Origin of the sequence: Pseudomonas putida, from assembly GCA_041879295.1 — a bacterium.
Lineage (GTDB): Bacteria > Pseudomonadota > Gammaproteobacteria > Pseudomonadales > Pseudomonadaceae > Aquipseudomonas > Aquipseudomonas putida_Y.
Map to the genome: position 1 here is coordinate 2,462,516 of CP047152.1, position 115,343 is coordinate 2,577,858.

General features: G+C 59.3%; 106 protein-coding genes and 7 pseudogenes (2 of these 113 running past the window's edge). 52 read left to right on the forward strand and 61 right to left on the reverse strand.

Annotated elements, in window-relative coordinates:
- Positions 1-459, forward strand: the end of a protein-coding gene (locus tag GST84_11090) for a two-component sensor histidine kinase (protein XGB12887.1). 906 nt of this gene lie to the left of the window's left edge; the window shows 459 of its 1,365 coding nt (coding positions 907-1,365); the start codon falls outside the window, past its left edge; its stop codon occupies positions 457-459.
- A gap of 12 nt (positions 460-471) precedes the next feature.
- Here the strand turns inward: GST84_11090 and arsH are convergent, their stop codons facing one another.
- The 4 genes from arsH to GST84_11110 are packed head-to-tail and all read right to left on the reverse strand — an operon-like array spanning position 472 to position 3,338.
- Entirely contained in the window at positions 472-1,173 is a 702-nt protein-coding gene (arsH, locus tag GST84_11095) for an arsenical resistance protein ArsH (protein XGB12888.1), read from the reverse strand.
- Positions 1,174-1,186: 13 nt separating this feature from the next.
- Complete coding sequence (locus tag GST84_11100; GenBank protein XGB12889.1) at positions 1,187-1,657, reverse strand: arsenate reductase ArsC; 471 nt, start codon at positions 1,655-1,657, stop codon at positions 1,187-1,189.
- Positions 1,658-1,685: 28 nt separating this feature from the next.
- Positions 1,686-2,969 carry an arsenical efflux pump membrane protein ArsB gene (arsB, locus tag GST84_11105; GenBank protein XGB12890.1) on the reverse strand — a complete coding sequence of 428 codons (1,284 nt, stop codon included), beginning with the start codon at positions 2,967-2,969 and terminating at the stop codon, positions 1,686-1,688.
- A 21-nt stretch (positions 2,970-2,990) separates the two neighbouring features.
- Positions 2,991-3,338 carry a metalloregulator ArsR/SmtB family transcription factor gene (locus GST84_11110; protein ID XGB12891.1) on the reverse strand — a complete coding sequence of 116 codons (348 nt, stop codon included), beginning with the start codon at positions 3,336-3,338 and terminating at the stop codon, positions 2,991-2,993.
- A 214-nt stretch (positions 3,339-3,552) separates the two neighbouring features.
- Between GST84_11110 and GST84_11115 the strand changes: the two genes are divergently transcribed.
- Positions 3,553-3,726: a hypothetical protein gene (locus GST84_11115; protein XGB12892.1), complete on the forward strand. Its 174-nt coding sequence runs from the start codon at positions 3,553-3,555 to the stop codon at positions 3,724-3,726.
- Between the two features lie 119 nt (positions 3,727-3,845).
- Here the strand turns inward: GST84_11115 and GST84_11120 are convergent, their stop codons facing one another.
- Together GST84_11120 and GST84_11125 are read right to left on the reverse strand one after the other, a co-directional pair.
- Positions 3,846-4,853, reverse strand: a complete 1,008-nt coding sequence (locus tag GST84_11120) for a zinc-binding alcohol dehydrogenase family protein (GenBank protein XGB12893.1) — start codon at positions 4,851-4,853, stop codon at positions 3,846-3,848.
- Positions 4,854-5,004: 151 nt separating this feature from the next.
- On the reverse strand, positions 5,005-5,802 hold the full coding sequence (locus tag GST84_11125) for an SDR family NAD(P)-dependent oxidoreductase (protein ID XGB12894.1): 798 nt from the start codon (positions 5,800-5,802) through the stop codon (positions 5,005-5,007).
- Between the two features lie 109 nt (positions 5,803-5,911).
- Here GST84_11125 and GST84_11130 point away from each other — a divergent pair, with 109 nt between their 5' ends.
- Positions 5,912-6,853, forward strand: coding sequence for a helix-turn-helix domain-containing protein (locus GST84_11130; protein XGB12895.1), 942 nt, complete (start codon positions 5,912-5,914; stop codon positions 6,851-6,853).
- A 325-nt stretch (positions 6,854-7,178) separates the two neighbouring features.
- Here GST84_11130 and GST84_11135 read toward each other — a convergent pair whose 3' ends face one another.
- Positions 7,179-7,643 carry a hemerythrin domain-containing protein gene (locus GST84_11135; GenBank protein XGB12896.1) on the reverse strand — a complete coding sequence of 155 codons (465 nt, stop codon included), beginning with the start codon at positions 7,641-7,643 and terminating at the stop codon, positions 7,179-7,181.
- A gap of 169 nt (positions 7,644-7,812) precedes the next feature.
- Positions 7,813-8,670, reverse strand: a complete 858-nt coding sequence (locus tag GST84_11140; protein XGB12897.1) for a glucose 1-dehydrogenase — start codon at positions 8,668-8,670, stop codon at positions 7,813-7,815.
- A gap of 193 nt (positions 8,671-8,863) precedes the next feature.
- Here GST84_11140 and GST84_11145 point away from each other — a divergent pair, with 193 nt between their 5' ends.
- Positions 8,864-9,388, forward strand: coding sequence for a hypothetical protein (locus tag GST84_11145; GenBank protein ID XGB12898.1), 525 nt, complete (start codon positions 8,864-8,866; stop codon positions 9,386-9,388).
- Between the two features lie 50 nt (positions 9,389-9,438).
- Here GST84_11145 and GST84_11150 read toward each other — a convergent pair whose 3' ends face one another.
- The 4 genes from GST84_11150 to GST84_11165 all read right to left on the reverse strand — a co-directional run bounded on the left by GST84_11150 (position 9,439) and on the right by GST84_11165 (position 12,205).
- Positions 9,439-9,984 (reverse strand): DJ-1/PfpI/YhbO family deglycase/protease, encoded by a 546-nt coding sequence (locus GST84_11150; GenBank protein XGB12899.1) that lies wholly within the window; start codon positions 9,982-9,984, stop codon positions 9,439-9,441.
- Between the two features lie 92 nt (positions 9,985-10,076).
- Entirely contained in the window at positions 10,077-10,769 is a 693-nt protein-coding gene (locus tag GST84_11155; GenBank protein ID XGB12900.1) for a DUF421 domain-containing protein, read from the reverse strand.
- Positions 10,770-10,864: 95 nt separating this feature from the next.
- Positions 10,865-11,635 carry an SDR family NAD(P)-dependent oxidoreductase gene (locus GST84_11160; protein ID XGB12901.1) on the reverse strand — a complete coding sequence of 257 codons (771 nt, stop codon included), beginning with the start codon at positions 11,633-11,635 and terminating at the stop codon, positions 10,865-10,867.
- Positions 11,636-11,713: 78 nt separating this feature from the next.
- A complete protein-coding gene (locus GST84_11165) occupies positions 11,714-12,205 on the reverse strand; it encodes a DUF1543 domain-containing protein (protein XGB12902.1) in 492 nt (163 codons plus the stop codon).
- Positions 12,206-12,364: 159 nt separating this feature from the next.
- Here GST84_11165 and GST84_11170 point away from each other — a divergent pair, with 159 nt between their 5' ends.
- The 5 genes from GST84_11170 to GST84_11190 are packed head-to-tail and all read left to right on the forward strand — an operon-like array spanning position 12,365 to position 15,456.
- On the forward strand, positions 12,365-12,901 hold the full coding sequence (locus GST84_11170) for a hypothetical protein (protein ID XGB12903.1): 537 nt from the start codon (positions 12,365-12,367) through the stop codon (positions 12,899-12,901).
- 2 nt (positions 12,902-12,903) lie between these two features.
- Entirely contained in the window at positions 12,904-13,440 is a 537-nt protein-coding gene (locus GST84_11175) for a DUF3833 family protein (GenBank protein XGB12904.1), read from the forward strand.
- Complete coding sequence (locus GST84_11180) at positions 13,437-13,742, forward strand: metal ABC transporter ATPase (GenBank protein XGB12905.1); 306 nt, start codon at positions 13,437-13,439, stop codon at positions 13,740-13,742. Before GST84_11175 ends, GST84_11180 begins: the two co-directional genes overlap by 4 nt.
- A gap of 8 nt (positions 13,743-13,750) precedes the next feature.
- Positions 13,751-15,277 (forward strand): cryptochrome/photolyase family protein, encoded by a 1,527-nt coding sequence (locus GST84_11185; protein ID XGB12906.1) that lies wholly within the window; start codon positions 13,751-13,753, stop codon positions 15,275-15,277.
- Positions 15,274-15,456 (forward strand): DUF2256 domain-containing protein, encoded by a 183-nt coding sequence (locus tag GST84_11190; protein XGB12907.1) that lies wholly within the window; start codon positions 15,274-15,276, stop codon positions 15,454-15,456. Before GST84_11185 ends, GST84_11190 begins: the two co-directional genes overlap by 4 nt.
- Here GST84_11190 and GST84_11195 read toward each other — a convergent pair.
- The 7 genes from GST84_11195 to GST84_11225 all read right to left on the reverse strand — a co-directional run bounded on the left by GST84_11195 (position 15,394) and on the right by GST84_11225 (position 20,901).
- The gene (locus GST84_11195) at positions 15,394-15,882 is read right to left on the reverse strand and encodes a DUF2878 family protein (protein XGB12908.1); all 489 of its coding nucleotides are present in this window, start codon (positions 15,880-15,882) and stop codon (positions 15,394-15,396) included. The two genes, GST84_11190 and GST84_11195, sit on opposite strands and share 63 nt — an antisense overlap.
- The gene (locus tag GST84_11200) at positions 15,882-17,144 is read right to left on the reverse strand and encodes a methyltransferase domain-containing protein (GenBank protein XGB12909.1); all 1,263 of its coding nucleotides are present in this window, start codon (positions 17,142-17,144) and stop codon (positions 15,882-15,884) included. The genes GST84_11195 and GST84_11200 overlap by 1 nt, the downstream gene beginning before the upstream one ends.
- Positions 17,119-17,928, reverse strand: a complete 810-nt coding sequence (locus GST84_11205) for a DUF1365 family protein (GenBank protein XGB12910.1) — start codon at positions 17,926-17,928, stop codon at positions 17,119-17,121. Before GST84_11205 ends, GST84_11200 begins: the two co-directional genes overlap by 26 nt.
- Complete coding sequence (locus GST84_11210; protein ID XGB12911.1) at positions 17,925-19,172, reverse strand: FAD-dependent oxidoreductase; 1,248 nt, start codon at positions 19,170-19,172, stop codon at positions 17,925-17,927. Before GST84_11210 ends, GST84_11205 begins: the two co-directional genes overlap by 4 nt.
- Positions 19,173-19,178: 6 nt before the next feature.
- A complete protein-coding gene (locus tag GST84_11215; protein ID XGB12912.1) occupies positions 19,179-19,931 on the reverse strand; it encodes an SDR family NAD(P)-dependent oxidoreductase in 753 nt (250 codons plus the stop codon).
- On the reverse strand, positions 19,928-20,350 hold the full coding sequence (locus tag GST84_11220) for a nuclear transport factor 2 family protein (GenBank protein ID XGB12913.1): 423 nt from the start codon (positions 20,348-20,350) through the stop codon (positions 19,928-19,930). Before GST84_11220 ends, GST84_11215 begins: the two co-directional genes overlap by 4 nt.
- A gap of 104 nt (positions 20,351-20,454) precedes the next feature.
- On the reverse strand, positions 20,455-20,901 hold the full coding sequence (locus tag GST84_11225) for a PAS sensor domain-containing protein (protein ID XGB12914.1): 447 nt from the start codon (positions 20,899-20,901) through the stop codon (positions 20,455-20,457).
- A gap of 153 nt (positions 20,902-21,054) precedes the next feature.
- Between GST84_11225 and GST84_11230 the strand changes: the two genes are divergently transcribed.
- Positions 21,055-21,942 (forward strand): MerR family transcriptional regulator, encoded by an 888-nt coding sequence (locus GST84_11230; GenBank protein ID XGB12915.1) that lies wholly within the window; start codon positions 21,055-21,057, stop codon positions 21,940-21,942.
- Between the two features lie 158 nt (positions 21,943-22,100).
- On the opposite strand, the gene GST84_11235 is transcribed toward GST84_11230, so the two are convergent.
- The 3 genes from GST84_11235 to GST84_11245 all read right to left on the reverse strand — a co-directional run bounded on the left by GST84_11235 (position 22,101) and on the right by GST84_11245 (position 24,755).
- Entirely contained in the window at positions 22,101-23,738 is a 1,638-nt protein-coding gene (locus tag GST84_11235; GenBank protein ID XGB12916.1) for a mechanosensitive ion channel, read from the reverse strand.
- 67 nt (positions 23,739-23,805) lie between these two features.
- Positions 23,806-24,165: a DUF861 domain-containing protein gene (locus GST84_11240; protein XGB12917.1), complete on the reverse strand. Its 360-nt coding sequence runs from the start codon at positions 24,163-24,165 to the stop codon at positions 23,806-23,808.
- The gene (locus GST84_11245) at positions 24,162-24,755 is read right to left on the reverse strand and encodes a GNAT family N-acetyltransferase (protein ID XGB12918.1); all 594 of its coding nucleotides are present in this window, start codon (positions 24,753-24,755) and stop codon (positions 24,162-24,164) included. Before GST84_11245 ends, GST84_11240 begins: the two co-directional genes overlap by 4 nt.
- 376 nt (positions 24,756-25,131) lie before the next feature.
- Here GST84_11245 and GST84_11250 point away from each other — a divergent pair, with 376 nt between their 5' ends.
- From GST84_11250 to GST84_11260, 3 genes are all read left to right on the forward strand, one after another.
- Entirely contained in the window at positions 25,132-25,449 is a 318-nt protein-coding gene (locus tag GST84_11250) for a helix-turn-helix domain-containing protein (GenBank protein XGB12919.1), read from the forward strand.
- On the forward strand, positions 25,442-26,716 hold the full coding sequence (locus GST84_11255; protein XGB12920.1) for a type II toxin-antitoxin system HipA family toxin: 1,275 nt from the start codon (positions 25,442-25,444) through the stop codon (positions 26,714-26,716). Before GST84_11250 ends, GST84_11255 begins: the two co-directional genes overlap by 8 nt.
- Before the next feature lie 703 nt (positions 26,717-27,419).
- Positions 27,420-28,274, forward strand: coding sequence for a helix-turn-helix domain-containing protein (locus GST84_11260; GenBank protein XGB12921.1), 855 nt, complete (start codon positions 27,420-27,422; stop codon positions 28,272-28,274).
- Between the two features lie 233 nt (positions 28,275-28,507).
- On the opposite strand, the gene GST84_11265 is transcribed toward GST84_11260, so the two are convergent.
- Positions 28,508-29,488, reverse strand: a complete 981-nt coding sequence (locus GST84_11265) for an IS5-like element ISPa41 family transposase (protein ID XGB12922.1) — start codon at positions 29,486-29,488, stop codon at positions 28,508-28,510.
- A gap of 279 nt (positions 29,489-29,767) precedes the next feature.
- Positions 29,768-30,511 (reverse strand): SPOR domain-containing protein, encoded by a 744-nt coding sequence (locus tag GST84_11270; GenBank protein XGB12923.1) that lies wholly within the window; start codon positions 30,509-30,511, stop codon positions 29,768-29,770.
- A gap of 1,388 nt (positions 30,512-31,899) precedes the next feature.
- On the opposite strand from GST84_11270, the pseudogene GST84_11275 reads away from it, so the two are divergent.
- Positions 31,900-32,340: pseudogene (locus tag GST84_11275) on the forward strand (transposase).
- Here GST84_11275 and GST84_11280 read toward each other — a convergent pair.
- From GST84_11280 to GST84_11295, 4 genes and pseudogenes are all read right to left on the reverse strand, one after another.
- Positions 32,341-32,535 (reverse strand): annotated as a pseudogene (locus GST84_11280) (isochorismatase family protein).
- 498 nt (positions 32,536-33,033) lie between these two features.
- The gene (locus GST84_11285; protein XGB12924.1) at positions 33,034-34,053 is read right to left on the reverse strand and encodes a zinc-binding alcohol dehydrogenase family protein; all 1,020 of its coding nucleotides are present in this window, start codon (positions 34,051-34,053) and stop codon (positions 33,034-33,036) included.
- Between the two features lie 10 nt (positions 34,054-34,063).
- Entirely contained in the window at positions 34,064-34,357 is a 294-nt protein-coding gene (locus tag GST84_11290) for an antibiotic biosynthesis monooxygenase (GenBank protein ID XGB12925.1), read from the reverse strand.
- Between the two features lie 563 nt (positions 34,358-34,920).
- Entirely contained in the window at positions 34,921-35,829 is a 909-nt protein-coding gene (locus GST84_11295; GenBank protein ID XGB12926.1) for a LysR family transcriptional regulator, read from the reverse strand.
- A gap of 121 nt (positions 35,830-35,950) precedes the next feature.
- On the opposite strand from GST84_11295, the gene GST84_11300 reads away from it, so the two are divergent.
- Together GST84_11300 and GST84_11305 are read left to right on the forward strand one after the other, a co-directional pair.
- The gene (locus GST84_11300; protein XGB12927.1) at positions 35,951-36,694 is read left to right on the forward strand and encodes an SDR family NAD(P)-dependent oxidoreductase; all 744 of its coding nucleotides are present in this window, start codon (positions 35,951-35,953) and stop codon (positions 36,692-36,694) included.
- Between the two features lie 448 nt (positions 36,695-37,142).
- Entirely contained in the window at positions 37,143-37,337 is a 195-nt protein-coding gene (locus GST84_11305) for a hypothetical protein (GenBank protein ID XGB12928.1), read from the forward strand.
- 218 nt (positions 37,338-37,555) lie between these two features.
- On the opposite strand, the pseudogene GST84_11310 reads toward GST84_11305, so the two are convergent.
- A pseudogene (locus GST84_11310) lies at positions 37,556-39,721 on the reverse strand (EAL domain-containing protein).
- Positions 39,722-40,124: 403 nt separating this feature from the next.
- Here GST84_11310 and GST84_11315 point away from each other — a divergent pair.
- The 7 genes from GST84_11315 to GST84_11345 all read left to right on the forward strand — a co-directional run bounded on the left by GST84_11315 (position 40,125) and on the right by GST84_11345 (position 47,345).
- Positions 40,125-40,355, forward strand: coding sequence for an Hsp20 family protein (locus tag GST84_11315; GenBank protein XGB15747.1), 231 nt, complete (start codon positions 40,125-40,127; stop codon positions 40,353-40,355).
- 104 nt (positions 40,356-40,459) lie between these two features.
- The gene (gene clpK / locus GST84_11320) at positions 40,460-43,231 is read left to right on the forward strand and encodes a heat shock survival AAA family ATPase ClpK (GenBank protein XGB12929.1); all 2,772 of its coding nucleotides are present in this window, start codon (positions 40,460-40,462) and stop codon (positions 43,229-43,231) included.
- Positions 43,232-43,289: 58 nt separating this feature from the next.
- Entirely contained in the window at positions 43,290-43,760 is a 471-nt protein-coding gene (locus GST84_11325) for a diguanylate cyclase (GenBank protein XGB12930.1), read from the forward strand.
- A gap of 189 nt (positions 43,761-43,949) precedes the next feature.
- On the forward strand, positions 43,950-44,405 hold the full coding sequence (locus tag GST84_11330) for an Hsp20 family protein (GenBank protein XGB15748.1): 456 nt from the start codon (positions 43,950-43,952) through the stop codon (positions 44,403-44,405).
- A 27-nt stretch (positions 44,406-44,432) separates the two neighbouring features.
- A complete protein-coding gene (locus GST84_11335; GenBank protein ID XGB12931.1) occupies positions 44,433-44,804 on the forward strand; it encodes an Hsp20 family protein in 372 nt (123 codons plus the stop codon).
- A 26-nt stretch (positions 44,805-44,830) separates the two neighbouring features.
- Complete coding sequence (locus GST84_11340) at positions 44,831-45,334, forward strand: Hsp20 family protein (GenBank protein ID XGB12932.1); 504 nt, start codon at positions 44,831-44,833, stop codon at positions 45,332-45,334.
- Positions 45,335-45,563: 229 nt separating this feature from the next.
- Positions 45,564-47,345: a potassium transporter gene (locus tag GST84_11345; protein XGB12933.1), complete on the forward strand. Its 1,782-nt coding sequence runs from the start codon at positions 45,564-45,566 to the stop codon at positions 47,343-47,345.
- 149 nt (positions 47,346-47,494) lie between these two features.
- On the opposite strand, the gene GST84_11350 is transcribed toward GST84_11345, so the two are convergent.
- Entirely contained in the window at positions 47,495-48,367 is an 873-nt protein-coding gene (locus tag GST84_11350) for a LysR family transcriptional regulator (GenBank protein ID XGB12934.1), read from the reverse strand.
- A 220-nt stretch (positions 48,368-48,587) separates the two neighbouring features.
- On the opposite strand from GST84_11350, the gene gloA reads away from it, so the two are divergent.
- Positions 48,588-48,983, forward strand: a complete 396-nt coding sequence (gene gloA, locus GST84_11355) for a lactoylglutathione lyase (GenBank protein XGB12935.1) — start codon at positions 48,588-48,590, stop codon at positions 48,981-48,983.
- 470 nt (positions 48,984-49,453) lie between these two features.
- Entirely contained in the window at positions 49,454-50,422 is a 969-nt protein-coding gene (locus GST84_11360) for a TIGR03571 family LLM class oxidoreductase (protein ID XGB12936.1), read from the forward strand.
- Between the two features lie 101 nt (positions 50,423-50,523).
- Here GST84_11360 and GST84_11365 read toward each other — a convergent pair whose 3' ends face one another.
- A complete protein-coding gene (locus GST84_11365) occupies positions 50,524-51,345 on the reverse strand; it encodes a methyltransferase (GenBank protein ID XGB12937.1) in 822 nt (273 codons plus the stop codon).
- A gap of 534 nt (positions 51,346-51,879) precedes the next feature.
- Between GST84_11365 and GST84_11370 the strand changes: the two genes are divergently transcribed.
- On the forward strand, positions 51,880-52,089 hold the full coding sequence (locus GST84_11370; GenBank protein ID XGB12938.1) for a hypothetical protein: 210 nt from the start codon (positions 51,880-51,882) through the stop codon (positions 52,087-52,089).
- 296 nt (positions 52,090-52,385) lie between these two features.
- Here the strand turns inward: GST84_11370 and GST84_11375 are convergent.
- A pseudogene (locus GST84_11375) lies at positions 52,386-53,549 on the reverse strand (AAA domain-containing protein).
- A 253-nt stretch (positions 53,550-53,802) separates the two neighbouring features.
- On the opposite strand from GST84_11375, the gene GST84_11380 reads away from it, so the two are divergent.
- Together GST84_11380 and GST84_11385 are read left to right on the forward strand one after the other, a co-directional pair.
- Positions 53,803-54,216, forward strand: coding sequence for an aminoacyl-tRNA hydrolase (locus GST84_11380; GenBank protein XGB15749.1), 414 nt, complete (start codon positions 53,803-53,805; stop codon positions 54,214-54,216).
- 254 nt (positions 54,217-54,470) lie between these two features.
- Positions 54,471-54,732: pseudogene (locus GST84_11385) on the forward strand (outer membrane lipoprotein-sorting protein).
- Positions 54,733-54,938: 206 nt separating this feature from the next.
- Here GST84_11385 and GST84_11390 read toward each other — a convergent pair.
- The 6 genes and pseudogenes from GST84_11390 to GST84_11415 all read right to left on the reverse strand — a co-directional run bounded on the left by GST84_11390 (position 54,939) and on the right by GST84_11415 (position 58,136).
- The gene (locus tag GST84_11390; GenBank protein ID XGB12939.1) at positions 54,939-55,322 is read right to left on the reverse strand and encodes a MerR family transcriptional regulator; all 384 of its coding nucleotides are present in this window, start codon (positions 55,320-55,322) and stop codon (positions 54,939-54,941) included.
- Between the two features lie 165 nt (positions 55,323-55,487).
- Positions 55,488-56,066: a flavodoxin family protein gene (locus GST84_11395; protein ID XGB12940.1), complete on the reverse strand. Its 579-nt coding sequence runs from the start codon at positions 56,064-56,066 to the stop codon at positions 55,488-55,490.
- Positions 56,067-56,290: 224 nt separating this feature from the next.
- On the reverse strand, positions 56,291-56,719 hold the full coding sequence (locus GST84_11400; GenBank protein XGB15750.1) for a toxin YhaV: 429 nt from the start codon (positions 56,717-56,719) through the stop codon (positions 56,291-56,293).
- Positions 56,719-57,068: pseudogene (locus tag GST84_11405) on the reverse strand (AbrB family transcriptional regulator). The gene GST84_11400 and the pseudogene GST84_11405 overlap by 1 nt, the downstream one beginning before the upstream one ends.
- A gap of 289 nt (positions 57,069-57,357) precedes the next feature.
- Complete coding sequence (locus tag GST84_11410; protein XGB12941.1) at positions 57,358-57,819, reverse strand: toxin YhaV; 462 nt, start codon at positions 57,817-57,819, stop codon at positions 57,358-57,360.
- Positions 57,819-58,136: an AbrB/MazE/SpoVT family DNA-binding domain-containing protein gene (locus GST84_11415; protein XGB12942.1), complete on the reverse strand. Its 318-nt coding sequence runs from the start codon at positions 58,134-58,136 to the stop codon at positions 57,819-57,821. The genes GST84_11410 and GST84_11415 overlap by 1 nt, the downstream gene beginning before the upstream one ends.
- A 363-nt stretch (positions 58,137-58,499) precedes the next feature.
- Here GST84_11415 and GST84_11420 point away from each other — a divergent pair.
- Positions 58,500-59,329, forward strand: a pseudogene (locus tag GST84_11420) (IS5 family transposase).
- A gap of 342 nt (positions 59,330-59,671) precedes the next feature.
- On the opposite strand, the gene GST84_11425 reads toward GST84_11420, so the two are convergent.
- On the reverse strand, positions 59,672-59,932 hold the full coding sequence (locus GST84_11425) for a hypothetical protein (GenBank protein XGB12943.1): 261 nt from the start codon (positions 59,930-59,932) through the stop codon (positions 59,672-59,674).
- A gap of 99 nt (positions 59,933-60,031) precedes the next feature.
- Here GST84_11425 and GST84_11430 point away from each other — a divergent pair, with 99 nt between their 5' ends.
- Positions 60,032-61,705, forward strand: coding sequence for a DUF262 domain-containing protein (locus GST84_11430; GenBank protein ID XGB12944.1), 1,674 nt, complete (start codon positions 60,032-60,034; stop codon positions 61,703-61,705).
- Between the two features lie 461 nt (positions 61,706-62,166).
- On the opposite strand, the gene GST84_11435 is transcribed toward GST84_11430, so the two are convergent.
- Positions 62,167-63,381: an ImmA/IrrE family metallo-endopeptidase gene (locus GST84_11435; protein XGB12945.1), complete on the reverse strand. Its 1,215-nt coding sequence runs from the start codon at positions 63,379-63,381 to the stop codon at positions 62,167-62,169.
- Positions 63,378-64,034 carry a hypothetical protein gene (locus GST84_11440; GenBank protein ID XGB12946.1) on the reverse strand — a complete coding sequence of 219 codons (657 nt, stop codon included), beginning with the start codon at positions 64,032-64,034 and terminating at the stop codon, positions 63,378-63,380. The genes GST84_11435 and GST84_11440 overlap by 4 nt, the downstream gene beginning before the upstream one ends.
- 1,277 nt (positions 64,035-65,311) lie before the next feature.
- Here GST84_11440 and GST84_11445 point away from each other — a divergent pair.
- The 4 genes from GST84_11445 (at position 65,312) to GST84_11460 (ending at position 69,637) form a co-directional block, all read left to right on the forward strand.
- Positions 65,312-65,530 carry a hypothetical protein gene (locus GST84_11445; protein XGB15751.1) on the forward strand — a complete coding sequence of 73 codons (219 nt, stop codon included), beginning with the start codon at positions 65,312-65,314 and terminating at the stop codon, positions 65,528-65,530.
- A 282-nt stretch (positions 65,531-65,812) separates the two neighbouring features.
- A complete protein-coding gene (locus tag GST84_11450; GenBank protein ID XGB12947.1) occupies positions 65,813-66,925 on the forward strand; it encodes a hypothetical protein in 1,113 nt (370 codons plus the stop codon).
- 251 nt (positions 66,926-67,176) lie between these two features.
- A complete protein-coding gene (locus GST84_11455) occupies positions 67,177-68,157 on the forward strand; it encodes an IS5-like element ISPpu18 family transposase (protein XGB12948.1) in 981 nt (326 codons plus the stop codon).
- Between the two features lie 166 nt (positions 68,158-68,323).
- Positions 68,324-69,637: an RES domain-containing protein gene (locus GST84_11460; protein XGB12949.1), complete on the forward strand. Its 1,314-nt coding sequence runs from the start codon at positions 68,324-68,326 to the stop codon at positions 69,635-69,637.
- 71 nt (positions 69,638-69,708) lie between these two features.
- Here the strand turns inward: GST84_11460 and GST84_11465 are convergent, their stop codons facing one another.
- The 3 genes from GST84_11465 to GST84_11475 all read right to left on the reverse strand — a co-directional run bounded on the left by GST84_11465 (position 69,709) and on the right by GST84_11475 (position 76,800).
- Positions 69,709-73,785, reverse strand: coding sequence for an NTPase KAP (locus GST84_11465; GenBank protein ID XGB12950.1), 4,077 nt, complete (start codon positions 73,783-73,785; stop codon positions 69,709-69,711).
- 1,166 nt (positions 73,786-74,951) lie between these two features.
- Positions 74,952-75,686 carry a hypothetical protein gene (locus GST84_11470; protein ID XGB12951.1) on the reverse strand — a complete coding sequence of 245 codons (735 nt, stop codon included), beginning with the start codon at positions 75,684-75,686 and terminating at the stop codon, positions 74,952-74,954.
- Positions 75,687-75,885: 199 nt separating this feature from the next.
- Positions 75,886-76,800 carry a LysR family transcriptional regulator gene (locus GST84_11475; GenBank protein ID XGB12952.1) on the reverse strand — a complete coding sequence of 305 codons (915 nt, stop codon included), beginning with the start codon at positions 76,798-76,800 and terminating at the stop codon, positions 75,886-75,888.
- Positions 76,801-77,006: 206 nt separating this feature from the next.
- Here GST84_11475 and GST84_11480 point away from each other — a divergent pair, with 206 nt between their 5' ends.
- From GST84_11480 to GST84_11500, 5 genes are all read left to right on the forward strand, one after another.
- Complete coding sequence (locus tag GST84_11480) at positions 77,007-78,029, forward strand: zinc-binding dehydrogenase (GenBank protein ID XGB12953.1); 1,023 nt, start codon at positions 77,007-77,009, stop codon at positions 78,027-78,029.
- Positions 78,030-78,546: 517 nt separating this feature from the next.
- Positions 78,547-79,932, forward strand: a complete 1,386-nt coding sequence (locus tag GST84_11485; protein XGB12954.1) for a hypothetical protein — start codon at positions 78,547-78,549, stop codon at positions 79,930-79,932.
- The gene (locus GST84_11490; protein ID XGB12955.1) at positions 79,932-81,287 is read left to right on the forward strand and encodes a GntR family transcriptional regulator; all 1,356 of its coding nucleotides are present in this window, start codon (positions 79,932-79,934) and stop codon (positions 81,285-81,287) included. Before GST84_11485 ends, GST84_11490 begins: the two co-directional genes overlap by 1 nt.
- A gap of 146 nt (positions 81,288-81,433) precedes the next feature.
- Positions 81,434-83,083, forward strand: coding sequence for a VRR-NUC domain-containing protein (locus tag GST84_11495; protein ID XGB12956.1), 1,650 nt, complete (start codon positions 81,434-81,436; stop codon positions 83,081-83,083).
- Entirely contained in the window at positions 83,080-85,341 is a 2,262-nt protein-coding gene (locus tag GST84_11500) for an ATP-dependent DNA helicase (protein ID XGB12957.1), read from the forward strand. The genes GST84_11495 and GST84_11500 overlap by 4 nt, the downstream gene beginning before the upstream one ends.
- A 99-nt stretch (positions 85,342-85,440) precedes the next feature.
- On the opposite strand, the gene GST84_11505 is transcribed toward GST84_11500, so the two are convergent.
- Positions 85,441-86,622 (reverse strand): short-chain dehydrogenase, encoded by a 1,182-nt coding sequence (locus GST84_11505; GenBank protein XGB12958.1) that lies wholly within the window; start codon positions 86,620-86,622, stop codon positions 85,441-85,443.
- Positions 86,623-86,837: 215 nt separating this feature from the next.
- Between GST84_11505 and GST84_11510 the strand changes: the two genes are divergently transcribed.
- From GST84_11510 to GST84_11555, 10 genes are all read left to right on the forward strand, one after another.
- Complete coding sequence (locus GST84_11510; protein XGB12959.1) at positions 86,838-87,752, forward strand: tyrosine-type recombinase/integrase; 915 nt, start codon at positions 86,838-86,840, stop codon at positions 87,750-87,752.
- A 278-nt stretch (positions 87,753-88,030) separates the two neighbouring features.
- Positions 88,031-88,864, forward strand: coding sequence for an urease accessory protein UreD (locus GST84_11515; GenBank protein ID XGB12960.1), 834 nt, complete (start codon positions 88,031-88,033; stop codon positions 88,862-88,864).
- Between the two features lie 9 nt (positions 88,865-88,873).
- Positions 88,874-89,176, forward strand: a complete 303-nt coding sequence (locus GST84_11520) for an urease subunit gamma (protein XGB12961.1) — start codon at positions 88,874-88,876, stop codon at positions 89,174-89,176.
- Between the two features lie 19 nt (positions 89,177-89,195).
- Positions 89,196-89,513, forward strand: a complete 318-nt coding sequence (locus GST84_11525) for an urease subunit beta (protein XGB12962.1) — start codon at positions 89,196-89,198, stop codon at positions 89,511-89,513.
- A complete protein-coding gene (gene ureC / locus GST84_11530; protein ID XGB12963.1) occupies positions 89,510-91,213 on the forward strand; it encodes an urease subunit alpha in 1,704 nt (567 codons plus the stop codon). Before GST84_11525 ends, ureC begins: the two co-directional genes overlap by 4 nt.
- 9 nt (positions 91,214-91,222) lie before the next feature.
- Entirely contained in the window at positions 91,223-91,726 is a 504-nt protein-coding gene (gene ureE / locus GST84_11535; protein ID XGB12964.1) for an urease accessory protein UreE, read from the forward strand.
- An 18-nt stretch (positions 91,727-91,744) separates the two neighbouring features.
- Entirely contained in the window at positions 91,745-92,290 is a 546-nt protein-coding gene (locus tag GST84_11540) for an urease accessory protein UreJ (protein ID XGB12965.1), read from the forward strand.
- Positions 92,290-92,964 carry an urease accessory protein UreF gene (locus GST84_11545; GenBank protein XGB12966.1) on the forward strand — a complete coding sequence of 225 codons (675 nt, stop codon included), beginning with the start codon at positions 92,290-92,292 and terminating at the stop codon, positions 92,962-92,964. The genes GST84_11540 and GST84_11545 overlap by 1 nt, the downstream gene beginning before the upstream one ends.
- An 11-nt stretch (positions 92,965-92,975) precedes the next feature.
- Positions 92,976-93,599, forward strand: coding sequence for an urease accessory protein UreG (gene ureG / locus GST84_11550; GenBank protein XGB12967.1), 624 nt, complete (start codon positions 92,976-92,978; stop codon positions 93,597-93,599).
- Between the two features lie 257 nt (positions 93,600-93,856).
- Complete coding sequence (locus GST84_11555) at positions 93,857-96,331, forward strand: phosphatidylinositol-specific phospholipase C domain-containing protein (protein XGB12968.1); 2,475 nt, start codon at positions 93,857-93,859, stop codon at positions 96,329-96,331.
- A gap of 436 nt (positions 96,332-96,767) precedes the next feature.
- On the opposite strand, the gene GST84_11560 is transcribed toward GST84_11555, so the two are convergent.
- The 11 genes from GST84_11560 to GST84_11610 all read right to left on the reverse strand — a co-directional run bounded on the left by GST84_11560 (position 96,768) and on the right by GST84_11610 (position 108,615).
- Positions 96,768-97,496 carry a DUF899 domain-containing protein gene (locus GST84_11560; GenBank protein XGB12969.1) on the reverse strand — a complete coding sequence of 243 codons (729 nt, stop codon included), beginning with the start codon at positions 97,494-97,496 and terminating at the stop codon, positions 96,768-96,770.
- Positions 97,497-97,589: 93 nt separating this feature from the next.
- Positions 97,590-99,791, reverse strand: a complete 2,202-nt coding sequence (locus GST84_11565; GenBank protein ID XGB12970.1) for a sulfatase-like hydrolase/transferase — start codon at positions 99,789-99,791, stop codon at positions 97,590-97,592.
- Positions 99,792-99,925: 134 nt separating this feature from the next.
- Positions 99,926-101,206: a hypothetical protein gene (locus GST84_11570; protein ID XGB12971.1), complete on the reverse strand. Its 1,281-nt coding sequence runs from the start codon at positions 101,204-101,206 to the stop codon at positions 99,926-99,928.
- A 46-nt stretch (positions 101,207-101,252) separates the two neighbouring features.
- Positions 101,253-102,005, reverse strand: a complete 753-nt coding sequence (locus tag GST84_11575) for a hypothetical protein (GenBank protein XGB12972.1) — start codon at positions 102,003-102,005, stop codon at positions 101,253-101,255.
- A 45-nt stretch (positions 102,006-102,050) separates the two neighbouring features.
- Positions 102,051-102,731 (reverse strand): peptidase C39, encoded by a 681-nt coding sequence (locus GST84_11580; protein XGB12973.1) that lies wholly within the window; start codon positions 102,729-102,731, stop codon positions 102,051-102,053.
- Positions 102,732-102,792: 61 nt separating this feature from the next.
- Positions 102,793-104,244, reverse strand: a complete 1,452-nt coding sequence (locus GST84_11585) for a heme utilization protein (GenBank protein XGB12974.1) — start codon at positions 104,242-104,244, stop codon at positions 102,793-102,795.
- 49 nt (positions 104,245-104,293) lie between these two features.
- A complete protein-coding gene (locus tag GST84_11590) occupies positions 104,294-104,872 on the reverse strand; it encodes an adhesin (protein ID XGB12975.1) in 579 nt (192 codons plus the stop codon).
- A gap of 1 nt (position 104,873) precedes the next feature.
- Complete coding sequence (locus tag GST84_11595; GenBank protein ID XGB12976.1) at positions 104,874-105,311, reverse strand: hypothetical protein; 438 nt, start codon at positions 105,309-105,311, stop codon at positions 104,874-104,876.
- Positions 105,312-105,602: 291 nt separating this feature from the next.
- Positions 105,603-106,172, reverse strand: coding sequence for an AAA family ATPase (locus GST84_11600; GenBank protein XGB12977.1), 570 nt, complete (start codon positions 106,170-106,172; stop codon positions 105,603-105,605).
- Entirely contained in the window at positions 106,169-106,735 is a 567-nt protein-coding gene (locus GST84_11605) for a nicotinamide riboside transporter PnuC (protein XGB12978.1), read from the reverse strand. Before GST84_11605 ends, GST84_11600 begins: the two co-directional genes overlap by 4 nt.
- Positions 106,736-106,980: 245 nt before the next feature.
- Positions 106,981-108,615 (reverse strand): HAMP domain-containing protein, encoded by a 1,635-nt coding sequence (locus GST84_11610; GenBank protein XGB12979.1) that lies wholly within the window; start codon positions 108,613-108,615, stop codon positions 106,981-106,983.
- 300 nt (positions 108,616-108,915) lie between these two features.
- Here GST84_11610 and GST84_11615 point away from each other — a divergent pair, with 300 nt between their 5' ends.
- Both GST84_11615 and GST84_11620 read left to right on the forward strand, forming a co-directional pair.
- Positions 108,916-109,746, forward strand: coding sequence for an undecaprenyl-diphosphate phosphatase (locus GST84_11615; GenBank protein ID XGB12980.1), 831 nt, complete (start codon positions 108,916-108,918; stop codon positions 109,744-109,746).
- Complete coding sequence (locus tag GST84_11620; GenBank protein XGB12981.1) at positions 109,739-110,152, forward strand: DUF1294 domain-containing protein; 414 nt, start codon at positions 109,739-109,741, stop codon at positions 110,150-110,152. The genes GST84_11615 and GST84_11620 overlap by 8 nt, the downstream gene beginning before the upstream one ends.
- 58 nt (positions 110,153-110,210) lie before the next feature.
- Here GST84_11620 and GST84_11625 read toward each other — a convergent pair whose 3' ends face one another.
- Positions 110,211-110,570, reverse strand: coding sequence for an MmcQ/YjbR family DNA-binding protein (locus tag GST84_11625; protein XGB12982.1), 360 nt, complete (start codon positions 110,568-110,570; stop codon positions 110,211-110,213).
- Positions 110,563-111,465, reverse strand: a complete 903-nt coding sequence (locus GST84_11630; GenBank protein XGB12983.1) for a LysR family transcriptional regulator — start codon at positions 111,463-111,465, stop codon at positions 110,563-110,565. Before GST84_11630 ends, GST84_11625 begins: the two co-directional genes overlap by 8 nt.
- Positions 111,466-111,598: 133 nt before the next feature.
- Between GST84_11630 and GST84_11635 the strand changes: the two genes are divergently transcribed.
- Complete coding sequence (locus GST84_11635; protein XGB12984.1) at positions 111,599-112,210, forward strand: FMN-dependent NADH-azoreductase; 612 nt, start codon at positions 111,599-111,601, stop codon at positions 112,208-112,210.
- A 68-nt stretch (positions 112,211-112,278) separates the two neighbouring features.
- On the opposite strand, the gene GST84_11640 is transcribed toward GST84_11635, so the two are convergent.
- The 3 genes from GST84_11640 to GST84_11650 all read right to left on the reverse strand — a co-directional run.
- Positions 112,279-113,481: an FAD-dependent oxidoreductase gene (locus GST84_11640; GenBank protein XGB12985.1), complete on the reverse strand. Its 1,203-nt coding sequence runs from the start codon at positions 113,479-113,481 to the stop codon at positions 112,279-112,281.
- An 80-nt stretch (positions 113,482-113,561) separates the two neighbouring features.
- The gene (locus GST84_11645; GenBank protein XGB12986.1) at positions 113,562-114,161 is read right to left on the reverse strand and encodes a cupin domain-containing protein; all 600 of its coding nucleotides are present in this window, start codon (positions 114,159-114,161) and stop codon (positions 113,562-113,564) included.
- 39 nt (positions 114,162-114,200) lie between these two features.
- A protein-coding gene (locus GST84_11650; protein XGB12987.1) for an FAD-dependent oxidoreductase crosses the window boundary here: on the reverse strand, positions 114,201-115,343 show its 3' portion. Its footprint extends 810 nt past the window's final position; the window shows 1,143 of its 1,953 coding nt (coding positions 811-1,953); its start codon lies off the right edge, out of view; it ends in the stop codon at positions 114,201-114,203.

Genomic DNA, 115,343 nt, shown 5'->3' on the forward strand with positions numbered 1-115,343 from the left:
CTGGGGCAGCGAGCCAGCACCCGGGTCGACCTTGCCGAAGTCGTCACCGAAACCCTGGCTGAACTGGCGCCATGGATACTGGACCGTGGCCTGGAACCCTCGCTGGACATCGACGAAGGGGACCACCACCTGCAGATCGACGCTGGCGCGCTGGGCATTGCGCTACAGAACCTTGTGTCCAACGCGGTAGAACACTCACCGCCTGGTGGGCGCATAGCCGTGTCACTGCGGCGCCTGGACAGCAGCGTCGAACTGGTCGTCGAGGATGAAGGGACGGGTATCGATGAGGAGAGCCTGTCCCGTGTATTCGAACGCTTTTATAGCCGCAATAGCCCAAATGGTGCTGGCCTCGGGCTCTCCATCGTCGCTACCATCATCGGCCGCATGGGTGGGCAGGTACGTCTTGAAAACAGATCGGCTGGCGGGCTGGCCGCTACCCTGTCGTTTCCACTGTCTTGAACCGAGGTTGCTTCAGATTGATCGCTGATTGACCCGCTCAGATAGCTGCTCGGCGCTTTCCTTGCGTTCTGAATATCGGTCCACCAGGAATGCCTGACGGTCGCGTAGCAGGACGGTGAACTTCACCAGCTCCTCCATGACATCAACCACCCGATCGTAGTAGGGCGATGGCTTCATCCGTCCGGCGTCGTCGAACTCCAGATAAGCCTTGGGAACCGAAGACTGGTTCGGGATGGTGAACATCCGCATCCAGCGGCCCAGCACGCGCAACTGGTTGACCACGTTGAACGACTGCGAGCCGCCGCACACCTGCATCACGGCCAGGGTCTTGCCTTGGGTGGGACGCAGCGCACCCAGCGCCAAGGGAATCCAGTCAATCTGTGCCTTGAACACCGCCGACATCGCCCCATGGCGCTCCGGCGAGCACCACACCTGGCCTTCTGACCACTGCACCAGGTCACGCAGCTCCTGCACTTTGGGATGCTCTACGGGTACTTCGTCAGGCAGCGGCAGGCCCGACGGGTCGAAGGTGCGGGTTTCGGCACCGAGGTGCTCCAGTAGGCGTGCGGCTTCTTCTACCAGCAAGCGACTGAAGGAGCGTTCTCGGGTAGACCCGTACAGCAGCAGGATACGTGGTTTGTGTTCGCTGGTCGGGGTTGCCGAAGGTGGCAGGTCGAACAGCGTGAGGTCGAGGTTAGGCAGTTGCTCGGACATGTATTTTTCCTGTTCAAAGCGAGCCGATGCGATCCAGCGCGTGCTTGAGCTGCGCGCGGTCGAGTTGATCGAACGGCAGTGCGAAGAAGGCCTGGCAGCGAGATTCGATGCGGGCCAGTGTGGCCCGGAACGCCGCATCGACCGAAGCTTCGTCACCCACGACATCGGACGGGTCTTCCAGCCCCCAATGCGACTTCAGCGCAGGGCCGAAATACACCGGGCAGGCTTCGCCCGCGGCCTTGTCGCAGACGGTGATGACGATGTCAGGCGGGTTGCCCTCGAACGCATCGTTGCCTTTGCTGCTCAGGCCCTTGGTCGAGATATTGGCTTGCTGCAACGTGCTCAGGCTGCGTGGCAACACCTGGCCCTTGGGGAAGCTGCCAGAGCTGACCGCCTCGAAACCGGGCGGTGCCAGGTGGTTGAACATTGCTTCGGAAAGGATGCTGCGGCAGCTGTTGGCCGTGCACATGAACAGGACTCGCATGGAGGGCTCCTCCGCTGGGTGGCGAACGTCAGAGGCTCAGGCGCAGTGCCAGAGCAGAAAGGGTGATCAGCAAAACCGGTACCGTGAGCAGCAGGCCGACCTTGAAGTAGTAACCCCAGGTGATGCGCATGCCTTTACGCGCCAGCACATGCAGCCAAAGCAGCGTGGCGAGGCTGCCGATCGGGGTGATTTTCGGGCCAAGGTCGCAGCCGATGACATTGGCGTAGATCATCGCCTCACGTACCAGGCCCTCTGCGCCGCTGGCCTGGATCGACAATGCGCCGATCAGCACGCTGGGCATGTTGTTCATGACTGAGGACAGCAGCGCGGAGATCAACCCGGTGCCAATGGCCGCGCTCCACAGTCCCTGCCCGGCAAGCCAGTCCAGCAGATGGGTGAGCATGTCCGTAAGGCCGGCGTTCTTCAGGCCGTACACCACCAGGTACATGCCCAGAGAAAAGATCACCACCTGCCACGGCGCTTCCCGCAGCACGCGACGGGTTGAGATGCGGTGACCACGAGCGGCCACGGCAAAGAGGATTGCGGCGCAGACGGCGGCCACCGCACTGATCGGGATGCCCAGAGGTTCCAGTACGAACAGGCCTGCAAGCAACACCAGCAGCACCCACCAACCGACTTTGAAGGTGGCGTGGTCATGAATTGCCTCGCTCGGCGCCTTCAGCGCATCGAGCGCGTACTGCTTGGGGATATCACGACGGAAAAACAGAAAAAGCACCAGCAGGGTGGTCGCCACGCTGGCGATATTCACCGGCACCATCACCGATGCGTATTCGGCGAAGCCCAGGCCGAAGTAGTCGGCGGAGACGATGTTGACCAGGTTGGAAACCACCAGCGGCAGGCTTGCCGTGTCGGCAATGAAGCCTGCTGCCATGACAAAGGCCAGTGTCGCAGCAGGTGAGAAGCGCAGCGCGAGCAGCATCGACATGACGATGGGGGTGAGGATCAGCGCCGCACCGTCGTTGGCGAACAGGGCCGATACAGCGGCGCCGAGCAGTACGCAGAAGGCGAACAGGCGGTAGCCACCGCCGTTTGCCCAGCGCGCCACATGCAATGCGGCCCATTCGAAGAAACCTGCCTCATCCAGCAGCAAGCTGATGATGATGATCGCGATGAACGTGGCGGTGGCGTTCCAGACAATGGCCCATACGACAGGGATGTCATGCAGCGAAACCACGCCTGTAGCCAGGGCAATGAGGGCGCCTAGCGCGGCGCTCCAGCCAACCCCGAGCCCCTTGGGCTGCCAGATGACCAATATGAGGGTGAATACGAAGACAGCAATGGCGGGCAGCATGAATATCTCGCTTGGTGATGATCAGCAGCAGGCCGAATCACGAACGGGGCGGCCGTCCATGTTCTTCAGCCGAAGGGCGTTGTCTGCCAGCCATTGCGAATTGGCTTGCAAGGTGACCTGCAGCATCTCGTGAACCCAGGAAGGCAGCTCCGGATTCAAGCGGTAATACACCCACTGGCCCTGACGGCGGTCCAGCAGCATGCCATTGCTGCGCAGTTGTGCCAGGTGGCGACTGATCTTGGGCTGGCTGTCGTCCAGCGCGCACATCAGTTCGCAGACGCACAGTTCGCCCAGGCTGGCGATAAGCAGGGTGGCGCGAGCGCGGGTTTCGTCAGAGAGGCTCTTGAAGACATCGGGCGGGGTGATCATGGGTGTGCCTGCACATATGGAAAGCCGAATATACGTATTACCATATGTTCAGGCAAGCATTCTTGGGCGTGGGCGCATGCAGCCCAGCATGGCCATGGCCCCTCCCGTCGACAAAAGCAGGGTTTTGGCAGGCTTCAGGCCCTGATGGCAATGCAGGGTGTATAGTGCCTGCTCGGGTGACTGTCGTTCAGTGGCTCATAACCGAGATGCCAACATGTCCCAGACGTACCCCAACGCCGCCCAAAAAGCCCATGTGCGCATCTGCGAGCAGGTCGAGGCCTTCCTTCAGCATGGCGGCCGCATTCAGCAGGTAGCGATCGGTGTCACCGGTTACTCTGAAGGTGTCTCCAGGGCGCAATGGAAAAAAGGGCGCACTGCAAAGCCTTGAGAATGCCGGCAGCCGCCGTGAAACGTTCCTTTCAGGTAATGGTTCACGGCTTGTGCATTCGCGAAGCGGAGTACGGGGTGGTCATGAAAGCTGAGCCTTGCCTCGGAACCGGAACGCTATCAGAAGCCTTCCAGAACAATCTTGCCGCGTGCTTTCCCGCTCTCGATCAAGGCGTGAGCGCGTTTGAGGTGCTCGGCGTTGATGGTGCCGTAGTGCTCGCCGAGGGTAGTCTTGAGCACCCCATCATCGACCAGCTGTGAAATGCGATCGAGTAGTTGATGCTGCTTGATCATGTCCTCGGTCTGGTACAGCGAACGGGTGAACATGAGCTCCCAGTGCAGGGAAAGGGATTTGCGCTTGAGCGGCATGACATCCAGTTGCGCCGGGTCGTCGATCAGCGCGAGCTTGCCTTGTGGACGAAGCACTTCGACCAGTTGGGGGAGGTAGGTGTCGGTATGGGTCAGGCTGATCACATGATCGACCGGGTCCAACTTGAGCGCTTCCAGTTGATGGGGGATCGGTTTGGTGTGATCGATGACATGATGCGCCCCCAGCTCCTTGACCCAGGCTTGGGTTTCAGGCCTTGAAGCGGTGCCGATGACAACCAGCTGTGTGAGTTTGCTGGCGAGCTGGACCAGGATCGAGCCCACCCCGCCGGCGGCTCCGATCACCAGAAGGCTTTGGCCCTGGCCCCCGTTTTCCTCAATACCCAGGCGGTCGAACAGTAGCTCCCATGCGGTGATGGAAGTAAGGGGCAGGGCTGCGGCACTGGCGTTGTCCAGGTTGCGGGGTTTGTGTCCGACGATACGCTCGTCCACCACATGGCGCTCGCTGTAGCTGCCAGCACGGTCGATGGCACCGGCGTAGAAAACCTCATCGCCAGGTTGGAACAACGTGACCTCTGACCCAACCTCGCGAACAACGCCAACCGCATCCCAGCCGAGAACCTGTGGTTGCTCACCGCCGCGGCTCGCGCGGATTTTCGTGTCGACCGGGTTGACAGCAATGGCCTTTACCTCGACCAGCAGATCCCGGGCTCCCGGCTTGGGTTCGGGCAACTGCGCGTCATACAACGACTGCGGGTCCTGGATCGGCAAACCGGGTTGGGTGTAAACGACAGCCTTCATTGGCGCAACCTCTTGGGTAGGGGAAAAGTGAGCTCAGGCTAGTCGTTTCGATTAAGGCGATAAACTGGCCAAATAGCGCAAGACTTTCTCTCCTTCAGTGAAAATGGTGTGAGGCGCTTGTTACCAAGCGTAAGCGCCTCACGCGCAACCGTCAGCTGGCGCTGTACCGCGGTGCAAGCTGGTTGCTGGACAATTGGCCGAACAAGGCCTTGCGGGCAGCTTCGTATTGGTCGAAGGCTTGCAGATCTTGCATTGACGGCAAGGAGATCAGCACCCCGTTGTCGAAGTCCTGCAGCGCACCGTCCACCAAGTCCTGGGCCGACATCACGATGCCGGGATCGAGGTTTTCGACCGGTAAGCCGCCGATTTGCCAGAAGTCAGTGGCGGTGGCCCCGGGCAGTACCGCCTGCACCTGCACCCCCTTGCCTGCCAGCTCCTTGTTCAAGGAGTGGGTGAACGCAGTGACGTACGCCTTGCTGCCGCCGTAGACGCCGTTGAGCAGTTCTGGCGCCAGGCTGACGATGGACGAGATATTGATGATCGCCCCTCGCTCACGCGCCACAAAGCCAGGTACAGCCGCATAGGTCAGGCGGGTGAGGGCGGTCACGTTCAGGCTGATCATTTCGGCCATGCGCTCGACATCGCTTTCCAGCAGGCTGGTATGGGTGCCGATGCCGGCGTTGTTCACCAGCATGCTGATGCTGGCATCTTCGCGCAGTTTGCGTTCTACCTTGGCAAGGTCATCTGTATTGGCCAGGTCGGCCGGGAACACTTCCACATTCTGCCGGGTTTCGGTGGTGAGCCGGCCCGCCAATGCGTTAAGGCGTTCCCGGTTGCGGGCCACCAGTACCAAGTCATAACCGCGGCGTGCCAACTGCTCTGCGTAGAGCGAACCGATGCCGGTGGAAGCGCCGGTGACAAGCGCGGTGCCTTTGAATGCCTGTGCCATGGTGATACTCCGTTGCTTTGAGTGGGTGGAGCCATGATGCAGAAGACGGTTATTGTCTTAAAGGACGTATATGGTAGTGTTTCAGGACATTGCTAAGTGGGGTTCAACCATGCACCGGGTTGGCTATTTGTTAACCGAAGGCTTTCAGATCATGTCCCTGGCAACGCAAACCGTGTTCGAGTTTGCCAACATCGTCGCCGGCAAAGCGGTTTACAGGCTCGAGAACTTTTCTGTCGGTGGCGGCACGGTGCGCTCCTCGTTGGGGATGTCTGTCGAGACGCTGCCTTTGGCCGCCCCTGGTCTGGCTGACACCTGGATGGTGACGGGTACGCTGACGCCGTTGACACCGCCTGGTGAAGAGGTGCTGGCCAGCGTGCGGGGCTTCGTCGACGCTGCGCGGCGCACTGCGGGTCTTTGCACCGGCTGTTTCGTACTGGCACAGGCCGGGGTGCTGGATGGGCGGCGTGCTACAACCCACTGGGCCTACGCGAACAAGTTGCGTGAGTTGCACCCGAAAATCGACGTCGAGGAAGACCGGATCTTCATCCTCGATGGGTCGATATGGACGTCCGCCGGCATGACCGCCGCCCTGGACATGGCCCTGGGCATGGTGGAAAAGGATCTGGGCAACGAGATAGCCAGGTCGGTGGCGCACAAGATGGTCATGCATCAACGCCGTTCTGGTGGGCAGTCGCAACACTCCGAACTGTTGTCGCTGTCGCCCAGGACTGACCGTATCCAGAGCGCGCTGGATTACGCGCGCGGTCACCTCAGCCGCCCATTGAGCGTGGAAGAGCTGGCCCAGGTGGCGCACCTGAGCCCTCGGCAGTTCACCCGTGTATTCACTGCCGAGACCGGGCAATCACCCGCCAAGGCCATCGAGGGCCTGCGGCTCGAGGCTGCCCGGCTGATGATCGAGCAGAGCCGGCACAGCCTGGAGGTGGTGGCCAAGGAAACCGGGTTCAGGGACCGCCGGCACATGCGCGAGGTGTTCATCCGTGGGTTTGGCGTCCCTCCTCAGGCGGTGCGAAGGGATGCTCGGCAAGTGTGACCTGCGCTTTCGTTGAAGCGCTTTTATTCTTGCGCCATCCCCTCAGGTTCATGACGCACAACACAAGCTGCAGCACAATCAAAGCCCAGGCCTGGGCATGCCACCCCCAGACTGACCACAGTATGTTGCTGGCGATAAAACAGCAGAAGCCCACCATGCGCCGTCCTGGACGGTGCGACCCGATACACCAGGCTGCCACCACCGTGACCAGCATGGCCGGCCACTCCAGCAAGTCGATCCAGCTCTCCATCGAAGCGAGTCCCAAACATTAATCCATTGCGCCAGGCCGGGTCGATCGTGCCCGACCTGGCCTGGCGCCTTTGATTCACGCGGCCCGTTGCTCACCCTTCAGTAGTTTTTTCTGGGCTTGCATGGCGAGCCCCAGCTCGTCCAGTTGGTCTTTTCCGAGCAGCTTTTTCGCGGTGGGAAAGAGCTCTTCTTCCTCTTCCTCGATGTGATGCTCAAGCAGCTCCTTCATCACCTTGACCCGACCGGCGAATTCAAGGGTGCCTGTTTGCGTATGTAGCAGATCGGGCAGCACCAGGGCGTCGACAGTCCGGTGTTCTTCCTTGGCTTCGTAATACATCTTGGCTTCCTCTTTACCACCGGCTTTCTTGATTGCCGGGTAGAGAATGTCCTCCTCCAGAGCGGTGTGGATCTGCAGTTCCTGCTCGATGCGATGCAGCAGTTCGGCGCGCTTCTTTACGGCACGCTCTGTGGTCGCACTGAGCTCTTCCAACAGCTTCTTGACCAATTTATGGTCTTGAACCAGCAGGTCGATAGCATTCATGGTGTCACCTCGTCGCGGGCGAATGAAAAATGGCTTGCATGGAGTTGAGTGGCAGTGGGCGGCAGGGTTCAATGGCGATGACGTCTGGCAGGGTGCGCTTCAGGGGCGGGGCTTGATACCGCTCTGCCAGAGGCACCGAGGCCCGCGTCAGCAGGCCCCGGCAGCACGTTCACAGAATAGGTTTGCCCCCTGTCACGGCGTAGCGCGAACCCGAGATGTAGCTGGCTTCATCGGACCCCAGCAAGACATAGATTGGCGCCACCTCGACAGGTTGACCCGGCCGCCCCATCGGGTAACCGGAACCGAAATTTCTCACCGCCTCATCAGGCATGGTGGCCGGTATCAGCGGTGTCCAGATCGGGCCGGGCGCGACGCTATTGACGCGAATGCCCTGCTTGCCCAGCAATTGCGCAAGGCCAGCAGTGAAATTGGCAATGGCCCCTTTGGTGGCCGCATAGGCCAACAAGCTGGGTGACGGGTCGTCAGAGTTGACCGAGCTGGTGTTGATGATCGAGCCGCCTTTTGGCATCGAGGGCAAAGCGCGTTGGCAAATGCGGAAAATGGCGGTGATGTTGGTATCGAAGGTCTTTACCCATTCATCGTCGTCAATGTCGTCCAGGCTTTCATGGGCCATCTGGAACGCGGCATTGTTGACCAGGATATCGATGCGACCAAACTGCGCCACGGTCTTGTCGACGATGTCATGGCAATGCTGTTTCTGTGCCAGGTCGCCGGGCAGCAGCAGGCACTGGCGGCCAGCCGCTTTGACCCAGCGCGCTGTTTCCTGCGCATCTTCGTGTTCATTCAGATAGGCAATGGCTACGTCAGCGCCTTCCCGGGCATAGGCAATCGCTACCGCACGGCCGATGCCGCTGTCAGCACCAGTTATCAAAGCAATCTTGCCTTCGAGGCGATTGTTGCCGGTGTAGCTCTGCTCGCCACAGTCCGGATACGGCTCCATCCTGCGCTGGGAACCTGGAACGCTTTGCGGTTGGGAGGCGAATGGAGGGGTAGGGTAGTCGCTCATGCTGGAAGCTCCTGCAGGTTGAAACGCTCATTTCCGTTCGAAAGGCGCGGCAAGCCAGTGTTGAAGTGGATCTTCGTGCTGAGCGACGAGCGGTTGATGCACCCACTTCCAGTGAATTTTTACCAACCGCATGGCTCTACCGCTGACGGGGCTTGCTGGCATGGGTGAGGCCCACGTTATCAAGGAGTCTGCAGTGCCTCGAATCATCACGCCTTCCACGCCGGAACATGAGATCGACCAGACGAATGAAAGGATGTTCGGTACGCCCAAGGAGCGGCTGGATTTCTATCGGCGCGAAATTCAGTATGAGACCACCATCCTGGCCAACCGCACTGACGCTTATCTTGCTGCCCAGTCGTTCCTGGTGATCGCCTACGTGTCATCAATGGGCAACCTGAACCCAGGCTGGGGCGAGATGTTCACCTTGATGGTGCCGGCTTTTCTCGCACTGCTCGGTGTGCTCAGTACACTGAACGCCTGGCCTGGCATCCGCGCGGCCTTCCGGATTATCGAGCACTGGCAGATGAAGCAGAGCCACCTGCTGCGCAGCGAGCCGATGATGGGCCTGGCCTATGACGAGTCGCCGCTGTTCTGCGAGGCCGAGACCTCTCAGGCAGGGCACCGTAAATCGCTGCTGTTTTCCTTGCGCACGCCCTGGATTTTCCTGTGCTTCTGGGTTTTGCTGGGCAGCTATTCGGTTTTCATCCAGCTGGCGTGATCAGCGCGAGCTGGTCGGTGCCATGGGCGACCAGCACGCGCTGAAGAGAATCAGGCCCAGCCTGCCAATGCCTTGATCAACTGCTCATTGAAGGCGGGGATATCATCCGGCTGGCGGCTGGTGATGAGGTTGCCATCGACCACCACTTGTTCATCCAGCCACGTACCGCCCGCATTACGAATGTCATCTTGCAAGGTTTTGTAGCTGGTCATTCGCTTGCCTTTGGCCAACCCGCTCGATATCAGCAACCACGCGCCATGGCAGATGACCGCCAGCGGCTTGCCGGCCGCATCGTGGCTTTTAACCAGCTTCTGCGCGCCGGGAATCAAGCGAATCGTGTCCGAATTCTGCACACCGCCGGGCAGCACCAGGGCATCGTAGAGGTCAAGCTGCGCACTGTCGAAAGTCGCATCCACGCTGAACGCGTCGGCAGGTTCGTCATGGTTCCAGCCACGTACCGTGCCTTCTTTCTCGCTCAGGATATCGACCACTGCGCCGCTGTTTTCCAGCGCTTCACGCGGGCCGGTCAGTTCCACCTGTTCAAAGCCATCGGTGACCAGAAAGGCCACGCGCTTGCCGTTCAATTGTGCACTCATCATTCTCTCCTCGTGCTGATAGGCCTTTCATAAGGGCCTGCAAACAGCGAGCAAAGTTCCTGCTCGATGCTTGGCGGTATGGGGAGAACAGGCTAACGGTTGCGCACGGTATCCAATGCAGGCGACCAGACCGTATGACCGCAACGTGAACACGCCAGGGTGTCGTGAGGCTCATGGTAGGCCGGAAAACCGCAGTTCACGCAGCAATGCAACCCGGCGCCGGGCGGTGATCTGTACTCTGGGCGATGCTCGAACGGCAGCACTGAGAGGCCTGGACGTGTGTCTTGCTGATCGTAGAAATACAAACTGAGATCACCATCGGTTTCCAGAAGGCCCAGTCGAACCTGGCCCAGGTGCTCGACACCTTGCTGGCGTAGCTCCATGAACAGCTCATTCGGTGAAATGTTCATGTGACGCAGCGAATGGATTTCGTACATGCCATCTTTCACTACCGTGACTGGCAGCCCGTCGATCCAGGCCTCGCAGGTTCTGTTTCGCCTCATGAGGTAGACCGTTCCTCGGTAAAGCATGAACAGTGTGAGGAAAACCAAGGCCACCGGCAGCAGCGGTACATCTTCATAAAAGGTTACATCGCCGGCCGCTGAGCCTAGAGTGAGAATGACCACGAGCTCGAACCGGGACAGCTGTCTGATACCGCGCCGACCACTGAACTTCAGAAAAAAGAACACGGCCAGGAAGGCCGCTGAAACACGAACAGCAACTTCCAGCAGAAAGGTAAAAGGGAAGTCGCCTATCAGCATCCGTTGCAGATCAAACGAAACCATTCGTTTCACCCTTCCTTCTGCCGTTGTCAGATAAAGGGTTGACCCCTCTCGCTCAGAGCTGGTTCATCGACTTTGCCTGGAACTCTCCGCGCGCGTCACCAGGGAATCGGCGTGCCATCCCACGCCCAGAACGTTCCGCTCTGCGCCGGGCCGTGACGGCTCACAAGTGCCAGGATGCAGGTGGCGGCAAACGCGGGCGAGAACAGTTTGTCTGGCGCCACGTTGCCCTGAAAGGGTCGGGAAAGCTGGGTGTCGGTGGTGCCGGGATGCAATGCAAGTACCGTTGACGCGGGGTTCAGTCGCTTCAGCTCTATGCTTGCAGTGCGCAGAAGCTGGTTGAGCGCGGCTTTGCTGGCACGGTAGCTGTACCAGCCCCCCAAATGATTGTCGCCGATCGACCCGACCCGCGCCGACAAGGCGACGAAGGCCATCGGTTGCCGACGCAGCAGCGGCAGCAAATGCTTGAGCAGCAGAACAGGGGCGAAACAGTTGGTGGTGAAACTGCTCAGCAACCCCGCCATATCAAGCTGGTTCAGCGCTTTTTCAGCCCGTGCCGGGCCTTCTTGCAGCACGCCAAGCGTGCTGAAGACCAGGTTCAGCTGGTCGCAGCAGGCGCCAACCTGTGCTGCCAGAGTGTGCAGTGCCTGCTCGGATCGGGCGTCGCAGTCGAGGCGAACCAACCGTCGTCCGTGCTCTGTGAACAAGGTATCCAGCGCAGGGCTGGTGGTGGCTCGTCGCGAAACGGCGAACACCAGCCCGATGTCATCGCGCGCCAGCAACTGCGTGCACAATGCCAGGCCAATCCCTTCACTGGCCCCGCAGACCAGCACGTTGGCGGGTGTGTGAAGGTCGTTTATCAGGCTCATCGGAGTGTCCTCTTGGCTGGGCGCTGGCGCCTCGTCCTGTGATGGCTGCCAACGTTCTTGCACCTGGCAGGGGTGAGCTCACAGCAGGATATAGTCGCTGTACTGCCGTAAGCCGTCATGGGGCCCTTCGATCAAGTGCACGTAACGGTCGTTCACCCAGTCGATCGGCAGGCAATCGTCGACGTCCAGTACCGCGTCGGTATGCGGCTTGAGCCAGTCTGCCTGCAGGCGCTGTTTGCCCAGTTGCCTGGCCTCGGCCTTGTCCTTCGCCACCACTAGCAGGTAGCGGTGTGCCTCGCCAAACACCCTGGGCTCGTAGCCGCCAAGGTTGATGAAGAACAGCCTGGGATCGTGTGGGCCAGGCGCTACCTGGCTGAACGCGACGCGGTAGCGGTCAATACCGTCGACTTCCATCCATGCGTCGATGTGCAGGCCCGTTCGGCTCCCGAACCAGGCTTGGCGCAGATGTGGGTAGGCCTGTTCAAGTGAGTCCGCCTGCGCGAACACCACGTCGTGGACCTCGATATTGGCCCGTGGGTGGCGTCCACCGAGCATGACGACGTACAGCATGAGCAATTCCTTCTATCTCGACGTTCATGGTTTTTCGATAACGGAGCGCGAGGCTTGCAGAAATGTGCATGCCAGGCATTAAATTCTGTACATTTCCCATCAAATATCTGTACAAGTGTCTACTATTGTATAGTATTTCTCGAAGTGCTCGAGGTCAGAATGGCGCACCCTGCACGTTGGACCTGTTTGTGCCTGCTGCTAGCCGCCATGTCGTCGGCGGCAGACTGGCGAGCGGAGCTGCCTGCGGCGCAACGGCTGGGCGCCGGTGATTTCACCTGGTTTGGCCTGCGGCTGTACACCGCCCGGTTATGGGCAGTTGGCCCGGTTCAGGGCTGGAACCAGCCGTTCGCCCTTGAACTGCTCTATCACCGGTCATTGTCCAGGGACACGCTGGTCAAGGCCAGCCTCGAGGAAATGCAACGCCTGGATGGCGGCAGCATGACGGCACAGCAACGCGCGGCATGGACCAGGGCGATAGAGCAGGCATTCGTGGACGTGAGCCCTGGCATGCGCATCACGGGCTTGTACCTGCCGGGGAAGGGTTGCCGCTTTTACGTCGACGGCAAACTGAGCCACGCGATCAACGATCCGGTGTTCGCCCGGGCCTTCTTCGCCATCTGGCTCGACCCGCGGGCCAGAGACCCCCAATTGCGTCAGCGGCTGCTTGGGCTGGCTGGCGATGACCGAGGAGCCTGAACATGTACAAAGCGCTGTTGCTGGCTGCCTGCCTGCTTCTGGGCAGTTGTGGCAATGTCGGTGTCGAGCACTATGCCCAGGAGCAGCCGAAGCTGGACCTGGCGGCGTTCTTCTCGCGCCCGGTTCAGGCGTGGGGGATGTTCCAGAAGCGTTCCGGGGAGGTGGTCAAGCGCTTCCATGTGCGCATCGACAGCCGCCGCGAGGGTGAGCGGCTGATCCTCGACGAACATTTTCTCTATAGCGATGGTACGCGCCAGCAGCGGACCTGGACGCTGGTGCCGGACGGCCCCGGGCGCTGGCGGGGAACAGCGGGGGACGTGATCGGCGAGGCGCGTGGCGAAGTGGCGGGCAACGCGCTGCGATGGCGTTACCAACTGGACCTGCCGGTCGATGGGCGGCACTGGCAGGTAGACCTGGACGACTGGATGTACCTCATGGATGACGACACCCTGATCAACCGCTCGAGCATGAGCAAACTGGGTGTGGAGATTGGCCAGATAACCTTGTTCTTCCGCCGCCTGCCAGAGGGCACACCATGAACCTGAACGCGCTGACCCAGCTGGTTTCGACCGGCGAAGCCAAGGAACTTGAACTGCTGTCGCTGGAGGGGGGCTTCTACCTCCTGCGTGCCCTGACCGACGCCGGCCCCGTGACATTGAGCGATGCCCAGGGGCAGCCCGTGCGCGTGCGCTCCACGACCGAACTGCGGCAGTTGCTGGCCGACCTGCCGCCGGTGCCGTGCATGCTGGTGCAGCAGGTGGTGCACGATGAGATGTGCGGGCAGCGCGACGGCCCCATCGCGCCGCTGCGCGTACCGGTAACGCTCACCAGCCAGTGGTAGCCCGGACGATGCGCCTGGGCCTGGTGCTGGGTGACCAACTGTCGTTCGACCTGGCAAGCCTGGCGTCCCTTGACCCTGCTCGCGATGCGGTCCTGATGGCGGAAGTGGAGGGGGAGGCCAGATACGTACCGCATCATCCGCTGAAGATCGTTCTCATCTTCAGCGCCATGCGCCATTTTGCCCAGGCCCTGCGTGAACGGGGTTGGCAGGTGCACTATGTCAAGCTGGACGCCGAGGGTAACAGCGGCAGCATCGTGGGTGAGTTGCGTCGTTGGCAACAAACCTTGGGCGCCACCCACATCCACCTGACCGAGTGCGGGGAGTGGCGCCTGGAGCAGGCCTTGCGTGATGCCGCACTGCCGCTTGTGTGGTTTCGCGACACGCGTTTTCTGTGCTCCCGTGAAGCCTTCGGGCGCTGGGCCACAGAACGTCGCCAGCTGCGTATGGAGCACTTCTACCGTGGCATGCGCAAGCGAACCGGCCTGCTCATGGAGCCTGACGGCAGCCCGGCAGGTGGGGCCTGGAATTTCGATGGCGACAATCGCAAGCCATTGCCACGGCAGCTGCGTGGCCCGTTCGCTGCGCATTTCGCGCAGGACGACATCACAACAGCGGTGGTGGCCTTGGTGCGTCAGCGCTTCAGCGACCACTACGGGGGCGTCGACGGTTTCGATTACCCCGTGACCCATGCCGAGGCACAACAGCTGTGGCAGCATTTTCTGGATTTCGGCCTGGCGGCTTTCGGTGACTACCAGGACGCGATGGCCGAAGGCGAGCCGTACCTGTTTCATGCGCGCATCAGTGCGGCACTCAACATTGGGCTTCTGGATGTGCGTCGTCTGTGCGACGACGTCGACAAAGCCTGGCGCGAGGGGCGGGTGCCGCTCAATGCAGCCGAAGGCTTCATTCGCCAGCTGATCGGCTGGCGTGAGTATGTGCGTGGCATCTATTGGCAGCGCATGCCGGCGTATGCCGGGCTCAATCACCTGAACAACGACCGGGCGCTGCCAGCGTTCTACTGGACCGGGCGCACCCGCATGCGCTGCATGGCGCAAGCCATCGGGCAAACCCTGCGGTTGGGCTACGCTCACCATATTCAGCGGTTGATGGTTACCGGCAACTTCGCCCTGCTGGCCGGTATCGTGCCAACCGCGATTTGTGAGTGGTACCTGGCGGTCTACATGGATGCCTTCGAGTGGGTCGAACTGCCCAACACGCTTGGCATGGTGATGCACGCCGACGGCGGCTACCTGGGGTCCAAGCCGTATTGCGCCAGTGGTCGTTATATCCAGCGCATGTCCGATCATTGCAAGGCTTGCAGTTACAAGGTTGACCAGGTGACCGAAGAGGATGCCTGCCCGTTCAATGCCTTGTATTGGCATTTTCTCATTCGCCATCGCCCCCAGCTCTCGGCTAACCCGCGCCTGGCCCTGGTCTATCGCAGCCTCGATGGCATGCCCCCTGGCCGTCGCGATGCCGTGTGGCTACGTGGCCAGTCTTTGTTGGCGCGGCTTGATGCGGGGCAGGCGTTATGAAAAAGAGCTTTCTGCCCAGCAAGGTTTGCGTGGTGTGTGGCCGGCCATTCAACTGGCGCAAGCGTTGGGCTCGTTGCTGGGAGCAGGTGCGCTACTGTTCCGAGCGATGCCGCCGGTCAGCGCCTCGCCGCGACCCGCACCAGCAGCGGCAAGGCCAAAGCCCATATCGGCATCAGTAGCAGGCCGGTTTCCAGCGCGCCCAATGGCAAGGCGACATCTGCCAGCCTGGCGCCGCCTACATAGGCCAGAGGGCCGCCAATCGCCCCCAGTAGTGCAGCGCTTCGCCAGTGCCTGCCGGCCCATGCCAGGCTGTGACGCATACCGCTGGCCAGCACCAACCACAGCAGCGCTAGCCACAACGGCAGGGGCCTGGCGTCGAAACTGAACACACCCAGTGCTCCCAGCGCGCTGTCGAGCACGCAGCCGATAAAGGTAACGCGCAACAGAGCCTTGACCTCGGCATCGATGTCCGGGCACAGGCGCAGGTGCACAGCCACGCCCGGAATCACCAGCAGCAACAGCAAGGGCCGCTCGGCGCCCAGCACGCAGATCCACCAGCCGGCTTGCAGCCAGAGGGCATTGCCGATCAGCCAGCGGCTGGGCATCAGGCACCGCCAGGCAAGGGCGCGCGGCGTGCCTGGGGCGCTGCCCAGAGTAGGTGTGCTACGCCAATGGCGCGCTCCTCGAAACCGCCTTGGCAGTAGCAAAGGTAAAACTCCCACAGGCGCTGGAACATGTCGTCGTAGCCAAGGTCCGTCAGCGCGGTGCGAGCCTGACGCAGGTTTTCGCGCCAGTGCCGCAGGGTGTGGGCATAGTCCTGACCGAAATCCTCCATGTGCACAAGGTTAAGGCCAGTGTGCCGGCTGGCGGTGTCGAGCAACACGCTGAGCGAAGGCAGGGCGCCACCGGGGAAGATGTAGCGCTGGATAAAGTCGACCGAGCGCTGCGCCTGGGCATAGCGCTGGTCGCGGATGGTGATCGCCTGCAATAGCATCAGGCCTTCAGGCTTGAGTAGCGAGGCACACTGGCGGAAATATACCGGCAGGTAGCGATGGCCAACCGCTTCGATCATCTCGATCGAAACCAGTTTGTCGAACGTGCCTTGAAGGTCGCGGTAGTCTTCGCGGAGCACTTGCACACGCTGCTCCAGCCCCAGGGCCTGAACGCGCTTCAGGGTATGGCTGTACTGCGCCTCGGAGAGCGTCGTGGTGGTGACCCTGCAGCCGTAACGGGTGGCTGCGTGGATAGCGAGGCTGCCCCAGCCGCTGCCTATTTCCAGCAGGTGATCGTCAGGGCTCAGCTCGAGTTTTTGGCAGATGCGCTCCAGCTTGTGCAACTGAGCCTGCTCCAGTGATTGGTCAGGGTGCTCGAATTGCGCAGCCGAATACATCATGGTGGGGTCCAGCAGCCGCTCGAACAGGGCATTGCCCAGGTCGTAGTGCGCCAGAATGTTGCGCCGGGCACCGCGCTTGTCGTTGCGGTTGAGCCGGTGCAGCAGGCGCAGGGCAGGGCGGCCCAAGCGGGCCAGGCCGCCCTCGAGCGCGTCGAGCACTTCAAGGTTGGCGACGAACAGGCGGGTCACCAGCGCCAGCTCGGGGCTGCGCCAATAGCCGTGAATGTAGGCTTCGCCCGCACCGATCGAGCCATTGCCGGCGATCAGGCTCCAGGTGGCGTCATCGAGGATTTCCACCTCGGCCTGCAACGGGCTGTCGGCATCACCGAAACTCCACTGCTGCCCGTGGCTGAGCAGGCGCAGGTGGCCGTGACGCAGCTTGCCCAACTGGGCGAGCACGGCGCTTCGTGCCAGCCCGCCGAGCAGTGGCGCAAGGCCTGCGAACTTGCTAACGCTCAGGGTGGGATTCGACATCATCAAGGTCCTCGCAAGGTTGGCCAAGCGCCAGGTCACCCTGGCAGGCGGTGTGGTCATGCACGGGCGTGCGTTTGAGTAACAGACGGAGCGCTTGCCAGTAGATGGCCGAGACGGTGCGCAGGCTCATCCACGGGAAGTTCAGGACATACCGACGCAGCGCGGTTCCATCCAGTGGCGTGCGGCGCAAGGCGAGGTCGGCTTCGAACACCTTTGTGCCGCCTTGCCAGTTCTGCATGTGAATGCGCACATGGTCCGCGTCCAGGAAAAAGCGCAGGCGATAGTCCATGTCCAGCGGCATGAACGGCGACACATGGAAGGCCTTGCCGACGCTGAAGGGCCTGGCAAGGTTGCCTTGCACCGGTAGCACGTAATGAAAGCGTTCACGCCAGGGCGTGTTGCGCACTTCCATCAGGATCGCGGTCAGGCGCCCGTCTCGGTCATGGCAGAAATAGAAACTCACCGGGTTGAACGACAGCCCCCAGCAACGCAGTTGCGTGAGCAGCTGTACCCGGCCTTCGGGCAGGTGCCCCGTCGCCTGCCCCACCAGCAAGCGTGCAGCCTGGGCCAGCGATTCGCCTTGGCGGGTCTGAGCGGGCAGGTAGTCGGTCTCGCGCCAGCACAACGGCGCCAGGCGCCAGCGCCCCAGCCAGCGTGACAGGCCCATCAGCCAGGTTTGTTCGTCCAGGTCCAGGTAGAACATGCCGATCCGGTAGCGAAACGCGTGGACCCGCGGCGTCAGCCGACGGTGGCTGATCCAGCCCAGGCAGAGGCTGCTGTTCACAGTTGCTCTCCGAAATGCGCGGCCACTTTCAGTGCGCTGACCACCCCGTCTTCATGAAAGCCATTGCCCCAGTAGGCACCGCAGAAATAACTGTGCTGTTGCCCTTGCAGTTGCTCCTGGCACGCTTGCGCGGCGGACGCTGCAACGCTGTACTGGGGATGGGCGTACTGGAAGCGGGCGATGACCTGTGCCGGGTCTATCAGTGCGGTCTGGTTGAGGCTCACGCAGAAGGTTGTCGGTGCCTGGATACCTTGCAGAATGTTCATGTTGTAGGTCAGCGCGGCAGGAGCCTGCTCTGGGCCGCCCAGGCGGTAGTTCCAGCTGGCCCAGGCGCGCTGGCGGCGTGGCAGCAGACGAGTATCGGTGTGCAGCACCACGTCGTTACTGGCGTAACCGATGGCGCCGAGTACGGCGCGCTCCCGGGTACTGGGGCTTTCCAGCAGTGCCAGGGCCTGATCGCTGTGGCAGGCGAACACCACATTGTCGAAGCGTTCGGTGCCGGCCGCGCTCACGAGGGTCACGCCACCTTCGTCGCGGCTGACCCGGTAAACCTTGCAGTTGAGGCGGATGCGCTCAGAGAACGTTCGGCACAGCGGCGCGACATAGCTGCGCGAGCCGCCTTTGATCACCCGCCACTGTGGGCGTTGGTTGACCGACAGCAAGCCGTGGTTGCGACAGAAGCGCACAAAGAACTCAAGCGGGAAGTGGAGCATGTCTGCGCGAGACATCGACCAGATCGCCGACCCCATCGGCACGATGTAATGATCGATGAAGCGCTGCCCATAGTGATTCGCCTGAAGGTAGGCGCCCAGCGTGGTGCTGGCATCGATACGCTGGCTGTCCAGGTCGGCCAGTGCCTGACGGTTGAAACGCAGAATGTCCCGGATCATCCCCCAGAACCCTGGGGACACCAGGTTGCTGCGTTGGGCGAACAGTGTGTTCACGTCGTGGCCGTTATATTCCAGGCCCGTGATCGGGTCATGCACGGAAAAGCTCATCTCGGTCGGCTGCGAAGGGACCTTGAGCTGGTCGAGCAAGCGGATAAAGTGCGGGTACGTCCAGTCGTTGAAAACAATGAAACCGGTATCTATTGCATGGCGCTGGCCTTTCCAGACCACATCAAGGGTGTGTGTGTGCCCCCCAATCCATTGCTCGGCCTCGAAAACCGTGACTTCGTGCTTGCGTGACAGCAAATGGGCGCAGGTCAGCCCCGCGATGCCACTGCCGATGATTGCTATACGCATGGATCATCATTCCTGTTCATGACGGGCGAGGCGTTGGCCCAGCGCCAGGCGCAGGCGCGCGGGCAGCGCCCCGAGCAGGCGCAACACCCAGGTAAAAAGACCGGGGAAGTTGATTTCCAGGGGGCGGCGGGGCAGGCGCCTGGCGATATGCCGGGCGGCACGCTGCGCAGACCACAGCTGTGGCATGGGGAAATCGTTGCGGCGGGTCAGTGGTGTGTCTACGAAGCCTGGGCTTACCAGGGTGACCGCGATGCCTTCGCGAGCCAGGTCGATTCGCTGCGACTCCACCAGATAGCGCAACGCGGCCTTGGACGCGCCATAGGCGCCAGCACGGGGCAAGGCCAGCCAGGTTACCGAACTGCCCATCACCACCAGGTGGGGGCGTTGGCCGGCGCGAAGCAAGGGCAGTGCCGCCGCCAGGCAGTAGCTGACGCCCAGCAGGTTGGTGCGCATGACGCGCTCGACCAACGCCGGATCGAAATGCCCCGGCTCCAGGTATTCGCAGGTGCCGGCATTGAAAATGGCCATGTCCAGGCCTCCCCAGGCCTGCTCGATATGCGCAGCGATGCCGGCGACCTGCTCCGGGTTGTCAAGATCGCCAATCGCCAGCAATACCTGCCCGGGAAACCGTTCGGCCAGCGGGGCAAGGCGGTCGGCGTTGCGCCCGCCCAAGGCAACCTGGTGGCCTTGCTCCAGGAGGATTTGCGCGAGCGCGGCACCGATCCCGCTGCTGGCGCCGGTCAGCCAGCAGCGGCTCATGCCAGCCTGCCTTTGAGCCAGCGGATCGCAGTGCCCATGACGGGAAGGTGCTCATAAAGCAGGGCACCGGCGTCGAAATAGTCCTGGTGAAAATGCACACGGTCGCGCCAATGCAGGCAGCTGCACCCCTGCAACGTGATCGGCTGGCCGCCAGCCAGGCGCGGGTGGCAAAACTGTAGCGTCCAACGCAGGTAGCCCTGCCCGGGCCTTACCTCGTCAGCGCTGGTGAAGGCGTAGCGGATATCGCTGGCGTTGGCGTACAACTGCTCGAAGTAGGCGCGCAGGGCCTGCAGCCCCTGTATCTGGTGCAGGGGGTCACGAAAGGTGACATCTTCGCTGTACAGTTTTTCCAGCGTGTCGAGGTTAGCCCCATCAAGGCGGGCGAAGCGCTCGGCGAATTGCTGTAAGTACGCTGACATACTGGGCTCCAGACAATCCTGTACAAAATCGTATTGCTGTACAGGTATAACTGAAGCCTAAGCCTTAATCTATACAAGTCAACGTTCTTGTATAGGTTTTTTTGTCAGCGCTTGGCCTGGCCCTGTTGCCGGCGCAGTTCCGTCACTTCAGCCTCCAGCTCGCGAACCCTTTCCTCGGCGAATACTTGCGCTGTGACATCGCGCTGGATGCCGATGTAGTAGGTCAGCTGGTCCGCCTCGTTGTGCACGGGTGTGATGGACAACTCATTCCAGAACAGGCTGCCGTCCTTGCGGTAGTTGCGCAGCACCTGGCAGCAGGGGCGGCCTTCGCGAATCGCTTCGCGGATGATTGCGATGCCCGGCTGGTCGTGATCCTCGCCCTGAAGAAAACGGCAGTCCTGATAAAGGATATCGTCGGCGCTATAGCCGGTCAGGCGCTCGAAGGCCGGGTTGACGTAGATAAGGATGCTCTCATTGCCTTCCTGTTCGGCGACGACGATGCCATCGTTGGAATGCTCGACCATCAGTTGCAGGAGTTTTGCGTTGATCATGGGGCTCACCTACAGACATTTCGTATGCGATGTGCGCCGAAGGCTTCAGTGCAGAAGCTTTTGGCGCTGTTTGTTGCATGATGAACCAAGGAGGCTCGCCGCAGAAGGTGCATCTGGGTTTAGAATATGCAACCACCTGGATGACCCCTCGTTATGACCGACGCCACCCCACCCGAATTGCTACCCATGCGCGATGTGGTCAGCCTGACCGGCATCAATCCGGTGACCTTGCGTGCCTGGGAGCGGCGTCATGGGTTGATACACCCGCAGCGCACCGAGGGCGGCCATCGCTTGTACACGGCCCAGGATGTGCAGCGCATACGTGACATCTTGCGCTGGACCGCCAACGGCCTGCCCATCAGCAAGGTTGGCGACAGGCTCGCCGGCCAGCCTGTGGCGCCTGTGCAGCAGCCCTCGGCCTTTGACGACTGGCGCGCCGCCGTTGCGCGTGCCTCCAAGGCATTCGATGCGCAGGCGCTGGAAGCTATACATGGACAGCTGTTCACACTTTTGCCAAAGGCCACTGTGCTGCAGGACGTGCTGATGCCGGTTTGGCATGAGCTGGCTTCAGGCACTGCGCCAGGCCAGCGTAGCCAATGGCTGTTTCTCGATACGTTCTTGCGCGCCCGCCTGCTGCTGCGCTTGCAGATGAACCAGGCCGATGCGCCACGGGTGCTGCTGGCAGGTACCGAGGGGCAAGCCGAATGCCAGGTGTTGTGCGCCGGGCTGCTGTTGAGCAGCGAGCGACAACGCATCGAAGTGCTCGGCTGCGGGCAGCCCCTGGAAGAGCTCCCGCTGCTGTGTGCGGCGATGCAGCCTGCGGCACTGGTGATCGCGCTGCAGCCACCGGTGAGCCTTGCCTTGGCCAAGCGCTTGCGCTCGCTGCAGATGGAAATTGCTTGTCCGCTGGCCTTGACAGGCGAGGGGCTGGCCGGTGTGCAGGCTGCCTTGCACGGGCTGCCGGTGTGCCTGCTGGACGAGCATGGTGCTGACGTCGCGCGCGTGCTTGACGCCTTGCTCCGAGGGGCGCTGGACCTTTGAGTTTGGTTCTGCGCCGTGCTCAAAGTGGTTGGGTGCATAGCGGGTTGGTGATGGGGGCGCTGCTCGGCACGCTTTGGACCCCTATCGGTTTCACCGTCTCCAATGCCCTGGTGGCGCTCTATAGGCCGGTGATCGACCGGCACCCGAGGCCTCATTGCTCACGCGGTGTTTTCAGGTTTGGACGGGACCGCGTGCCACTGCTCCTTGGGCACCCATTTAGGTTGCTCGGGATCGCCCAGGTAGTGAGGCGACATGATTTGCACGCCATACTCGTTGAACACGTCCTGGATATTGGCGTGCAACAGGCTCAGTAGCTGCGCGCGTGGCCTGGGCTCAGATGGAATGGCCTGTGCCACTAATCGATACTCGGGGTAGAAGTCTGACAGCGCCGTCTGGAATACCTGGGGCGCGGGCGTTTGCAGCACGCCTTCGGTGCGCCGAGCCGCTTCCAGCAACATCGCCTCGACCTGACGCCAGGGGGTGTCGTAGCCGATGGTCACCACGGTATCGACCACATAGCCTGGCCCTTCCACGATACGCGAGTAGTTCTTGGTCACCGAGCCGGTAATCATTGAATTGGGAAGTGTCAGCACTTCGCCAAGCCCGGTGCGTATGGTTGTGGTGAAGATGCCCACTTCGGTCACCGTGCCCTCGTAATCGCCCACACGTACAAACTCACCGACGCGCATCGTGCGTGTGTAGGTAAGGATCAATCCGGCGGCCCCTTGGCCGATGACACTGGTCGCCCCCAGTGAAATCATCAGACCGAGCAACACCGAGAGACCCTTGAAGGCATCGGTACCCGAGCCGGGTAGATAGGGGTAGGCCATCACCAGGGCGAATAGCCAGATCGCCAGCGACGTCAGGCGCATGGTCGGTTGCAAGGTTTCGGCGGTCAGCCATTTCAACGTGCCTGGGCGTGCCATGCGCCTTAGCACACGTTTGGAGAAGGCGCTGATACCACGGGCGATGAAGAAGATCGACAGCGCAACTACCAGGCCGGGCATGGCACGTAAAATGCCGCTGACCAGGTAGTTGAGCAGTTCCATCAGGTGGATATTGAGGCTTTCACCCCAAGACCTTGTGTAGGGGAACTGGGACAGCACGAAGCCCAGCCACTGGTAGCAGAACAACAACACGACCAACCAATACAGCAGCCAGAGTGAGCGGTCGATCAGGTAGTACAGGTTCTGCAGGTCGAACAGTTGCGTATGGCCGACCTTGAGGCGCTCGGAGTGTTTGCCCATCAGTTTGGGCAGCAGTCCCAAGAGCTTGCGTCGACAGTAGCCTGCGGCCTTTACCAGCATGAAGAACACCAGGGTTGCCGCAGCGCTGTAGCCTATCGCAGTGAGCAAAAAGCGCAGACTACGCGCCTGACGGGTTTCCTCGACGACAAGGCGCAGGTTCTCGGCGGCCTGCTCGGCAGCTTCGCCTGCTGTAATGCTATCGGCCGCAGCATCCAGCGGCGTCACGATGAATGCACGGCGCCCGCCCAGCAGCACCAGGTAGCTGTGCAGAATAGGGTCTACGCGAACCTCCAGGTCGTTTGTTTCCTGGAGTGTTTCCTCGATGACCTTCTTGGCGCGCTGGGCGCGCACCTTGGGTGTTTCGCCCAGCAGCGTCGCACGAAAGACCAGCACCGTGCGGTTGATGACGGTCAGCGGAGCGGGCTCGGCAATCACACCCTCGACCTCTGGCCCGGACTGAGGGGTGTCCGCATGGAGCAGGGGCGAGAACAGCAAGTGGGTCAGTAGCAATAGCCAAGCAGCCCGTCCGAACCTGCGCTTCTTGCCCATTTAACAGCCCCTGTGCCGGCGTGTGGATTGCTACCAGCATAGTCGGCTTCAGCCAGCATTCAGTGGCTTAGTTCGCGGGCAAGAGGATCACGAAGTTCTTCTTCATGTCCTCCACTACGGTCCATTTGCCCTTGGCGCCCGGTTCGATAATGAACGTGTCGCCAGCGGCCAGTTTGACCGGGGCGCAACCCTCAAGCTCGATGATGCAGCATCCACTTAAAACGTGGCAGAACTCCCAGACTTTGTAGTCAATGCGCCACGCCCCGGTGCTGGCTTCCCATTCTCCGGAAATGCGACCTTGCTGTTCATCGTGATAGTACTTGGACGTCAGCGTGTGAGGGGTACCTTCCAAAACTTCTTCAAAGAAGGGCAGGTCGCGCAGCGGTTGGATATCCAGTTCGCGGAACACGGTCAGTTTCTGGTTCATGGCTGTTTCTCGAGCACGTTGTGAGTAGGGCGATACATTAAATAGGCTTCACCGGTTACACCGAGCATCGGGTGCGGAACGATCTGGCAGGTTTTCACGATCTGAAATCCATGACGTTCGTAGAAGCGGCGTGCACCGTGGTTTTCTGCGTAATCGATCAGGCACAACCCATCGAGGCCAGCGTCGTCAGCGCGCTGCTGGGCGTGGCGAAGAAACTGGGCGCCCAGCCCCTGGCTCCGCCAGGCCTCATCCAGTGCCAGGCTGGATATGTACAAGGTATCGGGTATTTCCATGTCGGAATAAGGCGCGAGGACGGGGTCGGTCTCGGCTGGCCTGTCAGGCGTCGCGCGCAAGACATAGCTATGCATCATGCCGATGACGCGCCCTTCGAAAGTGGCCATCAGGCAGTTCTTGTATGAAAAGTCGCCCTGTTCTCTGGCATAGCGAGACGCACCGACACTCAGCAGTGCTTCTCCGGGGGCAGCGAGCTTGCTCCATATGTAATCGGCCATGCCCTCCGATGTCAGTTGAAAGAAGCGCGCAATATCATGCGCGTCCGAGACTCGAGCGGGTCTGAAGTCGATAGACATGTACAGTGCTCCCAAGGGGCCGCGTGGTCAGTTTGCAAGGCTTAAGCCTTTGGCTGCGGGGCAGGGTAGACGGTTTCAGCGGTTCCCATGATGCTCTGCGCGAACACCATCAGCACGGCGTGCGACACTGCCTTCATGCCCACATGCACGTGGCGCTATAAAAGGTTCGGGATGGCTTGGGTATTGGATCGTGCAAACCCTTTCAAACCGCCGACGAAGCCTCTGTGCAGAGCGTCCGTAAATCCACTAAATTGTGGGTAAATGTAGAAACTAAGCGATAAGGCGCAAATTAAGGGAATTAGCTCGCTTGATAGGGCCGGGCGTTAATTCTATAATTTTGTGGATTAACTGGCACAGAGCGGGCTAGGTATACACTATGTTGGATTTAAGCTTCAGCAAGCCGAGTGAGGTCGTGAAGCGCCTCTGCGATCGCTTGCGCACAGAGCGCTTGGCGCGGGACATGACACAGGCGGACTTGGCCGGGCGTGCCGGCATCGCTACAAACACAGTGTCCAACCTTGAAGCCGGGCGCAATGTCGGATTCGAGAACGTTGTTCGGGTGGCGATGGCGCTTGGCCGGACCAAGGAACTGGAAGGCCTGTTCCTGCCAAAACTGGACAGTATCGAGGATATCCGGCGCTACGAAAACAGCGCCAATCGTCTTCGTACCAAGAGGAAGCCCGGCAATGCTTGAGCAGGTGAACGTCTTCTACGAAGGGTGGGGGGAGCGATGGCAATGGGGCACGCTGGTCTCCACGACTGCCCTGACCGGTCGTCCACTGATTGTGTTCGAGTACAGCAATGAAGCCAGGCAAAGGGGCTTGGAGCTGTCGTCCTACACGCTGCCGCTGGAGGGGGCTCAACTGCGCCGAGACTTTCCAGACCACCAACTGTACTTGCCAGGGCCTGTTTACGACGCCTTGCCGGATGGATGGGGCATGTTGCTGATGGACCGTATGTTCAGGCGCCGCGGGCTCACCACAGCGCGCATCGGCTCACTGGAACGGCTGGCCTATATCGGTGGTAATGCCATGGGGGCCATGACGTTTGAACCCGTGGCGCCCGAAGGGCAGGCGTCTGAAGTCCACATCCCGCTGGAGCAGCTAGCCGCCGAAGTGCAGGAAGTGCTCCATGGAGACGGCGGTGAGTTCCTGCAGAGGTTGCTGCTGGTGGGTGGCTCGCCTCAAGGTGCAAGGCCTAAGGCCCTCGTCTATCGTGATCCCGAAACTGGCCGGTTTACAACTGCCGTGACGGCGGGCTTCGAGGCCTGGCTGGTCAAGTTCCCGGCCAAGGAAGAGCATGCCGAGGTGTGCGCTGTCGAAATGGTCTACGCCGAATGCCTGCGCATGTGCGGTATCGAGACCCCTGACACGCAGTACTTCAGCCTGCCTGATGGGTTGGCGGCGTTTGCCAGCAAGCGATTTGATCGTCAGGATGGCCTGCGCGTGCCCATGCAAAGCCTCGCGGCCTTCACGGGGGCGAGTTACCGGTCTCCAGGCGTGTTGGACTACGTCAATTTCCTGCGGGCAACCCAGATGTGTACCAACGACGTGCGAGAGATGGCGGTGGCCTTCGAACGTGCCGTCTTCAATGTAGCGTTCAACAACAGAGATGATCATCCCAAGAACTTTGCCTACGTCATGTCGCAGGACGGTCATTGGAGACTGTCGCCGGCCTACGATGTGACCTTTTGCGAGGGGCCAGGTGGATATCACCAGATGGATGTAATGGGGGAGGCCCTGTCGATTACCCGCACACAAATGCTTCGGCTTGCCGAGGAAGCCGAGGTGCCCCCGGAGGTTGCAGGCAGAATGATTGACGGCATTTGTGAGGTGGCTAGCCAGTTTTCAAGCATCGCCGAGAACCTGTACCCACAGGTCATTACGCCAGACACCTTGCGCACGATCCAAGGCCGCATCGATCAGAACGTAGCTCGGTTACAGGGCAGCGGTTGCCATTGAAGCAGGGAGGAGCGGGCGCTCAGTCGGCGCGCCGATTTTTGGCAAGGGAGATCGAAGGGCGGGATGGTGATGCCCTCATGGAGAGACTACCTAGCGGAAAAACGGCTCCAGGATTAGCCCAGGCTAGTTACCCGCTCATTCGGTAACGACTCAGCACATCCTTGAGATCGGCATACAGATCGTGCCCATTCATGATGACGTCGTCCGTAGCTGTCCGGCAGCAGCCATGCGCGGTTGTTCAGGCTGCTGCATGTTCATGTTGCCTCCCATCACGTGCATAGGTGCCTGAAGCCGTTGTGACGTGGCCGGGTGCCGCGGTTCTGACAATCGTCAACTTCGAACCGGATCACCCCTTCGTGATCTGCATCGAGTGCCAGCGGAGCCTGATCCCACGGACAATCCGCGCGACTCTCAGTTTTCGATGGTATTACTGCGTTTTCACACTGTCTGGAACCAACGCAGTCCTTTGTAGGGGGGCAGCTAAAGACCAATTGCGGTCCTATCTGATGCGGCTTCTTTTCGATCACCTGAGCCTTTTTCGTCAACCAACAGTCTATAAAGTTTCGGGCATTCGCACGCGATAGTGGCTAGCCAAATATTGCTGAAACATGAGTTATCGCTGGGGTTCGTAAACAGATAGACCCCGCGATGATCGTTTATTGTCGCCGGTAACAATATCGCTTAAAGCGAGCGGAGGACTCTGATGTCCATTGCCCAACGGGTTTTCCACGGCAGGTTTGGCCGGGTCGCCTTGCTGAATATGGATCGTTCGCTGGTCATTCACACCCATTCCGAGTGCCATGTGCTGATCAAAGTGTCCGGTAAAGACACTTACTTCAACGTCAACGGACGGCGTGTTCCACTCAGCGATCGCACAGCGGTGCTGGTCAACGCCTGGGAGCCGCATTTCTACGACCCGCAGCCGGGCGGGGAGGCAACAGTAATCCTGGCGCTCTACATCGAGCCTGCTTGGCTGGCCACAGCCCAGCAGTCGTTGGCGCTCAGCGGTCGGCCGGATTTTTTTTCCCATTCCTGTATCGAGTTGTCGAGTCGTAATCGCACCTTGGCCGATACCCTGGTCGCTGAAGCGCATAGCTGCGGGATCGTGCCGAAAGAACGTATGGAATTCATTCTGTTCGACTTCTTGATCGAACTGATCGAGGACTTTTCCAGCTGGCGTCATTTGTCGGTACTTGGTGTTCCGAGTTCACGTGAGTTCCGGGACGCCCGCGTTCGCCGTGGCATCGTCTGGTTGCTCGAACACCTGGACGATCCGAACCCCATCGATAACGCCGCGCGGGCATGTGGTCTGTCGCGCGCGCACTTCTTTGCGTTGTTTAAGAAAGATACCGGTATGACGCCGACGCTGTTGCTTAATGACGCGCGCATGCGCCGGGCTTTTGCCTGGCTAGGGCGTGAGCGCAGTGGTACGCTGGGCCTGTTATCGGAGAACCTCGGGTTTTCTGAGCAAGGTCATTTCACTCGGTTTTTCCGTCAGCACATCGGAGCTTCACCCAGCCAGTATCGGCGTGTTGTGGATTGCTATGCGACGGTTTGAACCGAGATGTGCAGGGGTATTGAGCGATATTCCCGTCATGGATTCAGCCCTCCCTATTAAAGCTTGTGGATTAATAGGTAAAAATTATAGATACTATCAGTTGTCTAGGGATGCTCCGATCAACTTGTCGTGCAGCCGCGGCAAGTTGCAATTTTCCAGGCACCTACAGCGTTATTGGACGAAAAGTGACCGAAAAATCATGTACGGAGAGCTTTTTCGACCGGTTCTCCGTGTTAAACGCGAACCTCACCCATACCCATGAGCTGTTTTCGAACCCTCCACAGGTTTGCCAGGGCGAACAGCGTGGTCAACTGAGCCGTGTTTTTCATCAGCCCACGAAAACGTACTTTCACGTAACCAAACTGCCGCTTGATCACGCGAAACGGATGCTCGACCTTGGCCCGTGTCTGAGCCTTGCAGAACTCGATCTTGCGCTTGGCTTTGTACAGTACGCTGCGCTGGTTCAGCTTGGAATAGGTGCTGCGACGCGCTGCAATCTGCCAGATCACCCCCCGATTTTCATGCTCTTCGCGCCTTTCGACACCGGTGTAACCGGCATCTGCATACACGGCGTTTTCTTCGCCATGCAGCAGTTCAGCCACCTGCGTGACATCGGCCACATTGGCAGCGGTGCCATGGACGTGATGCACCAGGCCGGACTCGACATCGGCACCGATGTGCGCCTTCATCCCGAAGAAATACTGACCGCCTTTCTTGGTCTGGTGCATCTCGGGATCACGCTTGCCTTCTTTATTTTTGGTCGAGCTGGGGGCATGAATAATGGTGGCATCGACGATGGTGCCTTGGCGCAGCGACAGGCCTTTTTCCTGCAGATAACCATTGATGACCGCAAGGATTGCCGGTGCGAGCTGATGCTTCTCCAGCAAGTGCCGGAAGTTCATGATCGTGGTGTCTTCGGGGATTGGCGCGCTCAGCGTCAGGCGTGCGAACTGGCGCATGGGCGTGATTTCGTAGAGCGCTTCTTCCATGGCCGGGTCGCTCAGGGAGAACCAGTTCTGCAACAGATGGATGCGCAGCATGGTTTCCAGAGGATAGGGTTTTCTACCGCCGCCGGCCTTGGGGTAGAACGGTTCGATCAGCTCCAGCAGGCCTGCCCAGGGCACCACCTGATCCATTTCGGCGAGGAAGCGCTCTCGGCGGGTTTGCTTGCGCTTGCCGGCGTACTCAAAGTCGGAAAAGCTCATCTGGCTCATGGGCGGCTCGGATCAGGTGTTGCGGGGATTCTCGCATAACTGAAGGCTTGTTCGGAGATTCCCTAGTGAAAAATGGATCTATTTCATGCGGTTTTCATGTGTTAATTCAAGTTTTTATTGGATTCGGCTACCCACTGCAGGATGAACTTCCAGAATCCATAGGTTGATGTCCGGAGATTTCTTTAGGTAAATTTAGGCTTCAAGCTTTTTTTATCAAGGGTTTTCGTTGTTCATGCAATGTTTGGATGATTATTTGGACGCTCCAGCGCTCGGGATTTGTCAATTACCTGGCATTACCCATCCTCGAATGCCATGACTTTCACTCAGTTCTTTCACTACTCGAGCCGCGTCCTGCTTTTTTTTATAAGGCCCGATGACGACAAAGTTGTTTTCTCTACGGGCTATCGGCAGCGATAGATTTTGAATTGCTTTTATTGCGCGATGGCGGTTGGGTGTGTTCATTGCAATTTCGACCACCCATAGACCGGATGTAGGTATGGTTGAAGCTTTATTTTTAGGGGGGGAAATGTAGCCGCCACACGTCAAGCACCTGCGCTCCAATGTGATCAGCGAATTTGGCACGGTGCGAAAGACATGCCATTGCGGATCAATGTTCTTTTTACGCACGAAGAGTGCCAGAAGCAGGCCGAAAAAAGTAATTAGAGCGCTGATAATAATCATCCATTTGTGAGTCGATGCAGGCGATGAAGGCGGCTTAATTTCAGGTGTTGCAACTGGCTTTTCGATTAAAAGCTGTAAGGAATCAGCCTCGATTGGATCGGGCATTTGGGACTCGTATTGCGTAAGGTGCGCGAGCGCGTCAAAATATATTCCACTGAGCTCTGTCGTAATTTTATTGTCGACATCATCGATCAGTTGTTCAAACTTTGTCACTTCTTGCTGGATGGATGAATTGTCTAGGTTGTCTTGACAAATTGGTCCCCAGGATGCATATGTCCACAGCAATGCTGATAGATGTCCAAAAATTCCAATTACCAGGAAGCTCAAGCCAAGCTTTCGCATGACACCATCTCCAAATTTAATGAATCACGCCAGGCCGATCATCAGGTAAGGGAAACCCCTTGCTTGATGCCATAGTTACCGCCGGAATCCTTCGTCTACGCGAACGCAATAGGTTGCCTGCGCGGGCCATGCCCGTATGCAGTGCATAGAGAGCCGGTAATTGACCCGCACTTCATGAATGCCTATGGAGCGCGTGTACTGACCAGCACCACAAAGCATTCAATGGGTGTGCAGGAACTGCGCGGAAGCTTCAAGTTCAGCGAGACCTTTCGTAGCGCATGCTTGCAGGCCTGCTCCAGTTAGCCAAAACGAAAGAACAGTTCGTTGAACACGTTGGTCTTCGGCCAGATAGCTGCTCTGAGCGATCACCAAGGTCGCCGAATCTCCGACATAATTTGGCCGGCCTGGCTTTTGTAGCAGGTTGGAAGCAAGTCATTTTGTGCGGCTCTTGGTGGTGTGCAACGCAATAGTGTCAGAGCCGAGTGTGTAAGAAATGCGAAGGGAGCACCTTGCCTGGGGAAAGGGAGTTCTGCGTTGGAGTCTGGGAAATTACCTTAGCGTCTGATTTTCAGGACTGGGAGCAGACAGAATTTTCGGAACGGGATGGGGCGCTGGATGTCTCAGGAAAGCTCAGGTTTCTGCGTACGGCATCGGTTTGGCAGAATGATACCCTGGAAAATTCCAATGACTGCCCTTTAGGAAATATATCTGAGTAGCAGTTTCCACTGCTTCGGCAACCATGATCAGACTTAGGTGATGGACCGTAGATGTAATATCTTAGGTGATCGCTGCGCCGTGATGGTCGGTCGAAATCATACCGAGACGTCACGTTGCGACTCGGAGAATGTCTTGCTGTGGAAGCTCTCATGACTATTCAAGGTGATTCCTGAAGACTCTCGAGATCGTTCGTTCTTCAGAGAGTCAGCAATAGTGGGCGGCCGATCACTGTCCAACCGTGCTGCGGACGCGCACTCTGTAGAGCACTGAATCAAAAAAAGGCTCAGTTTCAACATGAAAAACGGTATCAGATGGCCGCCGTTTGGCTGACGTTGCCTTGTCTCACTTCCTGTTGGTGAAAGTTGGTTGTATGCCTCGCTGCTTCCGCGGAGAAGGTCTTTGGTCAAGGTAATCAAGTGCATTGATCATCCACAGCAACTGCTGTTCTTCACTCACTGTATGATGCATTAAGTCCAAACGATGGACGTCGGTACCGCTGGTGATGTTTTGTTTACTCACCTTGATCAGCAGAAACGTCGGCTGCTTTCGAGGTCCCCGTTACTGCACGCGCTGGGCTATTATGCCGACGATACAAAGTATGCCTGCAGAAGGAAGTCTGGACGGTGAGAGATGGCCTAATGTCGTGCACGGAGCGCGGGTAGGCGAGGGCGTACCGGCAGGAGAAAATCTTTGGTCGCGCCGGACTGGCCATCGCTCGCTCGACCTTGGCCCAGTGGGTTGGGCAAACTGGCGTGCGACTCCAGCCACTGGTCGATGCACTGCGTGAAGCGGTGCTGAGCAAGGGCGTAATCCACGCCGATGAAACACCGGTGCAAATGCTTGCGCCGGGCGAGAAGAAAACCCACCGGGCCTATGTCTGGGCCTACAGCACGACGCCGTTTTCGGCGCTTAATGCGGTGGTTTACGACTTCAGCCCAAGCCGTGCCGGCGAACATGCAAGTAACTTCCTGGGCGACTGGAACGGCAAGCTGGTTTGCGATGATTTCGCTGGCTACAAAGCTGGTTTTGAACAAGGCATCACTGAAATCGGCTGCATGGCTCATGCCCGTCGCAAGTTTTTCGAACTGCACACGGCGAACAAAAGTCAGCTGAACGTGATAGCTGGAGGTGGGATTCTCTTCATCATGCTTCACATGAAGGACAGGCCAGCCATTTGATCGCCAGTGCCGCAGAAGGCGCTGGATTACGGACAAATAGCCAGGGTGGCTTTTACCATTCCAAACAGGCTGATCGATAGCATCCTGAACATCGAGGATAATCAGGGGGATGCTAGGCGTGTCCTTCATGTGGGGGCGTCTCCTTACGATGGACGCTTAGTGTGCTGCAACGTATTCCGGTCAACAAGCAGCGCAGTCTCGCTAGGGTACCGGTGCTGACAAAGAGGCCACTAAGGAGGGGCTGATACCCCGTCAGTGGACTCCGGCCCAGCTCACGCAAGGTGAGTTGGGCGGACGCTTACGTTCCTCAAAGTTTTTGGCGAGAGCTACCAGAAGCTTGTGGCGAAGCCTTCATTGGTCGAAGGCATTGATTTGGAAGTCCCAGATTGATCTAATCGGATTGCCGAGCATGGACCTGGCTCCAGCCAACCGCGACCACCGCTGGGCCTTTATCGGTCCCTCTGGGGATCGAGTGGAGGTTCCTCACTCTCCACGTTTTGTCACTGCTGACCTAGACGCCCTAAACCGAGCCGCAGTCCAAGGCGTAGGTATCGTACAGATGCCTGAGGTTCGAGGGACGAGTTCAAGGTAACTGGACAGGGGTATAAGCTGTTTTAATCAACTCCCTCAAAAGCCTTCCAGCACGACTTTCCCCTTCGCCTTTCCGCTTTCCAGCAGAGCATGGGCACGACGAAGATTTTCTGCGCTGATGGGCCCATAGTTTTCGCCAACTGTGGTGCGCAAGTTACCCGCATCAATCCGCCGCGCAACTTCGTTAAGGATGTTGCGCTGCTCCTGCATGTCCTCTGTTTCGTAGAGCGAGCGGGTGTACATAAGCTCCCAGTGCAACGACAGGCTCTTGCGCTTCAGCGGCACGGCGTCAAGGGTGGCCGGATCATCTATCAGGCCCAGCTTGCCTTGAGGTTTCAGTGACTCGATGATTTGTTCGTAGTGCCTATCGGTCTGGGTCAGGCTTGCGACATGGCTGACCTGCGCTATACCGATGCGCTTTAGTTCTTCACTAAGTGGCTTGGTATGGTCGATGACATGATGCGCACCAAGCTCGGTAACCCAGGCCTGGGTTTCAGGGCGCGAAGCCGTACTAATGATCGTCAACCCTGTTAGCTGACGCGCCAGTTGAATTAGAATTGAACCTACCCCGCCTGCAGCGCCAATGATCAGCAGTGTTTCTCCTCGGTCGGTGGGATCCCGTGCAATACCTAGGCGATCAAAGAGTAATTCCCAAGCGGTCAGGGAAGTGAGTGGCAATGCCGCAGCTTGGCCGAATTCCAGCGACTGTGGCATTGAACCGACGATACGCTCATCCACCAGTTGCAGCTCACTGTTGCTCCCCGGGCGGATCAGTGATCCCGCGTACCAGACTCTGTCACCGGGTTTAAAAAACGTCACGTCGCTGCCGACCGACTTGACCACCCCGGCAGCGTCCCAGCCGAGGATCCGCGGCTGGCTTTCGTCCGCATGCGGCACATAGCCCTGCCGTACCTTGGTATCGACAGGATTGACCGACACGGCCTTTACCTCTACTAGCAAGTCGCGCGGCCCTGGCACTGGCTCGGGTATATCGATCTCCACCAAGGCGTCGGGATGTTCAATAGGCAGACATTTAAAGTGTGCAATGGCTTTCATTCGAAGCTCCTCAGGACATGCGATGCATTTTCGTGATCGAAAATTTTTCAGCAGCACGTTCGATGAGCGGGAGCGCTGCTCGAAAATGTGTTGTCGCTTCGTGAGCCGTTAGCGCCGCCTCGTCCCGCCACTGCTCGATCATGTGGAAAGTGCGCGCCTGCTCGGCATCACGGTGCAAGTCATACTGGATACAGTCCACTTCGCCCCGGCTTGAACCCTGCAGGGCCCGCAGCGTCTGCTCGAGCTCGGCTTCGAAGCCTGCCTTTGCGACCAAAGTGGCAATCAGTGTTAAAGGGGTGTTCATCAAACCTCCGGCCGATATGCATAAAAAAAATGGGACCTCGCTAACCGACACGTCTGAATAGAGGCCGTGCGGCCCGAAACTGCTCTCCAGGTGACGGCCTGACAATCAATATTGATCTCGAAGGCCGTGCGAGCGTCCTCACCCGGCGAGAGCACTTGTAGCGTTAAAACCAGTAGATCGGGCAAGTCCAGGTCACACGCTCCCTGCCCCCAACTCATGAGCGGCGAAATTGGACCAATCAGGATTGCCGAGATATGCCCGGCCAATAATCTCCAGGTCCGGTTGCAGTCCTTAAGCGCGTCTTCGCTGACGCTCAGCGTGCGTAGGTCCCTAGCCGAGGCTATTCAACCCATACCATCGGTAGCTTCGCGTCGTGAAACCTAGGCCTTGAGGGCTTTCTATACAACGATGTTGAGCCCGAAACTGACGCTGAGCAAGTCCAATCCACCATCCTTGAAACGACGTGTCCGGTCGACAGTCAATTTTCTCCGAGGGCTTATAATTCGATAATTCGATAATATTCGAAATATAAGCGTAGTGCAAACTCGAGCGTCCCTTCGAACTCAGCGATTGGTCCGCGCAAAAGCACGCGGATCAGAGAAACAGTTAACCAGGTGGTCGTATATCAGCCTCACTCGCGGTGCCACTGGCCCTGATTGAGGACGGTACATGATCAGTTCGGAAGGCGGCGGCGCTTCCTGTTGCATGACCTCGACCAGGCGCCCTTCAGACAGGTAGGGTTCTGCCAAGTAATCGGGCATTTGCCCAAAGGCGATTCCGGCCAGAACGATCTCTCGCTCGGTTTCCGGGTCATCGCAGCTGAAGGCAGGGGAGGTAGGCAGAAACGTTCGCCCCTCGGCAAGCACCCACGGCCAGGGGCGACCGTTTTTTCGATCAATCAGCATGGACAGCGGCAAGCGTTTCAGTTCTTCGATGCTGCCAGGGCGGTGCACGGTGGCGAGGAGTGACGGGGCCGCAACGATTTTCAGGCTGACATGGGCCACTGTTCTAGCGATATAGCGCCTATCACGCACCGCGCCGACACGAATACCGATGTCGATCTTGTTGGCCACCGCGTCGGTGAGTTGGTCATCCAGGCTCAGGTCGATGCTCAGGCCCGGGTTTTCCCGTATCAGCGGTTTCAGAAATTCGACCAGATACAGCTTGCCAATGGCGTGTGGGGCCGTGATGCCGACAACGCCTTTAGCCTCCTGTTTGCTGTGGGTGATAAACAACTGATCCACCCGGTCCAAGGTTTCCTGGGCCTGCAAGGCGAGTTTGGCACCAAAAGTGGTGACATGAACCTGCCGTGTGCTGCGGTGGAACAACAGCTCACCCAGCGTACTCTCCAGTTCCTTGATGGCACGTGTCACCGTCTGCGGTGAGGTGCCGAGGCGGGTGGCTGCATCGCGGAACGTGGTCGATTGTGCGGCCACTGTGAATATCCGAATCAGTTCCATGCGATTAGGCATAGCCCTCAACTCCCGTTCCAGAAAATGGAATTCTCAAATCCTAACACTTCCATTCTCTGACGAATAAAACCAGCGCAGACTGCAGTCTCCATCCCGACAGGTCTCAACAGGAGCGCTGAATATGAGTAAGAACATCCAGGATAAGGTGGTCGTCATCACGGGTGCGAGTAGCGGTCTAGGCGAAGCAACGGCGCGTCATCTGGCGGCGCTCGGCGCCCTTGTGGTGCTTGGCGCCAGGCGCCAGGACCGTCTGGACGCGATTGTCGCGGAGATCGCCACTGCAGGCGGCAAGGCGATTGCCCATCCGACCGATGTGACACGCAAGGAGGACTTGTCTGCGCTGGTTGCCAAGGCAGTCGAGGTATTCGGTCGCATCGATGTAATGATCAACAACGCAGGGTTGATGGCGATCTCTCCGATTTCGCAACTGCGCACCGACGAGTGGGATCGTATGATCGATATCAACATCAAGGGCGTATTGTATGGCATCGCGGCCGCATTGCCGTTTTTCGAACAACAGGCAAGCGGTCACTTCATCAACATTTCTTCGGTCGCCGGCATCAAAGTATTCAGCCCCGGTGGATCGGTGTACAGCGGCACCAAGTACGCGGTGCGCGCCATTTCCGATGGCCTGCGTCATGAAGTCGGCGCGAATATTCGCACGACGACTATCGAACCGGGCGCAGTGGATTCCGAACTGAAGTTCGGCAGCGGGTACCAGCCGAGCGCCGAGGTCGTTGGCGAATTTTACAAGAAGGCCATCCCGGCTGACTCGGTTGCACGGGCCATCGCTTATGCGATCGAGCAACCTGCAGATGTCGACATCAACGAGATTGTTCTGCGTCCGACTGCGCAAGACTTCTGACATTTGTCCTGTGCCGTTTGCGCCTGATCCACAGGCATGGACCCAAGCGACCAGGCTCTGGCGCTAAGAAATTGTTAACTCAGCCTATCCAGGCTGAAACTCTCGGCATGCCGAACGTCAATATCCAGCGCGCCAACACCACCATGTCCTAGCTGATTGATTGAGCTTCCAAAGGCGAGTCGTTCCTGATTCTCGGGTTCGGCAGGCGGCTCTGCCCGCCTAATGTACCCAACTGATCATATCGGACCCTGTTGCGAATGAAGCCACCTAAAGTTGCAGACTGGTTGCTACGGAGGGCGGCGGTGTAGTGGCAATAAGCCCGGTGTGAATCATCGTGCAATCGGAGGTGTTCGATACAGGAAGCCAGGGTCCCCATGGTGCTGCCAATGATGGGCATCGCTCACAAAGCAGCAAGAGGATATCAACCCGTCAAACTGAGGAAATAACCATGGCAATGTTGGTTTTTGACGGTACGGAAGACGCCATCGTCGAAGCCCGTATTCTGGTCGGGGCGCTGAATGAATGGTTGGCGGAACAGCAACCCTGTTGCCCCCTAAAATCCGTTCATGTGCAATTTTGCTATCGGCCCGATGGCACGTTGGATTCTGTATTGACCGTTGTAACAGACGTGGCCGTGGACTAATGACTGCTTTGATTGAACGGGTACTTGGTGCGGGTAATCCCTTGGCCGCAGATCCAGCAGGGTTTTGCTGTCGGTCGCCCGGTAGATCAGATCTGCTCGACGTTGGTCGACGAAGGCTGAAAACGCTGCATGAGTGGAATCGATCTTTTGGTTATTAAATAAACGTGTTGATTATAGGTTATCTGTTCGGCCAAGAAAAACCTGAGTGCCTCATGCGACATGGGTCTAGCAAAGTAATATCCCTGGAAAATATCGCATCGACCACGTTCCAGGAAGTCCACCTGAGCCGCAGTTTCCACGCCTTCCGCGACCACTGACAGGCTGAGGTGATGGGCCATGGAAATAATGCCTTGAGTAATTGCTGCATCGTGTGGGTTAGCCGAGATATCCTGGATGAAAGAGCGATCAATCTTGATTTTGTCGATGGGCAAACACTTGAGATAACTGAGGCTGGAAAATCCTGTACCGAAATCATCCAGCGCAATGCGTACACCCAAGTCTTTAAGGCGGTGCAAGGTTTCAATTGCGATTTCAACGTTGTGCAGCAGGAGCGACTCAGTTATCTCCAATTCCAATTGCCCTGCGCTAAGCCCGTATTTGTTCAGCACTGCCTGGATACATTCAACGAACTGACCGCGCTGAAAATGCACCGGCGAAATATTTACGGCCATCGAGATGCCGTTGAAACCCTGATCACATAGATTGCGCAACTGCGCGCACGCCGTATCGAGTACCCAGAGGCTCAGCGGGATAATTTGACCACTGTCCTCTGCCACCGGTACAAACACCGCTGGAGAGATGTATCCTTTGATCGGATGCGTCCAACGCAACAACGCTTCGATTCCGACCACCCGACGCGTGTGGGCCTCTATTTGCGGTTGATAATGCAGGCTGAACGATTGAGTTTCGATAGCCTTTTGTAGGTCATTACGTAGGCTTCGGTGCTCGCAAACTCGATCGTTAAGATCGCTGGTGTACCACTGAAAGTTGTTCCTACCTTGTTGCTTGGCTTTGTACATGGCCATGTCAGCCTGCTGGATCAGCTGCATCGGCTGTTCGAGGTGACCATCGCTTAGCGTAATACCGATACTTGCACTGACGTGCAGGTCAATGCCCTGGATACAGTAGGGTTTGCCAATGCTTTCCAGCAGTCGCTCGGCCACCGGGACAACGTCTTCGTCACGAAGCAGGTCCGTCAGCAGAACGACAAACTCATCGCCGCCCATGCGCACGACGGCATCAGCTGGACGGACTTGCTGAGTCATGCGCTGTGCCACCTCGATCAGCACCTGATCGCCGAAGTAGTGCCCGATGGAGTCGTTGATGGATTTGAATCCATCCAGGTCGATGTACATGACCGCTAGTTGACGCTTACGTTGAAGGCTGCTGCGACACTCTAGGACAAGCCGGTCTTCCAGGGACAGGCGGTTAAGCAAACCGGTCAGCCCGTCATGGCTGGCACTGATACTCAGCTGGCGCTCGTAATGCTTCTGCTCGCTGATATCCCGAGCGATACCGAATACCCCGACGATCTCTCCATTTACCATGATCGGCAGGTTTGCGATATCCATGGTCAACTGCTTGTCGTCGCTCTCGTCGCGCACCCTTGCCTCGAATCGCTGCGGCTCACCGGCGCGGGCCGCGGAAAAATGCTGATTCACTCGCGGCAGGTCTTCTTCGAAAACGAGGTAGGAGAAATGTTGACCGACAAGATCAGTTGCCGCGCCAGCTTTAAGCTTCAGGCCAGCCGGGTTCACACTCTGGATGTTGCCCGCCATGTCGAGGGCGAAAACCGGGTTGGGGTTGTAGGTGAACAATGAGCGAAACCGTTGTTCACTTTCCTCCAGGCGTTGGCCGTCACGCTCATGCCGGATAGCAATGGCAGCCAGGTGCGCCGCGCAGGTCAACCTTTGGATCTGCATCTCGCTTGGCGCAATCGCCTGATCTTGGTACAGCGCAAATGTCCCAAGTACGGAGCCCTGATGCGAGAGTAATGGCAACGACCAGCAGGAGCGCAGATTGTACCCTAGCGCCAGGCTGCGAAAACGCTCCCAGCTCGGATCCCGGGCTATATCTGCGGTCACCACCAGCTCGCGCCGGAATGCAGCCGTGCCACACGTGCCTTCCTGAGGACCGATGGGCATGCCATGGATCGCCTCGCTGTATGCAGGCGGCAGGCCAGGCGCGGCACCTTTGAGCAAATGCTTGCCTTGCGCATCGGTGAGCAGTATCGAACACAGCGTACCGGGATCCTGGGCGTCGATCATCAAGCAGATGGCGGTGAGGATGTCGTGCAGTTGATGATTGGTCGCGATCATACCGAGTATGTCGCGCTGAGACTCGGGAAGCACCATGCTGTGATAGCTCGTGCAGAAGGTGTTCATGGTGGGATTCCTGTGTGCTTGCGAGGCCTTCCGGTTCCCTGAGCGTCTGCAGAAGTGAGTGCCTGGGCGCAGTCCGATCGCACCCCGATCGCGAAATCTTTTAAAGCAGTGGGCCTGCCACGAGAAAGACTCAGGTGATCGATAAAAGAACGTATCAGATGGAGCGCATGCGGCTGAATTCGGCTTGCAGCGGCCTGACCACCGCCCGCTGACTTTCTCTGAGCAAACCGCAGATACTTCTTGACTTCCAGACTACCAGGCGCAGACTTTAGCGAGTATTGCAAAAGTTCCCTTGGGCTGGCCGCATCTGTTTGCGGCGCTCGCCCGCCGGCGCTTGCCTGCCAGGCATGCTGAAGCTGGCGCTGGACATCACGGATGCAGTGCTGGCTTTCCTTCGAATTGCCTGGTCTCAAGGAAAGAACATCCCGATCACGCCCGACTGCTACGAGAGCAGCAGAAGTGCGCCTTCCCTCGTGCCGAACGCTACAACGGCTGTTGTCCGCGACCCTTGAACCTGCCTGACGATGCCGATCAGGTTTTGATCAAGCGCCCATTCGACAATGGGCTGCTGACGATCATCCTCGACGAGCGCGAAGCGCGTGCATCGAAGCAAAGCCGTTTGATTCCGAATTGAAGCTGACTCGGAGATTCCATGGCAGTTGTCACGAAGGCCCTTCAGCAGACGAGGAGCTGCGGCAGGCTCCACTTCGTCGCCTCAATGATTCAAGGAGCGCCCGCATGGCCAGCAAACAGTGCCAGGTCTGTGGCCAACCCGCTACGACACGGGTGGAAGCCAAGGTCAATGGCCGCCACAGCACAATGCTGTTGTGTAATGATCACTATCGCCAATTGGTGCGCCAGCAAAAGCGCACCCTTTCCCCACTGGAGGCCCTTTTCGGCTCGCGCAGCGGTTTGTTTGAGGATTTCATCGGCAGCGATTTCTTCCGCAACGGAGGAGACTCAGTATCCGTTGCCGCGGGTGCCGATGATGTGGCCGAAGCGTCGTCTGGCGAACCTGCCCCCGCAGGGGCTGGCACGCCGCGGCGTCGTGGCAGCGGGCTGGCCAGCCGCATCAGCGAACACTCCGAGGCCCTGTTGCAGGAAGCTGCCAAGCGTGCCACGGAGTTCGGTCGGCCCGAAGTCGATACTGAGCACCTGCTGCTGGCCCTAGCCGACAGCGACGTGGTGAAGACCGTCCTCAGCCAGTTCAAGATCAAGGTCGATGACCTCAAACGCCAGATCGAGGCCGAAGCCAAGCGCGGCGACAAACCGTTTGAAGGAGAAATCGGCGTGTCGCCTCGCGTGAAGGATGCGCTCAGTCGCGCCTTTGTCGCCTCGAATGAATTAGGCCACGCTTACGTCGGACCCGAGCACCTTCTGATCGGGCTAGCAGAGGAGGGCGAAGGGCTGGCCGCCAACTTGCTGCGCCGCTATGGCCTCACGCCGCAGGCCCTGCGCCAGCGGGTAAACAAGGTGGTTGGCAAAGGGGCGGAGGATGGCCGCGCCGAGGCGCCGACCAATACGCCGGAGCTCGACAAGTATTCGCGCGATCTCACCAAGATGGCGCGCGAGGGCAAGCTGGACCCGGTCATCGGACGCGCGCAGGAAATCGAAACCACCATCGAGGTGCTGGCGCGGCGCAAGAAGAACAATCCCGTGTTGATCGGCGACCCTGGCGTGGGCAAGACGGCCATCGTCGAGGGATTGGCACAGCGTATGGTGGCCGGCGAGGTGCCCGAGACGCTGCGTGACAAGCGCCTGGTAGAGCTGAACATCAATTCCATGGTGGCCGGCGCGAAGTACCGGGGCGAGTTCGAGGAACGCGTGCACAAGGTGCTCAAGGAAATCTCCGAGCACCAGGGCGAGTTGATTCTCTTCATCGACGAGGTGCACACCATTGTGGGTGCCGGCCAGGGTGGTGGAGAAGGCGGCTTGGACGTCGCCAACGTCTTCAAACCGATGATGGCGCGTGGTGAGCTGAACCTGATCGGCGCGACCACGCTCAACGAGTACCAGAAGTACATCGAGCAGGACGCTGCGCTGGAGCGGCGTTTCCAGCCGGTCATGGTGCCCGAGCCAACGGTGGCGCAGACCATCATGATCCTGCGCGGCCTGCGCGATACCTTTGAAGCGCACCACAAGGTCAGCATCACCGAGGACGCGATCATCGCTGCCGCCGAACTGTCCGACCGCTACGTCACCGCGCGCTTCCTGCCGGACAAGGCCATCGACTTGCTCGATCAGGCTGCCGCCCGCGTGAAGCTATCGGCGACGGCCCGCCCGGTGGCGGTGCAGGAAATGGAATCCGAACTGCACCAGTTGCGCCGGGAGCAGAACTACGCGGCTTCCCGCAAGCGATATGACAATGCGGCGCAGATCAGCAAGCGCATCGAAGCCAAGGAGGCCGAACTCAAGGAGCGCGTCGCGGACTGGGAGCGCGAGCGCGGTTCGGGCAGCGCCGAAGTCAAGGCGGAGCACGTTGCACAGATCGTCTCGCGTCTGACCGGCATCCCGGTCAATGAGCTGACGGTGGAGGAGCGCGAGAAACTGCTGCACCTGGAGCATCGGCTGCATGAGCGCCTGGTGGGGCAGGACGAGGCGGTACGCGCTGTGGCGGATGCGGTGCGGCTGTCGCGCGCGGGTCTGCGCGAAGGCAGCAAGCCCGTGGCCACGTTCCTGTTCCTGGGTTCCACTGGCGTCGGCAAGACTGAGCTCGCCAAGGCGCTGGCGGAATCCATCTACGGCGACGAGGGGGCCCTGTTGCGCATCGACATGTCGGAGTATGGCGAGCGCCATTCCGTGGCTCGGCTGGTGGGCGCGCCCCCCGGCTACGTCGGTTATGACGAAGGTGGCCAGCTTACCGAAAAGGTCCGGCGCAAGCCCTATAGCGTGCTGCTGCTCGACGAGATCGAGAAGGCCCACCCCGACGTCTACAACATCCTGCTGCAGGTGTTCGACGACGGGCGACTGACCGATGGTAAGGGGCGCGTGGTGGACTTCACCAACACCATTATCATCGCCACGTCCAACCTGGGCTCCGACATCATTCAGCGCCGGCTGAATGCGCCCGGAGCGGCTGGCGAGGAATACGAGAAGACCAAGGCCGAGGTGATGGACGTGCTGCGCGGGCACTTTCGCCCCGAGTTCCTCAACCGCATCGACGAAATCATCGTCTTCCATGCCCTGGGCAAGCAAGAGATCCGCCACATCGTCGGCCTGCAACTCGATCGCGTGGCCCGTAATGCCGCGAGCCAGGGCGTGACGCTGACGTTCGACGAGACGCTGGTCGATCACTTGGCGGAAGAGGGCTACAAACCCGAATTCGGTGCCCGCGAGCTCAAGCGACTGATCCGCAGCGAGCTGGAGACGGCACTGGCGCGTGAAATACTCGGCGGCGGCATTGGCAAGGGTGATCAGGCCCATGCGCGCTGGGACGACAAGGCGGAGCGGGTCGGGTTCGACCGGCGGCAAGCCGTGCCGGTCAAAGAGCTCGACAGTGAAAATGCGTGAAGCGCTGCCGAAGGCTGCACTTTCTCGTTGCAATGATCTGCTGCTGAAGGGGTGACGCATGAAGGACAGCAATCAGCCCGAGACCACACGCATGCGACTGCGTCGCGAGTGGGCGGTGATGACGTTTTACGAGCGTTTCGAGCAGATCGTCGCCCACATTCTATCGATGGTGATCGCGCTGGTTATCGTGGTGTCGCTGGTGCAGCTGATCCAGATAGTCTTCAGCCTGCTGATCATCGATGCGTTCAATCCGCTGGACCACCGGACCTTCCAGAATGTGTTCGGCATGGTCATGACGCTGCTGATCGCGATGGAATTCAAGCATTCCATCGTGCGCGTTGTCTTGCGCCGTGACAGCATCATTCAGGTCAAGACGGTCCTGTTGATCGGGTTGATCGCGCTGTCCCGCAAGATCGTGATCCTTGATCCCGATGTCAGCCCGGCCAAAGTCGCGGCGCTTGCTGGCGCGACCCTGGCCCTGGGGCTGACCTATTGGCTGTTGCGTGAGCGCGATGATCGAGTTGCCTAGGCTCTGTGTGAATGGCGCCAAGGCAAAGATTGAAGGGGAAAAAGAGCGCGGATCTGTAATTCCATATTCGTTCAAACCGGGGCTTGAAAACCTCGAAATCGCTCACATGATTCCGTCGTCAGGGGCCGCAGCCCGGCGCTTCGTGCCTCCTGTTCGAGATCATTTCAGTCAGCTTGAAGGAGGATTGTCATATACGAGTCCCTTCTTAATCTGTCGAGCGATCCCATTGCCGAGTTCGAGAGGCTGCAGCGCGAACTGCAACATGTGCTGGGAACGGGTCTGGGGCGCCCAGGCAGTATTCGTGCCTTGGCCAGTGGTGCTTTTCCTGCCATCAATGTCGCGAGCACGCCGTCCAGCCTGGAGGTCTACGCCTTCGTTCCCGGCGTCGACCCGAGCGACCTCGATCTGCAGATTCACCGAGGGTTGCTGTCGATTTCCGGTGAGCGCCGGCCGGCGCGCAGCGCACAGGAGGGCAATTGCTCGGTGTACGCCAACGAGCGTTTTTCCGGACGGTTCAAGCGTACCGTGAGCCTCAATGATCAGGTCGATACCGACAAGGTCGAAGCTCACTGTTGCGACGGTGTTCTGCGCATTTCGCTACCGCGGCGCGAAGCGCTGCAGCCCAAGCGCATAGCCATTCAGTAACAGCAACGGTTTGAAGGAGGAATCACCATGAACGACAAGCAAGCGGTCGTGCGCGGCGAAACTGAAACCCAAACACTGCTGCCGCGTATCGATGTATTTGAAGACGAAAACGGAATCCAACTGTTTGCGGACCTACCGGGCGTGCCCAAGGACCATCTCGTGGTCAATGTGGACGGTGACACGCTTGTGCTGGAAGGGGAGATCATGCCGCAGTTGAGCGAACAGTTGGAGGCCGTCTACGCAGAGGTCCAGCTGTCGCGATTCAGGCGAGCCTTCACCTTGAGCTCCGAACTGGACACGACCCGGATCGACGCTGAGCTACGGGACGGCGTGCTGAACGTGCGCGTTCCCAAACATGCACATGCCCAGCCGCGCAAGATCGTCGTGAAAAGCGAGTAGGGCCTTGAGCGTGTGGAGGACGACCCATGGACAAACTAGCTGAACTCAAACATGGCCTGGAGGAAACCTGGCATTCGCTGGGCGAGGGCTGGCGTCAGCTTCGCGATCGCACCAGCGAGGCCCTGACGCGCCTCACGCCTGTCAACCGGAGCAGGAACGTCTCGGAGGATGCTACTTCAGCACCGGCACTTGCCTCGAACTGGGGATTGCTGGCCGGCGATCTTTACGAGGATGGCGACCAGGTCGTCATTCGCCTCGAGGTGCCCGGAATGGTGAAGGAGGATCTGAATCTGGAAGTGCGGGGCGATGCCTTGATCATTCGCGGTGAAAAACGCATCGAGCAGGAGCAGGGCAATGGGCGTTATCGCGTCCGGCAGTGCACCTTCGGCAGTTTCCGCCGCGCCTTCCAGCTTCCCGCTCCGGTCATTGCCGAGAAGGCCAGAGCCATATGCAGCAACGGTGTGCTGCGTGTCGAACTGCCCAAGGAAGAGCGTGCGCGTGGCCGGCGCATCGAGGTTCGCTCGGGTTGATACTGCCACTGCATGTTCTTTGCGCAGACAAGGTACAACCCTCGTCGCCTGAACTACCCGCCCGCGAAAACCTCGCGGGCGGGTAGTACTTCGGTTGCTCAACGGGAAGAACGGTAGCCGCTCCCCCCTGCAATGGACATTGCACTTCTCTGTCGAGCTGAGGCGCCCAGCGATAATTCATCCGGATTTTTTCCCATAACCGGTCCTGCCAGGGTTGAAGGTCGAGACTATGTCCGCTGAAGGTAACGCAGGACTTTTGTTGGGTGTTATCACTTTGCTCACCGCCGCCGTGGTGGCCGTGCCGCTGCTCAAGCGCATCGGGTTCGGCTCAGTGATGGGCTACCTGTTGGCAGGGATGATGATCGGACCCTTCGGGCTGCAACTGATCAATGACCCCCACACCATCATTGATGTGGGCGAGTTGGGTGTGGTGATGTTTCTTTTCGTGATTGGCCTGGAGCTCAAACCCTCGCATCTATGGGACCTGCGTGGGCAGATCTTTGGGCTGGGCAGCCTGCAGGTGGTGATCTGTGCCGTTCTGCTCACCGTCGTCGGCAAGGCCTTTGGTTTCCCTTGGCAGGTGTCATTCGTCTGCGCGGCCGGTTTTGTGCTCACATCCACGGCGATTGTCATGCAAGTTCTCTCGGAGCGGGGTGACTTGAACGAGCCGAGGGGCCAACGCATCGTCTCCATTCTGCTGTTTGAAGACCTGTTGATAGTGCCGTTGCTGGCGGTGGTGGCATTTCTGGCACCTACTGCATCGGTGCCCGAACCCAGCTCCCCCCTGTGGCAGCGCATGGCGACCGCAGCGCTGTCCCTGAGCGCACTGGTGGTCATCGGGTTGTGGTTGCTCAACCCTCTGTTTCGGGTATTGGCCCAAGCCAGGGCGCGCGAGGTGATGACTGCTGCCGCGCTGCTGGTGGTGCTGGGAGCAGCGCTGCTGATGGAAATCGGCGGCCTGTCAATGGCGATGGGCGCGTTCGTTGCCGGTGTGCTGCTGTCGGAGTCCACCTTCCGCCACCAGCTTGAGGCTGACATAGAACCGTTTCGCGGGTTGTTGCTGGGGCTGTTTTTCCTCGGCGTCGGCATGGCGCTGGATCTGCACGTGGTGGCCGCGAACTGGCTGCTGATCACCTCTGGCGTGCTGGCGCTGATGATGGTCAAGGCGCTGTGTATCTATGGGGTCGCGCGCCTCGCGAAAAGCCAGCATGGTGATGCGCTGGACCGCGCCGTGCTGATGGCGCAGGGTGGTGAATTTGCGTTCGTGCTGTTTGCCGAAGCGCTGAAACTCAAGGTCGTCAGTGCCGAAATCAACGCCAACATGACGGCTATCGTGGTGTTGTCCATGGCCGTTACGCCGGTCAACCTTCTATTGTACAAGCGCTTCGCGCGGCCCCGGGCGGTTTCCATGGCCGGTGTGGAGCCGGCACAGAATCTCCAAGGCCATATCCTGATCATAGGGTTTGGTCGTGTCGGCCAGATCGCTTGCCAGGCACCACTCGCTCATGGCGCCAAGCTTTCGATCATCGACATGGACCCGGAGGTGATCCGCGCCGTCGAGCCTTATGGTTTCAAGGTCTATTACGGTGATGGTGCCCGGCACGACCTGTTGCATGCTGCCGGGGCCCATCACGCCCGTACCATCATTGTGTGCGTGAATGACAAGAAGGCCGCGACACGCATCGTCGAAAGCACGCGGCACTATTGCCCGCAGGTGAAGGTGCTGGTGCGCGCCTTTGACCGCGAGCACGCGTTGGAGCTGGTCAAGCACGACGCCGACTACATCGTGCGGGAAACCTTTGAATCCGCCTTGCTGCTTGGCCACCAGGCCGTGCTGACCCTGGGTGCCTCAGCGCACGAAGCCGACGCGGTGACCGACGAGGTGCGCACCCGCGATGCTGAACGTTTTGCCCTGGAAACATCCGGGGGGCTATTTGCCGGGCGAGCGTTGGTCCTGGGAAATATCGAGCGCATTGATCCGCCGAAGCCTGAAGCACGGGATGCTCATTGAGCATGAAAACCTGACGGCAATACGCACACTCACGCTATCGCAGGCACGCACACAACTGCGGGCGATTATTTTCTGCCGCTTCGTGGGCGATGTGTAGTTTCCTGGATGGCGAGACAGATTAAATCTTCATGGGATGCGGGGATTGCACATTAAACATTGCCCTTGCCCTGGTGATTATCAATGGCCTCGATGAAATTCTTGATCAACGGCGACTGCTGATTTTTTCGCCAGACGAAATAGATATCGCTTGAATCCAAGCTCGGCACATGATCGGCCTGAAAGGTATCTGCCTGGCTCGCGAAACGGTCGATATAACTCTCTGGCACGCAAGCAAAGCCAATTTCCTGTGCGATGCAGGCAAAAATACTGGGATACGATTCGATTTCCAGTATCGCCCGAGGCTGGATGCCGCTGCGTTCTAGCCAGTTATCGACCTGTTGCCTGTAGTGACAGGTGCGACCGAATACATACAGTTCGAGCCCAGCCAGGTCTTCCGGGGTGGGCGAGGAAAAGGCCTTCGGTACAACTCTCAACAAGCGCTCACGGAACGCTAAGCGGCTTTCAAGCAAAGGATGCTCGATGGGGCCATCAGTGAGGATCAAATCAAGCTCGCCATCCATCAACAGCCGCTCCAGGAGTAGCGAGTGCTCCGGACGGATGTGCAGTTCTACCCCAGGCGCCTCAAGGCGGTACCGTACCAGAAGCGGAGGGAGATGATTGGCCAGCGCTACGTCAAGCGCCCCAACGCGAAGCACGCCAGGCATGGAATCGGTTGAAAACAGCGAGCGTGTTTCAGCTGCCAGGTCGAGGAGCTGTTTGGCTTTGCGGTAGACCAGCCTACCTTCGGGGGTGACAAGTAACCGGTTATTTTCGCGGTTGAACAAGACGACGCCGAGCTGAGTTTCTAGTTCTCGCAGTCTTGCTGTGATGTTCGAGGGCACGCAATGCAGCTGTGCAGCTGCTGCGGCTATCGTACCGTGCTCTACGACAGCGCAAAAAAAACCAAGCTGTGAAAGCTTCAAGATGCTCTCCTTTTGTGATGGTATAGCTCACATCTGATCACTTTTAGTGATGCGTGTGTCAGCTTAACATTGCCCGGGCAAACGCATCCAATCACCTCGACAGCCTAGCCTCATGGGCTTGCGGTGGTAGGGCCTGGATGCACGGACTTTCGTCGTTGTCGGGGAAAGCCTTCTAGGAAATGTTGGCCTTGCGAAGGGCTGAAGCTGCAGCGGAGAATCGATGCGCATACTACATACCATGCTACGTGTGGTGGATCTGGATAAAACCATTCACTTCTACACTAAAGTGCTCGGCATGAGCCTCTTGAGACGCAAAGACTATCCGGAGGGCAAATTCACCCTTGCTTTCCTCGGATATGGCCTGGAGACAGAAACTGCTGTTCTGGAGCTGACGCGAAATTGGGGACAAGATAGCTATGAGATTGGCGATGCTTACGGGCATGTAGCTATCGAGGTTGAGGATGCAGAAGCTGTGTGCAGCCGTGCTGCTATCATGGGATATCGTGTTCCTCGACCAGCAGGTCTCATGAAACATGGACGCACAATAATCGCGTTCATTGAAGATCCCAACGGGTACAAGGTCGAGCTGATACAAAAAGGCACGCAATTCGACTGATCAAGCGAGGGAAGGCGCGAGGCAGGGCCTGGAGTGGCGAAAGTGCTTTTGTGCTCTTTACCGAAGCTCGGTCTTCAAGGCCCTGAACTCATCATAGCTGTTGGCCGTACAGGTCGGATTGCTTGTCCGGCGCCGCTCGCACAGGGAGCTAAACTTTAGAATATCGATGTAAATCCGCAACTGATTCGCACCGTGGAGCCCTCTGGTCTCAAGGTCCATCACGGTGATGGTGACCGCTCTGACACATTGAGCGGTTCATACACGATGCCGACTACCTAGGGCGGGAAACCTTTAATCCGCACTGTAGCTCGACCGTCAAGCCGTGCTGACGCTGGGCGCGTTGGGGGTCGAAACCGACGCGGTGCGCATACGCGATACCTAACGAAGTGGCGAAGGTGTCCGTTGTCATAGGACAAACCCAGGTTTCTTTCAGCACCCTCATCCAGGTTCTGATGTAAGTAGGAGGGCGCATGTTCACTCCGAGTTCCATTCCCTATCAGCGACAACCGGGCTTTCAGCGCACTTACCGTCAAGGTCGGTTGAGCCTGGGCCTTTTCCTCCCCCTCGAAGCCTTTAGCGGTGATATGCCGAGTATGGCTGGCCAGGTGAGCCTGGCCCAAAGAGCCGAAAAGCTAGGTTTCGCTGCCCTTTGGTTTCGCGATGTACCGTTACGTGACCCTAGTTTCGGTGATACCGGTCAGGTCTTCGATCCTTGGGTCTACCTGGGTTTCATGGCGGCACACACGCATTCGATTGCGCTGGGTACCGCCTCGGTCATCCTGCCAATCCGCAACCCTCTTCACACCGCGAAGGCGGCCACCAGTGTAGATCAACTCAGTGGTGGCCGCCTGTTATTAGGCGTGGCTTCCGGGGACCGACCTGTAGAGTTTCCCGCATTCGGTGTAGATCCGGAGCAGCGTGACAGAATGTTCCGCGAATACCTAGAGGTATTTCGCCAGGTTCAGCGCAGCAGTTTCGTGCCTTTGACCTGGTCCGGCGGCACGCTTGAGGGCTGCGATCTGATTCCCAAGCCGACCACAGCGGAAATTCCATTCTTCGTCACCGGTCATAGCCGCCAGACGCTGGATTGGATTGCCCGCTGCAGTCATGGCTGGATCAGTTATCCGCGTGCGCCGAAGACTCAGCAACTGATTGTCGAGAACTGGCGCACTGCAGTGCATACCGAATGTGGTGAGCTGTTCAAACCCTTCACCCAGTCGCTATACATCGACCTGACGGACAACTCGCAGATACCCCCTCGACCGATCCACCTCGGCTATCAATTAGGGCGATATCATCTGATCTCACTGCTGCAACACTTACAGGAGATCGGCGTCAACCATGTGATCATCAACTTGAAGTACGGGCAACGCCCCGCTGGCGAGGTCCTCGAGGAGCTCGGTCAGTTCGTTCTGCCTGACTTCATCCTGTCTACGTGAGGCGGCACGGGGCACGAATGCTACGCCCCGAGCTTTCTATCCGGTCACCGCGCCGGGCGCGAGACGGCGATATGGCCGCCGCCACACCCGGTGACCAATACCTAGTGAAAGAAGGCCAGGGTACGAACTTCGATACTTTCGCGTGGCGGGGCTCCCGGCGGCGTATGGGGGAGCTGGAAGGCGGCATGGGGGGTGAAGCGGGCACGGCCGTCGTGACGCGAGTCATAACCCTTGATCAGCAAGACTTCGTCACGGCGCATCTCCGGAAAATAGTACCAGCGCTGGTGAGTATTGTAGGCGAGGTGATAAATTTCCCCGATGCGATCCGGATAGACCAAGTCGGTAGCCAGCAGATCATTGGGGGCGAGCGTCGAGGCGTCCAGCACCGCCAACGGCGAGCGCTTGACAGGGCCGCTTATCGGGCGCCAGACGTTGATCTGAGCGACTGACATCGCTGCCATTGCGGCGGCTTGTTCCGCGCCCAGTACTTCCCGGATACGCTCAGGCCCCGAGTGTTCGGTGTAGTCATTGTGCACACGGCTGGCTGGGCCGCGAAAATCCCGCCGTTCGGCGTCACTGCGCCTGGTGTGGTCGAAGATCACGACCCGGCTCGCGCCCGTCAATTGCTTGATCAAGGCCTTTATCTCGTCATAGTAGACCTTTACTACCGAGGTATCGTCGTAGAGATCGTCTACCACCGTCTCTCGCCGGTGGAGTTCAAACCCCTGCTTGTCCAGTGAAAGGCTGTCGGCTAACGGACGTCCGTTTTGTATCTTGACTTCGCGCTCCTCCTGCTCGGCAAAGTAGTGAGCCTCACTGTCACCGGTCAAAGCCTCGGTATGTATATAGGGCTTTGCATTTTGCCTGACCAGGTAGGTGAGTTTCGTGAGAACGCTATCGGGCATATCAATTGTGCATTTCAAGTAATACCTCCCGTTCTGCTGGCCGTACTCGGCGTGGTGGCGCTGTGGCGGCGATGTGGCTGGCATGTAGGCTCGCTCTCAATCATATGCCCTCGAACAGACGCATTAAATGCCCTCCAGGCGCAAGCCCTCCAAGAGTGACAAGTGGCTATCCACAACTTTGCTGTCAGCAGGAGAAAGCTTGGAATCTGCAAGAGGCGGATACTTGCCCAGGCCTTCCCCCGTTTCGTGAGTCGAAAGGATGGCACCACTGCTGTTCACGTACATGCCGTGTAGCATGACCTGCGTGTCTGCGGCGGAAGCTTCGTTAGCACCCATTTTCAATGGTTTGCCCAATTGACAGCGCGTGTTCCAGTCAGGTGCGTGCTGATTAGCTCCGGCCCTGCAAATGGTGGATCTCACCATGAACGACATATGCCGCCATGGGGGGGCCGTCGAGCACCAGCAGGTCGGCCTGCTTACCTGGCTCGAGCGTGCAGACTGGTATGGGCGCCAGCGGCGCAGTAGATCACTGGGGCAGGGATCAAAGCTGCAATGGCGCTCGGCGCCTGCGGTGCGCAGCTTGGCACAGCCTTTATCCTCTGCCCTGAGACATCCGCAAACGCTGCCTACCGGGAAGCAATGAAAAGCCATCGCGCCTATCACACCCAGGTTACCAGTGTGATTTCTGGGCGACCTGCCCGGGGCATGGTCAATCGGAACTTCACGGATCTACCTTCGGATCACGCCTCTATACCGGCATAGGCATCACTTTCGAATCCTTATCGAGGCGAGATAAATGAACTGCTTAACAAGGGACTATAGTGGCATATTGCTCTGCTGACCCGCCAGAGCGAAGAAGAAGCCCAGACGAACCGGACCTGTGGCATTAGAACGGGGCTGCCTAATGGATGCCATACCAGACTGGGGGAACAGGGCACACGTGGTTTCCCGATGACACGTCATCCTCTCTCTCGAATTCTGCTGGAAGCGGGGAGCGGTGCAGTTTGGTGCGAGAGTCTAGGCAAAGTGAAAAAAATCTCAGGGTAAGTGAAAAGCCACGGTGGTGCACCGATGAGGCGCTGGTCGGCATGCTCTGCGCTGAATTCCGACATGTCGAAACGGATATAAGCGCTTTCGTCGCCGAACAGCAGGCTGGTCATGGTTTTGGCCAGCTCGGTCTTGCCCACCCCGGTCGGCCCAGCCAGGAAGGCTACGCCACGTGGACGGTTACCCTTGCGGCTGGCGCCGACGCCGGTCATCGCCCGCTTGACGATGTCGAGCATGTGGGTCACAGCGTGGTCCTGGCCTTTTACCCGTTGGTGCACCAGTTCTTCGCCCTTGCGAATGCGCTGGCGATCGATACGCAGCCAGGGGTCTTCGGTGACACCCACTTTATACCGGCGCACGGCATCAGCGATCTGCACCATGGGCACACCTTCGACCCGTGCGAGTTGCGCGATGGCGCTGAGGTCGAGCAGCAGCAGGCCCTCGGTATTCTGTACGAAGGCCTCCGCAGCCTGAGCGAGCGCGTCCTGACTCGCCTCCTGGCTACCGGCGAGCCCCTTGAGCAGCGCCGGCGCCAGGGCGCGGCGGGTCAGTTGGTCAGGTTTGGAGACGGGAATGTGGCGAATCCGGGGGTTGTCGACCAGCAGCCAGTCCGGCAGGTCGCCTTCTTTCTCCACCAGCCACAGCAGCGTATTGAAGAATGGCTTGCGCGTTTGTGGCTGGGGCCGGCTGCGCGCCTGGTGGGCATGCACCAAGGCCTGAGTGAACAGCTGATGCTCGGCCGCGTTCAGGGAATCGCTACGTACCGCAAGGCGCGAGGCGAAGTCGATGATCAGGGCGACAGGCGTATCGGTGTGGGCCAGCAGCCGCTGCATGGTGGCGGCCAGCAGGTCGATACCCGCAGACGCGGCGCCGTTCACCGGGGTCAGGCCGAGTTCCTGGAGCAGGGCTTGGCCCGGTGCCGGGTCGCTGCCGGGCTTGCCAAGCACCCGAAAACCAACCACAGGGTCCCAAGCCAGCACATGGCCATAGCCGGTGTCGAGCAAGGCGTTGCACAGGGTCTGGTTGAAGCTCTGGGCCGTGACCGTGCCAGGAACGACCTCACAAGCCTGGAGGTCGCGGATGTTGCCCGACAGGACGAATTGGCTTTTCAGTGGCAGGAAGCGGACGAGGTCACGCATCCAGCGCGGGGTTTGAAACGGTGTAGTCCCTGACATGATCAACTCGTCTAGGTTGGATCCTTGGCAGGGTATTGGTCCTTGCGCGTATTTTCCAGTATTGCCGTCTGAAAGTTCAGCGCGTTGTAGGGCAGCATTTCAAGAATGCCTCGATACGTAACGAGGATGGCAACCAGACAAGTGCATGAGGTCAGCAATGGTAGACTTCGGCGCTGATTCAAGGAACTGTGTGTGGTGCTATGGGATAGCGGCGCAGGCTGTAATAATGGAGGGCAATTACAAGGGCCATGTCATGCTGACCATCACCAATAACGTGCACCTGCCGGATGCCGACATCGAACTGACATACATTCGCGCGCAAGGCGCGGGTGGGCAGAATGTCAACAAGGTGTCCAGCGCGGTGCACCTGCGCTTCGACATCCCGGCCTCGTCGCTGCCCGAGTTTTACAAGGAGCGGCTGTTAGGGTTGCGTGACAGTCGCATTACCGGTGACGGCGTGTTGATCATCAAGGCCCAGCAGTACCGCACCCAGGAGCAGAACCGCGCTGACGCACTGGCGCGTCTTGCCGAGTTGATCATCGCTGCCGGCAAGACCGAGAAAAAACGCCGCCCCACCAAGCCGACCCTCGGCTCGAAGACCCGCCGGCTCGAAGGAAAAGCCAGACGCAGCACTATCAAGATGGGGCGGGGCAAGGTGGAGTTCTAGGCGCTGTACGAAAAGTCTTGAGACGCAGGTCAGGCAAGGCGAAAACAGCCGAGGAACGGCCGGGGTCGCGCCCGACTGTACTGGAGTACATGAGCATTCCGAGGCTGTTTTCAACGCAGCATGAACAAGTATCAAGGCTTTTCGTACAGAGCCTGGGCTCTGCAGTGCGGCTGCATCAAGCGCATGTGCGGCTGGCTAAAACAGAGTGTCAGATGAACAGCCCGCCCGACGACGCCTAAAGACTGTCAGGATCCCAAGGTAACAGCCGCATCCGCGAGTTCAGCTACCTGCAAAAGGATTACCCGGACAGCGACAAATTCACCCCTGTATTTCTCCGCGCCGAGTGATGTGCGTGACGTCGCCTTTCAGATCGAAAACCCGCGCGAGTTCCAGGGTCTCGAAGACAGCCAATGGATGTATTTGCCGGTCAGCCGACAGACCCGAAGGATTTCCACCACCGACAAACGCGGGGCGTTCATGGGTAGCGACTACTCCTATGCCGACCTCGACCAGATCGACAGCATTGTCATCCAGCGGCTTCATTAGCATTTTGCTGGTCACGCTGATTTCGCCGTGGTTCTTTGCCGCGATTGTGCCGCAGCCAGCAGTGCAAGAGGGTGAGCAGCCGGGGGGGTGGGGCTGTGCCAGGCTAAATCGCCGTGGCGCCTGCGTGCAGAAAACGGCACCGTGCGCCATGGCCGTTCAGGGGCAGCGGAGCGGATTCAGCGGGCTCTTTCCAGGTGTTCGAACTGGCATTGCATCTGAGCATCTTTGAGGCTCAGCTCAAACTCAACCAAGCCGTCATGCACTTGCTGCAATGTCTGGATCTGCCCCATCAATTCCTGCTTTTTGTTATCGATGGCCTGCATGGCCAGATCCCAGGGCAGCTCCTGGCCGTGATGATCCTGCAGAATGGCCCGCATTTCCTTGAGTTTGAAACCGAGTTGCTGAGCGCATTTGATGAAGGTCAGCAGCTCTACGCTTTGCTGGCTGTAGATGCGGTACTTGCCTTCGCGCTGCGGTGGGGGCAGCAGGCCGATTTCTTCGTAATGTCGAATGCTTTTGACGGTGGTGCCCGACAGCTGGGCCGCTTTGCCGATGTACATGAAAGTCCCTTTTTTGACGCATCAGAAGCGAAAAGATGTCGCGTGCTCGTACAGGCGCGCGACATCTTTGCACGAGCATCAGGGTGTGGGAAGCCAAGTTGGACAAGGTGTCACAGCAGGGAGGCTCGGCTGGGCAGCGCAGGGGCACGGCCCGACCGGGGCCGATCAGCGGCTGGCGACTGCCTGGACTTGTTTGAGCCAGGCTTCGCGCTGTTCCGGCTTGGAGCCCAATACCGGACCGAATGTCAGGGTTTTCAGGGGGGTTATGCCGCAGAACTCCAGGGTGGTCTTGCGTATTTGGTGCAGGCCCGGCATGCGATACACCCACCGGTAGTACCACGGCGGCGTGTCCATGGTCACCAAAAGGTGAGCCGTGCGGCCCTTGAGCAGCTTATCCGGGAAAGGCGAGCCCTTGCGGTACTTGAAGGCAAAACCGGGCAGAAACACGCGGTCGAAGAACCCCTTGAGCAACCCCGGAATGCCGCCCCACCAGATCGGGTACACCAATGTCAGGTGTTCGGCCCAGGTAATGTCGTTCTGTGCGTCGATCAAATCGGGCTCAAGCAACTGGATCTGGTTATAGCCATCGTGCAAGACCGGATCGAAATCCAGGGTGCCCAGGCGCAGCAGGCGCACCTCATGGCCTGCTTGCGTGGCGGCCTCGACATAACGTTCGGACACAGCGCCGCAAAAGCTGTTGTTCGAAGGGTGGCCGAGGATTACGAGCATGCGTTTGCGCTTCATGACAAACTCCAGGTAATGAAGTGCCAAGGGTAAAGTCTGCCCCTTACGGTAGAGTCAAGCCTTGCCGGTTAGTGGTAGAGACAGACAGTCCAGCAGCGCTCGGGTGTCGCCCGGCAAACCGTCGAATGAGGGGGCGCAGAAACGCAATGTGCGTTACGAGTGGATTACAGTGGAAGCACCAAGGGGGGGAGTCGAACGTGCAATCCCTCACCCAGTCGCGCAGCTTATGCTTTGGGCTCGTCCCAGTCATCAGGAGGGTTGCCGCGGCCCAGCATCTTCTCGAATACGGCGTAGGGATCGGATTTTCTGCCTGCGGACTGTAGAGTATTTTCGTCGTTGCCCCATGCGTAGACGATGACCTTGGACCTTGAGTCGTAGCGAAAGAACAGCCGAAAGCGCCTACCGATTTTCGCCCGCCGCCAATGTCGGTAGGCGGTGCCTAGCGTGTTGCCTTGGCGGAACTCGTCACGGCCCGGGTCGGCAGGCACAGCCTCCATGATCAGATGGCTTAATGCCCGAAACAGCTTGACGTTGGCGTTGCTTTCAAAACCTTGTGGGTCGTTCTGCGCGGCCTGGGCGGCGGCTTCTTGCAATTTGCGTAGCTGTAAAGTCACACCTTCATGGAACAACAGTGTCCAGCCATGTCGCAGTATCAGATCGCGACCTCACCGTCGATATCTTCGTCCAGATTTACATCGTGACCCGCATTGGCGAGCATGGTTTGGGCCAGGTTTCCGGCAGGGTGGTGAGGTTGCGCCCGCTTCGGATATCAGCCTCCAGCAAACCCAGGAACGCACCGATGGCAGGGTCCTCATGGATGGCTTCTACGCGGCTGACCACGACTTCCCCGGCGTGTACGTCGAATGCGATCTTGCCATCCGTGTTGAGGCCTAAAAGCTGGCGAACGGACTTGGGCACTGTCACCTGCCCCTTCGAGGTCAACGTGGCGATTTCGTGGAGGCAGGCATGAGCGTTCTCCCGGACGTATTGATTGAATGGCAAGGAATAATCCTTACACGGTCAATCTTGGTTTTCTGCTGATCAAGCATAGGCGGGGAGGACGCTCAGTAGCGCCGCAGGATGAGTTACATCACTTCCAGGGACACGATCCTCTAAAGGCTCTCAGGGTCCCCAAAGAACATTTGGACATTCATATAAATCAAATGGTTATGAATGAGAAATTGGATTTGTACCCGCAGATGTACCCCTTTTTACAGCAGCTGCGAGTGGATTACAGTGGACGCCCCGGGGCTGGCGCAGAACGTGCAATTCCCTCGCCCATTTGCACAACTTATGCTTTGGGCTCGTCCCAGTCGCTAAGCGTCGCAGCAGTCAGCGCGTCCCAGTCATCAGGAGGGTTGCCGCGCCCCAGCATCTTCTCGAATACGGCGTAGGGATCGGATTTGCTGCCTGCAGACCGGAGGGTATTTTCGTCGTTGACCCATGCATAGACGATGACCTTGGATCTTGAGTCGTAGCGGAAGAACAGCCGAAAGCGCCTACCGATCTTTGCTCGCCGCCAATGTCGGTAGGCGGTGCCCAGCGTGTTGCCTTGGCGGAACTCATCACGGCCCGGGTCGGCAGGCACGGCCTCCATGATCAGATGGCTCAATGCCCGAAACAGCTTGACGTTGGCGTTGCTCTCAAAACCTTGCGGGTCGTTCTGCTCAGCCCGGGCGGCGGCTTCTTGCAATTTGCGTAGCTGTAAAGTCACACCTTCATGGAACAACAGTGTCCAGCCATGTCGCAGCATCAGATCGCGACCTCACCATCGATATCTTCGTCCAGGTTTACAGGGTGGTTTGCGTTGGCGAGCAGGGTTTGCGCCAAGTCTTCCGGCAGAGTGGTGAGGTTGCGGCCGCCTCGGATATCAGCCTCCAGCAAACCCAGGAACGCACCGATGGCAGGGTCTTCGTGGGTGGTTTCTACGCGGCTGACCACGATTTCACCCCCGCGCACGTCGAATGCAATTTTGCCACCAGTGTCAATGCCCAAAAGCTGGCGAACGGATTTGGGCAGTGTGACCTGTCCCTTAGAGGTCAACGTGGCGATTTCGTGGATGGCAGGCATGAGTGTTCTCCCGGATGTATTGATCGGATGGTAAGGAATAATCCTTACTCGGTCAATCTGGTTTTCTGCTGATCAAGCATAGGCGGGGAGGACGCTCAATAGCGCCGCAAGATGAGTTACACCACTTCCAGGGACACGATGCTTCCATTGGCTCAAGACAGATGGCCAGCAGTATTGCGCTGTAGCGCAACCAAGAGAAGTCCCAGGTGCTAAGGATCAGGGAACTTGAAGGACATGAACTGGATGGGCTCACCTGTTCTCCCGCAAGGGATTCTCCGATCAAGTCAGCACAGGCCGTCTGACCTGTGCTGAAATAGCCCTCCGTCCAACAGCCCTCTACAAGCTCCCCATCCCATGAGTTAGATGAGCTTTTCCGATTGCGAGTACGCCGGTCAGCGCAAGCAAACCCGTCGCGAGCGGTTCCTGGCCGAGATGGAGCAGGTGGTACCGTGGAGCGGTTTGCTGGCATTGATCGAGCCGCATTACCCAAAGGCCGGCGGTGGTCGCAAGCCGTATCCACTGGAAACCATGCTGCGCATCGACCTGCTGCAAAACTGGTTCTCGTTGAGCGACCCAGCCATGGAAGAGGCGCTGTACGAGATCACTTCGATGCGCCGGTTGGCTCGGCTGACGCTCAGTGCACCGATCCCCGAAGACACGACAATCATGAATTTCCAGCACCTGTTGGAGAAGCACCAACTGGCGTCGGGGATTCTGGAAACCATCAACAATTACCTGCGAGACAAGGGCCTGTCGTTGCGCCAGGGCACCATTGTCGACGCAACCATCATCCACGCACCCAGTTCGACCAGGAAGGTAAACGCGATCCTGAAATGCATCAGACAAAAAAGGCTAATCAGTATTTCTTCGGCATGAAGGCGCATATCGGTGCCGATGCTGAGTCGGGCCTGGTGCACCACGTCCACGGCACAGCGGCGAATGTGGCCGATGTAACGGAGGTCGCTCAGCTGTTGCATGGCGATGAAGATGTTATCTGTGCCGACGCGGGTTATACCGGCATGGAGAAGCGGCCAGAGCATGAAGGAAGGCCGGTGATCTGGCAGATTGCCGCTCGCCGTAGCACCTACAAGCACTTGAGCAAACGCAGCATGCTCTACCAAGCCAGACGCAAGATCGAGAAGGTCAAAGCGCAGACGCGAGCGAAGGTTGAACATCCATTCCGTGTGATCAAGCATGTATCAATGCCGGCGCTGAGGGAATTGTCGAAGATGTGCGGTGAGGTTCGCCGTAACACGGGTCAGCGGGGCAGAAGGTTGATCTGAGTACCTGCGCTGATCAGTCAGAGGCTGAGGCTTGAGGAGTACAGATGTACTCCTCCGGAGTGCTCAGTCTTCTGGCAATGTCACCAAGTCGTCTGGGCCAACCAGAAAGCGCTGGAGGGGGGGACCCGCAGAGGAGATCGAAAGCCTCCGTGATGAAACTGAGCACCTGTATAAAACCGTCATCGACTACCAGCCGTACAAGGCGAGTATGGCCACTCGATCGGTAGCCATTGTCGGCGAGACCAAGGAATTCTAAGCCAACCCTCTTTCAGTCATACGAACCAAAAGCGCTTGAGGATGAATGCGATAAGTGCCTACCCCAATCCGTTGCGTGAAGTGATCATAGGTTGGGCTGCTAACGCCAGTGGTCATCTCAGAATTGGATAGGAAGACGCCTGTGTAGGATTCAGCAACGTCGCTGAAAAACTGGACTACAGCTTGCCTCGTAACAACGAGGCCTTTGCCAAGGTGACCGTCGATTACTGCATCCAATACATTGGTACGTAGACTCATGTCGTGTTCCTTCTGTCAGGTAGAGCTGGCAGGGTGAGCTCTAGCTATTTTTAATGGCTAATGGCTATTATCTCATCATTTCTACAGCAAGGAACGCGCATGAAGCTCAATCCTCTACACCTCAAGATTGCTGGTTTGCTTGAGGGCAGGCTTTTTCGAATCCCAGAATACCAACGTGCATACTCTTGGAAATCTCGCCAGCGTAAAGACCTTTTCGGCGACATCGAGGAGGCATTTCGATCTGGTCGGGAGCATTTCATGGCTACTTTGGTCGCCTTGGCCAAGGAGAAAGAAACCCGCCTTATCGGCGTTGATGAGTTCAAGACTGTCGAGTTGGTGGATGGTCAACAACGTGTAACGACGCTCATCATCCTGATGAAGGCGATTGAGAAAGCTTTAGACAACGATGATGCTACGCAAGCCAAAGTGCGACGGGAGCTAGGTGAGCTGCTTATAAAGGGAGACGACCATTCCCTGATTCTGCTCCAGACAAACCATGACGCAAGTCAGGTTTTCACCAACTACATCCGAAAGGGGGTGGTGGAGGAAGGCTCAGCAAAAACTGCTGCAGATCAGAATTTGGTGGATGCTGCCCGTGACTGCGAGCTCTTTGTGAGCAAATGGTTGGCTCGTGGGGATACTATCTTTGAGCTGTTGGTGACCATCAGGAATAAGCTCACGATCATTTACCATGAGATCTCTGAAGAGGCTACGGTATATCGAGTCTTCGAGGTTCTTAATAGCCGTGGGCTGGATGTCAAATGGATCGATAAGCTTAAAAGCCAGCTGATGGCACTCATTTTCGAGCACGTTGAGGGTGGCACTCGCGATGAGGCGGTGTCTGAGATGCAAGATGTCTGGCGGGGTATTTACCGCTCGCTGGAAGACAGTACACGAATCGGAGATGAAGCTCTCCGCTTCGCAGGAGCATGGGCCTCTGACGCGCGACCCAATCGGATTCCCAGTGAAGCAGACTCGACCGCACTGCTCACCTTGAAGGCGGGCACGCAGTTAAGAACGATTGCCGAGGTTGGTCATGAACTCGAGGCTGTAGTTCAAGCGAACCTACGCTTGTTCCGAGACCCGCGCCTTCGGGCTGTAACGCGGATTGTGCATGCTCGGTTTGTCGCAGCAGCGATCCTCCTGAGGAAATTCGACAAGAAGACAGAGCACAAGCTGCTGGGTAAATGGGAACGCGCCACGTTCAGAATCTACGAGCTGGCGGGCCGGGATAGCCGTCACAAGGTTGGAGAATACATCCGTCTTGGTTATGAAATCTACCGCAGCAACCTGGATAAAGACCAAATTCTCAGTGGGCTAGAAAAACTCTCCAAAGGTTATTCGATTGACGAGGTCTTGAACAATATTGATTGGGTAAGCAGCTACGAAGGCTGGCAAAATCAGCTCCGCTATGTGCTGAACCGTTATGACGAGCACCTGGCAAAGCTCGCGGGGCAGAAGCTCAATGAGAGTCAGTGGGGCAAGATATGGGAGCAGGATGCCGCTAACTCCATCGAACATATTGCGCCACAAAGCAGTGGCGCCGAGTGGACGCATCACCTCGGGAATTTAACGATGCTGCCACCTGGAACAAATTCTTCACTCAAAGCGAAGCCTCCAGTTGAAAAGATCGACGTCTACCGAAGCTGCGGATTGATTGCAACGATCCATGTCGGCCACCAGCTTCATGAGGCTGGTTCTTGGACAGAAGATATGGTTTTAGCTCGGGCAAAAAGCATCGAGGATTTCATCAGGCTTGAATGGGCCGACTGATCACGGTGTAAGTCACGTGAAGTCCACCTTGGAGGTAATCGCAACCCCCATGTGGACTGCGTAGGCCGGACTGAGAAATGCGGCGACCGATGGAGGCGTAGTATGAAGTTAGATCGCTGCGCTGGATGGGATCACAGGCCAGTCCACCAGCAACAGCCCTCCATTTTCTCGCAAAGAAGAGATGCTGTTATCTAGTCCGTCGCTCTTGAGTGAGCCACTTGCGTCCCATTTCTGTTCACCCTATCTGATCAATGTAGGTTACGAGGTTCTGGATAATCGCGGCATTGGCTTGGGGCTAGGGGATGATATGCCAAGCCGAACAGATGGCTCTGGGTTAGTCAGACCGGCAGGAGTGCATGAGATGAGGCCAGCGGCGCTTGGGCAGTATTTGCCAAGCTACATGCCACATCAGCGCCTGAGGGGGTTGAACAGCGGAGGCCAAGACTGGCCTCCGTGAGCAATCATTTGCCGCGATTGAACGGAACCACTATCCCTGCGTCTGGTGCGTTGTGAACAACAGTCACGGGAGTCACGGAGGTACTGTTACTCTTAAGCTTGGCCAAGTGCACCACTTCAGCAATGCCACTGAGGTAGCGGTTGGGCAAGCCTGTCAGCATCTCGATATCCGTTGCTGCTAACCCGATGTAGGCAGCGACGCCGTTCACAGGCAAAACGCCTGAGGAGGCCAACAGCTCGATGGTGCGTTTGAGGAGGCGAGGTTGTTCAGGTGCGCGACCTTCATCACCTGGTTCCGCTTTGACGCCCCAGCGAGCTGAGCGACGCTTGAAAAGCAGACCCTTTGCATCATCATCGATCACCTTCAATGCCCAGAGGCGCATGACCATGGCAGCCACAGAAACGCCCCAGCGTTGCTTGAGCAACAATAGGCTGTCGAGGGTAACTGGGCTCCTGACTTCGGCGGCGAACGTCTCTGCAGGCAGCAGGAAAGCACCCGCAAAACGGTGCGCCTGGTCTTCCATCATTTTGTGACGAACAGGGTCAGTCGACCGCTCAATTCCTTTGTGCAAGATCAGATGGCCGAGCTCATGAGCTAAGTCGAAGCGACTGCGGAAGCCGTTTTGCTTGTCAGCGGAAAGCAGCACGAGTGGGCGGTTCAACACCTCACTCCATGCCGACAGCCCCTCGATGGTTGCAACGCCGGTTTCCTCGCGCACCAAGATAACGCCGGCGCCTTCAACCGCCATTGCCAGGTCAGGTATTGCACGTCGACCCAGGCCCCAAAGCTCGCGACATTCATCGGCAGCTTCTTCGATATCGGCATTGGTGATCTGCTCAGGATCCTTGAAGGTACGCTTGGGCAGGTTCACATCGGGAAAGTCCACGAACTCACCCAGCGCAATTGCGATGTCCTGCGCCCATTCAAGGCGTGCTTCGAGCATTGTTCGTGCGCTGGCATGCGCCGAGGCATTGCTTCGGAACAAGGGAAGAGAGCACTTCTCAGGTAAAGGGCGGGTGAACCACTCCGGGGTAACATTGATGACTTTGGAGAGATTGGCCAAGGCTTCGGCCTCGGGACACTGCTGCCCAGTTTTCCACTTGCTAATCGTGGCAGGGGAGACCCCCACCATGCTTGCAAGTGCGACTTGAGAAAGGCCGCGAGCCGCGAGCGCTTGTACCAGCCGCCCCGACTCAAACCCTGTGATTCCACGACTCATGATTCTGTATGTTTTCCTGTTTCGGGTAGGCCCGTTTCGAGCACGCCTGTTTTGAGTTTCGGCTTCGCCTTGTCGATTTGCTCAGATGCTTCATCGTAACGAGCGAGGAACTTACTCAAAGGCTCTCGGAAAAGCCAACCCTTCATTTTCGCATCTGGCACCGCGATGTGAATTTCCAGAGGCGCTTCGGGCAGTTGGGTCAGTGAGCCGCTGAAGCACGCTACGAAAAAGAACGTACCGGAGGTGATAGGTTCCGGCGCAAAAAGTGATGGCTGAACCAGCTGCGTCATGGCCTGGTTTGCCTCTGCAAGCTGCCGTCGGATAGCACCCCGTCGGATGTTGTTCCACAGCGTGGAGCACATGTTCACCCGACCGAACTTGAAGATGCCGGCGTGGCCCAAGACGACTCCGTTACCCTTGAGGGGCGTATGGACTGCGTCGGCGGCACGCAACGTCTCTTCAAAGGACTCGTTCATGCGGAAGGCCCGCATCTGTCCCAGCGCATTCTTCCGGTGGTTGTCGTCCATGTCTTTAGTATCCAGGTACGCGCGGAGCGCACCTGCTTCAAATGCGTCCTCGATACCCATGGCAAGGTTGCGAGGGACATGGTGAATCAACAGCTCGGGAATGGTGGGTTGGCGGGTTTTGGTCATGAATGGAGGTTCTCGGATTTCGAATGGCGGGATTATACCTTAAAAAAATTTCGCGTGAATAGTGAGGAATCGATATTTGTGAATTTTAGAGGCTGATTCAGAGCTCCAAGCGAGGGCGTGAGGCAGTAGCTTTAGCGTTGTTGCGTTCACAATCGTCATTGTGGGTATGTTGCTGATGCGAAATTGAGCGCTCGTCGAGTGGTTTGCGGGTGGGTTATGAAGGACGTGCGCTGGGCTTTGTGCGCTGGCCCGCTGTGCGGCTTGCCGGTGACCATTTGCAATCGCTTTATTTATGAGGTGTCTAACGACCCTCCGCGTCATCCATAACCACGACGGTTTTTCATGATATGAATGACTGACTGGAAGGCTTGGGCTTCCTCCCACTGAGGTCTACGGCTAGGGTTGCGCGGCAGACGCGCTAATAAAGGATGAGGGGTAAGGGTATGGATGAGCAGCAAGAATGGCCTATGTACAACGGTAGACCCACGGTCTACTTTGATCAAAATGTAATCGATCTGGCCGTTAAGCAGAGAGATCCGGCGTTTTTCACCCAGTTCTCCAAAGACTTTCAGATCGTATATTCCGACCATACGCTGCGGGAGATAAAACGCAGTGGGCAGCCTGACAAGTTCTTGGAGGTTCTGTCCAGGTTCAATGCCATGATCCTCAAGCATGACGTTGATAGCGCGTTCCAGCCGACAGGGCAGATGTTTCTCGCCTCAACGCCTCCCGTAGCTGCCTTTGAGCAGTACGTCGCTACTGCACCATTCTTCGATCAGATGCTTGCCTCAGCTCATCAGACCACTCTGAAGATGTTCGGTGGACGCAAAGACAACAGTTTTGAGGACATCGCCGCCGAACAAACGGAGGCATTCAAAGGGTTGATGAAGATGGTCGCTGACGGAGCGGCAGCCTTGGCGGACACACATCCGGAACTGGTCGCTGCAGCCGATCAGTATATTGAGATCACCCAAAGGGCGTACGAAAAGGCCACGCAACTGTCGGCGCAGGAGATGACCAAGCACATCGATGAATCGGGTGCGAAATCTGGTATCCAGGGGTACCGTGAAGCAGTTGGGGCGGGGCCCGTGCAACTGAACAACATTGAAGCGCCCAATGTCATCAAGAAAATCTGGGCACGTTACCAGAACCTTGACGGCTACAAGGACAGAGGGTTCACGATCGAAAACTTCCTCGGCATTTCAGCCAGTCCGATCCATGGTCGCGAGCTCTACCGGTTCGAGAAAGTGACTAGCATCTATAACGTCCTCAACGTCATTGGGTACAACCCTGATAGCCGTCTAGACAAGGAAAACCGTCACATCGCGTCAATCAGCGATGCGGCGCATGCGTCTACGGCGATATTCACCAATGTTCTGCTCAGTGGCGACGCAGCTTTCGTGAGCAAAGTCCGTGCGATCTATGAGTATCTTGATATCCGCACGGAGGTGGGGTTAGTCACGGTGCAGGGCGAACGGGTACTCATCACCACGTGAGGTGGGGAAGCGATCTCATTCTAGCGTGGTGTGCAGGTCTTGAGCGGTTCGGGGAATATCGAGAATTTGTGAGCGTCGCAGTTGGCTAGCAGTGAGGAGTACATTTGTGTTCGGACTGCTACAAAGTTATTCCCATCTAAGGGATAGGGCGTAGCTACCCATGTCAATCCGTCGTATCGGATCGGTCTCTTTACCGTGCGCCCAATGAACTTGTGAGAGGTGGTTTTCATTGGTTTTTTTTGGGCGCGTGGTGGAATTAATTGAATGGAGGTGAATTTAGTAATGTCGGATTTAAAGAGCGGAGTTCCCACGAGTCTTCAAGGTATTAATGTTTGGAGGGCGTTGGGGAGTCTGGTGTCAGCAAGCGCTACAGTGACAGCTGTGGGGGCGCTTGCAGCTTTCGTCGTTATTTTTGCCTATTTGCATGAAATTGGATCGCCCGAATTGATAGGTAAGGCTTTGGCGGCACCTTCGGAGGTATGGCCTTGGGTCGTTGTGTCAAGTCTTTTGCTGATTTTTTATCTGCTGCTTCTTCTCTTAACTACGGCTTCATACGCAGTTGCCGTCAATCTGTTCAAAAAAACACCGGACGTCCAGCGTGCGATGGCGGGCTATCTGCTTATCCCCACGCTTGCTGGCGTTGTCGCGACAGTTTGCTCGACCTTGCTGACTCATAATACAAGTGTAGTCCCTGTGTTTGTCGACTCCGCTGTATGGGTGGTGATAGGTATGCTTGTATTGTTTTTCATTCCCAAGTTCACTGTTCTGCTTGATAAGGCTATTTCAGGTGATAAGGCTGTCCATTGCTTTGGGGTTATCCACCTGAAGCACATGTCTGCTTTGGCTATGGCTACCTGGGTGGCAGCGATCGCTGCCACTTTTCCAATGCTAGCTGTTTTGAGCACGCCTTCGTTGTTTTACAGTCAAGGCGGTGTGAGTAAGGCTGTTTTTATTTCGATATTTATTACCATCCTTGGTTTTGTTCCCGCTATCGCATTCTATGTGTCAAGGGGTGAGACCTTTGTTCGGGTGCGCAACGCATTTTTTGGTGTTGTGGCTCTGATAATTGGTACGCTCGTTATTGTGCCGTCAGCTGTGCCCGCTGCGGTCGATCAGGCTGCAGTTCTAGCAGGTATTAAGGATGTGCGGGTGTTTCCTTATATGTTGAAGGAAACCTATGCTGCAGAAGATTTTGATAGGAGCTGGGGGAACGTTGTTACGAAAAGGAATTATCCGGTAGTAGAAGGGCTTGTGCTTTTTACTTTGGGTGGTGTTACGTTGCTGTGCCCAAAATCTTTAGAGGGCACGGATCTGTCTAGATGGGCTTCCGAGTCGGGAGCCTGTTTGACGATGAACAGCAAGATGGTTAAGCGGATGCCTTTGAAGCAGACATAGATGTACTCATTCTAGAGTGGTCGAACAGTTAGAGTAGTCACTGCCATGACCGCTGCTTACCAAGCACTTAAGGTTGTAGCAATGGGCTGTTGCCTAGCCCGTGCGCGGTAAACGACGAAAATTGATGAGCAGTCTTTAATAGCGTGATCCAGTAGTATCGCAGATTTGGGGCCCAAGTGTGCTTAAGGAAGGTCTGAAAAAGACTTCCTGAATCTGGTGAAATACGCCGATCCCGCCAGCCGAGTTTTTCCATGAAGCAGATGACCTTCGCCGACGCCGAGTACGCCGGCAAGCGCAAGCAGACCCGTAAGGAATTGTTCCTGATCGAGATGGATCAGGTGGTGCCGTGGAAGGGATTGATTGCCCTGATCGAGCCACACTACCCAAAGGGTGAAGGTGGTCGTCCAGCCTATCCGCTGATGGCCATGTTACGTATCCATCTGATGCAGAACTGGTTCGGCTACAGCGACCCGGCCATGGAAGAAGCGCTCTACGAGACGACCATCCTGCGTCAGTTCGCCGGGCTGAGCCTCGAGCGTATTCCCGACGAAACCACCATCCTCAAGTTCCGTCGCTTGCTGGAGAAACATGAGCTGGCAGCCGGCATCCTCGGCGTAATCAATGGCTACCTGGGGGATCGCGGCCTGTCGCTGCGCCAGGGCACTATCGTCGATGCCACACTGATCCACGCGCCCAGCTCGACCAAGAACCAGGACGGCAAGCGCGACCCGGAAATGCACCAGAGCAAGAAAGGGAACCAGTATTACTTTGGCATGAAGGCGCACATCGGCGTGGATGATGAGTCGGGGCTGGTACACAGCGTGGTAGGCACGGCAGCCAACGTGGCGGATATCACCCAGGTCGACAAACTGCTGCACGGTGACGAGAACGTCGTCTGCGCCGATGCCGGCTACACCGGCGTCGAAAAGCGCCCCGAACATGCTGGCCGCGAAGTGATCTGGCAGGTCGCAGCACGCCGCAGCACCTACAAGAAGCTCGATAAACGCAGCGCCCTGTACAAAGCCAAGCGCAAGATCGAGAAGGCCAAGGCACAAGTGCGAGCGAAGGTCGAGCACCCGTTTCGAGTGATCAAGCGCCAGTTCGGTTACGTGAAGGTGCGCTTCCGTGGCCTGGCCAAGAACACCGCTCAGCTGGTGACGCTGTTCGCGCTGTCGAACCTATGGATGGCGCGCCGACATTTGCTGACTACCGCAGGAAAGGTGCACCTGTAATGCGGAAAATGGCTGCTGCGAGGTGCTCGCGGCGGCCAAAAACGGAGAACTGAGCGGGTTACCTGGTCGAATTTGATCGACGGCCCGCTTTCAAAAGCAGCGAGGGCTGAAGTCGACCGGAAATACAGGGCTACTTCAGACCTTCCTTAAGGCCAAGGGAGGCAGTGTGTTGAAATTTGTATGCTCAGAGTGCGTTGTTGAACGCTATCTCCAAGACTACTTGGACTTCGATGATACCGACGAGTGTAGCTACTGTCAGAAGGAGAGTGGTGTCGTGCCGCTTGAGGCGCTCATCGAGCAGTGTCGGGAGTCTGCGCTTTCTTCGTTTGAGGTCGTCGAACAGCCGCGTTCGGTTTACCTCCACAACCACGCGCCGATCGGGGAGCACTGGACGGACGTGCTTCACCGTGTACTTGGCTGTTCGGATGAGCTGATAAACGATATCGGTGAAGTCCTTTGGGACGGCTGGAGAGATGAGGATCCGTACTTCAGAGAGGGCGCTTCAGCGAGCATCGACATGACGTATGAGTGGAGGGAGATGGAGCGTAGCCTCCGCGAGGAAGCACGGTTCGTGAACCCAGCTGTCACGCGTGTACTTGAGCAGGTCTTTGGCAACGTCGATCAATTGCACCTTCGCGGATCACGCTCAGCCATATTCACGATCGGCCCTGGCCAACCCCTGCATACCTTTAAACGGGCGAGAGTGTTTTCCTCTGATAGCAGTGTTGAGGAAGCATTGCTCCATCCTGAGCGTTTCTTAGGGCCACCTCCGTCGGGAGTAGGGGCCGCAGGACGGATGAATGCCAAAGGCGTCTCAGTGTTTTATGGCGCTACAAACGACAGAACCGCCATTGCTGAGGTTCGACCACCTGTTGGAAGCTATGTGGTAACCGCCGCGTTCCAGGTGACTCGCCCACTGCGGTTGCTCAATTTGGGTGCGTTGAACAAAACGCGTCCTGATAGTCGGCTCAGCTACTTTGACCCCCAACGCGTCGAGCAGGCGAAGCGAGCCGCTTTTCTAGCGAGCCTGAAAAACCAGTTGTTGATACCAGTGATGCCGGATCTGGCGGATCACGGCTACTTGATTACGCAGGCGATCGCCGACTACCTGTCGATGCATCCTACGCTCAACTTGGACGGCATCTACTTCCCGTCAATCCAGCTGGGTAAGCGTGATGATGTCGCACCTGGACACAACGTGATCCTCTTTAATAAGGCATCCGGTGTGCACCATACCGACTCTAAGTACAAAGCTGAGTTCGCCTCCCTTCGGCAACCTGTAGATGAGGGTGAGTACTACAGTCCACAGATCTGGGCGGCCAAGAAGAAGGGCGAGGATCAGCCGAGCTGGTGGGATGAGATTCCTCCGGTACCTCGCTACAAACCTGCACTGGCTCTGGATCGGGAGGAGATCCGAATTCACCAGGTCAAGTGGGTCGATTTTGATACAGATGAAAAACTTGTGGGCTACAACCCTTGAGATCCTGATCGATCACTAGTCGACGGCGAGGGCGGGCATAGGTTGCCCGCCCATCTGGAGCTGTCGGCTTTTCAGTTCCGGTTGAGCCAGCGCTTCAGCAGGCCAGCCATAGGCTTGCTTGTGCCAAAAGCAGTGTTGATGATTTGCAGATCGGCTTCTGATAACCGTGCCGGATCAAGCTCCTTGAGCAGCGCTTCGGTTCCGAACGCTCTTGCCCAGGCAGCAATGTGTCCTTTGGCCGTATCTGAAGCCGCATTCGGAATCTCACGCAGCAGAAGACGTGCATATGCCAATCGCTCTTCATGACTAGGCAGCCGATCTTTGATTTCAGAGCGCAGGCCATTGACGGCTGTCCAAGTGAGAGGGCTCTCCGGAATCTTCAGCAGTTGAAGTGCCAGTGCTGGCAGCTCCTTCGACTCCTTCTCATCCATGTAGGCGCGGAAAATGTGACCGTAAACCCTTTTGCGTTGCTCATCAGTGATCTCGCTGTGCAACAGCATGGATTTTAGGTTGTTGAATGCTTCGATTTTGAGCGCGCGGCACCAGATGGAGAAGGCAAGATCAGGGTCGTTCACATTGCCCCGTGGGCCTTTCAGCAATACTGCTTTGCCAGCGCTCACGTATTCGTCCACCGGCAACTCGGGAATCAACGCCGTCCACGCGCGTTCAAGCATCTCAACCTGTACTGCTTTGTTGAAGTCGACACCATCAGCCAGCGTAGTGAGCTGAGGGCTGCTGAGCCTTACATGCCCGGATGTCAGGGAGTCGATGGCTTGTGCGGGATTTTGTTGCCAGACGGCACATGCTGTGTCCACCAGTTGAGCACCTTGTGTCGATGGAACGATACCGCCGGTGATCATGCTTTCCATGGACGCTAGCGTGTATTTGCCGACCATGCCTGGTGATGATGAGGCCTGCTGCCTTGCTTCGTTGAAGAGCGCTTGAGGAGAGTAGCCGTGGGGAAGCTGCTCAATCGTTGGCCAACGCCCGCAGAAGTGCTTGTGCAGACTCTCGAAGGCATGCTTGTGTCCCTTGGCACCACTGAACAATTTCTGCAGCGCTGGCCCCAACACTGTCGGAGTGGCCTGCATGAACACCAGTGAAATGCCTGGGACAAGCTGTCGCAGCACGTTGTCCCATGAGGCTATTTTGCTTGGGGCCGCCAACATCAGCGCATCCACATGAGGGCGTAGCAGTTTGTCGCTCCAGTATTGCAAGGGGATATGCGTGGCTGCGTCTGTGTAGAGCGCCCCTTGCGCATCATCCAGCTCTTGGCTGCTTACGAGCGTGGTCAGTTGATTGACGAGCGAGGTTTGGTCGTGCTCGTAGAGTGATCCGAATACCTCAAACAGCTGATTGCGGCATACGCCAGGAATGGCGCTAAGGGGTCTCCTGATCCAATGATCGAGCACTCTCGCAAGGCTGCGCGGATGATCCACCACAAATTTGCGTAGCACCTCAGCAGCATCATCGGCATAGCCATCAGTGGTACTCAACGAGATCGCAAAATCGGTAAAGCTCTCCCGCCATTCGTCGTTGAAGTACGGTTTGCGCTCAGCACCGAGATCCACAATCAACCGGAATGCGCGTTGGTAATCAATGGTCTCGTTATCGAGGTCAGCTACTCGGATGCTGAATCTAGCCAGGCACTTCAGCAACTGCTCTTCGTCTGAGTAAGGAACGTATTGCTCCAGTGCTCGGATCACGCAGCCGATGATGAGCGGTGCGCTCATGTTCGAAAGGTTGGTCACCTGCTCCCAAAGCTCATCACGGCTTTCATCACCTTCGCTGGACATGCGATCCCAGACGGAGTTGATCCTGTCAGTCGTTTGCTGCATATCCAGCCCGTCAATCAGATCGTCTTCATCGTGCGGTTCTTCATGGCCGTGTAGCGCAGTGATCAACTGATTTACGTACGCCGTTCCGATCTCCGGTAGCAACGACGTCTCGAACTCATCCATCCAGCGTTGCAGGTGGCTAAACGGGAGGGTGATTGAGCCAGAGCCCGTTTTTACTATGCGTCTGGACAGCCATTGCATGAGCCGGTCTTTCGCTGCCGGCCCAAGACCATGAGCGGAAAACACGCTGAGCACTATCTGCGATGCGCCTTCAACCATGATGATGGTTTCTTCCAGATTGGGCATCTGACCCGACTGGAGGCGCATGGTGCAGGCTTTGTCAGGCGTCAGCAGCTCGTCGATCAACACCGAGGCTATCTGCTTTTGATCCGTTGGATTCGAGATAGCGGTGATCCGACCGATCTTCTCTACGCCAAGCAGTGAGCGAAGACTGTCAGAGGTCACGATGTCGTTGCTCAGAATCCCCAGCACCAGATCGCGGGTACGCGGCGGCAAGCGATCAATGATGTCGGCCACAACACGCATCGCGTTGAACTTGAGCGTGTCTTCAGTGCGATGCAGCTCGCTTAGCATGCCGTGCAACAGCTGAGTCTCTTGATCGCTCAAGGACTCGTTGGCACGAGGAGAAAGGGCCTCCAGGAAGCCCTGTGTGTCTCCGGAGACCAGGTAGCCATAGATCCGCGCAGCATGGGGGCCGTATTGTCTTGTCGCGAAGTCCTCGGACAGCAACAACAGGCTCTGCAGCGAGCCCGGCCATTGAATGCCCACCAGGCTGGCCAGGAACTGACGCAGATCGCGCTGCCCATCGAGCACGCTGGTTTTTTCCGCTCCCTCTTCTTGAGTCACATAGCGCTTAAGTACATGGCGAGTTTCGAGAGGCTCGTCATCGAGCAGCGCCTGCCTGACCATCAAGTTCGTGAGGCGCTCCAGCAGCTGCGGGTCACCTTGCAGGTCTTGGTAAAATCCCGGGAAGCTCACACGTGCGGCACTCAATGCCCCTAGCGCAACCGGGTAGTTTGTGACGGCACCCTCATGCAGGCCGCCAGGTCGCTCACTGCCAATGGCGCCAAGCTCGCGTTCTTTTGCAAGCCACCAAGTCTGGGTGAATGCGTTTACGATCTGAAGGGCATTACGCGGATCGGTGACGTTGATGTGAATCATCCGATCCACCACCTGTTCAACCGAGGCGCCTCTATCGGAGATGTCTTTCACCAGGTCTGGGAAGTTCTTGAGCTTGGAAAGCGCGAATTGGCGCATGTCGCTTCGCGGCGGAGGCGGAATCTCCAGCCTGAACTGGAAAATGCGATCAAGGTAACGCCGAGCATCGGTGGGGTTGAACACTGAGCCTGGTTGCTCAGGGTTGCCGCGTCGGCGCGAGAGCGCATCCGCAACCTTGCCCTCATCGCATGAAATCACGAATACCAGGCCGAGGTTGTCCGGAAGCTTGTTGACCGGGATCTCCATGAATGTACGCACGGCATCCAGGCCCAAGACCATTTCTTCCGCTGAGAGTCGGTCGAGGTCGTCCACGAAGATGACGAGGCGCTCGTAGGGTACCGCATTACTTCTCGACGCTTTGAACTTGCGCAACTGCTGCAACAGCATCTCTTCATACTGCTCAGCACTGGCGCTGGGCAGATGGACGCGAGTGACGGTATTAAAGGGGCTGACTGCCGTCGGTTTCATCACCTTGATCAGGTAAGCATAAATCCCAGTGACCGCAGCAACGAAAAGCGACTGGACGATGGCATTCTCCAGCGGTAGCCATTTCAAGCCTGCGGCTACGAAGAGCAGATAGGTGATCACTGCGATCAGGAACGCCGGTACAGGGGCAACCCAGCTCATCAGGTGTTGCTTGGTCAGTTCACCGACACCCTTGTTGACCGTCTCTGTGTGGGTCACATTGCGGTAGAGGTCATCATGAAGTTTGCTCTCATCGCCACCCAGCTCCAGGAACACGTGCCGTAGGAGGGCGCGCTTGATGTCTTGTTCCTTGCCACCAAATCTCCAAGCGTTGAACGTGATGCTTTTGAAACGCTGACTGCGCGGGCGGCGTCCACCCGCTGTCGAGGTGTCATCAGCCAAGGCGTGCGTATACATCTCTTTGATGGAGCTCTTACCGGTGCCCCAGCCGCCTAGCAAGCCGATGCTGAATGGTGGCTGATGACCTTCATCTTCAATCAAGCTCCGGAGGGCCTGCGCGTAGTGCCGGTGCCCGAAGGCGTCATCCTCTTCTTTCTCGATGTGGCGATCCAGCACGGCAGGCATGGAGCGGCGTGTATCTAGCATCCTGTCTTCCTTAGCAGAATATGGCATTTGGCTATCTGCTCTGGAGCTTACTTGCCCTAGATGGGCGGTGGCTAGGGACGCGTGCCATGCAAGGCACGCAGTACGAGCGTGTAATTGTCCAGATTGAGCGGGCAGCAGATCCCGCCATGCTTGAAATGGGCTTTATGCCGCTGTCGCAGGGTGGCAGGGGGGGGCAGCAGATTCACCAGGGTATCGCGGGGATCACAGCGATGTGCGTTTTTTACAGGGCGCCCGTGGCACGAGTATGGTGCCCTGTAGCTTAAGACGCTGGAAAGCAGATCTCTGATGGCAGCGCCTGGGGAGCATGGGAGGGCTGGATTATGTGAGGCAGACGAGCAGAAAGACCACGCATTGCCTGTTCCAGTCCTGGGATACCTCCATCGCTCTCCAGGTCTTCAATCTCCAACCGCAGGTGATCAATGAGCTCGACTGCAGGTTTGCCAGACTCCAGGCTCAAGGTGAGTGCCAACATTGTCAATGGACTCAGCTCCAGCCCGTTGGCTGAGTTGGTCAAGCTTGTCCAGCGTAATGCTGCAGTGACCGCCTTCAAGCTTACTCAGATAAGTGCGACTCGTGTCGCCGAAGTTGCGCTGCGAGATATTTCGCTTGCTTCTAAGCGTCTTGAGTACGGTGGCGAACGACGACTTAAGTGACATTGACGGTTCCTCCATCTGTATGTGTCTTCAGTGACCTTCACGTTGAACCCACTGCGCTAGAGTCATCTGCGCTCTATCAACGGCAGCCCCATGTGGCGAGCCGGATGGGGGGAGGTGCGACAGGTTGACTTACTGTTGATACATACAGTATATCCTGCGAGACCCGATAGGAGAACATTTGTACTCAGTGGGGTGGCGGCGTGACGAATAACCCAGGTAGACCGTTGAAAACCGCTTTGTGTTTTTCCCAAGGACGAGGTGCTCTGGCAACCGTAGCTGCTCCCGAGAACGAGATGGCAGTGGTGTTGAGGTGGACGGGGTACACGAGTGAGCTTCGGCGTGCAGCAGTAGCGTTGCGGCAAGTGAGGCGTCCCTGCGTGAATCGGCTTAGATCGGTTCTGTGTGTTTTGCATCCAAAGGGTGACGCCTTCGTGGCCTACCACCTCAGGCTGTACCTATCTCAGAAATGAATGGGCCGGGTTGGAACGTTTATCCCTGAGAGCTCCCCTCCGCCTCGTTAGCAGTGGGGGATGGAATCGATTCAATAGCCTTGCGCACACTGGTGGTCAGTTGCTCAAGAATACTGACAATCTCCGAAACATCATCACTGTTGACCACAATGCGCTGGCCCGCTCGATAACGGCTGTCCCCGCTCTTTTTTACGTAGTCCTCGTCGACGATGCCCTGGGTGTGGGCCAGCAGATGGCGCTGTTGGAACAAGATTGTCAGCCGTTCAAGACGCTCGATTGGTAGGAGCTGCTCATAGCGGGTGCCGATTGCGTCAGCCCAAAGCTGGCTACCTTCAACAAGATTCTGGAAAGCATTTCGCCTCACTTGGTGTCCAAGCTTGAGCGAGCCATGGAGTGCTTCCATCACATGTTGGAAGGCGGTCACTGCATTCTGCAGGCAATTTTCGATGAGCAGTCGAGTGGTGTACTCCGCTGCATCACGGTCGGGACTGGCTGACTTGACGACATCCAGTTGCTCAATAGTCTTCTTGATCCCACTGATACTTTGCTCAAACTGGTGTCTGCGGCGTTGTGACCACACGCAGGGCAGAAGTAGGCGGAGCCAATCACGCCATACCTGCATTGGCACTGTGTGCAGGTGATTTTGAGGCGCATGGGCTCCAATGCCAGGAATGGCATCGGTACCTGTTGCGGTTTGCTGTTGACTGACATCGTCATGGAGATGAACCCGTGGGAGCGATGCCGGGCATTCCAAGATTGCGCGTCTGCGCGCATTCCCGTGGATATGGCGCCGGCCCTTTACAGTTGGACCTTACATTGGGGGCATCATTTTCAAACCATCCAAAGCATACCCTCAGATGTGCCCCTAATGTAGCAATCCACTGGAAGTGAATGGAGCTTCACGGTCTATGAAAAGACAGAAGTGATCAGTTGAACAGCCTGCCCGACGGCCCCTAAAGACTCTCAGGGTCGCCAAAAAACATCTGTATCCGCGACCGCAACCACCGCTCCGCCGGGTCATTGTCCTGTGCCCCGCGCCAGGCCATGTGCAGTTCGAAACTGCGCACGGGTATCGGCAGATCCTCGGCCCGCAAGCCGCCGGCGGCCGTCAGTGCATCCGCCGTGTAGTCCGGTACCGTAGCCACGATATCGGTGCCTGCCAGCAAGCTCCCCAGCCCGTTGAACTGCGGTACCGCCAGCACCACGTGGCGCTTGCGGCCGATTTCCTCGAGGGCTTCGTCGATGAAACCGGACAAGTCCCCGGCAAACGACACCAACGCATGGGGCCGCTCGCAGAAGTCATCCAGGGTGATGCTGCCGGGTACGCTGTCGGCGCGCAGCAGTTTCGGCATGCTGCGGCGCAGCACCTTGCGCTTGGCGTTGGCCGGCAGTTCGCTGGTGTAGCTGACACCCACCGAAATCTCGCCCGAGGCCAGCAGGGTTGGCATCAGCAAGTAGTTGACCCGTCGCACCACCAGCACGATACCGGGCGCCTCGGCGCGAATGCGCTTGAGCAGTTGCGGCAGCAAGGCGAACTCGGCGTCGTCCGACAAGCCGATGCGGAACACCGCATTGCTGGTGGCCGGGTCGAATTCGGCAGCGCGGCTGACTGCAGTGGAAATCGAATCCAGTGCCGGTGACAGCAGGGCGAAGATCTCGTGGGCCCGTGCCGATGGCTCCATGCTGCGCCCTGTGCGCACGAACAGCGGGTCATCGAACAGGTTGCGCAGGCGCGACAGCGCCGCGCTGATGGCCGGTTGGCCGAGAAACAGTTTTTCTGCGGCGCGGGTCACGCTGCGCTCGTGCATCAGCGTCTCGAACACAATCAGCAGGTTGAGGTCTACACGACGCAGGTCGTTTCGATTCATCGGTGCGCTTCGCCTAATGTGGGGCAGAGGTGAATCTTAAGGCCAAAGGCTGTTACCCTGCACGGGTTTAGGGGGACCAATCGCAGGGAAAGTCAGGTGCCCAATCGATGACAAGCATGTCGACTATTAATGCCCACTGATGGTCTAACGGGCAAAGCCCGGATAGAGTCAGTGGTAATTAGAGGTTCACAAAGGCGAGGTATGCGATGTCCCGCATGATCCGTTTCCACAAGTTCGGCGCTGCTGACGTGCTCCGTTGCGAAGAGCAGGCCGAACCGTCACCCGCTGCCGACGAGGTGCAGATCCGCGTCGAAGCGGTTGGCGTCAGCTGGTATGACGTGCTTTGGCGCCAGAATCTGGCACCGTCCCAGGCACGTCTGCCAGCAGGGATCGGTCACGAAATGGCCGGGGTGGTGACGGCGGTCGGTGAAGGGGTCGATGACATTGCCGTCGGTGACCGGGTTGCCAGTTTCCCGGCCACCAGCGCCAACGACCACCCGGTATATGGCGATGTCATCGTACTGCCGCGTACAGCCATTACTCGCTATCCGAATGTGCTTACCCCGATTGAGGCCAGCGTGCACTACACCCCGCTGCTGATTGCCTATTTCGCCTACGTCGACCTGGCACGGGCCAAGGCCGGGCAGACAGCACTGGTCACCGATGCCAGCCATTGCGCCGGGCCTGCCTTCGTGCAGCTGGGCAGGGCCCTGGGGCTGAAAGTGTTTGCCGCCACCAAGGATGCGGCGCAGCGAGAGTACCTGCTGGGTCTGGGCGCAGACAAAGTGATTGTCACTGAAGAGCAGGACCTGCTGTTGCAGATTGGCAAGTACACCGATGGCCGCGGCGTTGACATGGTGCTCGATGGCATGGGTGGCCCGCAGATGTCGCTGTTGGGCGATGTGTTGGCGCCGCGTGGCAGCCTGGTGCTGTACGGCCTGCAAGGTGGCAACCAGACACCGTTCCCGGCCTGTGCGGCATTCCAGAAAAACATTCAGTTCTATGTGCACTGCATCGGTAATTTCACCGGCAAGCCAGAGCTTGGCATCAGCCAGGACCAGGTGGCACTGCAGCGTGCCTTGCGCGATATCAACCAGTTCACCGCCGACCAACTGCTGACGCCGCAAATCATCAAGGTGTACCCGTTCGAACAGGTGGTCGAGGCGCATCGTTACATGGACCAATGCCCGTGCGGCGGGCGGGTGGTGCTGGACATGGCGCAACACTGACGGTTACTGAAATGACCAGCAAACCCGGGCAGGCCCCGGGTTTTTTGTGCGCGGGGTAAAGTGATTCAACTTTTAAAGTAGGACTGTTCCTACAATAAGTTGCGACGCGGACTACATATAAGTCAGCGGTCTTTGGGGTTTCAGAAATATCCCGCCAAATATTCAGCCTTGAACGCTTTTCCCTTGCGAGCCACTGTGAGCTGACACGGCCGCTGAATGGTTTTTTTACCGTGAACTGTGTCTTCAAATCGCGCTGCCTCCCTCTCGATAATGGCCCAATGATAGTTTGTGCAAGGAACGTGGGATGAGCATGGCTATGCCTGGTATAGAGCAGCATGTGGAAGCGACAGGCCATCGCAGTGGTGGTTTTTTCTCGATGGCCTGGCGACAGTGAAGGGTTACGTCATTACTTTCATTTAAGTTGTAGGAATTTTCTTCTGGGTAAGTTTGGCGCATGTTCAAGTTGAAATGGTTGGTACGGCATGCGCTGGCTGCATGAAGTTGATGAGGTGATTGCGTGACTGCTATTCACGACCAGGCGATGCATTATATCTACCAGCAAGTACTTGAGCGCTTGTTGAACCACATGTCCCAGGCGCAGCGCGCTTCCTTGCAGTTGTTGATACAACGCCTGTTGGTTGCTGCAGGCGGGCCCGAGTACATCGGTACTTTCAGCTTGCAGCTATTGCAAGGTAGCGACCGCCATAGCAGCCGGCTGCTGGCCATGTTGCGTGCCGCGCAACTGAGCATTGCCCTGCGTTCGCCGGTAACCTTTCAGCTGCGGGTATTGGTGGTCAGCCTGCCGGTTGCCGACAGCGCCACGCTGGAAGCTCATGAGCGCAGTTTTAGCGCCCTGTTCATGCAGGATGATCCGAGGGTGCAATTGCAGATGATCGAGGGGCGCGCAGTGGTGCCGTTCAGTCGTCGGCTATCGGTAATGCCTGAGCGCTGGGGGCTCGCCAGGGATGCGTTGTTGATGTTCGGCCACATGATCGATGCCAGGCCTGAAGCCCTGCTGGGTTGCCGCTTGCACCTGGAGCTGGCGGGGGCCGTGGATAATGCGCTGCAGTCAGCGGTGCCTCCCGATGCATTGGTCACTGCCGTGCCCGGGTTCCACCGGCGCCGATACCTGGCTTGGGCCCGGCGTAGCCTGCGCCTGGCCAGCGAGTGCGGCCCGCATGCAGTGCACCAGTGCCTGGCGGCACTGGCCCAAGGTCTGAGCCGATTGCACGGCGCTGTTGGGGGCGCACCGGTTGGCCAGCACGGGCCGGTACCGGGCGCCGTACCGGGGCGTGCGCCAGTGCGGCTGATTGCTATTGATGACCTGTTGCCGCAGTTGCTTGAAGACCAGCAGATTGACGCGATGCTGGGTTGTCACTTCGAGGCTGCTACGGATGCTTTGTCGCTGTCTGAATTCGTCGACTCGCTAGCCACGGCACAGTTGCACGAACTGCGTGCCCGCAGCCTGGAGCCGCAGGCCGGGCGCCCAGCGCTGACGCTGGCAGGGCAGGGGGGTGACAGCAAGCAGCGTAACGCCACCCCGTTGCTATTTGGCAAAGTCTACGGCATCAATCAGGCCCAACTGGTGTGCCTGCTGTTCAGCCCGTTTGCCAGGCAGGGGAAAAACCTCGAGCGGTTCTTGCAGTGCCGGCATGCCGACATGGTAGTGGCGTTGCCGTACCTGCACAGGGCCTTGCAAGGCAAACCCTGCCCTGATGCAGTCAAAGCCTGGCTGGTGAACACCAGTGGCCTGCCGTTGGGGCAACTGCGGCAGATTTATGATGGGCAGTTACCGCTGACGGGATGGCGCCTGCTTAACCACCTGGCCCGTCGGGATGTACACCTGAGGTTGCTACCGCAGCAGGCGGTGGGGCGGCGGCGTGGTGCTGCGGGGCTGCCTTGATGGGGCGAGCGGCCCCAGGCGAGTTCGCGTATCGCAAGGTGTATCGCTACCTGGAAGCGTTGATCGACCAGGCTGCAGGCGTTGGCACATGCCGTTTGCCGTCATTGCGTGAGCTGTCCCGGCGGTTACGGGTGTCGTTGGCCACGGTACAGAGTGCCTACAGCCTGCTGGAGGAGGAGGGCCGTGTACATTGTCTGCCGAGGTCGGGTTATTACGTACAAAACGGTGGCAAAGATCAGACTGTGGCCGTGGCCCGGCAGCCTCCCTTGCCGACACAGCCACTGTTGGAGCGCATTCTGCTTGGTCATGAACGGCGTTTGGCCCGTCAGCGTGATCGCAGGGTTGCGTCCTGGGAAGCGCTTGGTAGCGCCCGTTTGCGCAATGCTGTGGCTGAGCGATACACCCGCTGCTCCAACCAGTACTGGCATGCCGATGATGTCCAGTTGGCCCCCGATGTGCTGGCGTTGCTGGAGACGCTGCTGACCGCACTGGCCATGCAAGGTGGTACCGCGTTGGTGCATTCACCCTGTTGCTGGCAAGTGTTGCGCGCCTTGGGGCGTGTCGGCATGCGCGTGCTGGAGGTACCACAGGATTCCCGTGGCAACCCCGAGCTGCACGCTTTGGCCAAGCTGCTTGCTAGCGAGCCGATAAACCTGTTGGTCATGCCGTCTTGCCTGGGCATGCCACAAGGGCGGCTGGTTTCACCGTATTTTCAGCAGCAGCTTGGGCAGTTGCTTGGCCAACACCCGGTATGGTTGCTGGAAAACGACCTGGACAGCGAGCTTTGTTACGACGGGCCGCCGAGCACACGCCTGCGTGACTGGATCGACCCGCGCTGGCTGTTGGTGATGGGCACGTTCGAGGCCGCGGTGGGGGCAGAGGCGCCGTATGCCTATTTACTGAGTCGTGACACCGTGTTGGCCAAGGCATTCGCCGAGCGAGCGTTTCGGCTTGCGCCGCTACGCTTGCAGGCGCTTGCTCACATGCTCGGCAAGGGGGAAATCGAAACGCAACTGGTTCAACAGCGCACAGACCTGCAAAGGCGCACGCAATACCTGGCGCATGTGCTGCAGTCGCAATTCGGCCAGCGGGTGGTCTTCGAGCTGCCGCAAGGAGGGCAAATGCTGTGGGTGAGTTTCCGCCAGCCGCTGGCGTGGGACGGTATTGCCTTGGCATTGGCCGGCTCTGCATTGCATGCGCTACCGGGCGAGCAGTTCGGCCTGCAGGGGCATTACCCCCAACACCTCGCGCTGATTTGGCTGGGCGGGCACCCGGATGAATTGCAGCGGGCGGTAAGGCGACTGGCGCAGGCGCTTGAGGTGCACTGCGGGCGAAATATCCGCTTCTCGAGTTGAAACCAAGACGCTTGCAGGCGCTGACAGTTGCTGCGAAGGGGACGACAAGTCAAATGAACGAGTCACCGGGCTGACCCGCGGCTCTTGTCAGGTACGCTTTTCTGTATGTATAACCAGTGTCTGTTTTTGCTACCTGATGCCATCCCGTGATTGCCCATTCCGTCGACGACCCGTTCTACTACCTGCATAACTTCCGCCAGGTAGTGTCGTGGGTCGAACAGCGCTACCAGGACCTGCTCGATGACCAGGAACTGGCCTTCATCCGTGCCTTCAGTCAGTTGCAAGCGCCAGCCCAGGCCTTGATGGTGCGTATGGTCATGCGCAAAGGCGAGTTGTTTCGCAGCGATCGGCTCGACTACGCCGAAATCGGCGATACCGCGCTGGCGCTGCAGCCGTTGCTGGCCCTTGGCTGGGTAAGGGAGCCCGAGCAACTGGAGCTTGAACAGCTGTTCGCGTTGCTGCGCAAAGAAGAGCTGGCCCGCTGCTTCGCCCGGCAACTGAGCCGCCCGCGCGCAGCCAAGCATGAGCTGTTGGCACAGTTGCAACCCCTGGCCCTGGCGGCGCGGTCATTGGCCGAATGGTTCCCCGACAGCGAGGTGCGCATTCTGCAGTGGTGCCTGCAACCTCTGTGCGACCGCATGCGCCTGCTGTTCTTCGGCAACCTGTACCAGGACTGGTCAGACTTTGTCCTCGCCGACCTGGGCTTGCTGCGTTACGAGCAGGTACCATTCAGCTCCGATTCTCGCGCCCTGCAGCAACGTGACGATGTCGACCTGGCCATGGCCCTGCACCAGTGCGCCGAGCGCCTGGAGCAGGGCGGCGACCCGCAGCCGATCCTTGCCACCCTGCAGGGCCTGCACAGCGACAACCCCTGGCTGGCCCGGCGCCATGCGCGGCTGCAATTCGCCGTGGGCCAACAATGCGAGCGCCTGGGTGAATGGGACCTGGCCACGGCCGTGTATGCGCAGTGCAACCATCCCCAGGCGCGCATTCGCCAGGTGAGGGTGCTGGAGCGCAGCGAACAGTGGGGCCAGGCCCATGCACTGGCATTGCAACTGGCTGCGGCACCCGCCAACGCGCTGGAGGAGCAGGCGCTGCAGCGCATGCTGCCACGCCTGGCGCGCAAACTCGGCGGCCCGCCCCAGCGGCGCAAGCGCACCACGCCGCTGGAACTGATCGAGCTCGAACTGCCCCGCGGGCATGCTGCGCTGGGCGTTGAAGAAGCCGTGCGTCAGCACCTGATGCAAGAGGGGGGGCAGGTGCATTACGTGGAAAACACGCTGTTCAACAGCCTGTTTGGCCTGTTGTGCTGGGAGGCCATCTTCGCCCCGGTGCCCGGCGCATTCTTCAACCCGTTCCAGGCCGCGCCACAGGACCTGCACGACAGCGACTTCCAGCAACGGCGCAGTGCACTGTTCGAACGCTGCCTCGGGAGGCTCGACGATGGCAGCCATCGCCAGGCGATTCTCGACTGCTACGTGGCCAAACAGGGGTTGCAGTCGCCGTTCGTGTTCTGGTCCATGCTCAGCGAGGCACTGCTGGAGCAGGCCTTGGCTTGCTTGCCGGCCGCTGCACTCAAGCAATGTTTCCTGCGCCTGTTGCAGGACATTCGCAGCAACCGTGCCGGTATGCCCGACCTTATCCAGTTCTGGCCCGAGCAGGGCCGTTATCGCATGGTCGAGGTCAAGGGGCCCGGTGATCGCCTGCAGGACAATCAACTGCGCTGGTTGGAGTTCTGCCGGCAACACGGCCTGCCGGTCGCGGTGTGCCACGTGCGCTGGAGCGAATCGCCTTGAGTTACAGCGTAGCGGTGCGCGCCTTGTGTGAGTTCAGCGCCAAGGTTGGCGACCTGGACCTGCGTTTCACGCCGTCGCCCTCCGCTCAGGAGGGTATCGAGGGACATCAGCGGGTAGTGGCACGGCGGGCTGCTGGCTACGAGTCGGAAATCACCCTTGAAGGCCAGTTCGAAACCCTGACGGTGCGGGGCCGTGCCGATGGTTATGACCCTGGCAGCAATCGCCTGGAGGAAATCAAGACGCACCGTGGCGATCTGGCGCGTCAACCGGCCAATCACCGTCAGTTGCACTGGGCGCAGGCCAAGGTCTATGGCTGGTTGATGTGCCAGGCACGACAACTGCCCGCCATCGAGGTGGCGCTGGTGTACCTCGACGTGGACAGCGACAGCCAGACGCTGTTCACTGAGCACTGTTCGGCTGCCGAGTTGCAGGCCTTCTTCGAAACCCAGTGCCAGCGCTTTCTGGGCTGGGCCCGATTGCAGCAACAACGCTTGGCCGAACGTGACCAAGGCCTGCTGGCGCTGAGTTTCCCTTACCCACAGTTCCGAAAGGGCCAGCGGCAGTTGGCTGAAACCTTGTACAAGGCGGTTAGCACCGGCCGTTGCCTGATGGCCCAGGCCAGCACCGGCATTGGCAAGACCCTCGGTACCTTGTTCCCGTTGCTGAAGGCCATGGTGCCGCAGCAACTGGACAAGCTGTTCTTTCTCACCGCCAAGACACCGGGCCGGGCGCTTGCGTTGGACGCCGTGCGCCAGATCACCGATGCCACGCCGCAACCTGCCTTGCGCACACTGGAGCTGATCGCTCGCGACAAAGCCTGTGAATACCCGGACAAGGCCTGTCATGGTGAGTCCTGCCCCTTGGCCGCAGGCTTCTATGACCGTTTGCCGGCTGCGCGCGAGGCTGCTGCAGCAGTGCCGTTGCTCGACCGCGCCAACCTGCGTGAAGTGGCCTTGGCGCACCAGGTGTGCCCGTACTACCTGGGTCAGGAGATGGCGCGCTGGGTCGACGTGCTGGTCGCCGACTACAACTACTACTTCGATGCGCATGCTTTGCTGTTCGGCCTGACCCAGCTCAACCAGTGGCGAGTGGCAGTGCTGGTGGACGAAGCGCACAACCTGGTCGAGCGTGGGCGCGGCATGTACAGCGCCAGCCTTGACCAGGGCCAGTTGCTGGCGTTGCGCCAGAGCAAACCGCCTGGGCTGGTCAGTGCGCTGGACCGCCTCAACAGGCAATGGAACGCGTTGTATAAAGAGCAGCGCGCGCCGTACCAGGCCAGCGAGTCGCTGCCTGAAGGGCTGCTGCGTGCCCTGCAGCAGTGCGTCGGGCTGATTCAGGAGCAGATGAACCAGGCGCCCACGCACATGGACCCTCAGGTGTTGCAGTTCTTCTATCAGGCCTTGCAGTTCTGTCGGGTTGCCGAGCTGTTCGACGAGCACTTTCTGTTCGACATCAGCCAACGCCAGGGCCCGCGCAAACGGCGCCTGGCCACCCTGTGCCTGCGCAATGTCATCCCGGCGCGGCTGCTGGCACCACGCATGCAGGCGGCGCGCAGTGCGACGCTGTTTTCCGCCACGTTGAGCCCACGGCACTTCTACAGCGACCTGTTGGGCATGCCAGCCGATACCGCCTGGCTGGACGTGGCCGCGCCGTTCCGTGCCGAACAGCTGGAGGTACGCATTGCCAGCCAGGTGTCCACCCGTTACCAGCAGCGCCAAGCCTCCCTGGCGCCGATCGTTGACCTGATTGCCCGGCAGTATGAGCGCATGCCGGGTAACTATCTGGCGTTCTTCAGCAGCTTCGAATACCTGCAACAGGTGGCAGGGCTGTTGGCCGAGCAGCATGGCCAGATTCCCCTGTGGTCACAGGAGCCGGGCATGGACGAGGCGGCCCGCCAGGCATTTCTCGATCGCTTTGTCGCCGATGGCCGAGGTGTGGGCTTTGCCGTATTGGGCGGCGCTTTCGGCGAAGGGGTGGATTTGCCCGGCACGCGGCTGATTGGCGCGTTTGTTGCCACCCTGGGGCTGCCTCAGGTCAACCCGGTCAACGAGCAGTTCAAACAGCGCCTGGGGCGGCAATTTGGTGCGGGTTTCGATTACGCATACCTCTACCCGGGCGTACGCAAGGTGATCCAGGCGGCGGGCCGGGTTATTCGGGGTGACCAGGACCGTGGTGTACTGGTGCTGATTGACGAACGCTTCGCCGAGACGCGGGTGCAGCAGATGTTTCCAGGGTGGTGGGCGGCGGCTACTGTCTAGCGGTCTTTCGCTTTTGGCGATCGGTCGCAATCAGGAGGGTGAGCAAACCACCCACCCAGCTCCCCTCATGGCACACCGCCGCAAGGCGGCCCAAGCGCGTCAACCAGGCATTCCGTCTGCCCGGGGCCGCAGCAGGATGGGCAGGTAATGGCGCAGGAACAGCAGCAATGCAAGGCTCCAGCACAGTGTAGAAACGCTTACCCCCAACGATGTAAACGGCGGCAGAATCACCCGGGCCAGGGTCGCCAGTTGCATCAGGGCAAAGGCCCAGGCAATGCTGGTCGGTACCTGCAATGGCCTGCCGGTGTGGCCCAGGCCGACCCGCGCCATCATGGCCAGGATCAGCCCGGTCATGGCGCCAACGGTCAGCGCGTGGGTCACCAGGCTTGGGCTCAGGGCCACCCCACTGTGCCACAGCGCCATGCCCAGGCAGGCCAGGGCGATCCAGGCGTAGGCCAGGTGCAGCGACCACAGCAACGGTACGCGCCACAGGCCACGATCGTGCCACAGCAGCAGTCGGGCCGCGTGCAGCGCGAACAAGGCAAAAAACAGCACCGCCAGGCTGGCACGGGGCTTATCGGCCAGGCCGGTGGCAAACGCCAGCGGTACTGCCACGCTGAGCAACAGGCAGGCACGGTCCAGCCATGGACGGGCGGGGGCCGCGCCAAGGTGACCCAGGCCACGGCGGGTAAAAAATGGTATGACCCGGCCGCCGAGCACGGTCATCATCGCCGTCACCAGCCACAGTCCGGCAAATATTCCACGACGCTGCCACAGTTCGTCCTGCTGCAACCAGCCGGCCAAGGTCAACCACTGGCAGGCGGCAATCAACAGCACCAGTACCACGATAGGGTAGTTGTTGCGCAGGCGCCGTTGCACGATCGGTCGTGCCAGGCTCAGTGCCACCAATGGCAGGAAGCTGCCCTCGACCAGTATCAGCATGCTACCCGGTAGTGGCAGAAACCAGCTCAGCCGGCTCAGCAGCCAAAGCAGGAACAAACCCTGCAGCGCCCGCCCGCTCAAGCCTGGGATGCCGCTCCAGTTCTGCACGGCGGTCAGCAGAAAACCCGCGATAATGGCGGCGGCGAAGCCGTAAAGCATCTCGTGGCGGTGCCAGGCGAGCATGCCGCCGGGCGGTGCAGGGGCCAGTGCCCCGGCCAGTACGCCGGCCCACAACAGCAGGGCGATCAGCGCAAACAAACTGCCACCCAGGAAGAACGGGCGAAAACCCAAACCCCAGATGGCTTGGCGCGGGCGTGAAGCAGTGGGTTGCAAGAGCATGGGCGGTCCTTGGTTCGTTCAGTAGGCCTCAATTGGGGTAAGATCACGATCCGTGCCAGTTGCAAAGCCTTTGAATATCAAGGTGATGGCACTTCTCAGGGTCCGAATGACATGCGCGTTTTGCAGTCATTCGGACTGGCTTGTATGTCGTTTTGACTTGCTTCAGGGTTTGCCTGGTTCAGTGCCGGCTGACGCTTCGCTACAGGATTCACGTTTTGTCCGACCTCTCGAAAAATCCGCTGCTGCAGTACATGGCCCGTCTGGCCCCATCCAGCCAGCAAACCATGCGCTACATTCTTCAGGACGCCGCCGACCGGCTAGGTTTCGTCGACTGCAACATCGTCGATGTGCCTTGGCATCGGCTTGAGCCGGGCCATGTGATTGCACTGGTGGCAGCCCTGCGTGCTGATGGTTACGCGCCCAACAGCTCGTCGCTGTACGTCAACGCGATTCGCGGGGTGATGAACGAGGCCTGGCGTCAGGGCCTGATCGACCACGAGCAGTTGTTGCGCATTCGCGAGGTCAAGCCGGCCACAGGCTCCCGTCTGCCGCCAGGGCGCAACCTGCGCCGCAGCCTGATCCGCGAGCTGATGGATGTGTGCGCAGCAGACCCGCGGCCACAGGGGGTACGTGATGCGGCGATCATTGCCTTGCTGTACGGCACCGGCATGCGCAAGTCGGAGTCGGTCGACATCGACCTCGACCAGGTCGACTTCGAGGCGCGCAGCCTGCAAGTGGTGGGCAAGGGCAACCACCAGCTGGTCAAGTATGCACCGCCGTGGGCATTCGAGAAGCTGCAGGCGTGGCTTGAACTGCGCCGCCAGGACCTGCCTGCCGGGGCGGAGGACGACCCGTTTTTGTTCAACCGCATCCGTCGCGGCAGCCACATTACCCGTGCGCGCATTACCAAGCATGCGATCTACTACATTGCCCGCCAGCGCGGCGCGCAGGTGGGGGTGAAGATCATGCCGCACGATTTTCGCCGGGCATTTATCACCCGGGTGATCGAAGAGCACGACCTGTCGATTGCGCAGAAGCTGGCGCACCATGCCAATATCCAGACCACGGCCATCTATGACCGGCGTGATGACAACGAGCGTCGGCGTGCCGTTGACCGCTTCGATTACTGAGGTTTGATTTTCAGGGGCTGCAAAGCTGCCCCATTCTCACGGGCGCCGGCACCGAAACAGGGCCGGCGCACGCCCCTGCTTTGTGCGCCATCCCCCCGTATGCCCGATGCCAGAGCGGCCGCAGCATAAGTTTCATCATCCTTCACCTGCGGAGTTGGCCCGCAACCTGCTATATCCAGCCTGCGAATTTGATCGAGTGGTCAGGCCGTGCGCGCTAGCAGCCGCCCGCGCCAGACCCTCTAAACGGCCAGCAGGCCACGGATTTCAGGGGCCGCAGGATGTCGCTCGCGGAGCAGATCGAACAACAACAAGACGATGCAGGCTGGAGTGCTCACCTGCAGTTGCGCTTTGTGCAGCGTGACAGCGTGACCCGCCTTGGTGCGTGGAGGCATTTTGGACCTCTTTTGGTGCAGCGGCCTTTTTATCCGGAGGGTGCGCCATGCCATGTCTATGTCTTGCACCCGCCGGGCGGCATCGTCGCCGGCGACCGTCTGGAACTGGACATTCACCTGGAGCCGGGTAGCCATGCGCTGCTGACCATGCCTGGCGCCAGCAAGTTCTATCGCAGCATCGGCCCGACCGCGCGGTTGGCCCAGCGCTTTCACCTGGCCGCGGGCAGCACCCTGGAGTGGCTGCCGCAGGACAGCATCTTCTTCTCAGGCGCCCGCGCCAGCCTCGCCAGCCGTTTTACCCTTGAGCCGGGCGCCCGCTTGCTGGCCTGGGAAACCCTGTGCCTGGGCCGCCCGGTCATGCACGAGCGTTTCGACCACGGCGCCCTCGACAGCCTTTTGCACATCGTACTGCCTGACGAGGTAGGCCTGCATGAGCGCCTGCGTCTCGAAGGCGGGCACCTGGACAAGCTTGGTGGGCATCCGCTACTCGCCACCTTCTGTGCCGCACCGGCCGATCAGGCCGTGCTGGAGCAGGTTCGCCCGCTGCTCGATGAACTGGGCAACCCGGCCGGTGCGACCCTGCTTGGGTCGTTGCTGGTGATCCGCCTGCTCGACCATGACAACCAACACCTGCAACGCACCCTGCAACGCCTGTGGCATGTGCTGCGTCCGGCCATCCTCGGCCTGCCAGCCTGCCCGCCGCGTATCTGGGCTACCTGAGAGAGCGCCATGGAGCTTACCCCGAGAGAGAAAGACAAACTGCTGCTGTTCACTGCTGCGCTGCTGGCGGAGCGGCGTCTGGCCCGTGGCCTGAAGCTCAACTACCCGGAGGCCGTGGCGCTGATCAGCGCCGCAGTGCTCGAAGGCGCCCGCGATGGCCGCACAGTCGCCGAACTGATGAGCCTGGGGCGCGAAGTGTTGACCCGTGAGCAGGTGATGCCCGGTATCGCTGAGATGCTTCACGACGTGCAGGTCGAAGCGACCTTCCCGGATGGCACCAAGTTGGTGACCGTGCATGACCCCATCGTCTGAAACCGCCAAGGAGCATTGCATGATCCCAGGTGAAATCCAGGTCGCCGCGGGCGACATCGAGTTGAACAGTGGCCGAGAAACGGTCAGCGTCAGCGTGGCCAACCATGGCGACCGGCCGGTGCAGGTCGGCTCGCACTACCACTTTTACGAGGTCAACGACGCGCTGGTGTTCGACCGTGCGCCTACCCTGGGCTTTCGCCTGGACATTCCGGCCGGCACTGCCGTGCGCTTCGAACCGGGTCAGGCGCGTACCGTGCAACTGGTGGCTTACGCCGGCAAGCGTGAGGTCTGTGGCTTTCAGGGCAAAGTGATGGGCGCGCTGGAGGGCAGGGCATGAGCCGTATTTCCCGTCAGGCCTATGCCGACATGTTCGGGCCCACGGTTGGAGACCGCGTGCGCCTGGCCGACACTGCGTTGTGGGTGGAGGTCGAGAAAGACTTCACCATCTACGGCGAAGAGGTGAAGTTCGGCGGCGGCAAGGTCATTCGCGATGGCATGGGGCAGGGCCAGATGCTGGCGGCCGAGGCCATGGACCTGGTGTTGACCAATGCGCTGATCATCGATCACTGGGGCATCGTCAAAGCCGACATCGGTATCAAGCATGGACGCATCGCGCTGATCGGCAAGGCCGGCAACCCCGATGTGCAGCCGGGCGTGAACGTGCCGGTCGGGCCAGGGACCGAGGTAATCGCGGCCGAGGGCAAGATCGTCACCGCCGGGGGCGTCGATTCGCATATCCACTTCATTTGCCCGCAGCAGGTGGACGAGGCATTGAACAGCGGTGTCACCACGTTCATCGGCGGCGGAACCGGGCCGGCTACCGGCACCAATGCCACCACCTGCACGCCCGGCCCCTGGTACCTTGCGCGCATGCTGCAGGCCGCCGACAGCTTGCCGATCAACATCGGGTTGCTCGGCAAGGGCAATGCCTCACGGCCTGAGGCACTGCGCGAGCAAATTGCCGCAGGTGCTGTCGGGCTCAAACTGCATGAAGACTGGGGCTCTACGCCAGCGGCCATCGACTGCTGCCTGGGCGTGGCCGAGGAAATGGATATCCAGGTAGCGATTCACACCGACACCCTCAACGAGTCGGGCTGTATCGAAGACACGTTGGCGGCCATCGGCGACCGCACCATCCACACCTTCCATACCGAAGGTGCAGGAGGCGGCCATGCCCCGGACATCATCCGTGCAGCGGGGCAGGCCAACGTGCTGCCATCCTCGACCAACCCGACCCTGCCTTACACGATCAACACCGTGGACGAGCACCTGGACATGCTCATGGTCTGCCACCACCTGGACCCGAGCATCGCCGAGGACGTGGCCTTTGCCGAGTCGCGCATTCGCCGCGAAACCATCGCTGCCGAGGACATCCTTCACGACATGGGCGCCTTTGCCATGACCTCGTCCGACTCCCAGGCCATGGGCCGGGTTGGCGAGGTGGTGCTGCGCACCTGGCAGGTGGCGCACCAGATGAAGTTGCGCCGCGGGCCGCTGGCACCAGACACCCCTTACAGCGACAACTTCCGGGTCAAGCGCTACATCGCCAAGTACACCATCAACCCGGCGCTCACCCACGGCATCGGTCACGAAGTGGGCTCGGTGGAGGTCGGCAAGCTGGCTGACCTGGTGCTGTGGTCGCCAGCGTTCTTTGCGGTCAAGCCGGCCCTGGTGCTCAAGGGCGGGATGATCGTTACCGCACCCATGGGCGACATCAACGGCTCCATACCCACCCCCCAGCCGGTGCACTATCGGCCGATGTTCGGCGCGCTGGGTGCGGCGCGGCATGCCACACGCATGACATTCCTGCCTCAGGCGGCAATGGACCGCGGGTTGGCCGAGGAGCTGAACCTGCGCAGCCTGATTGGGGTGGTCAACGGCTGCCGGCGGGTACGCAAGCCGGACATGGTCCACAACACCCTGCAGCCGCTGATCGAAGTCGATGCGCAGACCTATCAGGTGCGTGCCGATGGCGAGCTGCTGGTCTGCGAACCGGCCAGCGAACTGCCGCTGGCCCAGCGCTATTTCCTGTTCTGAGGAGCACCCATGATTGTCTTGAACCGCCGTATCTCCGAACCCGGCACGCGGGTTGTCAGTGGCACTGTCACCCTCGACGTGGACAGCCGTATCAAGAGCCGCCTGCGAGTAACCCTGGACGATGGCCGCGAAGCCGGGCTGATGCTGGAGCGCGGCCACCTGCTGCGCGGAGGTGAATTGCTGGCCGATGCCGAGGGCACTCAGCTGATCCGCGTGTTGGCGGCGCCCGAAGCGGTGTCCACGGTGCGCTGTACCGATCCACACCTCTTGGCCCGCGCCGCCTACCATTTGGGTAACCGCCATGTGCCGCTGCAGATCGAACCCGGGCTGTTGCGCTTCCAGCACGACCATGTGCTGGACGACATGCTGCGGGGGCTGGGCCTGACGGTAGAGGCCGAACAGGCCCCGTTCGAGCCTGAAGCGGGCGCCTACCAAAGTGCACCGCATGGCCACAGCCACAGTCATGCCCATGGCCACGATCACCCGTTCGTTCGCCTGCCTGCCCATTCCTGAACTGCCCTGGAGCAACCGATGAAAAAGACTTTCGCCCTGTTTCTGTTGATGCTGGCACTGCCAGCCTTCGCCCACCCAGGCCATGACAGCAACCCGCTGCAGGACGGCCTGCTGCACCCGCTGACCGGGCTTGATCACCTGCTGATGCTACTGGGCACCGGCGTGCTCGCCGCGTTGACCCGGCGCAACCTGACGTTGCCCCTGGCTACTCTGGCGGCCATGTTCGGTGGTGCCGTGTGCGGTCACCTGTTCGGCGATGTGCTGGGCATGGAGACCCTGATTGCCGTGTCGCTGCTGGTGGCTGCCGGGGCGGTACTGCTGCCGAGCCGCCAGTTGCTGCTGGCCATGGCCATGCCGGTGTTCGCCTTGTTCCATGGCTGGGCCCATGGCGTGGAAGCCACGCCGAGCGCTTTCTGGCAATTCAGCGCGGGGTTTGTCGCGGTCAGCGGCTTGCTGCTGGCGGCAGGCTTTGCAATCGGTTGCCTGCTGCGCCGCCACAGCGGCCTGCAGAAGGCCTTTGGCGGTGGCCTGTTGGCCGGCGCCGCGCTGGTGCTGGCCGGTTGATGAACAGCGACCTGGCGCTGCTGCGCCTGCTGCAGTTGGCCAGCCCCGGCTTGCCAGTGGGTGGTTTTACCTATTCGCAAGGCCTGGAGTGGGCGGTTGAGGCCGGCTGGGTTCGCGGCGTGGACAGCTTTGCCGGCTGGCAGCGTGAGCAGCTTCACGACACCTTGGCTTGCCTTGACTGGCCGGTGTTGGCGCGTCTGTATCACGCCTGCCAGGCCGAGGACGCCGAAGCGTTCGGCCACTGGAGCCGGTTCTTGCTGGCCAACCGCGAAACCGCCGAGCTGCGCCTGGAAGAACAGCAGCGCGGCGCGGCGCTGGCGCGGTTGCTTGACGGCTGGCAACTGGGCCAGGCACCGGCCTGGCGCACCAGCCTTGAGCTGACCCAGTTGGGCGGCATGGCCTGGCTGGCCGCGCACTGGGCCATCCCGTTGCGCCAACTGGCATTGGGCCATGGCTTTGCCTGGCTGGAGGGCGCAGTCATGGCCGGGGTCAAGCTGGTGCCGTTCGGCCAGCAGGCTGCCCAGACCTTGCTGCGCGATCTCGGCGCCGACTTGCCCGCTGCACTGGACCAGGCACTGGCCCTGGGCGATGACCAGCTTGGCGGCGGCCTGCCGCTGCTGGCCATCGCTTCATCGCGTCACGAAACCCAATACACCCGTTTGTTCCGTTCCTGAGGACTGCCTGCATGCAAAGCTATCAACAACCCCTGCGCGTCGGTGTCGGCGGCCCAGTCGGCTCTGGCAAGACCGCACTGCTGGAAGCGCTGTGCAAGGCCATGCGCGATCACTACCAGATTGCCGTGGTTACCAACGATATCTATACCAAGGAAGACCAGCGTATTCTCACCGAGGCCGGCGCCCTTGAGCCGGAGCGCATCGTCGGCGTGGAGACCGGCGGCTGCCCGCACACGGCCATTCGTGAAGACGCCTCTATGAACCTGGCGGCAGTCGAAGCGCTGGCGCGCAAGTTCGGTAACCTCGAAGTCATTTTCGTGGAAAGCGGCGGTGACAACCTCAGCGCTACGTTCAGCCCGGAGCTGGCCGACCTGACCATCTACGTGATCGACGTGGCCGAGGGCGAGAAGATCCCGCGCAAGGGCGGCCCAGGCATTACCAAGTCCGACTTCCTGGTGATCAACAAGACCGATCTGGCCCCTTATGTAGGGGCTTCACTGGAAGTGATGGAACGCGACACCCAGCGCATGCGGCCGCAGCGGCCCTGGACCTTTAGCAACCTGAAGAAGGGCGAGGGGTTGCAGGCGGTGATCGACTTTATCGTCGAGCGCGGGATGCTGGGTGCGCGAGCCTGACAGATCGAGGTCCCTGCGGGCTTGTCCCGCGAAGGGACCGGTGGTAAATGAATTACGCGCGTTTGTTGAACTGCGCCAACGCTGGCAACAGTTGCTTGTCGATGGCCAAGGGCACGGGCCCCGGTAGCTCAAGGCTTTCCGGGGTTTTTTTCGTCTTCGCGTTTGCTATTTCCCAGCCCCAGAACTGATATTTTTGCCAGTAGCAGCCTGTGCTTGCCGAGTGCAATGCTGACATCCCCTATAACGGAAGCAGGTGGATGGTCATGACTGAATTGGCGAGCGACGAATTCGAAGAGATCAGTTATATCAGCCCCTCCGGGGACGTGCTCATCCGTGTCTACACCCCTAAGCAATGTACAGACCCGGTGGACTGGGGCGAATTCGAAGAAATTGAACGTCCGGCCATGCTTGTCAGGCCTGGTATGTTTGACATGGAGGTAGTGACACTTACCAACCCTGATGGCCGTTGGAGGCGAAGGATTGGAACGGCCAGGCCCACAATGAATGCAGCACCCTTCGCAGCTAGTGAAAGTGCTCCGTTGAGCGATACCAATTCACCCTTCGTGAAGCACAGTCTGCAGACTGACGGTCAGTCAGAAGCACAATACGCCGATGGTTGGGAGATTTTATATCACGACGGGTCAGGTGTCAGGTTCAGTCTGTACGCTGATGGTTTTACAGGTGATCTTTCGGACTATGAATTCGCTCTTCCCTATTGGATTAGGGATGCTGAGGATAGAATTGTCCACGGGGCTTGTAATTTTGAAGAGTTGAGTACGCTTGGCGCGACCTGGGCATTTCGACCTTTGGTACTGCGCGCCGGGAAAAAGGCGCGAGCCGAGGCAGTTCAACCGCAGGCAGACGTGGAGCAGACGTATCACGATAACAAGGTGCATTTCCGGTCCAAATATGGCCAACCCTTTGGAACGGCTAACGAGATTGTTTACGGCTCCTACGAAATTACGTCGGCGAAGGTTTCCAGTGGCCAAGATCCTGATAACTATATCGACCCACCGTTTACAAGAAGTTTCTCCAGCAATGGAACTATGAGCTTCAAGGTGGGGCGGCACGGTACGGACGCTGTCGCGAACTGGTTCAGTAGCTACATCAGTGATTCCGAGAATACGTTCGGGCATGCTCCCGATAAACTCAATTTTGGTTTCAAAGGCACGTTGAAACTGACCGTGACGGGCGGTAGTTTCAGTGGCATGGACCAAACGCTGGTATTCAAGGACGTTTTCATCGCTCAAGGTCATACAGGAACATCAAATAACTGGTGGTTCGGCGCCATTGGTGCCCGCAACCCGGACGATGGTAAGCGTTGGGTTCGAGTGGAGGGTAAGGCGCCGACGCCGTACGGGGAGTTTGATGCCTCGATGTATTTTCAGCGCGGCGGAGAGCCGCTCACGGACGACGAAATATTCGTATACGAGGGATCGCTAAATGCGCTGCCCACCGAGGCGTGGATGACCAGATTGATAGGTACGACTCGCGTGCAAGATATGGTGCTTCCCGGCAGCCATAACGCTGGCATGTATGGCCCACTGCATAATTGCACCGGGGGAGGCTTTGGTGAGGCAGCATCTAGAGCGCAACGCGCCTCCATTGCGGAGCAACTCCGGATGGGTGTTCGTTACCTGGATATCCGGGTCGCTCGCGCTGATGGTCAACTGCTTTGTTACCATCGGACAGGCACCGGCGCGGGGCCGGGATGCGACGGCGCGACGCTCGACGAAGTACTCACCTCCGTTGACACGTTCTTGACAGAAAATCGCGGAGAGTTCGTGATCTTGAGCTTCACGCATATACCCGACGCTGACGTCTCAGCCATTCAAACGATGATTAATCGCCATGCGAATCGTCTGCACAAAGTCAGTGCCGAACCGGGTGAGCGCAAACCGGTGAACCAATTTATCCTGGAGGATTTGCGCGGGAAAATGCTGGTGGTCAGTGAAGGGTTGATGGATGCGCCTGACTCAGGTTTTTATAGAAAAACAAAGGGTCCAAATTCTTGGGATGCGTATCAAATTGTGGATGACTACGCTAATTCGAAAGACACAGATGCTGTGATTGAAGATCAGTTGGGTAAGTGGGCAAGGCATGTGCCGGGTGAATATGGCGTCGGCTTCATGCTCAACTGGACTCGCACCCCGCAGAGCGGGGCGGATTCGGTCGAAAAAATGGCGAAAGTCATCAATGAAAAACTGGCACACAATCTTAATAGCTACCCGGCTAACTGGAGTGCCCCGCAGGTGGTATTGCTGGATTTTGTGACGCCGGGGTATGTCAACTCCATTGTCAATCAAAACCTCGCAAATATTTCACGGCGCGACGAAGGCGATGAAGTGGAACCACCCGTTGGGGCGCGAGTCAACGTGAATATGTATCCACTGCCATTATTTGACGGTGACCCGGTCCGCAAAAAATTACCTTTCGGTTCGTTGATTCCACTCTGGAGGGAAACCGCCATCAGCAACGAGGGCGGAAGCGTGCGTTTCGCGGCGCGGCCGTACAATCGTAACAGGTTGATTACCTTTGGCGGGTTGGGGTTGCTGTGCTTCAGGCAATACATCATCTCTAAAGACTTTGAAGGTGATGGCTTTGAGGTGCCGTTGCTGTCGGATGTACCTACTAGTCTACCCAAAGGCGTCCGGGAGATACGATGGATAGGCACCAATGCCAAAATAAGATGGTTGCATCTGCTTCAATACGGCAAAGTGGACGCTGAATAATACAACGTCTATTTTCTGTATTGTCGCGAAACGCGCAGTGTGTTGACTTTCGGCGAGCAACTGGTGGCTCCGTTGATTGTTCTACCACTCAGGTGGGTAAGGGCAGCCCGATTATCCTCCCGGTAAATTCGGCTGGCGGCGCGTCAGCGTGCACCTGCATCAAGGTATCCAGCAGCGTTTGACTGGCGAGGGAGAAGAGCGCCGCTCTTGGCCCCCGCCAGTTCAGCGTGAAGCGGCAACTGTTCGCTTGCGGCCAGTACGCCCTCGAACCTGTCCCGGTGCAACATGTGGTAAATATGCACGCGTTTTTGCGGGCAACCATCAGCGTTAATGCCTAACCCTGCGGCATGCCCGCGAAGAAACCAACGCGGTGGATGGCACCGGCTCTGCCGGTGTTCGCTGGTAAAACCGTTCCCACAGGTGCGTGTTGCCTGCATCATCTGTGACAACAGTGAGGCTTTTCCGGGTGCCCTTCATAGCGGTCATGGTGCCGCACCCAGTCCATGGTCCCACCTTCGTTGCGCCCCAGTGGCGCAATGTCGAGGAAGTTGTAGGTGTTGACCAGTATGTCCAGCCCGCGGGCGTAGGTTGAGTAGGTGTGGTAGACGCTGCCGTCGGCTTCGCGGAAAAATGCACTCAAGCCGGGCAGCTCGCTTTCATTGCCCTCATACGGCTCATAGTTGTACTGCCGCTGGCCTTCACGGCCGACACTGACGCCAAAGTCCTCGTTGAAGTCGCTGCCATTCGACGAATACCACGGGAACTGCCAGCCCATGCGCTGGCGAAATGCCTGGAATTCGGCATACGGCGCCCGAGACACCGCCACCAGCGACACATCGTGGTGTGCCAGGTGCAGGTTGGCGCCGTCAAAGTGATCGGCCAGAAAAGAGCAGCCGGGGCAGCCCTCGCTCCAGCCCTCGGCGAACATGAAGTGGTAAAGCAGCAACTGGCTGCGGCCTGCGAACAGGTCGGCCAGGCTCAACGCGCCGTCTGGCCCGAAGAAGCGGTAATCCTGCTCGACCTTTACCCAAGGCAAGGCGCGACGGGCTGCAGCTAGCGCGTCGCGGTGGTGGGTAAACGCTTTTTCGTGCAGCCACAGTTGCTGGCGAGCCGCCAGCCACTGGCTGCGGGAAACCACCGGGTGCCTGCTTGCGCTGGTGCTCATGGTGCTGTCTCCTCGCTGGGGATTCACACCTTGGTCGAGTACGACCGGGTCGAATCGACAGGCACCGGTGGCCGGGCGATGAGCGGTACCGGCTCAGCCCGAATGGGCGATATGCCCCTCGGCCAGTTCATCGGCGCCGTCATCCTCGCCAGGCAGGGCGGTGATTACGCTGAAGTCGCTGACTTCTACCTTGCCGCCGCCATAGCCCAGCAAATGGAAGGAAAACGCCTTGCGCTCGGTCGGGTTGTCGAAGCTGAACTCCATCTCCAGGGGCGCGTCGGCGGTGACCTTCACCTCTTCTGGCAGGCCCAGCGGCACGTCTTGTTCCAACTGCTTGGCCTTGAGCCGGATATAGGCCACACGTTTGGGGTCCAGCGAGCGTACCTTGACCCGCACGCGGGTGTGCGAGCCTTCAGGCATTTCCAGGTACTGGGCGCCAATCAGGTTGTCGGCCCAGTCATCGTGAATGCGCTTGCGCAACTTGATCGGTGAAGGGCCGCCGAACTGGTAACGCAGGTTGAGCGGGGTTTGCAGCAAGGATTGGTCGAGCACCCCGGCCAGGGCGCTGATCTGCTGGCCCAGCAGGCTGTCGGCCGGACCGAGGTAGCGGGCCTGGTCGGCGATGAAGCCTTCACTGGCATAACGCCGGCAGCGCTGCTGGAAGTCACATTCGGTGAACAGGCCCTGGCCGTTGTGGTAGCGCAGCATGCCGTTGGTGTAAGAGATCATCTCTCGGCCGCTGTCGTAGTCGCGGTACAACGAGCGGCCGCCAAGCGCGACAGGAATGGGCAGTGCGAAGTAGTCGAGCAGCGAGGCGGCCAGGTCGATGTGACCGTAAGTACCGCGCTTGATGGTTGGCAGTTGGGCCTGCTCTGGCGCCAGGGTAAGGTTGAAGCCCCAGGACGAGGCCAGGCGCACGCCATCGATGCCGTGGGACTCGTCGGAAGTCAGCACCACCAGTGTGTCCTTGAGGACGCCCTGGCGCTCGAGATTGTCTAGAAATGCCCCGACCGCGTCATCCAGGTAGGCGACCGCTGCCTGTTTCGGTGTGTCGTAGCGCTTGAGGTACTCGGCCGGCGCCGAATAGGGCTGGTGGGTGCCCACGGTGAGCAGCGTCAGCATCCATGGCTTGTCCTGCTTCTGCAACTGGCCCACATAGCCCAGGGCGCCTTCGAAGAAGGCGCGGTCATCCTTGCCCCATGGGAAGTCCAGGTAGTTCTTGTTGCTGAACCACTCCTGACCATGCACCGAATCGAAACCGATGTGCGGCATGATGCGGTCTTTGGCCATGAAGCGCAGGCCCGCGCCTTGCAGGTAGTGGGTGGTGAAACCGGCCTGGCGCAATTGTGCCGGCAGACAGGCCTGGTTGCGTTCGTTCTGGGTCAGCAGTTCCACGCCCTTGGGCGTGCCATTGGCCAGCTTGTCGTAATCGCCGCACAGCATCGCATACAGGCCACGGATGGTCTGGTGGGTGTGCAGCACGTAGTCTGGGGTGTTCATGCCGCGCTCGGCCCACTTGCTGAGCCTGGGCATCAAGTCCTCATTGAAACGACTGTTCAGCGCCTGGCGGTTAGGCCGCAGGTAGGCGCCGGGGATGCCTTCCATGGTAATCACCAGCAAGTTGCGGGCGCTTCCCGGGCCGGCAAGCAGCCTTTGCCCATGCAGGTCGGATTGAGTCAGGCCGCTGCTGGCGAGCGGGGTGAAGGTTTGTGTGCGGCCCATCCAGCCTTCGACCTGGCGTTGCAGGTTACCGACCCCGGCAGACATCAACTGGTGGGGGAGGTTGTATTGCCGCCACTGGTCGGCATCGGAAGGTAGCAACTGCTGGCTGCCCCAATGCGCGCCAAACAGCAGTACGGGTATGGCCCAGGCCGTGCGCGGCAGTGGCTGGCTGGCCTGTGCACGGCTGCGCCACGCACAGGCCAGCCAAGCCAGCAAGCCGCCACCCAGGGCCCAGGGCAGCCAGGCATGGGCCAGGCCGCCACCGGTTGAATTCTCCATGAATTGCGGGTCGAACAGGTAGTTCAGGTCGGCGCTGGTGGGCAGTCGGCCCACTGCGCTTACCAGTTCGGCCGAGGCCACCCACAGCGCCGCCCAGGCCAGCAGCACGGGCAGCGCAAGCCACCACGGCCTGCGGTGTAGCAGCACGATCAACAGGCTGCCAAGGGCGAGGTCGGACAGGTAACCGAACGGGTTGGACCAGCCCAGCATGGCGCGCGTACCCAGTGGGATCACCAACACCAGGGCCGCCAAAGCGGCAAACCGGGTGCGTGGGTGGTCGGACAGGTTCTTCACAAAAACTTCCCTTTTGCCATTAAATCGTCATGCATCTGTGCTTGATGATAACAGGCCAGGGCAGGGAAGGCGGTCGATTACAAGGTTGGTAACCAAGCCGGGGTTGTTCGCACAGCCCCGGCCGATGGCAACTATCAGAAGTAATAAGGGAATTTCAGGCTGAAGGAAAAGTCAGGTGCATCATCGGTCAGACCAATGGACAGGTTGGGTACGATGGTCAGGTTGTTGGTGGCGGCGAAGGTCATGCCAATGTTGAAGTTGGCGGCGTTGTAGTCACTGTTGGAAATCGATTGCCAGTCGCCGCCATCAGGTTTGATCTTGCTCTTGCGGGCGAACTGGTCGGACACCGAGAACGACATGCTCATCTTTTCGTTCAGGGCAAAGGCGATGCCGCCGCCGATCTGCCATGAGTCGCCGAGCTTGACGTCACCCGGCACCTTGCTGTTCACCTGTGGACTGATGTCGCTGAACGAGTCTTGCATGTTGTAGGTGTAGGACAGGCTGCCGAACAGCACAGCCGGGTCGAAGGTCTTGACCAGTGAGATGCCCGGTGTGATCGACCATACACCGTTGCCCGTCGGTAGGCTTTCCGGTACCGCGAGGTTGTTGTTGCCGTCCACTTCGCGCAGTTTGATGCCATAGGGGTCCTTGCCGGTCGGTGCCTTTACTCGCAGGGTAGCCACAGCGTCCGGCCAGGTTTCGTCCTCGTCGAGGAATTTATAGGCCACTCCGACGTTGATATCGCCGATTTCCGGGTCGCGGGTCACGGTGGCATCGGAAGTGGTTGCCCCGGCCCCCCCTGCACCGCCAGACGAATAGGTGGACTCGCGGTAGACCACGGGGACGTTGATATCGAACTGCCAGCGCTGCGCCAGGTTATAGCGCGCGGTCATGTCCAGGGTCCAGTTGTCAGCCTTGATCCGGTCGAGGTTGATGCTGCCGAGGAAGATCGAGTCCAGTGCCAGGAAGCCATTGAGGGTCAGCGCACGGGTATCGTAATGGGTATAGGTGAGGCCGGTTTCGAAGCTGAACTTGCCCCCGCCAAAGAATCCGCTGGCTTCGTCATACAGGTTGGTAACGCTTTGCGCCGGCTGGGAGTCGGCCGTCAGCGCCTGGCCGTAGGAGCTACCTGTAGTGCCCGGAGCCCCGGAAGCGACGGTTTGCGCACCTTTTACCCCCTCGGCGGGAGACCTGACCAGGCGTCTGGGCGGCGCTGCAGCAGGGGCCTCCTCGACCTGGCGCACACGTTGCTCCAGCACCATCAGTGCCTGTTGTTGTGCCTCATAGCGGCGTTTGAGTTCAATCAGTTCCTGTTTCAGCGCTTCGACCTGTGGATCGGCGGCTGCGTAAAGTGCTGTGGCTGGGGCCAAGGCAGTCAAGCACACAAAAGCTCTGAGCGTAAAAGATCGGTACATGGAGTTGCCGTCCCTTCCAACTACTTTCGATGAGACTGAGCGTAGATCAGTATCCGAAGGTGCGAAGACCTTTGAGCTGGTCGAGGCTACCGCTGAGCGAAGCCGCTGTAGGCACGCTCTCACGCATGACAACGTTCAGGCTGGTGACGTTGTTGACCAGGTTACCGTTGCCGAGTAGCGTCGAGTTCTGCAGCAAGCCACCCTGGGCCAGGCGTTGCACGCTGCTGCCCTGGTTGTTGCTGGCATTGATGTTGAGCTGCACGCCCACACCGCTGGAAGACACACTGAGTGCGCCGGCGCCATTCTCCCCGACCAGAGTCTGGCCGGCGGCCAGTACCTGGCCGTGCTGTTGTACGGCGGGGGCGTGGTTGGCTTTGGTCACGTTGATATCGACGTTGTTGTAAGCGGCGTTGTTGTCACCGGCTGCACGCACCACCTGGGTCACACCTTCGGTGGTGGTCAGGCCGTTGCCGCCCGTTACCACGCCAGTCCCGGCAGCAGAAGCGCTGTTCGGTGCCGTACCTGCGCCTTTTTTATCAATCATCGATACATAGAACTGGGGCTTGATGGTCGATTGCTGAACCTGCAGCGTGGACGTTGCCCCGATCACATCCCCTTTGGCATTTTGCCAGGTGCTGGACATGATGATACCGAAGCTCACGATTCGTCCGGGCATCACATAGCGGCCCCGCAGGTTCGCCAGCTCCTGGTCCTTCAGTTCGATGGGTTTGAATGCCTCTGCGTGACTGGGCAGGCTGGCTGCCAGACAGGCCATGGCCAACCACAATGAAGTCTTCATGAAATGCTCCCTGGAGCATCATGCTCCTTGTCATTAGAACAGTCGTTAGAAGAAGTCGCTTCTGATGAAGCCGAAGTCCAGCAACTCTGAGTCCTGCACGGGGGTGAAGTTGTTCACCCGGCCCTTGGCGGTCAGTGGCATGGGCGGGTCGAGCAGGATGTTGTTCTTGTCGTAACCCTGGCCGATCACCGCGAAGATGATGCCGTTCCAGCCCTTGAGGAAATCATCGACCTTGTATCGTTTGTGGCCCAGCACCGGATCACCGATGTACACCCAGCCTTTGTCGACTTTCTGCATGACCACGAAGTGCTTGTAGCCGCGCACATCCATCAATACCACGACGGGAATGCGCACGCTGTGCAGGGTTTCGGGCGCCACCCGGTAACCGCGGGCACGCATCCCCAGGCTTTCGACGTAGTGCTTCATGTCGAGCATCGAGAAGCCTTGCGTGCGCACAAGGTCCTGGTCGGCGTGGGCCAGCATGCCTTCGATGATCTGATGTTCGTCCACATCCAGCCAGTAGGCCTGGCGCAGGATGGTTGCCAGCGCGGCGGCGCCGCAGCTGAAGTCGGTCTTTTGTTGCACCAGGTCAGCGAACTTGCGTTCACGCAAGCTCTGGATCGGTTTGAACACCACGGCGCCGCCCGGCAGGACGGACAGGGGCATTTGTGCAGCTTCGCTCACGCTGGCCAGGCACAGCAAAAACGCCAAGGCGAAAATACGCATGATCGGGTGCCTTACGGTGTGTTGAAGAAAGGCCCCCCGAAGGGGGCCTCAAGCACAGCGGTCAGAACGAGGTGTTGGAGATGGCCAGCGAGTTGCTTTGCTGGTTGCCCACACCGGCTGCTACGTTCACGCCCAGGTTACCGCTGCCACCATTCACCGAACCGCTAAGGGTTGCAGTGTTGGTAACTGGGTTGGCCCAGCCGGTCGGGGTCAGCACTTGGAAGGACACAGTATTGCTCAAGTCGTAAGCGCTGCTTTCGCTGTAGCTCTTCGAAACGTCGTTCGAGGATTGTTTCGATTGCTCGCCAGACTTCGAGAAATCGGACGCTGAAGCATTCTCGTACGAAGAGTCGTGAGACTTGGAGTACGAAGAGTCTTTCGACTTGTCATACGCCGATTGATGCGACTTGTCGTAGTTGGAGTCGAATGCTTTCTCGAACGACGAGTCGTATGCACTTTCGTGCGACTTGTCGACCGATGCATCCAGCGACGCACTCAGCGAACCATCGAAGGAGTTGGTGTGGCTGCGCTCGTAACGGCCATAGTCGGTGGTATGGGTACTCGTGGCGTTGGCTGCAGCGTCCAGCGAAGCTGACAGGCTGGCGCTGCTCGACGCGCTGTGGCTGCCGCTGGCAGAGCCACTGGCACCCCAGCCGCTCGAGCCACTTGCGCTCGAGTTGTGGGAGCCGCTGGCGTTGCTGGATTGCGAGCCGCTGGAGTTCCAGCCACTGGAGCCGCTGGAGCTGGCGCTATGCGCACCGGCAAGGCTGAAGCTCGAGGACGAGCTGCGGTCGTCGGTCGAGTTGAACGAGCCATCACGCGAGCTTGAACCGCTGGCCGACTTGGTGATGGTAATCGTATCCACCCGGTAGGTGCGGTCAGCGCTGTTGTTTACAATCAGGCCTGGGCCGTCCTGATTGGCCGAAGCGGTGGCGGTGGCGTTACCCAACGGGGCGCCGGTGTTGGCGATGGCCATGGTGTTTTTCTGCTGGTTGAGGTCGCCACCGGCAATGTTGATGCCAATGTTGCCCTCAGCCCCGCTGGCTGAACCGCTCATCACAGCCGAAGACTGGGTCGAATAGTTGTCGACCCGGTTGTTTCTGCTGGTTTGCACAACGTCAGCCGTGGCATTGGCCATGCCGAACACGAAGCTGTTGTCCAGGCTCGAGTCGGAGCCTGCGTTGGCAATGGCGGCGGCGTTATCTTGCTGGTTGCCGTTACCGGCCGCCACGTTTATGCCAACGTTGCCGCTGGAGCCGGTGCCAGAGTCACTCATCTCGGCATCGTTGATGGTGCCTTGGTTGGTGATGCGGTTACGCGTGCTGGTCTGGGTATCCCAGGCATTGGCCGTTGCATACACAGGGATCTTGGTGGGTGGAGGCGTGTGATGACCATTGTTATGGTGGCCGTTATGGTGGTCATTACGCCGATCATTTTGCCCAGCTTGTACAGCAACAGCCATGACCGCAGCAATTGCGAAAACCAGAGGCTTGATTGCCATCGAGGGTTTCATGGTGATTCTCCGTACGCTATTAGGTTAAGTGTCGTTCTTAACTGCAGGGTCAATCCGCGACCCGGATGCTCAAGGTGTTGGCCATTCGGTTTCCCACCCCGGCACTCTGGTTCAACTGGATCACCCCCCGGCTACCGGTGAAGGCCTGGTCACTGGTGGTGACCTGGCGATAGCCTGCTGGAATGTCAGTTGCTCCGGAGTTGTTGATCAGCGCCACGTTCTGTTGCATGAGGACGCTGTCGTCGATGCTTTGCGGCTGCGCACCAATGCTGATGTTCAGTGCGTTGGCTTGCTGGGTGTTGGCGCCTGCACTCTGGTTGACCCCCAGGGCGCCGCTGCCGTTGCTGAACGCGGTGCCCTGGATGGTCGAGCGGGCGTCCATCGCGGGGTCGGCGGGCGTGTTGAGCCGTTGCCGGATCTGGGTACTTGCATGGGCTTCGGGGCCGACGGCGATGGCACGCGCATTGACCTGCTGCTGTTTGTCGCCAGCGGCCTGGTTGACAGAGAGGTTGCCCTGATAGCGGCTGCCGGAGCTGTCGATATCAGCGTTATTGATGACGGGAACCAGGGATTGCGCGAAGGCCGGTGCAGTGCAAAGGGCGGCCAGCATCAGCAATGTGCGCTTCATCTCACTTGCCCCCGCCGGTCAGAATCTGCAGCGGCGCGAGGCCACGCTGCACGCTTGAGTTGACCATGTTCGAGATACCGTTACCCGACCCCGTACCGCGTCCGCCCGCCAAGTTGGGAAGCTGGTTCTGGTTGCCGAGGTTGCCACCCAGGTTGTTGGTCTGCTGGGTGATCATGTTGCTGATGCCTGCGCCACTGCTGACGCTGGCGAAGTCGCCATCACTCAGCTCGCTGGTTTGCTTGAGCACGTAGGCCGACGGGTTGGCATTGACGGTGGTAGGGCTTGGGTCTGGGATCAGGGGGGGAATGGTTGCGTTGCGCACCTGCACATCGCGCTTGATGATGATGATCCCCTTGTCCGCCTGAGCCGTCAGGCTTAGTGACCCCAGTACACAACCCACCAGTAATAGGTGATAGAGGCGTTTGTCACTTTTCCTCACGGCGGCAACTCCTTCTTTGGCCCTGGTCAGCAATGCGAACGACAGAGCAGAAGGTGTGCCGCTTTTTAGAATCCTTTTCAGGTCAGATAGTTAGGGCAAGAGGCTGACAAAATACGGCGCTTGCATGTCTCATTAGTGAAACAGCCTGCCTTGAGCGTTGCCGGCAAAGGCAGCAGCGGCCTTGATTGGAAGGGTTTTTGCAAGTGTGTTTCACGCGCTTGACACTGGCCCTGGGCGGGGGGGGAACCCCGCAATTTCGGGGGGTTTGCCCCAGCGGTATGTATCAGTGGTTTAACACTCGGTCGGGAAGGCTGGCGCATCGCCACCAAGCAGCGTAGCAACCGCTTGCAAGGCCAGCAATTGGCGCTGCGGCCAATTGCCATTAAGGATTTGGCGCGGCTGGTTATGCCGCTTCAGCCAGGCCAGGCTGTCGTCGAAAAAGCGTTGACGATCGCTGAGGTCGGGTTGGCAACGCTGGCCATCGGCAATCCAGTCCACCCCTTGCGGGCTGAGCAACAGGTGCAGGTCATAACGCCGTGCCAGCAGGGCTTCTTCCAGCCAGGTTGGGCAGTCGTCGAACAGCGCGCGGCTCCAAAGCATGTTGCTCAGCAGGTGGGTGTCGAGAATTAGCAGCGGTGGCGCCTGCTCGCGCGCACGGTCCTCCCATGCCAATTGCCCGCGGGCGATGGCGGGAATATCGGCATAGCAGGTGTCACGGCATTGCTGGTCGATGAAGTGGCGCACGTACTCGCCCACCACCACGCCACCAAAATGTGCCTGGATCACCCCGCTAAGCCAGCTTTTGCCACTGGATTCCGGGCCGCACAGTACCAGCACTTTCATGGCTTGTTGCGTACTCATGGCTGTACCAGCGCCGGGTCGCGGCGCCATTCCAGCCAGCCGCGTACAGCAATCAAGGTGAGCACGGCAAAGAAGCCTGCGGTGAAATACAGCTGCTGATGCAGGTATTGGCCCACATAGATGATGTCGACCACGACCCACAGTGGCCAGCACTGCAGGCGTTTCTGTGCCATCCACAGTTGCGCCACCAGGCTGAAGCCGGTCAGGGTGGCGTCCAGCCAGGGCAGGGCGGCATCGGTCCAGTTGGCCATGGCTGCGCCCAGGGCGGCGCTCAGCAGCACCCCGGCGGTCAGGCCGGTGAACAATGCCGGGCGTTGCAGGCGGGAGACCTGGCGGGCGTCTTCAGCGTGGTCGGGGCGTTTCCACTGCCACCAGCCGTACAGTTGCAGGATGGCGTAGGCCACTTGCAGCAACATGCCCGAATACAGCTTTACCTCGTAGAACAGCCAACCATAGATCAGCACCATGACCAGGCCGATAGGCCAGCACCAGGCGTTCTGCTTGACCGTGAGCCAGACAGCGGTTACGCCGAGGACGGCGGCAATGAGTTCAAGGCCGGACATCGGCGATCCTTGGAGGCTACGGGGGAGGGGCGCGATTGTAGCGGGTCGGCCGCGGAAGGTGTAGGGCGCAGCGGCGGGATGCCCCCTGGTAGGAGCGGGTTCACCCGCGAACACCGGCAGCGCCGGTGCCGCCCATCGCGTTGCTTCCTTCGCGGGCATGCCCGCTCCCACAGGCGCAGCGCAGGCCTCAAGGTCACTCGATACCTGCAGGAGCAGGCATGCCCGCTCCCAACAAGGGCTTGTTCTCAGACCCGGAACTGGCGCAACAACTGCTCCAGTTCCACGCTCAACTGCCCCAGCGCCACCCCGGCATCGCTGGACTGACGCGCCGCATCGGCGGTCTGCTGCGACAACCCGGCGGTATCCAGTACATTGCGGTTGATCTCTTCGACCACATGCGACTGCTGCAAGGTGGCGCTGGCGATGGAGGCATTCAATGCGGTGAGGTTGTTAAGTACCTGGTTGATGGCGTCCAGGCTGGCGCCGGCCTCGCGTGCCTGTTCGACGGTCTGGCGCGATGCCTCGCTGCTGGTATCGATGGCCTTGACCGCAGCGTCCGACTGGCTCTGCAGGTGCTCGATCATGGTATGAATCTCGGCCGTCGATTGGGCTGTACGCTGGGCCAGCAGTCGCACTTCGTCGGCGACTACGGCAAAGCCTCGGCCTTGCTCGCCGGCCCGCGCCGCCTCGATGGCGGCATTCAGCGCCAGCAGGTTGGTCTGTTCGGCAATGGAACGAATCACGTCCAGCACGCCGCCAATGCGTGTGCTGTGCCCGGCCAGGTCGCGAATCACCTGTACGGCCTGATCGATGGTCAGCGACAGGCGGTCGATCTGCGCCAGGCTGCCGTGGATGGCCTGCTGGCCGTGGGTCACTTGTTGTTGTGCCGTGCGCATCTCTCCGGCGGCCTGTTCAGCGGTCTTGGCCACGTCCTGCACGGCGTAGGTCACCTCATTGACTGCAGTGGCCACCTGGTCCATCTGTAGCGATTGCTGGGCACTGCGCTGTTGTGCGGCACCCGCATTGTCACCGACGTGCCCGGCGGACTGGGCCAGCGCGTGGGCCGCGCCTTGCAGTTGGCCGACTACGCCTTGGAGTTTTCCGTTGAAACGGTTGAAGTGCTCGCCCAGGTGGGTGATTTCGTCGCTGCCATGGGTGTCCAGGCGCCGGGTCAGGTCGCTTTCGCCGCTGGCGATGTTGCCCATGGCCTGCACCGCTTCCTGCAGCGGGCGGGCGATGCTGCGGGCAATCAGCATGACCACCAGCGCCATCAGCAGGGCAATGCCGACGCCGACCAGCGAAGCGTCGCGCAACTGGCGAGCAAATTCGGCCTGCACATCATCCACATACACGCCCGAACCGATGATCCAGCCCCACGGCTTGAACAGCTGAATATAGGAAGTCTTGGCTACCGGCTCACTGGCGCCGGGCTTGGGCCAGCGATAGTTGACGGGGCCGGCGTCCTGCTGACGGGCGAGGGCGACCATTTCGTTGAACACGGCGAAACCATCGGGATCGCGGATGGCTGAAAGGTCCTGGCCGTCGAGCTTGGGGTTGGCCGGATGCATGATCATCTTCGGCCCCAGGTCGTTGATCCAGAAATAGTCGTCATGGTCGTAGCGCAGCGCGCGCACGACCTGCAGTGCCTGTTGCTGGGCGGCTTCGCGGCTGAGCGTGCCGGCAGCTTCCAGGCCTTGGTAATAGGCCAACACACCTGCGGCGGTCTGCACCACATGGCGGGTTTTCTCCGCCTTGGCCTGGTACAGGTCACCATGGATCTGCCGCAGCATCAGCAGGCCCAGTACCACCAGCATGGCTACCGCTACTACAAGGATCAGCCACAGGCGCCGACTGATTGACATCGATCTCAGAGTGTTCATCCATCAGCTCCCGCATTGTTCTTTTTATTGAGGTGCATCGAAGCATGCTTTGCAGCGAGCCCCCACCCGACTAATGGCTAAGTGCTATGTTGGTGATAGTCTGCCGCAGGTCGCGTAAAGCGATTGCAAAGGGGCTCTGTCAGGATTTCGGCCGCGCAAGATGAAACCTTTAACAGGCGTGAACTTTTCCACTGGCGTTGCGCCCAACAGTCGCTGTAAAACAGCCGGGCCATGTACGGCAATCTCAAGCAAATCAAGAACAAGGGGCCTGCAACAAGCAGCGCTTCATCCGGGGGAATGATGGATTTTTGGACTGCCTTCCAGGCAATCATCTTAGGCGTGGTCGAAGGGCTGACGGAGTTTCTGCCGATCTCCAGTACGGGCCATCAGATTATCGTCGCCGACCTGATCGGTTTTGGCGGCGAACGGGCCATGGCTTTTAATATCATCATTCAGTTGGCGGCGATCCTGGCGGTGGTGTGGGAGTTTCGCAGCAAGATTTTCGAAGTGGTCTTCGGCCTGACCCACCAGCCCAAGGCGCGCCGCTTCACGGGCAACCTGCTGTTGGCGTTCATGCCGGCGGTGGTACTGGGTGTGCTTTTTGCTGACCTTATTCACGAATACCTGTTCAACCCCGTCACCGTGGCGGCGGCACTGGTGGTGGGTGGCGTCATCATGCTCTGGGCCGAGCGCCGTGAGCACCGCGTGCAGGTAGACCATGTGGACGACATGCGCTGGAGCCATGCGCTGAAAATCGGCTTCGTCCAGTGCCTGGCGATGATCCCGGGCACGTCGCGCTCCGGTTCGACCATTATCGGTGGCTTGCTGTTCGGCCTGTCGCGCAAGGCAGCGACCGAGTTCTCGTTCTTCCTGGCAATGCCGACCATGGTCGGTGCGGCGGTGTATTCGGGCTACAAGTACCGCGACCTGTTCCAGCCCGGCGATCTGCCGGTGTTTGCGATCGGCTTCGTGACCTCGTTCATCTTCGCCATGATCGCCGTACGGGCGTTGCTCAAGTTCATTGCCAACCATAGCTACGCGGCATTTGCCTGGTATCGCATTGTGTTCGGCTTGCTCATTCTGGCGACCTGGCAGTTTGGTTGGGTTGACTGGTCCACAGCTCATGGCTGAGGCAATGCGCGGGCAACGGGCTGAAGGCGTGCGCAATGTGCGCCTGAAGCTGCTGCTGTTGGGCGTGCTTTGCCTGTTGCCCGGTTGGGGGGCGGCGCGCATGGCCTGGAACGATCAGACCTGGTGGCCGTTGGCGTTGTACCCGGCTATGAGCCTGATCAGCCTGTTGCTGTATTGGCAGGACAAGCAGCAGGCACGTACGCAGGCCTGGCGTACACCCGAGAAAGTGCTGCATGCCAGTGAGCTGCTCGGTGGTTGGCCGGGGGCGTTATTGGCGCAGCAACTGTTTCGGCACAAGACCCGCAAGGTCTCGTTCCAGTTGGTGTGCTGGGGGATTGTGCTGGTGCATCAGGTGTTCTGGGCAGACTGGCTGTTTCTTGAGGGGCGTTATCTGCCCTTTGGTTGATGTGCAGTTGTGCCGGCCTCTTCGCGGGTAATGCCGCGAAAGGGCCGGTACAGCCAGATCACATGACCAACCCCGTCTGCAATCGCTTGGGCAACCGACGCACTACCAGCTGGTGCGAGTGCTGCAACAGGTCACACAGTTCATCACGCCCCATGGGGTAGGGCGGCGCCATGCTGACCCATCGCGCCCGCGCCAGGTAGGGTGCCGGCCGTATCCCGGGGCGATCGCAATAACCCAGAAACAGCTCGTCGGCCACCTTGAACGACAACCCGGCACCCGCCAGGTCGAGCACCGCGAACATCTTGTTTTCTGCCACCGAAAACACTCGGATGCCGCCCCATTTGTAGTCTTCCCGCGCACCCGGCAGGCTCAGGCAAAATGCCGCCACCTGGGCTTCGCTCATTTTCCGTTCAGACATACCGCTCTCCACAAGCCTCGAATGACGCCGCCAGGTGATCGATCCACACCCGGACCGCAGGCAGTAGGCCCCGCCGGTGTGGGTAAACCGCCTGCAGGTAGCCACCCGGCAGCGACCAGTCTGGCAGCAAGCGCACCAGTTCGCCGCGTTCCAGTTCCTCTTCACAAAACATGCTGGGCAGCGCAGTGAACCCCAGACCGGCACGTACAGCTGCATTACGTACTACGAAATCATCGATCGCCAAGCGCGGCTCCAGCGCTATTTCCTGCTGCTTGCCATGGGGGCCGATCAAGCGAAAGTGTACCAGTCGGTCTGCTTCGGCTGCGCCCAGCACTGGCAATGATGCCAACTCGCCCGGTTCGCGAATGTGGTCGGCAAAGCCGGGCGCGGCCACCAGTTGCATCTGTGCCTGGCGCAGGCGGCGGGTAACCAGGGCCGGGTCTTCGTCGCCCAGGTCGCGTACGCGCAACGCTACGTCAATGCCTTCGGAAATCAGGTCGACCCGGCGGTTGAGCAATACCATGTCCAGTTGCACCAGCGGGTACTGCTCAAGAAAGCGGCTGATCACATCCGGCAGGAAGGCGTGTGCCAGTGCCACCGGGCAGGAAACCCGTAAACGCCCGCGCGGCTCACTGCTCATGCTGGCCACGGTTTCGTCGGCGGCTTCGGCCTCCAGCAGCATGGCCTGACAATGATGCAAGTAACGTTCACCTACTGCGGTGAGCTTGAGTTGCCGTGTGGTGCGCTGCAACAGACGTGTGCCCAGGCGCTCTTCAAGCTCGGCGATACGCCGCGACAGGCGCGACTTGGGGATACCCAGCTGGCGCCCGGCGGCGGCGAATCCGCCGGCTTCGACGACGCGCGCGAAATAGAAGAGGTCGTTGAGGTCTTGCATGGGAATGTCTCACTGTTCCATCTGCGGGACAAACTAACGCATTTTCGCTTACTTATCAGCTATTGGTCACTTCGGTAGGATCTACCCCATCGTGATCGCCCACAGATGCGGTCTTCAATCACAGGAGAGTCCCATGAAACTGTTGCACATCGATTCGAGCATCCTGGGCGACAATTCCGCCTCGCGCCAGTTGAGCCGTGAAGTGGTCGAAGCCTGGAAGGCTGCAGACCCGAGCGTTGAAGTGATTTACCGCGACCTGGCTGCCGATGCCATTGCCCACTTCTCCGCCGCCACCCTGGTGGCTGCAGGCACCCCTGAAGACGTACGCGACGCGGCCCAGGCTTTCGAAGCCAAGCTCAGCGCAGAGACGCTCGAAGAGTTCCTGGCTGCCGATGCCGTGGTAATTGGCGCGCCAATGTACAACTTCACCGTGCCGACCCAGCTAAAAGCCTGGATTGACCGTGTGGCCGTCGCCGGCAAGACATTCCGTTACACTGAAGCAGGCCCGGAAGGCCTGTGCGGCAACAAGAAAGTGGTGCTGGTTTCCACCGCGGGTGGCCTGCACGCTGGCCAGCCGACCGGCGCCGGGCATGAAGACTTCCTGAAAGTGTTCCTGGGCTTCATTGGGATTACCGACCTGGAAATTGTCCGCGCCCACGGCCTGGCCTATGGCCCGGAGCAGCGCAGCCAGGCGATCGATGCTGCACAGGCGCAGATCGCCAACGAGCTGTTTGCTGCTGCCTGATCAAGGGAGCGGTTGGTTGCAGGCGTGGCCTTGTCGAAGCACAAGGCCACTCCAACCTGTAGAAGCGTTCAGGCCACCGGGATAAGCGGATCAGCTGCCGCCAGGGCCGCTGCCCGGTCAGCCGCTGGCGGATAAATCCACACTGAATTGATCTGGCGCTTCAGCGCCTTGGCTTCGGTCTTGTCCTCCGGTGGCGAAACCACACGGTCCCATCCTTCGGTGTACACCGCGCCCCAGGCCCCCAGGTCCAGGCACGTCACGTACTTGGGCTGGCTGTAAGCCATCGGTGCCACGCCCAGCAACTCGGCAGCGGCATTGTTGCCCGCATGGCGCCCCAGCGGAATCGCATGCTGGCACGACATCACGGCATGATTGCCAAGCGCGTCACAGGTGGCGTAAGCCACGTCTCCAGCTGCATACACGGCCTCATTGCCCTTGACCTTCAGGTTGCCATCGACATGCAAACGGCCGCGGTTGTCGCGCTCGCCGCTGATCTGTTCGGTGAGCGGGTTGGCCTTGAAGCCAACAGTCCAGACCACCGTGCTGGCGTCGATACGCTGGCCGTTGTCCAGCTGTACACCGGCAGGGTCTACCGAAACCACCGTGGCACCGCAAACCCACTCCACGCCCAGGGCCTCGCACGCCTGCTCGATGGCTGGGCGGATGCCGTCACCCAGGGCTGCGCCAATCCTGGCGCCGCGGTCGATTACCACTACGCGCAACGCGGCGTCTTCGCCCAGTATCGCGCGCAAGCGGGCCGGCAGTTCGGTGGCCGTTTCGATGCCGGTAAAACCGCCCCCGGCTACCACCACGGTATTGCGCGCCGGCGTGTTCGGCAGGCTGGCCAGCGACTTCAGGTGGTTTTCCAGGCGTGCGGCACTGTCGAGCTTGTCGACATCGAAGACATGCTCGATGCCAACCATGTCAGGGCGATCGAGCACACTGCCGCAGGCCATGATCAGGCGGTCGTAGGGCAGGGCGCACCGAGTGCCACTGCGGGTGCGATAGCCCACGCGGCGGGCCGCTTCATCGATCTGGAATGCCGTGCCCGGCACGAAGCGGACATTTACAACATCGAGCAGTGCCTGCAGTGGTGCGGCCATGGTATGCACGTCTGGCTCGTAGAAGCGCGGACGCACATGCAGTTCAGCCTGGGGTGCGAGCAAGGTGACCTCGACGTCCTTGCTGGCGTTGAGGTCAAGCTGGCGGATGGCGCTGAGCGCGCTCCACAGGCCGGCAAAGCCCGCACCAATGATCAGGATCTGCTTCATGGTTGTGCTCCTTAGAAGTTCGGTGGACAAGGTAGACCGTGTTGCCGGTCAACGGTGTTACCAGTGCTTGCTGGAGTGCTTCAGAATGTTGGCGGCGTGATCACCCAGATCACCACGGCATCTACTTCACCGGGGTTGCCGTAGCGATGAGGTTCCTGGCTCGAGAAGCTGAAGCTGTCGCCTTCACTCAGTTGGAAATGCCGCTCGCCTACCCACAGCTCAAACGTGCCGCTGAGCAGGTAACCGGCTTCTTCACCGTCGTGGCTGTAACTTTGCTGGCTGTAGGTACCCGGAGGGAAACGTGAGTGCAGCATCTCCAGCTGGCGATTGGGCTGGGGGGTGAGCAGTTGATCGACGATGCCATCTTCGTAATGCACGCTCAGGCGGCTGTTGCGCCGCACCACATAGCCTTGGTCTTCGGGCGCGGTGGTGGCCTCGCTGGCGAAGAACCACTGGATGGTCACGCCCAGGCTGCGGGCGATGTTGAACAGCGCCGGGATCGACGGGTAGGAGAGGTTGCGCTCCAGCTGGCTGATGTAGCCTGCGGTCAGTTCACTGTGTGCGGCCAGCTCCGCCAGGGTCATGCCGCGGCGCTTGCGCAGGCCGCGGATGCGGGTGCCGAGGAACTGCGGCGCGGCGCCCCCGGGTTCGCTGGCGGGAGGCTGGGAGGGTTGGCTCATGCACGTCGGTCCATCGCAAAAGCCGCAGTATGTACAGCCTCAGAGTGCCCAGGCAACCGTCAGACCATCGTGAATCGCTTCTTCGGCCGTGCGCGGCGCCAGGCAGTCGCCAATCCGCCGCACGTCCACCACACCTGCCAGTTCAGTGGCCAGGCGGTCTTGAGGTTGATGCCCCATGCACAGCACCAGGGTGTCGATATCTTCGAAGATCATCGGATCGCCGCTGGCGGTGTGCTGCAGGTATACCGTGTTGTCGTCGCAGCCATAAAGGCGTGCGTATGGGGTGACAGGGATACCCAGGCGATGCAGCTCGCCGGCCAGTTGGTCACGTACATAAAGCGGCAGGCTCTCGCCGCAATGAGTGCCGTTGACCGCCAACTGAACCTGATGGCCTTCGCGCACCAGGCGTTCGGCGATACCGGGGCCGATCCAGTCACAGCGCCAGTCGATCACCAGCACCGAACGCCCGGGTTTCGCCTCGTTGCGCAACACTTGCCAGGCGTCCACTATCTGAAGTTCGCCGGTACGCTCGAACGCAGGCCAGTAGGGGATGGCGCCGGTAGCAGCGATGACCAGATCAGGGCGCTCACGTTCGACCAGTGCGCGGTCGACCCGGGTGTTGCGCACCACTTGTACCCCCGCCAAGGCCATTTCCCGTTGCAGGTTGGTGCTGGCACCCCCGAACTCGCTGCGCCGTGGCAGCAGCTGGGCGAGCAGCACCTGCCCACCGAGCTGCGGACCCGCCTCGTACAGAGTGACCTGGTGCCCGCGCGCAGCGGCCACGGCCGCGGCCTTCATGCCTGCAGGCCCACCGCCGGCGACCATTATGCGCTTGGGTGAGGAAGTGGGCGTAAGGTGCCCGTACTGTAACTCTCGGCCGGTTTCCGGGTGCTGGATGCAGGAAATGGGCAAGCCACGATGGAAATGGCCGATGCATGCCTGGTTGCAGGCGATGCAGGCGCGCACGTCTTCGACCTGGCCGCGTTTGGTTTTGACTGGCATCAACGGGTCGCAGATCAGCGCTCGGGTCATGCCGCACACATCAGCCTGGCCGCGAGCCAGGATCAGCTCGGCTTCCTGAGGCTGGTTGATGCGCCCGGTGACGAACAGGGGGATAGCCAGCTGTCGCTTGAAGGTGCCAGCCTCGCGGGCCAGGTACGCGGGTTCGATAGCCATTGGCGG

Coding starts and splice junctions, on each gene's coding strand:
- arsH (XGB12888.1), bottom strand. CDS start 1,173: ATGTCCGAGCAACTGCCTAACCTCGACCTCACGCTGTTCGACCTGCCA.
- GST84_11100 (XGB12889.1), bottom strand. CDS start 1,657: ATGCGAGTCCTGTTCATGTGCACGGCCAACAGCTGCCGCAGCATCCTT.
- arsB (XGB12890.1), bottom strand. CDS start 2,969: ATGCTGCCCGCCATTGCTGTCTTCGTATTCACCCTCATATTGGTCATC.
- GST84_11110 (XGB12891.1), bottom strand. CDS start 3,338: ATGATCACCCCGCCCGATGTCTTCAAGAGCCTCTCTGACGAAACCCGC.
- GST84_11115 (XGB12892.1), top strand. CDS start 3,553: ATGTCCCAGACGTACCCCAACGCCGCCCAAAAAGCCCATGTGCGCATC.
- GST84_11120 (XGB12893.1), bottom strand. CDS start 4,853: ATGAAGGCTGTCGTTTACACCCAACCCGGTTTGCCGATCCAGGACCCG.
- GST84_11125 (XGB12894.1), bottom strand. CDS start 5,802: ATGGCACAGGCATTCAAAGGCACCGCGCTTGTCACCGGCGCTTCCACC.
- GST84_11130 (XGB12895.1), top strand. CDS start 5,912: ATGCACCGGGTTGGCTATTTGTTAACCGAAGGCTTTCAGATCATGTCC.
- GST84_11135 (XGB12896.1), bottom strand. CDS start 7,643: ATGAATGCTATCGACCTGCTGGTTCAAGACCATAAATTGGTCAAGAAG.
- GST84_11140 (XGB12897.1), bottom strand. CDS start 8,670: ATGAGCGACTACCCTACCCCTCCATTCGCCTCCCAACCGCAAAGCGTT.
- GST84_11150 (XGB12899.1), bottom strand. CDS start 9,984: ATGAGTGCACAATTGAACGGCAAGCGCGTGGCCTTTCTGGTCACCGAT.
- GST84_11155 (XGB12900.1), bottom strand. CDS start 10,769: ATGGTTTCGTTTGATCTGCAACGGATGCTGATAGGCGACTTCCCTTTT.
- GST84_11160 (XGB12901.1), bottom strand. CDS start 11,635: ATGAGCCTGATAAACGACCTTCACACACCCGCCAACGTGCTGGTCTGC.
- GST84_11165 (XGB12902.1), bottom strand. CDS start 12,205: ATGCTGTACGTCGTCATGCTCGGTGGACGCCACCCACGGGCCAATATC.
- GST84_11170 (XGB12903.1), top strand. CDS start 12,365: ATGGCGCACCCTGCACGTTGGACCTGTTTGTGCCTGCTGCTAGCCGCC.
- GST84_11175 (XGB12904.1), top strand. CDS start 12,904: ATGTACAAAGCGCTGTTGCTGGCTGCCTGCCTGCTTCTGGGCAGTTGT.
- GST84_11180 (XGB12905.1), top strand. CDS start 13,437: ATGAACCTGAACGCGCTGACCCAGCTGGTTTCGACCGGCGAAGCCAAG.
- GST84_11185 (XGB12906.1), top strand. CDS start 13,751: ATGCGCCTGGGCCTGGTGCTGGGTGACCAACTGTCGTTCGACCTGGCA.
- GST84_11190 (XGB12907.1), top strand. CDS start 15,274: ATGAAAAAGAGCTTTCTGCCCAGCAAGGTTTGCGTGGTGTGTGGCCGG.
- GST84_11195 (XGB12908.1), bottom strand. CDS start 15,882: ATGCCCAGCCGCTGGCTGATCGGCAATGCCCTCTGGCTGCAAGCCGGC.
- GST84_11200 (XGB12909.1), bottom strand. CDS start 17,144: ATGTCGAATCCCACCCTGAGCGTTAGCAAGTTCGCAGGCCTTGCGCCA.
- GST84_11210 (XGB12911.1), bottom strand. CDS start 19,172: ATGCGTATAGCAATCATCGGCAGTGGCATCGCGGGGCTGACCTGCGCC.
- GST84_11215 (XGB12912.1), bottom strand. CDS start 19,931: ATGAGCCGCTGCTGGCTGACCGGCGCCAGCAGCGGGATCGGTGCCGCG.
- GST84_11220 (XGB12913.1), bottom strand. CDS start 20,350: ATGTCAGCGTACTTACAGCAATTCGCCGAGCGCTTCGCCCGCCTTGAT.
- GST84_11225 (XGB12914.1), bottom strand. CDS start 20,901: ATGATCAACGCAAAACTCCTGCAACTGATGGTCGAGCATTCCAACGAT.
- GST84_11230 (XGB12915.1), top strand. CDS start 21,055: ATGACCGACGCCACCCCACCCGAATTGCTACCCATGCGCGATGTGGTC.
- GST84_11235 (XGB12916.1), bottom strand. CDS start 23,738: ATGGGCAAGAAGCGCAGGTTCGGACGGGCTGCTTGGCTATTGCTACTG.
- GST84_11240 (XGB12917.1), bottom strand. CDS start 24,165: ATGAACCAGAAACTGACCGTGTTCCGCGAACTGGATATCCAACCGCTG.
- GST84_11245 (XGB12918.1), bottom strand. CDS start 24,755: ATGTCTATCGACTTCAGACCCGCTCGAGTCTCGGACGCGCATGATATT.
- GST84_11250 (XGB12919.1), top strand. CDS start 25,132: ATGTTGGATTTAAGCTTCAGCAAGCCGAGTGAGGTCGTGAAGCGCCTC.
- GST84_11255 (XGB12920.1), top strand. CDS start 25,442: ATGCTTGAGCAGGTGAACGTCTTCTACGAAGGGTGGGGGGAGCGATGG.
- GST84_11260 (XGB12921.1), top strand. CDS start 27,420: ATGTCCATTGCCCAACGGGTTTTCCACGGCAGGTTTGGCCGGGTCGCC.
- GST84_11265 (XGB12922.1), bottom strand. CDS start 29,488: ATGAGCCAGATGAGCTTTTCCGACTTTGAGTACGCCGGCAAGCGCAAG.
- GST84_11270 (XGB12923.1), bottom strand. CDS start 30,511: ATGCGAAAGCTTGGCTTGAGCTTCCTGGTAATTGGAATTTTTGGACAT.
- GST84_11285 (XGB12924.1), bottom strand. CDS start 34,053: ATGAAAGCCATTGCACACTTTAAATGTCTGCCTATTGAACATCCCGAC.
- GST84_11290 (XGB12925.1), bottom strand. CDS start 34,357: ATGAACACCCCTTTAACACTGATTGCCACTTTGGTCGCAAAGGCAGGC.
- GST84_11295 (XGB12926.1), bottom strand. CDS start 35,829: ATGCCTAATCGCATGGAACTGATTCGGATATTCACAGTGGCCGCACAA.
- GST84_11300 (XGB12927.1), top strand. CDS start 35,951: ATGAGTAAGAACATCCAGGATAAGGTGGTCGTCATCACGGGTGCGAGT.
- GST84_11305 (XGB12928.1), top strand. CDS start 37,143: ATGGCAATGTTGGTTTTTGACGGTACGGAAGACGCCATCGTCGAAGCC.
- clpK (XGB12929.1), top strand. CDS start 40,460: ATGGCCAGCAAACAGTGCCAGGTCTGTGGCCAACCCGCTACGACACGG.
- GST84_11325 (XGB12930.1), top strand. CDS start 43,290: ATGAAGGACAGCAATCAGCCCGAGACCACACGCATGCGACTGCGTCGC.
- GST84_11335 (XGB12931.1), top strand. CDS start 44,433: ATGAACGACAAGCAAGCGGTCGTGCGCGGCGAAACTGAAACCCAAACA.
- GST84_11340 (XGB12932.1), top strand. CDS start 44,831: ATGGACAAACTAGCTGAACTCAAACATGGCCTGGAGGAAACCTGGCAT.
- GST84_11345 (XGB12933.1), top strand. CDS start 45,564: ATGTCCGCTGAAGGTAACGCAGGACTTTTGTTGGGTGTTATCACTTTG.
- gloA (XGB12935.1), top strand. CDS start 48,588: ATGCGCATACTACATACCATGCTACGTGTGGTGGATCTGGATAAAACC.
- GST84_11360 (XGB12936.1), top strand. CDS start 49,454: ATGTTCACTCCGAGTTCCATTCCCTATCAGCGACAACCGGGCTTTCAG.
- GST84_11370 (XGB12938.1), top strand. CDS start 51,880: ATGGCGCTCGGCGCCTGCGGTGCGCAGCTTGGCACAGCCTTTATCCTC.
- GST84_11380 (XGB15749.1), top strand. CDS start 53,803: ATGCTGACCATCACCAATAACGTGCACCTGCCGGATGCCGACATCGAA.
- GST84_11390 (XGB12939.1), bottom strand. CDS start 55,322: ATGTACATCGGCAAAGCGGCCCAGCTGTCGGGCACCACCGTCAAAAGC.
- GST84_11395 (XGB12940.1), bottom strand. CDS start 56,066: ATGAAGCGCAAACGCATGCTCGTAATCCTCGGCCACCCTTCGAACAAC.
- GST84_11410 (XGB12941.1), bottom strand. CDS start 57,819: ATGCTGCGACATGGCTGGACACTGTTGTTCCATGAAGGTGTGACTTTA.
- GST84_11415 (XGB12942.1), bottom strand. CDS start 58,136: ATGCCTGCCATCCACGAAATCGCCACGTTGACCTCTAAGGGACAGGTC.
- GST84_11425 (XGB12943.1), bottom strand. CDS start 59,932: ATGAGTCTACGTACCAATGTATTGGATGCAGTAATCGACGGTCACCTT.
- GST84_11430 (XGB12944.1), top strand. CDS start 60,032: ATGAAGCTCAATCCTCTACACCTCAAGATTGCTGGTTTGCTTGAGGGC.
- GST84_11435 (XGB12945.1), bottom strand. CDS start 63,381: ATGAGTCGTGGAATCACAGGGTTTGAGTCGGGGCGGCTGGTACAAGCG.
- GST84_11440 (XGB12946.1), bottom strand. CDS start 64,034: ATGACCAAAACCCGCCAACCCACCATTCCCGAGCTGTTGATTCACCAT.
- GST84_11450 (XGB12947.1), top strand. CDS start 65,813: ATGTCGGATTTAAAGAGCGGAGTTCCCACGAGTCTTCAAGGTATTAAT.
- GST84_11455 (XGB12948.1), top strand. CDS start 67,177: ATGAAGCAGATGACCTTCGCCGACGCCGAGTACGCCGGCAAGCGCAAG.
- GST84_11465 (XGB12950.1), bottom strand. CDS start 73,785: ATGCTAGATACACGCCGCTCCATGCCTGCCGTGCTGGATCGCCACATC.
- GST84_11475 (XGB12952.1), bottom strand. CDS start 76,800: ATGAATCGAAACGACCTGCGTCGTGTAGACCTCAACCTGCTGATTGTG.
- GST84_11480 (XGB12953.1), top strand. CDS start 77,007: ATGTCCCGCATGATCCGTTTCCACAAGTTCGGCGCTGCTGACGTGCTC.
- GST84_11490 (XGB12955.1), top strand. CDS start 79,932: ATGGGGCGAGCGGCCCCAGGCGAGTTCGCGTATCGCAAGGTGTATCGC.
- GST84_11505 (XGB12958.1), bottom strand. CDS start 86,622: ATGCTCTTGCAACCCACTGCTTCACGCCCGCGCCAAGCCATCTGGGGT.
- GST84_11515 (XGB12960.1), top strand. CDS start 88,031: ATGTCGCTCGCGGAGCAGATCGAACAACAACAAGACGATGCAGGCTGG.
- GST84_11520 (XGB12961.1), top strand. CDS start 88,874: ATGGAGCTTACCCCGAGAGAGAAAGACAAACTGCTGCTGTTCACTGCT.
- GST84_11525 (XGB12962.1), top strand. CDS start 89,196: ATGATCCCAGGTGAAATCCAGGTCGCCGCGGGCGACATCGAGTTGAAC.
- ureC (XGB12963.1), top strand. CDS start 89,510: ATGAGCCGTATTTCCCGTCAGGCCTATGCCGACATGTTCGGGCCCACG.
- ureE (XGB12964.1), top strand. CDS start 91,223: ATGATTGTCTTGAACCGCCGTATCTCCGAACCCGGCACGCGGGTTGTC.
- GST84_11540 (XGB12965.1), top strand. CDS start 91,745: ATGAAAAAGACTTTCGCCCTGTTTCTGTTGATGCTGGCACTGCCAGCC.
- GST84_11545 (XGB12966.1), top strand. CDS start 92,290: ATGAACAGCGACCTGGCGCTGCTGCGCCTGCTGCAGTTGGCCAGCCCC.
- ureG (XGB12967.1), top strand. CDS start 92,976: ATGCAAAGCTATCAACAACCCCTGCGCGTCGGTGTCGGCGGCCCAGTC.
- GST84_11555 (XGB12968.1), top strand. CDS start 93,857: ATGGTCATGACTGAATTGGCGAGCGACGAATTCGAAGAGATCAGTTAT.
- GST84_11560 (XGB12969.1), bottom strand. CDS start 97,496: ATGAGCACCAGCGCAAGCAGGCACCCGGTGGTTTCCCGCAGCCAGTGG.
- GST84_11570 (XGB12971.1), bottom strand. CDS start 101,206: ATGTACCGATCTTTTACGCTCAGAGCTTTTGTGTGCTTGACTGCCTTG.
- GST84_11575 (XGB12972.1), bottom strand. CDS start 102,005: ATGAAGACTTCATTGTGGTTGGCCATGGCCTGTCTGGCAGCCAGCCTG.
- GST84_11580 (XGB12973.1), bottom strand. CDS start 102,731: ATGCGTATTTTCGCCTTGGCGTTTTTGCTGTGCCTGGCCAGCGTGAGC.
- GST84_11585 (XGB12974.1), bottom strand. CDS start 104,244: ATGAAACCCTCGATGGCAATCAAGCCTCTGGTTTTCGCAATTGCTGCG.
- GST84_11590 (XGB12975.1), bottom strand. CDS start 104,872: ATGAAGCGCACATTGCTGATGCTGGCCGCCCTTTGCACTGCACCGGCC.
- GST84_11600 (XGB12977.1), bottom strand. CDS start 106,172: ATGAGTACGCAACAAGCCATGAAAGTGCTGGTACTGTGCGGCCCGGAA.
- GST84_11605 (XGB12978.1), bottom strand. CDS start 106,735: ATGTCCGGCCTTGAACTCATTGCCGCCGTCCTCGGCGTAACCGCTGTC.
- GST84_11610 (XGB12979.1), bottom strand. CDS start 108,615: ATGAACACTCTGAGATCGATGTCAATCAGTCGGCGCCTGTGGCTGATC.
- GST84_11615 (XGB12980.1), top strand. CDS start 108,916: ATGGATTTTTGGACTGCCTTCCAGGCAATCATCTTAGGCGTGGTCGAA.
- GST84_11620 (XGB12981.1), top strand. CDS start 109,739: ATGGCTGAGGCAATGCGCGGGCAACGGGCTGAAGGCGTGCGCAATGTG.
- GST84_11625 (XGB12982.1), bottom strand. CDS start 110,570: ATGTCTGAACGGAAAATGAGCGAAGCCCAGGTGGCGGCATTTTGCCTG.
- GST84_11630 (XGB12983.1), bottom strand. CDS start 111,465: ATGCAAGACCTCAACGACCTCTTCTATTTCGCGCGCGTCGTCGAAGCC.
- GST84_11635 (XGB12984.1), top strand. CDS start 111,599: ATGAAACTGTTGCACATCGATTCGAGCATCCTGGGCGACAATTCCGCC.
- GST84_11640 (XGB12985.1), bottom strand. CDS start 113,481: ATGAAGCAGATCCTGATCATTGGTGCGGGCTTTGCCGGCCTGTGGAGC.
- GST84_11645 (XGB12986.1), bottom strand. CDS start 114,161: ATGAGCCAACCCTCCCAGCCTCCCGCCAGCGAACCCGGGGGCGCCGCG.